The sequence below is a fragment of the Sinorhizobium fredii USDA 205 genome (assembly GCF_001461695.1).
Taxonomy (GTDB): domain Bacteria; phylum Pseudomonadota; class Alphaproteobacteria; order Rhizobiales; family Rhizobiaceae; genus Sinorhizobium; species Sinorhizobium fredii.
In genome coordinates, this window is sequence record NZ_AUTC01000002.1 from 1 (window position 1) to 115,343 (window position 115,343).

The window sequence follows — 115,343 nt, forward strand, 5'->3', positions numbered from 1 at the left end:
AGGTCGACAACAGCTTATGACACGAATTTCGGATTCAGATGACTAGTACTTTAACGATCATATCCGGCTATCTGTGCTTCCTATCGAGTTTTGAGCAGAAGCCGATGTGGTTCTTGCGCAAGAAATATACGACACTCTTCGTCCCGATGCTGCTGTGGAATATACCTATGGCCATGTTTATTTTGGCTTTTCAGTGGAATGGTCAATATATCTCAAAATACGACGAATTGACCAGCGGAGACATTCTCAATTGGAGCAATGCACTCCTTGGTATTACAGAGCGACCTGTGAATGAGCCGCTTCATTTCTTGCGAAATCTAATTTCATGCAATATAATTGCTTTGTGCATTGCGATACCATTTCGAAAATATCCAATTTATTCGTTTTTGCTAATATTAATTGTTGGCGTTTTCAACATTGATTCGTATATTGTATTACGAAACGATATTTTGATTGGATTCTTCCTTGGAGCACTTTTGGCATCGATGCGTATCGATGCTCGCGCTATAGATTTTTTGCTGCCAGTAACCGTGCCGAGTTATCTGGTGGCGGCATTCGTTATTTTCTACTTCAAGGTAGATTTTGAATCTCTTTGGTGGATGGGGCACAGACTATTGGGTTTCCTCGCGGCGTGGCCGTTGATCGGGTATTTAAATAAGACAGCATTTCGAAAAATATCTAAATACTCTCAATTCAGTTTTTTTATGTTTCTTTCTCACTATTATGTTGAAATAATGCTTTTTCATTTATTTTCTCGGATTTTTTATATCGATAAATTCTACATATTTTTCATACTCTCGGGGCCCTTGACCATTGGCACGTGCATCGTCATGCAACTGATTGCCAGCCGCGTTGCGCCGTCACTGTTGCGCATTTCGACCGGGGGGAGGGCCTGACAAGATGCTGCTACGTCACGGCGGAATACCGACGTGCGCTGATCATGACCGATGCGCCCAATCGCGCAGTTCGATGGACATGATCTTCCACGGCGGTTCGATGAGCGTGTTCCAAACGCGGCAGCATTGATCGACGATGTCGTCGTAGTCCTTGAAGATGCGGTTCGACAGCCGTTTGTCGCGCATGAACTCTGATGTTCATTGTAGAGCTAATTCCGTAACCTTCGGCGGTCCCCCTGTTGTGATTGGGGATGCGGTATGTTTGAAGCGGGTGCGTAAGGCTGGAGACAGAGCTTAAAAAAACGACGGTTGAGCAGACTCTGATGCGCGGATTGAATACCGCATTTCCGTGTGTTCGTCCTGCGCTGCCTCAATCTGCCAGCGGGCATCGATATACGACCATCGGCCACACAATTCATGCGAGGGTTCCCCACAGAGGCCCTGTCTCAGGCACTACGCAGCTGCGTGATTCTATCAAGTCGCGGCTTCTAAATTCGACGCCGTTTTTTTCTTGATGTCGCCCGTATGCCTTTTGCTGGCCAGTCGGTCGGACTTCTCGGCCTATTGCCCAAAGGAAGGCGGCCATGTCGCGCGCGATCGCAGCTGTTACCAATGACTGACGCTTCCCCGCGGCCGCCAGGCGCCGGTAACGAGTGCAAAGGCGAACCTGTGCTTTCCGGGCAATGTCGCGCTCCGCTTTTGACACCCCCCGTGGCGAACCTCCAGGTCGGATAATCCGGGCTGAATAGCGATAAGTCCAAGCCCCCTCGACCAAAACTCGGCGCGCTCTCGTGTTACCGGCCCTTGGTGGATATTGCCTCTTCGGACCGCGTCGCCCGTGGACCGTTCTCTCGGGACTAAGCCAAGGTAGCCCATCAATTGCCGCGGCGTTTCAAAGCGGAGGACATCGCCTATCTCTGCAAGAAAGGTGACGGCAGTGATAAAAGCGACACCGCGCAAAGCCTGGTAAGCAGCAATGACAGGCGCCATAGACCAAGATGGTATCGCTTCGGCGATATGCTGATTCAAGCGGCCAAGTCGTGTTTCAGTCCCTTCCATAGCCTTCCGGTATTCCTGCAAAACGAGATAATGGGTTTGATGCGGAAAGATGAGGTTGGCGAGCCAGCGCCCATAGCATGCAGTCGCGCGTTGAATCTCACCTCCCGCGTCACCGCGTCATGATGCTCGACCAGGGCTTTCGCATTGTCGATCAGAACTTCCGTCGACCCCCCCGAACTGCAGGAAAGCGCCTTCCATGCCTTCAAACGAGTCTGCCTGGCGCTCCCTGAGTGACGCGCGAGTATGCGTCCGCCGCCAATAGCCAAGTGTCACCCACGAACAGGTGAACCCGAACCCGCTCGCCGCCGATCCACACCTCCGTGTCACCGAAGTCGATTTGCATCTGATGGCCCTGCGCATTCTCAAAGCGGACCGCCGCCGGCTTCTGTGCCTTTAGCTCCCTCACTGTCGTACTCGAAGCTCCACAGAACGAAGACCGATGACAATTCCGTGCTCGCTCGCCAACTCTTGGCGGATCACATCCGCATTACTGTTATGCCGAAAAAACGCCCTCGAAGCCAATCATCAAGCCCGTCGAACGCACTGCGCCGGGCAGGCTGTTTGAACGGTGCAGCTCCGCCTCTCGAAGATATCGGCGAACCGTATCGGGCGCATCCAAATTCCTTCGATAGACGTTTGGTACCCCAGCCAAGCTCGTGCAGCCGCAACATTGCCACCACCTCATCAGCTTGAAGCATATCCCCGCCCTGCATCGTTCGCGACTATGCAGGATGCGATGAAATCGCGCTCGTCATCCATCACTCCTCGTTTTGACACGAGGGGGTCCGTTCTTCGCATCGTTATGGGGTCAGTTTTTCATTTCGCCCAACACATTTCTCCTCCCTAGCGACAGGGAGGTTGCCGCCGCAGCCGCCCGGCGGCGATTCACCAAAACGGTTGAACGGGACGCAAAGCCATCAATCCGGAGACGGCCCGCCGCCGGCCATCCCCCAAAAATGCTAACCGATGACCTTATGGAGAGCGCGAAAGTCCGGCACCGGACCTGTAGACTTACAGTACAATTGGAGTGGCCAGGATGTCAGAGCAGAGCATTCGATTCCAGAAATCCGTCCTCCTGCAGGAAAGAGCCCGCGAATTGATCCCGGGCGGCTGCCACACTTACGCGAAAGGCGAGGACCAGTATCCTGTCCTTGCACCGGGATTCATCGAGCGCGGTTCGGGGTGCCATGTCTGGGATGTCGACGGAAACAGATACATCGAATTCGGCATGGGCAACCGTGCCGTCGGACTTGGCCACGCCTACCCGGCAGTAGTCCGGGCGGTCGAGTCCGTCCTCGGCGGCGGCGCCAATTTCACCCGGCCAGCCAAGATTGAAGTCGAGTGCGCCGAGACCTTCCTGGAACTCATCGATGCCGATATGGTGAAGTTCTGCAAGGACGGTTCGGATGCGACTTCGGGTGCCGTCAGGCTCGCCCGAGCCTACACAGGGCGCGATCTCGTCGCCTGCTGCGCCGACCATCCATTCTTCTCGACCGACGACTGGTTCATTGGGACCACGCCGATGAACTCGGGCATCCCTGAGGCCGTCCGGAAACTGACGGTCACCTTCCGGTACAACGACATCGCCAGCGTGAAGGAATTGTTCGACAAGCACCCGGGCAAGCTGGCCGCCCTGATCCTCGAGCCGTCGCGCGACGACGACCCCCGTGACGGTTTCCTGAACGAAGTCCAGCGCCTCTGCAGGGAAAACGGTGCGCTGCTCATTTTGGACGAGATGATCACCGGGTTCAGGTGGCACAGTGGCGGCGCGCAGAAACTGTACGGCATCAAGCCGGACCTGACGGCCTTCGGGAAGGCGCTGGGCAACGGGTTCTCCGTATCCGCGCTCGCCGGAAAACGCAAATACATGCGTCTCGGAGGACTGGAATACACTGACCGCCCAAGGGTGTTCCTCCTGTCGACCACCCATGGCGCGGAGACGCATGCGCTCGCGGCGGCGATTGCCACCATGCGGATATACCGCAACGAGCCCGTGATTAGTCATCTTTACCGTCAGGGCGAGAAACTCAGGGGGGGCATCGGAGAAGCCGCCAGGCGGCATGGGGTGGACGGACACTTCAAGGTAGTCGGCCGATCTAGCTGCCTGGCATTCGCCACCCTTGACCGCAACGGCCATCCGTCGCAGGCGTACAGGACCCTGTTCATGCAGGAGACGATCAGGCGGGGAGTGCTGATGCCGTCACTTGTGGTCAGCTACACCCACGATGACGAAGCGATCTCACAGACGATCGAGGCCGTCGACGGCGCACTGGCTGTGTATGCGCAGGCACTTGAATCGGGAACTGACCGCTTACTGGTCGGCCGCCCTTCACAGATCGTCTTCCGCCGCTACAACAAAGGCGACCAACAAGCTAAAATCACGACTGCGATCACCAGAAATGCAGATGCAACCCTGTGACCCAGACGAGCTCAGCGCGGCAAATGCCCGACCTGCACCAGGTCGGAATCTGACGTCCGCGATCGACTAACTTGTGGCGGCGGCAACCGTCCGATGCGCCGAGTTGGCAAATCCCGACGTGAGCTCTTCGAGGAGGAACGAGCATGACGCGCTCGCCCCCTCGCGGACGATATGCGAAGATAGTCAGATGGGCCGCAAGCCCGCTTCGAGTCAATGCAGCTTCCGGCCGTGTGAGACCCGATACAGCACGCACGACAATCCTTACAAAGTCAGTGTCGACAGATCCCTTAAACCCGCAAGTGAGATCAAGCTCTGCAAATTACAGATCGACGCCCTAAACTTCAAAATTGATAATAAAATAGGCAGCCTGATCGGCCGCTTTTTGTTTTGCCATTCGGCAACGAGACGAATTGTTCGCCGGCCGAGTTCAACATCCTTCCAGCCATTTCTGTTCACAGCCATAATGTCCTCGGAACCCGTGTTGTTCTGGCTTATCAAGAACAACTTGCAAATGGCTGTTTTTCAAGCATATTCAGTTGATATGATAAGGCGCAGCACGGTTTCGGCGGCTAAAGAATTCTCGCCTTCCGGAGCATGAAGGCCTCCGCGAAATGCTCGGGTGCCCGGCACTCCATTCCCCGCAGCCGCGCAAGGCCCGCGAACGTCTCCCGGTCGAACCAGTCTTTCGAGCGCTGTGTCCCGAAGTGTTCGTGCAGGAGAGCAATCTTCCTTTCCATGACCTCCGCCGTAAGTGGCGAATAGGCATTTGGCTGGCCAAGGTCGCCGTCCCACTTCGGAATCTCGTACTCTAGCACCAGATGGTCGCGGAAAACGTTCCAGGTCAGTTTGTTGACCTCGCGATGGTCCTGGTGGGCGTCGAGCCGGGCGTGGGTGAACACAACGTCCGGCCGGACCCGAGCCCTGACATCGATCAGCCAATGCTTGATGTCGCGGCTCTGGGAGGGGAAGTAGCTGTCCTCGAATTCCGCCACGTCGACATTGGACGACTGCGCGCCTTCGAGGAACGCCTCGGCGGAGGCACTGGCTTCAGCCGTCCGTTGGCCGCCGCCGCTCAGCACGCACCAATTGACGTTCAGCCTGACCCCTGACGCGATCAAGCTGAGGATCGTGCCTCCCGCGCCGATTTCGATGTCGTCGGAGTGGGCACCCAGGCAGAGGACCGAGAGTTCCTCCCCGCGACGCGCGAGGCCAAGCCCCATCATGATGCCGCCGCGACTATGTTGCGCCTGTTCTTTTCGGCGGTGACCTTCGCGTTCCAGGGCATGTCGCCCTTTTCGACCATGTCTTCGAGCGACTGCCAGTCGCGCAGCGTGTCCATTGAGCGCCAGAAACCCTCGTGCTTGTACGCCATCAGCATGTTGTCTGCGATCAGGCGCGTGAAGGGTTCGAGCACGAGCTCCTCCCCGCCGCGCATGTAGTCGAAGATTTCGGGCCGGAATACGAAATAGCCGCCATTGATCCAGATCTCCGAAGTCTCCGTCGTGCGAAACTCGCGGACGCGGCCATCCTCGGCGATGTCGGCAAGGTGATAGGTCAGCGGCGCGCGCACCGCGAGGAAGCAGCCGATCTTGCCGCTGGCTTCGAACTTGGCGATCACGTCCTCAAGGTCGACGTCAGTCAGCCCGTCGCTGTAGTTCGCAAGAAACATCTTCTCGTGTCTGACGTGCTCCTTCGCGGCCCAGAGGCGCTCTCCGATGTTTCGCCAAATACCCGTGTCGAGCAGCGTCACGCGCCAGTCCTTGTCGACCTCATTGAGCAGTTGGACGTCCCTGCCGCCGCCGGACACGACGCAGTCGGCAAATGTGTGCGGACGGGTGTTCAGGAAGAACTCCTTGATGACATTAGCCTTATACCCCAGACACAACACGAATTCGTCGTGTCCGTAATCGCTGTACCACTGCATGACGTGCCGCAAGATCGGTTGCTGACCAAGCGGGATCATCGGCTTTGGAACGCTTTCGGAATAATCGCGGATTCGGGTCCCGCGCCCGCCACAGAAAAGAACGACCTTCATTTCGGCAACTCCGATGGATCGATTACTGTTACGAAGGGAATCGGCACCACGAACTTCGCGCCCCAGGCGGCGACATGGTGCATCTGCTGGATGATCTCGTCCTTCAGGTTCCACGGAAGGATCAGTATGTAGTCGGGCTTGGCCTGGTTGATCGCTTCGACGGGCTTGATTGGAATGTGCATGCCCGGCGTGAAGCGGCCGTGCTTGTAGGGGTTTCGGTCGACGGTAAAATCGAGGAAGTCGTTGCCGATGGCGCAGTAGTTGAGGAGCGTGTTGCCCTTGCCCGGCGCGCCGTAGCCGCAAATTTTCTTACCTTCGTTCTTGGCCGCGATCAGGAACGCCAGGAGGTCGCGTTTCGCGCGCTGTGCCTTGTGGCCGAATGACGCGTAGGTCGACATCTCCGTCAGCCCGTGCCGCTTTTCGCGGTCGAGGAGTTCGGTCACGCTGTCTTCCGTGGCCCAGCTGCCCCCCTCGTGGGCGAGATAGACGCGGAGAGAACCCCCATGGGTGGGCAGTTCCTCGACGTCGATCACCCGCAGCCCGTGGCGGGCCGCCATGAGGTCGATGGTCAGCAGCGAAAAGTACGAGAAGTGCTCGTGGTAGATTGTGTCGAACTGGTTCTCGGCCATCAGCCGCTCGATGTGCGGGAATTCGAGGGTGACGACGCCTTCCGGCTTGAGCAGGATTTTTATGCCCGCGACGAAGTCGTTGAGGTCGGGAACCTGCGCCAGGACGTTGTTGCCAATAATGAGGTCGGCAGCCAGTCCTTCGGCCATCATCTGGTTCGCCATCCGGACGCCGAAAAAGTCCACGCGGGTCGTCACGCCCTTTTCTTCGGCGGCGCGGGCCACGTTGGCGGCAGGTTCGACTCCGAGCACGGGAACGCCGAGCGGCAGGAAGTGCTGCAGCAGGTAGCCGTCATTGCTGGCCAGTTCAACTGCCAGGCTGTCGGAACCAAGACCAAGGCGCTTCGTGATCGCCTCGCAATAGGCCTTGGAGTGGGCGACCCAGCTCGTCGAGAAGGACGAGAAATAGGCGTATTCGCTGAAGATGGTCTCGGCGCTCATGTACTCCTTGAGCTGCACCAGATAGCAGGTGTCGCAGACCAGGACGTTGAGCGGATAGTAGAGTTCCATTTGGTCAAGCTGGTCGGCCTGCAGGTAGCTCTCGCACGGAGGCGACATGCCAAGGTCTACGAGTGCGTGCCGCAAGCGCGATCCGCAAAGCCTGCAGCCGACATCCCGGCCTGCGGTGTGGTGGTCGCGAGCGATTTCGACAGCCTGAATGTTCATACTGGGTCCCCGCTGGGCGCGGTGGCTGGCTCTGAACCTGTGCCTGCCGCGCCTCCGAAAAAGAGCGTCTTTTCGATAGGGGCAGGTTAGGACGTCGGCGACCGGGATTCGATTTCCCAATCCGGTACGCACCTTAATCCTATAGTAAAACGGGCGCGGGCAGCGCCCACTCCGAAACCGCCGAACGGGTAATGCATCTGCACGGCATACCGCTATCGGAGAAGCCACCTAAGACTTGGGAAGCTCTTCCTGTTCCGGCTGAAGTTGCCCGACAATTGGGCTGCCGGTCCTTTGCCCGGCTACCAGGTTTGAGGGCGACATGCAGTTTACCAAAACGGAACTGGAAGGTGTCTGGCTGATCGAGCCGACACCGGTGATTGACGACCGCGGTTCCTTCACGCGCATCTTCTGCGAAAAGGAAATGGGAGATTGCGGGCTTGCGACGCGCTTTGTGCAGCACAGCCGGTCGCATTCCGTCGGGAAGGGAACCCTGCGGGGACTGCATTTCCAGGAGGAGCCATATACCGAGGTGAAGCTCGTTTCCTGTGCCCGCGGCGCAATCTTTGATGTCGTTGTGGACCTGCGCCCCAACTCGCCGACCCGCAATCGCTGGCTGGGCTTCGAGCTCACGCCCGAAAACATGAAGCAGGTCTACATCCCCGCAGGCTTCGCCCACGGGTTTCAGACGCTGACCCAGGACGCCGAGGTCTCGTACCTCATTTCGCAGTTCTACACACCCCACGCGGCGACGGGTGTCCGCTTCAACGACCCTGTCTTTTCGATAAACTGGCCGCTGATGCCGACCGCGATGTCCGAAAGGGACAGGACGTGGCCTCTGTCAGGAAGCTAGCCGACTAGTACTCTGCACAAAGGATTTTGACGGGTCGTAGAATTCGTAGGCTGTTGGGGTCGACGAGCAATTCGATGCTGCGTGCGACGCATTGCTACCCGCGGATCAAGCCGTTGCTTTCGATGGTGATCACCACCTGATGGACACGAACGACGCCGAGTATGTCGCGCGCATGGAGGATGTACTCGACCTCTACGCCGAAGCGCCCGACCCGAAGCGGCCGGGCGTGTGCTTTAAGGAAGCCCGACCAAGCTCAACGGCGAAGTGCGGCAGGATCCCGGTCGCGCCGGGCTGGCTGCAGCGTTACGACTGCGAATACAAGCGCAACGGCACCGCCAACCTGTTCGTCTTCCTCGACGCCCACCATTCGCGACGCAAGGTGAAGGTCACCGAGCGGCGCACCGCAGACGACTTTGCCTATTGCATGCGCGATCTCGTCGATAGCCATTGCCCGCGGGCCGAGTGCATCCGCGTCATGCTCGACAGCCTGTCGCCCCACACGCCGGCCGCACTTTATCAAGCCAGCCTGCGAGGCGCGCAGGCTGCTGATTTGCCAGTCTGGCGGATGTGTTGATCCTCGAACTGTTGGGGCTAGCCGAGCGCTGAATGGAGCCGGCGTTTGTTGCAGACCTCTTCGATGAAGTGGGGAAGGTATTCGGTGATGTCCTGGAAGGTTTCGAAGGACATCGGATAGACACCTCGACGTTCAGCCTTTTCATGAAGCTCTCGGCCTTGGAGTTGTCATTGGGGTTGCCCCGGCGGCCCATCGAACCGATCAGGCCGTTGGCGGCCAGTGTCTCGCGGTAGAGCTCGGCCGCATACTGCGGGCCGCGGTCGGAATGGTGGACCACGCCCGGCGGCGGCTTTCCCGTCAATGGCCGTCTTCAGACGCGTCGTGGCGTTTTGCCAGACCATGCAGCGTTTCGCCGGCGAGGAATTCCTGCGCGACCTGACGTTTGAATTCGATGCTGTGACCTGCGGTGTTTTGCCATGGGTCTTCTTTCCGAAAACCCGGTAGGCCGGTCAATTCCTCACCCCAAGAGCGCACTCCAGCGGTCCGCGGGGCGACGGCCACCGACAGATAATGGAGTCCGCGATATCGGTGCCTGGCGTAGTAATGCCGGGATATGTGCCTGAGCCAGTTGCGCTGGTTCTACGCGCATGCCGAGGCGTTCGTCCCTGCCGAGCCTCCTGGAAGGATTCGGGAATGCCTGCCCTGGAGCCCGCATACATGGGTCTGCCGCCAATCGTGTCTGCAGGAAGCGCGTTGGTAGAGGCTGTGCAAGGCGGCTGCACGAAAGTATCGCCAAACGACCCAGTGGCGATCGTATCGGCGATGCAGCAGGTGCTTTCCTGTGTCCCTGCGAGAAAGCGGAAACCGGACGCTTGTTGCGGGAGGTGGCGTCACGCGCCTCGAAAGAGTGTTTCTTGCAACGGTGAAGCGATCTGGGCGACGCGCGCGTGAGACGCTCATCGTGCTGAGGAGAGCATCAAAGATCGGATACCTCGCCCAAGAGGCCGTGATCCGACAAGATGGCAGCGGCAGCGGCCACTTCCCTGAACGGCAGACCCGAGCGCTGCGCGATCGAAAGCAGCGAATGCTTCCCGTCGGCAAGGTTCAGGACCCATAGCAGCGACATGGAGGTCGCTTCCTGGGCCCGCTGTCCCCCGAGGGCATCGTAGAGCCCTCGCCTGCCGAGTTGCGGTTCGCATTTCGGGAAGAGGTTCAAAGGTGTCCAGTCCCCTTCGACGATATTGATCACGTCCGTCAGGATGCGGAAGGAGTCCGCCAGGTGCTTGGGACTGATGAAGTCGAGATTGTCGGCCGATGTATGGTATTCGGGAAAGGTGCCGTAGACGCTCCGCTGGAACATGCCGACCGGCAGGTTGAAGCCCGGCGAGCAATATTGCCGTTCGTCATAGCCATAGGGCGAGAAATCCAACAATTTCGCCCCCGCTTCATGCCCAAGCACGTGCGCCATGGCGCGGTCGATGAAGGCGTCGCCGCGGCGGCTTCGCTTGTACGACGGACTTCCCGCGTCCCCCACACAGGAGAGCACGAGGCCATGGTCGATGAGATGCGTTCGGTCCTCGTTGCGGGCCAGCCACGTGATCGCGCCGATCGTGCCCGGAGCGAACAAGAAGCGGTAGCTGTATCGTGTTTCCCTGGCCGCGAGGTGCCTCGCAAGGATTGCCAGAAGGGCGAGGCCCGAACAGTTGTCGTTGGCCAGCGAGGGGTGGCAGATGTGAGCCGACAGAAGAAATTCCCGCTCCGTCTGTCCGCGGTGCAGGTATTCGCCATAGCTCAGGCTGCCGTCCTTGAGATCCGAGTCGATCTCCACCCGGTAGAGGCCGTCGGGCAGTTCGGACGCCCTGTCGCAGGACATGCAGAAACCCCATGTCGGGGCGTAATAGGAGGTGCGGTAGGGGACTGCATCCGGCTGTCCGGGCAGCGTGTGGATGTGCGGCCTCAACTCGTCGAGCGGCAGGATTCCCTTGAAGGGTACGCTGTAGTTGACGACGTGCAGGTTGCAGTCGGCAAAATCCACGACCGTCTGCCCGTCCGGTCCCGTGATGCTGGCCGACCGGATGTTCCATTCCTGCGGGACGGTCCAGTCGAACACCCGGGTTCCCGAGGGCACCTCGTGCCGCTCGAGCGCAACCTGATCGGACAAGACATCCAGCGTTTGGCGCACGCCGTCTCCCGTGATGCTCCTGCAGATCGGAAACAGCCCTGCGGCCAATTCATGGATTTCGTCGCCGACACCCATGGAAGGCGACTGCTCAAGGCCGTCCGGCTTAACGTGCTCCATAGCGGGTCACTCCGCCGCGGCCAGAGGCCCCGCAGGTTCGACAACCCTCATCCGTTCGTCCAGAAGCCCGTTGGCGAGGAGATGCTTGATGTGGCCGATGCGCTGGAACCGCGGTCCCTCGAACTCCTCGAGCGTCACGTTCGACTTCCTGTAGGCGTCGTAGAGCTGCTCGGCACCCTTGCGGGCGTCCCATTGCGGCTTGAAGGCAGGAAGCGCGCGCGCGATCTTGTCGAAGCTGACGCGGTAGGAGCGTTTGTCCGGCCCGGCGTCGGACGCGAATTCGAGCCGGCAGCCCGGCACGACTTCGGCGACGATCTCGGCGATTTCGCGGATCCTGTAGTTGTGGTCCGTCCGCCCGACGTTGAAGGCTTCGTTGTGGACGGCGTCCCGCGGCGCTTCCAGCCCTGCGATGAAGGCCCTGGAAATGTCCTCGATGTGGACGATCGGCCGCCAGGGCGTCCCGTCCGACTTCAGGAGGATCACACCCTTGGTGACAGCCCAGGCGACGAGGTTGTTCAGCACGATGTCGAACCGCAGACGCGGCGACAGGCCGTAGGCTGTAGCGGGCCGGAAGTAGACGGGGGAGAAGCTGCTGTCGGCCAGGTCGGAAATGTCCCTTTCCGAAAGTACCTTGGACCAGCCATAGGCCGTGACGGGATTCAACTCGCCCGTTTCGTCGACTATCCCGTCGCCCGCCTGGCCGTAATTGCTGCACGATGACGCAAGCAGGAAGCGCGACACGCCTGCCTCCTTCGCAGCCTTCGCGAGGCGCACACTTCCCTTGTGGTTTATCTCGTAGGTCACGTCGGGATCGAGGTCGGACAGCGGATCGTTGGAAAGTGCGGCCAGGTGGATGACGGCATCGAATCCTTCGAGGTCCCGCGGCTGCACGTCCCTGACGTCCTTCTGGAAGGAAGGGACGGAAGCCTGGTCGCCCCCCGCGTCAAAACTGCAGCGGCGGTAGAGGTCACTGTCGTAGCCGGTCACCGAATGCCCCGCTTGGAGCAGCATCGGCACCATCACCGAGCCGATATAGCCTTGATGGCCCGTCACCAGAACTTTCATCGCGCACCTCTTCTCAAGCGGATTTTATCTTGCAGAGGCTACTTGGGCCGGAAGGGTTGGGCGAGAACGCCAATAGGCGATCAGGATGGCCTGTTGGACGAAGCCTTTGCCATGCTCTACCGCTTTCGGGCGTGTGGCCCCTAGTCGTTTAGGAGAACCGTCGAAAGCAGGAATTCGTCCTGGAGGTCCAGGCTCTTCCTCAACTTCTCGACGCGCCAGCGGACGGTGCCGGAATGTTCTTCCAGGTCTCGAGAGCTGCTCGATCAGAGACCCCCGCATCGAAGCTGTCGACATGCTGGCAATAGTCGCCCAAGCCCATCTTTCCGAGCAACAGATCATTTTTGGCGGCATAGCTCAGGGAAATCACGAGTTTTCCCGCTCTCAGGGCCGCGACCACATTGTGGAAGCGGGACACGACCACGAGATCGGTCCGCGCGACCTGACTTAGTACGTCGTGCAGGGAATGGACGGGTTCATAGGAAAGCCTTTTTGCATCGCTCTCGCCAAGGGCCGCGAGGACCGCTTCCACGGCGGGCGTCATCCTCGCGCCGACGAGTTGCTGCCGGAGGGTTCGCTCCGCACGCTGCCTTGGCCTTTGGCACGCCCTTGAGCGGTATGGCCGACGTTGAATCGAGCTTTGGAGCCGGATGAGGCTGGATCTGGCTCACCGCTTTTCGTTCGAGGTGCCCATCCCAATTTCCGCCAGCACTTCAGCCGTGTGCTCGCCGAGCCGCGGCACGCCGCGCTCCAACGCAAGCGATGCACCCGAAAACCGGACCGGTGTCCTGACTCCCGGCGACGTGCCGGTCGCCGCACCCGTATGCGGCGTCTCGACCCGCATCTGCCGATGGACGATCTGTGGATCGGCGAAGACGTCGGCAACCGTGTTGATCGGCCCTCCCGGCACGCCGGTCGCCTCTAGCTTCGCGAGCAGCGCGTCACGTTCGAATTTTGCGGTTTCCGCCGCGAGTTCCGCCGTCAACCTGTCACGGTGCTGAACGCGCCCGGCATTGTTCCGATAGCGCTCGTCCGCCGCAAGGTCCGGACGCCCGAGCAGGTCGCAGAACTTGACGAACTGCCGGTCGTTGCCGACCGCGACGATCAGATGCCCGTCCGAGGTGGGAAGGACCTGGTAGGGCGCGATATTCGGATGGGCATTGCCGAGCCGCCGGGGCGCCTTGCCGGAAACGAGGAAGTTTAATGCCTGGTTGGCGAGCACGCCCGTCATGCAGTCGAGCAGTGCCATGTCGATTTGCTGTCCCTCGCCGGTACGTCCGCGTTGCGCCAGCGCCGCTTGCACGGCGATGACGCCGTAGAGCCCCGTGAAGATGTCGGCGAAGGCGACGCCGATCTTCTGCGGCTCGCGGTCCGGCTCACCGGTCAGGTCCATGATGCCGCTCATGCCCTGGACGATGTAATCGTACCCCGCCCGGTGGGCATATGGCCCATCCTGGCCGAAACCGGTCACCGAGCAATAGATCAGCCGCGGATTGATCTTCTTCAGGCTCTCATAGTCGAGCCCGTATTTGGCAAGTCCGCCGACCTTGAAGTTTTCGAGAAGCACATCCGATTGCGCCGCGAGCCGACGCACTGCCTCCTGTCCCTCCTCTGTCGTGAAGTCGATCACCACCGAGCGCTTGCCGCGATTGCAGGCGTGGAAATAGGCGGCGTCTAGCTTCTCGCCCCCTCCCCCTTCGACGAAGGGCGGACCCCAGGCCCTGGTGTCGTCTCCGGCCGGGCTTTCCACCTTGATGACCTCGGCGCCCAGATCGGCGAGTGTCTGGCCGATCCAGGGACCGGCGAGGATGCGGGCGAGTTCGAGGACCCGTATGCCCTTGAGCGGCGCTTCCATGATCGCGCCGCTCAGAAGAAGGCCTGCAGCCCGGTCTGGGCGCGGCCGAGGATCAGCGCATGCACATCATGCGTGCCCTCATAGGTGTTGACCGTCTCCAGGTTCAGCATGTGGCGCATGACCTGGTATTCCTCGGAAATGCCGTTGCCGCCGTGCATATCGCGGGCCATGCGGGCGATGTCGAGCGCCTTGCCGCAATTGTTGCGCTTGACGAGAGAGATCATCTCCGGGGCCATCCGCCCCTCGTCCATCAACCGTCCGACGCGAAGCGACCCCTGCATTCCGAACGCGATCTCGGTCTGCATGTCGGCGAGCTTCTTCTGGAAGAGCTGGGTCTGGGCAAGCGGGCGGTTGAACTGCTTGCGATCGAGGCCATATTGGCGCGCCGCGTGCCAGCAGAATTCGGCCGCCCCGAGCGCACCCCAGGAAATGCCGTAGCGCGCCCGGTTGAGGCAGCCGAAGGGACCCTTGAGGCCCTCGACATTCGGCAGCAGCGCCCCCTCGCCCATCTCGACATTGTCGAGAACGATCTCGCCGGTGATTGACGCCCTGAGCGAAAGCTTTCCGGCGATCTTCGGTGCCGAAAGACCCTTCATGCCTTTCTCCAGTACGAAGCCACGAATGGCGTTGCCATGCGCCTCCGACTTCGCCCAGACGACGAAGACATCGGCAAGCGGCGCATTGGAGATCCACATCTTCGAGCCGATCAGCCGATAGCCGCTCTCGGTCTTGATCGCCCGCGTCTTCATGCCCGCCGGATCGGAGCCGGCATCCGGTTCGGTCAGACCGAAGCAGCCGATCCATTCGCCGCTGATCAGCTTCGGCAGGTATTTCTGCTTCTGCTCTTCGGAGCCGTAGGCGAAGATCGGGTAGATCACCAGCGAGGATTGTACGCTCATCATCGAGCGGTACCCGGAATCGACGCGCTCGACCTCGCGGGCAACGAGTCCATAGGCGACGTAGGAGGCACCCACCCCACCATAGGTGTCGGGCACTGTGACGCCGAGCAGACCGAGTTCGCCCATCTCGCGGAAGATCGCCGGGTCAGTCTTTTCCTCACGATAGGCCTCGATCACCCGTGGCTGCAGCCGTTCCTGGGCATAGGCGCGCGCCGAATCGCGGATCATCCGCTCGTCTTCCGTCAACTGATCCTCGAGGAGGAACGGATCGTCCCATTGGAATTGACTTTTGCCGGCCATGTCTCTCTCCCGTCGGATATTGATAAGAGCGTGATGCGGCGAAAGCCGTAAACACCTTCCCCCGCTCCCGTCTGCTGGCGTTATCGCAAGCGGGGTCAATGGTTTCAAATGAAATTGGGACAATGACTCATGCAAATGCTGCATGAGTCATTCAATCGAAGGACGACCTCATGCAGCACTTGGGAAGCGATCTTTCGCTTCCGAACAGTAGCAGCCTCGACCACTCTCACCCGTTTAGCTAGCGCTCAAGTGCTAGCCAGGCCGTGTGCCTGTGGCCTGTAACAGAACCTACAACAAACTGACATCGCACCTTCACGATGCGCCGATATGGCAGGTTCACAAAGATCACCGGAGTCTCCGGAAGAGGACCTGCCGCCGATGTTTCAACTGAGGAACGTGACCCGCCAGTTCGGCAAGAAGAGAGCCGTCGACTCGGTCAGCTTCGAAATACCACAGGGCCAGATGGTTGGGGTCATCGGTCGCTCCGGGGCCGGCAAGTCGACGCTGCTGCGGATGATCAACCGTCTCGTCGATCCCTCCTCCGGCACGATCGAATTCGGCGGCATCGAGGTCTCCTCGCTCAAGGGCTCTGCGCTCAGGCACTGGCAGCGCGACTGCGCGATGATCTTCCAGCAGTTCAACCTCGTGCCGCGCCTCGACGTGCTGACCAACGTGCTGCTCGGCCGGCTAAACCATCGTTCGACCGCCTCGAGCATCCTCAACCTGTTCTCCCGCGACGAACGGATCATGGCGATCGGCGCACTCGAGCGTCTCGGCATCGAGCAGACGGCGCTGCAGTCGGCCGGCACGCTTTCCGGCGGCCAGCAGCAGCGCGTCGCCATTGCCCGGGCGCTGATGCAGCAGCCGAAGGTGCTGCTTGCCGACGAACCGATCGCATCGCTCGACCCGCTCAACGCCAAGATCGTCATGGATGCGCTGCGCGACATCAACGAGCGCGACGGCATCACCGTCGTCACCAACCTGCATACGCTCGACACGGCCCGCAACTATTGCGAACGGATCATCGGCATGGCGCACGGCCGCGTCGTCTTCGACGGCCAGCCGAAGGACCTCACCGCCGCCGCGGTCGCCGAGATCTACGGCGCCGGCACGGCAATCGAGGAATCGATGACCTCGACGAGCATCAACATTCCCGCGGGTGCCGCCCGCGAGGAGACCGTATCGGCCGGCTTCAAGCCGCTGGCACTGGCCGGCCTTTGAGGCCGCCGCGATCGAATGCCCGCGTCAAGGGTACCTAACGAAACAGCCACTGATCCGGCGCGGCCGGAAAACGGGAGACGAACCTCATGCTGAAGAAAGCTCTTCTGGGCGCCGTTGCGCTTATCGCCCTCGTCGGCCATGTCCAGGCCGAAGATCTCAAGGAATTCCGCATTGGCATCATGGGCGGCGAGAACGAAGCCGACCGCCTGCGCAACTACCAGTGCCTGGTCGACCAGCTTCCGGCCGCCATCGGCGTCGAGAAGGTCTCGCTGTTCCCGGCTGCAGACTATGACGGCGTTATCCAGGGCCTGCTCGGCGGCACGCTCGACTACGCCGAGCTCGGCGCCTCAGGCTACGCCAAGATCTATCTCGCCAAGGCCGACGCCGTTGAGCCGATCCTGACGACGGTCCAGACCGACGGCGCAACCGGCTACCACTCGATCATGGTGGCCCGCAAGGACTCCGGCATCACCAAGCTCGAAGACCTGAAGGGCAAGAAGCTCGGCTTTGCCGATCCGGATTCCACCTCCGGCTATCTCGTGCCGCTGGTGACCCTGCCGGAAACGATCGGCGCGCCTGTGAAGGAATATTTCGGCGAGACCGGCTTCGGCGGCGGTCATGAAAACCTCGTTCTCGAAGTCCTGAAGGGCACTTTCGATGCCGGCACGACCTTCGGTTCGGGCGTCGGCGAGTTCAAGGACGGCTACACCTCCGGCAACCTGCGCAAGATGGTCGACAAGGGTGTCCTCGACATGAACGACCTTGTCGAACTGTGGCGCTCACCGCTGATCCCGAACGGCCCGATCGTCGTACGCACCTCGTTGAACGACGACATGAAGGCGAAGTTCAAGCAGTTCATGATGGATCTGCCGAAGTCCGACGCAGCCTGCTTCTCGGCCATCCAGGGCGGTGACTTCAGCGGCTTCACCGAGGTCAACAGCGACTTCTACAAGCCGATCATCGACGCCCGCAAGGCAACCATCGGCGGCTGATCGTTTCAAGCCATGTTCCTGGCGCTGGCTGCCAAGCGGCCAGCGCCTCGTTTTGCGGGGCGCCGAAGGGCGCCGACCCTAAAGAGGCCGGCTTCCGCCGGAAACCCCATGGCCACTTCCGTGCTTTCCCGGCAATTGAGCGAGAACGGCGCGCTCATCGAGCGCCATTGGCAGGAGCTCAGCAGTCGGCGGCGGCTCTACACGACGCTCGGCCTCTCAATTCTCGCGCTGACGCTCTTTGCCTCTCTCTGGTTCGCCAACGACTCCAATGCCGGAAAGTTCGTCGACCGCCTGCCGCATTTCTTCGACTTTGTCGGCGACCTGATGCCCCGCGATGCGATGGAGATCGGGCGTGCGCTCCTCGACCTCCCCTCGCCCTATGACGATGGCAGTTTCAAATATAACTACCCGGAGGGTCGCCTCTATCTGACCGACGGCGTCTATATTCCAGAATATGTTCACAAGATGCTGGAGACGGTGAACATTGCCATCTTCTCGACGGTGCTCGGCGTCTTCTTCGGCTTCATCCTGTGCTTCCTTGCGGCCAGAAATCTCATGCCCAATCCCTGGATCAGGGGGGGCGTGCGTCGACTGATGGAAGTCCTGCGCGCTTTTCCGGAGGTGGTGATCGCCGGCTTCTTTCTGGCGATCCTCTCGCTCGGGCCAATCCCTGCGATCGCGGCGGTGTCGATCCACACGATCGGCGCGCTCGGCAAGCTGTTCTTCGAAGTGGTCGAAAATGCCGACATGAAACCGGAGGAAGGCCTGCGTGCCGTCGGAGCCAACTGGATCGAGCGGGTCTGGTTTGGCATCGTGCCGCAGGTGATGCCCAATTTCGTAAGCTATTTCCTGCTTCGCCTCGAGATCAACGTGCGCGCCTCGACGATCATCGGGGCGGTGGGCGGCGGGGGCATCGGCGAGCTTCTGCGCCTGTCGATCGGTCAGGGCCATCAGGCCAAGACGCTCGCGATCGTGCTTTTGCTCTTCGCGACGATCTTCGCCGTCGATCAGTTCTCCGCCTGGCTTCGCCGCCGCCTCGTCGGCGATCAGGCCTTTGAGCTTGCCCAGTAGGAGCGCGCCATGACTGCCTCGACCAAGCCCAGCGTGCTGGAAATGGAAGCGATCGCCGCCCGCCACGCCCATCTCTTGCAGTCCTCCTCGAAGAAGGGGCTGAAGCAAATGCTGATCGGCGGGGGCGTAGTTTTCTATCTCGTTTTCAGTTGGTGGTTCTTCTCGATCGGCCACGTGCTTGCCAATGCCAATTGGGGTATTGCCGGAACCTATCTCGCCGACTGGGTCTCCTATGAAGTCCGGCCCGAAATCGCGATCGCGCCCGACGGGACAATGGCCGTTTCGTACCAGCGCAATTCGCCGCTCGGCAAAAATCCGAACCCGCAATGGGTTATGCTCGACAAGCAAGAGGTAACGCGCACCGTCGAGGCTCGCTCTGCCACCACTCCGGCACAAAAACCAAAGGCGAGCTCCTCATTCAATTTCATGGCGCCGAATGCGGCGCTCGGCGCTGGCGGTACCACCGAGCAGGCCGCCACCACGACGCGCACGGAACAGGTCGTCACGCGCGCGGTCGTGACCTACGATCGCGCGACGCGCATCGAGATCGCCAACAAGCTCGTCACGGCGACCCATGCCGGTGAAAGCCTTACGATGAAAGTCGACGGAGCGGACAGGGTGACGGCCCAGACGCCATTGCCGCGCTGGGCGACGCAGAAGCGGCCGGGCGAAAAGGTCACGCTTTCCTTCGGCTTCACCGGCTGGGCCGAAATCGAAGGTGACGAGGTCTCGATCCGCAACCGCTTCTTCGGCTGGGCCAACTTCCTCTTCGATACGAACTCGCCCTATTTCGGCAAGTCCTATGGCGAAGTGGCATCCCTGATCCTGTCGGGAGATCGGATCGAACCGACGCGTTCGAATCTGTCGCTCGCCTGGGACAACATCCTCTATAACGCCGAATGGCAGCATCTCGACGTCTGGACCAAGATGCTGCAAACAGTCGTCATGGCCTTTGTCGGGACGCTCTTCGCCTCCTTTATCGCCTTCCCGCTCTGCTTCCTTGCCGCCCGCAACATCACGCCGAGCCGCGTGACGAACCAGTTGGTCAAGCGCTTCTTCGACTTCCTGCGGTCGGTCGACATGTTCATCTGGGCGTTGTTCTTCACCCGCGCCTTCGGCCCCGGGCCGCTCGCCGGCATCTCGGCGATCTTCTTTACCGACACCGGTACGCTCGGCAAACTCTACTCGGAAGCACTGGAAAACATTGACGACAAGCAGCGCGAAGGCGTCAAATCCGTCGGCGCCGCGCCGATCGCCGTGCAGCGCTTCGGCGTGCTGCCTCAGGTGCTCCCGGTCTTTGCCAGCCAGGCGCTCTATTTCTGGGAATCGAATACCCGCTCGGCGACCATCATCGGTGCCGTCGGCGCCGGTGGCATCGGGCTCAAACTCTGGGAGGCGATGCGAACCAATTCGGATTGGGAAAATGTTGCCTATATGGTGCTTTTGATCTTGATGGTTGTCTTCGTTTTCGACAGCATCTCCAACGCGTGCCGCTCGCGGCTGATGGGTGGCAAGGCGCATTGATCCGATTTGCGTGATGCGATCATGATGTTGTCACGCAAATCGGATAGCTGCCCATTGCACCCCGCCAATAGTCGATTCGTCTTCCGGGCGAGGCGTCGATAAGGAAAGTGAAGACTCGTGCGCTATGCAATCTACTTCGCGCCGCCGGCCGATGACCGGCTGTTGCTGACCGCGTCCCGGTGGCTCGGCCGCGATGCCTTCACCAGCGGTGCATTGGCCTGGACGGAAACGTCGGCGCTCGAACGTCAACAGCAGATGGCTTTGACGGCCGAACCGCGCCGCTACGGCTTCCATGGAACGCTGAAAGCGCCCTTCGAACTTGAAGCCGGGCGAAGCGAGGCCGACTTGATCGCCGCCTTCGACGAATTCGCGGCCGAGATCGAAGCCTTCGAGATACCGGAGATCACGCTCGACCAGATCGGCCCGTTCTTCGCGCTTGTGCCGAACGCACCGTCCGCCTCCCTGCAAAATCTGGCGGAGCAGGCGGTTCGCCGCTTCGAACCGTTCCGGGCTCCGCTTTCGGAAGCTGACATCGCCCGCCGCAATCCTGACAAATTGACGCAGCGTCAGCGGGATAACCTAGTGGCATGGGGCTACCCTTATGTCTTCGAGGAGTTCCAGTTTCATCTGACGCTCACCGGCCCCGTGCCGGACGAGATGCGCAGCGTCATGCGCGAAACGCTCGAGGCCGCCTTCGAACCATTCATCGGCCGGCCGCTGAACATCTCGACCGTCGCGCTTTTTATCGAGCCGCAGCGCGGCGCCCCCTTCACCGTTCATTCCCTGCTGCCGCTCGGCAGCGCATCCGCACGAAAGATTGCATGACATGAGCAGCGAACAGGTTCTTTCCAACGCCCGCATCGTTCTCGAAGATGACATCATCGACGGTTCGGTGCAGATCCGCGACGGCAGGATTGCCGACATCTCGAAAGGACCGAGCCAGGTTGGCGAGGATTTCGAAGGCGACTACCTGCTGCCCGGCCTGATCGAGCTCCACACCGACCACCTGGAGTCGCATTACTCGCCGCGTCCCGGTGTGCGCTGGCTGAAGATCGCCGCCATTCAGGCGCACGATGCGCAGGTCGTCACCTCCGGCATCACCACCGTCTTCGACTGTTTGCGCCTCGGCTCGGACGAGGAGAGCGGCTTCCCGAAGGGTGAAATGCGCAGCATGGCCGACGCTTTGGCGCAGGCGAAGGACGAGGGCCGGCTGCGCGCCGACCACCTCATCCACCTGCGCTGCGAGGTCTCGACGAACGACGTGCTCGAGCACTACGAGGATTTTCGCGACGACCCGCAGGTGCGCCTCGTCTCGCTGATGGACCACGCGCCCGGCCAGCGCCAGTTCCAGACGATGGAGCAATACACGCTTTACTACAAAACCAAGCGCGGCCTCACGGACGAAGCCTTCGCCGCCTTTGTCGAGCGCCAGCAGGCCCTGTCGGCCCGCTTTGCCGCGCCGCACCGCACGGCGCTTGCCCAGGCCTGCGCCGAGCGTGGCATCACCATTGCCAGCCACGACGACGCGACGCTTTCGCATGTCGAGGAGTCGATCGGCTATGGCGTCCGGCTTGCCGAGTTTCCGACGAGTTTCGAAGCGGCGGAAGCCTCCCATCGGGCGGGCCTGAGCGTCCTGATGGGCGCGCCCAACGTCGTGCGCGGCAAGTCGCATTCCGGAAACATCGCCGCCCGCGAACTCGCGGAACGCGGCGTGCTCGACGTGCTTTCCTCGGATTACGTGCCCTTCAGCCTGATCCATGCACCGTTTATCCTCGCAGACGAAGTCGAAAGCATCGACCTGCCGAGCGCGATCGCTCTGGTGACTGCGACACCGGCACGCACCGTCGGTCTTAGCGACCGCGGCCGGATCGCTGTCGGGCTGCGCGCTGATATCGTTCGGGTCCATCGACCAGAGGGCATTCCGGTTGTTCGCTCCGTCTGGCGCGAAGGACGGCGTGTCGCATGATGGCCAAGGAAAGGCAAAGCGGAACGCTCATCGTCGTAGTCGGCCCGAGCGGCGCTGGCAAGGATAGCGTCATGGGTGTGGCTGCCCACCACTTCGCGCAACGGCCGGATATTCTCTTCGTCCGGCGGGTCATCACCCGTCCATCTGATGCGGGCAGTGAAGTGCACGAAAGCGTATCCGCCGCGGAGTTCGAGGAAATGCAGGAAAGCGGCGACTTCGCGGTTTCCTGGCAGGCGCACGGCTTGAGCTATGGCATTCCGCGTGACATCGCCGACAAGATCGAGAGCGGCATGACGGCGATCGTCAATGGCAGCCGCGCCGCCCTTCCCGCCATTCGCGCCGCTTTCGGCAAGGTTGCCGTCGCCCTCGTCACCGCCGACGCGCCGGTCTTGGCGAAGCGCCTCGCCCAACGTGGGCGCGAAAACGAGGAGGACGTGCTGCGCCGGCTGAAACGGCAGGTCCCCGACGTGGTCGCAGGTCCGGATGTGATCGTCATCGACAACAGCGGCCGGCTTGCGATTGCCGGTCAGCGATTCGTTACGCTCGTCGAACAGCATTGCGCCAAGTCGCACCATCCTGCCTGATTACCGAAAACTGGTCGTTCCCGCCGCAAGCCCCGGATCAATGGTCCGGGGCTTTTTCGTCGTGGCCGCTCGCCCCGTCCGCAGGTCGCGTTACCTCTTTGCACTGGGCCGAGATTTTTTCCTTGCCGTTCACTTTATTATGTATATACATTATCGCAACAGAAGGGCGGAGAACTGATGAACCGAAACGCTGACATGGAAGGCAGCAGTCTCTGGCGCAACGTGCGCCTTGCGACGCTTCGAGAGGATCTGGGCCCGCTCGGCGTTATCGAGAAAGGCGCCGTTGCCGTCCGCGGCGGCCGGATTGTCTATGCCGGCGCCGCAGGCGACCTGCCCTCCGACCTTTCCTCGGCCGACCAGGTGATCGATTGCGAAGGCCGCTGGATGACCCCGGCGCTGATCGACTGCCACACCCATCTCGTCCATGGCGGCAATCGTGCCCGCGAATTTCAGCTACGGCTCGAAGGCGCCACTTACGAAGAGATTGCCCGCGCCGGCGGCGGCATCGTCTCGACCGTGCAGGCAACCAATGCGCTTTCGGTCGAGGAACTGGTGGCTGCCGCCCTTCCGCGGCTCGACGCACTGCTCTTGGAAGGCGTCTCCACGGTCGAGGTCAAATCGGGCTACGGGCTCAACATCGACGCCGAGTTGAAGATGCTTCGCGCCGCCCGTCAGTTGGAGCGCCTGCGCCCGGTTCGCATCCTCACCAGCTATCTCGCCGCCCACGCCACGCCGCCGGAATACAAGGGGCGGAATGCCCACTATATCGCCGACGTCGTCCTTCCCGGTTTGTCCCGGGCGCATGCCGAAGGGCTTGTCGATGCCGTCGATGGGTTCTGCGAGGGCATTGCCTTCTCCCCCGCAGAGATGGCGCGGGTCTTCGACGGAGCCAGAGCCCTTGGCCTGCCGGTGAAGCTTCATGCCGAACAGCTTTCCAATCTCGGCGGCGCCAAGCTTGCCGCCTCCTATGGGGCGCTTTCGGCCGATCATCTCGAATATCTTGATGCCGATGGCGCTGCCGCCATGGCAAAGGCCGGGACTGTCGCCGTCCTGCTGCCGGGCGCGTTCTATACACTCCGCGAAACACAGTTGCCGCCGGTCGAGGCACTGCGCGCGGCGCAGACACGCATCGCCATCGCCACCGATTGCAACCCGGGCACGTCGCCACTGACCTCCCTGCTGCTGACGATGAACATGTCGGCGACGCTCTTCCGCCTGACACTCGACGAATGCCTCGCCGGCGTCACGCGCGAGGCGGCCCGGGCCCTCGGCATCCTCCAAGAAACCGGCACGCTCGAAGCGGGGAAATCCGCCGACCTTGCCGTCTGGAACATCGAAGCGCCGGCGGAACTGATCTACCGCATCGGCTTCAACCCCCTCTCCGAGCGGGTTTTCAAGGGTGAAAGGATTGCCCGATGACCATTCTTCTGACGCCCGGTTCGGTTCCGCTCAAGGACCTGGAAACAATCTACTGGACCGGCGAGCCGGCCCGCCTCGACCGCGCCTTCGATGCCGGCATCGAGAAGGCCGCAGCGCGCATCGCCGAGATCGTTGCGGGCAATGCGCCCGTCTACGGCATCAACACCGGCTTCGGCAAACTCGCTTCGATCAAGATCGACAGCGCCGATGTCGCTACCCTGCAGCGCAATCTGATCCTCTCGCATTGCTGCGGGGTCGGCCAGCCCTTGGCCGATAACATCGTCCGCCTGATCATGGCGTTGAAGCTCGTCTCGCTCGGGCGCGGCGCTTCCGGCGTCCGTCTCGAACTCGTTCGGCTAATCGAAGGGATGCTCGAAAAGGGCGTCATTCCGCTGATCCCTGAGAAGGGCTCGGTCGGCGCCTCTGGCGACCTTGCACCGCTCGCCCATATGGCCGCCGTGATGATGGGGCATGGCGAGGCCTTCGTCGCCGGCGAACGCATGAAGGGTGATGCTGCCCTGAGGGCGGTCGGGCTTTCCCCGGTGACGCTCGCCGCCAAGGAAGGCCTGGCGCTGATCAACGGCACCCAGGTTTCGACGGCACTGGCGCTCGCCGGCCTGTTCCGCGCCCATCGCGCGGCCCAGACGGCGCTCATCACCGGCGCGCTGTCGACCGATGCGGCCATGGGCTCGTCCGCCCCGTTCCACCCCGATATCCATACGCTGCGCGGCCATCGCGGCCAGATCGACACGGCGGCAGCGCTTCGGCGGCTGCTCGACGGATCGGTGATCCGCCAGAGCCACCTCGAGGGCGACGAACGCGTCCAGGATCCCTATTGCATCCGCTGCCAGCCGCAGGTCGACGGCGCCTGCCTCGATCTCTTGCGCGAGGTGGCCGCGACGCTCACCATCGAGGCCAATGCCGTCACCGACAATCCGCTCGTGCTCTCCGACAATTCCGTCGTCTCCGGCGGCAACTTCCATGCCGAGCCGGTGGCCTTCGCCGCCGACCAGATCGCGCTGGCGATCTGCGAGATCGGCGCCATTTCCCAGCGCCGCATCGCCCTCCTCGTCGACCCGGCCTTGAGCTACGGCCTGCCGGCCTTCCTTGCCAAGAAGCCGGGCCTCAATTCGGGGTTGATGATCGCCGAAGTCACGTCGGCCGCGCTGATGTCGGAAAACAAGCAGCTCTCCCATCCGGCCTCCGTCGACTCGACACCGACCTCGGCCAACCAGGAAGACCATGTGTCGATGGCCTGCCACGGCGCTCGCCGCCTTCTTCAGATGACCGACAACCTGTTCTCGATCATCGGCATCGAAGCCTTGGCCGCCGTTCAGGGCATTGAATTCCGGGCGCCGCTTGCGACCAGCCCGGAACTTGAGAAGGCGGCCGCTACGGTGCGCGCCGTTTCCCCGACGGTCGAGGAAGACCGCTATATGGCCGACGACCTCAAGGCTGCAGGCGACCTCGTCGCCTCCGGCCGGCTGGCGGCCGCCGTATCCGACGGCATCCTGCCGCGACTGGAGGTTTGAAATGGCCGTCTTCGAAGTCCGGCAAGGCACCTCGCCGGTGATCCTCGGCTTTCCCCACACGGGCACGGATGTACCGCCGCCGATCTGGCAGCGGTTGAACGACAACGGCCGCATCCTCGCCGATACGGATTGGCACATCCACGAACTCTATGAAGGGCTGCTGCCGGAAGCAACAACCGTGCGCGCCACCTTCCATCGCTATGTCATCGATGCCAATCGCGACCCGGCCGGCGTCAGCCTCTATCCGGGCCAGAATACGACCGGGCTTGTGCCGGAAACCGATTTCGACGGCCTGCCGATCTGGAAGAAGGGCGAAGGCCCGACGGATGCCGACATCGCCGAAAGGTTGCGCGATTTTCACGCTCCCTACCACGCCGCGCTTGCCGACGAGATCGCCCGCGTCAAGGCGATCCATGGCGTGGCGGTCCTCTATGACTGTCACTCGATCCGCTCGCAAATACCGTTCCTCTTCGAGGGCAAGCTGCCGGACCTCAACATCGGCACCGATACGGGAAGGACCTGCGCTCCGGCAATCGAAAGAGCTGCAGTGGAAATCGCGGCAAAAGCAGAGAGTTACACCCATGTCCTGAATGGCCGCTTCAAAGGCGGCTGGACGACCAGGCACTATGGAAAGCCGGAGGCCGGCGTTCACGCGATCCAGATGGAACTGGCGCAATCGACCCATTTGGCAACGGAGGCGACGCCGTTCGCCCTGGACGCCGGCAAGGCCGAGCGCCTTCGCGGCCATCTCCGGCGGATGCTGCAAGATATCGAAACAATCGCACTCGACCTCCGCAAGCTCGGCCAAAACTTGCAGAGTTGAACAATCACAATGTCTTATGGCGGAATGCTAGGCTGACACCTCAGCAAAGCCTCCAGCATCCGCGGAGACCTCAAATCGACAGGGAGTGAGGCATGAACACGACCAATCCGCGCCATAACATCCGCGAAGTGCGCAGCCCGCGCGGAACAGAGATCAGCGCCAAGAGCTGGCTGACGGAAGCCCCGCTCCGGATGCTGATGAACAACCTCGACCCGGAGGTCGCCGAGAACCCGCACGAGCTCGTCGTCTATGGCGGCATCGGCCGGGCGGCCCGCACCTGGGCCGACTTCGATAGGATCGTCGCCACGCTGAAGGGTCTCAACGAGGACGAGACCTTGCTCGTCCAGTCGGGCAAGCCGGTTGGTGTCTTCCGCACCCATAGGGACGCCCCGCGCGTGCTGATCGCCAATTCCAACCTCGTGCCGCATTGGGCGACCTGGGATCATTTCAACGAGCTGGATAAGAAGGGTCTTGCCATGTATGGCCAGATGACCGCCGGCTCGTGGATCTATATCGGCAGCCAGGGTATCGTGCAGGGCACCTACGAAACCTTCGTCGAAGCCGGTCGCCAGCACTACAACGGCGACCTCACGGGCAAATGGGTACTGACCGGCGGCCTCGGCGGCATGGGCGGCGCCCAGCCGCTCGCGGCCGTCATGGCCGGCGCCTGCTGCCTCGCCGTCGAATGCAATCCGGATTCCATCGATTTCCGCCTGCGCACCCGCTATGTCGACGCGAAGGCCGAAACGCTTGACGAAGCGATGGAGATGATCGGCCGCTGGACGGCCGCGGGCGAGGCGAAATCCGTCGGCCTGCTCGGCAACACGGCCGAGATCCTGCCTGAAATGGTCCGGCGCGGCATCCGCCCGGACATGGTGACGGACCAGACCTCGGCACATGACCCGATCAACGGCTACCTGCCGAAGGGCTGGACCATGGCCGAGTGGAAGCAAAAGCGAGAAAGCGAGCCGAAATCCGTCGAAAAGGCCGCGCGCGCCTCGATGCGCGAGCATGTCGAAGCAATGATCGCCTTTCAGGACATGGGCATCCCGACCTTCGACTACGGCAACAACATCCGCCAGGTGGCCAAGGAAGAGGGCCTCGAAAACGCCTTCGCCTTCCCGGGCTTCGTGCCGGCCTATATCCGGCCGCTGTTCTGCCGCGGCATTGGGCCGTTCCGCTGGGCGGCGCTGTCCGGCGATCCGGAGGATATTCGCAAGACCGACGCCAAGGTGAAGGAACTGCTCCCTGACAACAAGCATCTGCACAACTGGCTGGACATGGCCGCCGAGCGCATCGCCTTCCAGGGCCTGCCGGCGCGCATCTGCTGGGTGGGCCTCGGTGATCGCCACCGCCTCGGCCTCGCCTTCAACGAGATGGTCAGAACCGGGGAGCTCAGCGCTCCCGTCGTCATCGGCCGCGATCATCTCGACTCCGGCTCCGTCGCCTCGCCGAACCGCGAGACCGAAGCGATGAAGGACGGCTCCGATGCCGTCTCCGACTGGCCGCTCTTGAACGCCCTGCTCAACACCGCATCTGGTGCCACCTGGGTCTCGCTGCATCATGGCGGCGGCGTGGGCATGGGCTTCTCCCAGCATTCGGGCGTCGTCATCTGCTGCGACGGTTCGGAAGATGCCGCCCGCCGCGTCGAGCGGGTGCTTTGGAACGACCCGGCGACCGGCGTCATGCGCCACGCCGATGCCGGCTACGACGTCGCGCTCGAATGCGCCAAGGACAAGGGCCTGCGGCTGCCGGGCATTCTCGGCAACTGATGAAAAAATGGGAGGCTGCCCCGCGGCCTCCCGCTGCACCGGAAGGGGTTCCCGTTACGATGCGGAGACCCGGACGCGCTTGCCGTCGAGCATCAGGAGCAGCACGAGCCCGGCAAGGCCGGCCGCTGCGCCGAGCAGGGCAGTCCCGGAATAATCGCTGAAGCGTGTGCCGATCGCAAAGAGCGCAGCGCTGAGCGCGCCGCCCAGAAAGATGTTCACCGCGATCAGCGAGCTTCCAAGCCCGGGCCGATCGGCGATCAGGTCCTGGAGATAGGTGATCGGGATGCTGATCAGCGCCGCCGCACCGAAACCGCTGACGAGCGTCAGGGCATAGATATGCCAAGGCCGATCGGAAAATCCGAGCAGTGCCATATAGACCAGGTAGACCGCCGTGCCGAGCGCCAGAGCATCGACATGGCTGAGGCGGTACTGGATGCGCCCCCAGACGAGAATGAAGATCACTTCCAGCAGAGCCACGACGCCGACGACGATGCCGATATCGGTGGCCGTGCCGCCGGCCGCCCCGGTGACGATCAAGGGAAGGACGGCGGCGTTGACATGCAGGGTCGAGGAGATCAGCGCGATCGCAATGAGCCGCCCGAGCACCCGCGGCGAGAGGATCTCGGCCAGCGAAGCGAGATAGGAAAGCCGCTTCCCCAAGGCCGGATCGACGCCGGCCCTATGCGGCAGAAGGAAAGCGACGAGGATGAGATTGCCAATGCAGCCGAGGCTCGCCAGCAGATAGGCCGGTAGCATGCTTCCGCGCGCCGACAGCACGAAGCCGACTAGCCCGGGAACCAGGACCCAGGAGAGCGAGATGGCGGCCCTCACCGCGGAATTGACCGCGGCGGCATCCCTGCCGCCCATGTGGTTGGCCGCCGTGCGCACATTGGCAAAGAGCAGTGAGTTGAGGGCGCCGTAGATCGGCAGGAGCAGCAGCGTGGCAAGCACGAAACTCGGTTTGGTCGGCCAGACATACACCATTCCGTAGCCGACGGCGCCGAAGAGGATGACCGCCAGCATCAGGCTGCGATAGTTGCCGACCCGATCTGCGACGATCCCGACGGTGACGCTGACGACAACATTGACGAGGGCGGCCACGAAGATCAGGGCCGAGTAGAACGCGTCGCTCAGGCCAAGCTCGGTAATTCCGACCACCGACTGATAGGGCGAGGTCGCGGCGCCGGCAAAGCCGAAGAGGAATATGGCAAGCATGCTTGCCCGAATGACCGGGTTTCGCATGGCGATCAGCAGCGACGAAGACATGGTGGGGCAATTCCGCGGGAGGGGCGAAGTCAAATTTTTCCGCCTGAGGCCTCGGGCGGGGTCGTGCGGCTTGCCGCGTCAGCTCCAGCGGGCGGAGAGACGCGACTTCGGCGTGAAATCGAAATCACGATCGAAAGGAAAGATCGGCCTCCGGCGGCGCTCGCTTGCCAGATGCTCTATGTCCTGATTGACGACACCATCGGTGAGCGCCATCAGGTTGGGGTTGGCGATCGGTGCGAGTTCCGGCGACAGGTAACCGGATTTGACGACCAGCAGGCGCACGGCGCTCGGGTCAAGCCCAATGCGGCGGAAATCCTCGAGGTTGTGGTAAGGACGCCGTCGCGCCGACAGCACGACCGTGATGCCGCCCAGTTGAACCACCGCCTGGCGTTCTGCAAGGGGACCGGGATCGTCAAGCCTGACAACCTTGGCCGCTTCTTCGACGGCGGGGCTTGAGGGATCAAGACTGCCGCCGATCCGCAGCCTAAGCGTCCCGCCTTCGCCGGCCGCGAAGCAGGCTTCCACCGCTGGCCGATCGGCAATTCCGGCGATAAGTGCATCCTGCCAACCCCGCCCCAGAAGTGCTTTCAGGACATCGGCCCGGTCGCCGACGCCACCGCCGGTCGGGTTATCGCCCGAGTCTGCCAATATGATCGGTTTCGTCGTCGCCCGTTCGGCAATTTCAAGCATAGCATCAAGCGCACCGGTCACCGGCCCGAAACGAAAGTTTTCCCGCGTATTCCAGTAGCTTGCGGCGATTTCTTCTGCCGCCTTCGATGCCGCCGCCTTGTCCGATCCGGTGATGACCGCGCAGGCGGTGGTCCGCGCCTCGTCCGCCCAGACATAACCCACCATCAGATTGGCATCGAGAATGCCGGGCCGCGTATCGAAATCCGGTAGGCGCCCATACAAGCTCCGGGCGGGCTCATCTTCCGTCGAGGTCCGCTCCCCGGGCAGCAGCACGGGCACGGTCGCCCAGGCGACGCCCGGCCGCGTGCCGCTCCGCAGCGCCTCCACCAGCATCGACCAGGCCCGCACCATGGTTTCGCGCGTATCGATATGCGGCGCCGTGCGGTAGGCGGCGAAGATATCGATCTGGTCGATGATCCGCTCGCTGACATTGCCGTGCAGGTCGTAGCTGACCGCAATCGGGCAGTCGGGACCGACGACGGAACGGGCGGCGGAAATCCAGTCGCCCTCCGCATCGTCCATGCGGTCGACCTTGATCGCGCCATGCATGGCGAGATACAGCCCGTCGACCGGGAGGGTCGCCTTCAGCCCTTCGAGGAATTCCGTCTTGAATGCCTCATAGGCCGGCTGCGAAACCGGACCGCCGGGGACGGCGCGGGCATGGAGCAGCGGAATGTGCTCCACACCATCCGCATCGAGGAAGCTGAAATAATCCGCCTCCAGCAGCGCCTCACCCCTCAACACCCGAAAGTCCTCGACCAACATCAGGACCGGCGAATAGGTGCTGCATTCCGTATGAATTCCCCCGACGGCAATCCGCATGGTTCGTCAACTCACAGCGTTGGGCTCAAGGGAGCAATCGCGGCAAAGCGCAGCCAGTCCTTCTCAGCCTTCGGCGTCCAGGCTGCTTCGGCGATCGCGGGCAAACGCGGGAAGACAAGGCGATTGAAATAGCCGCGCGACAGGAAATGCTCCGACCAGATGCAGGCCTGGACACCCTTCATCCGGCTCTTCAACTCTTCCGGAAACTCGCCTTCCGCCTCATAGGCATAGGTGTGTGCCGGCGTTGCCGTACCGGCCCAGCTTGCGCCGGGTTCCTGCCAGGCTTCCGCCTGGGCCATGTCGAGGTAGTAGGCCTGGCCGGGCGTCATCACGACCTCGTAGCCCTCGTGCGCCAACTCGATGCCGACGTTCGGGTTCTCCCAGGCCATCAGCAGCGTGTCCTCGGTTCCGACGCCGCCGCCGTGGGCAACTTCGTTCCAGCCGACGAGCTTGCGGCCACGCGCCGTCAGCATCCGCTTCACCTTTTTCAGGAAATAGGATTGCAGCGCGAAGGTGCCGGAGATGCCCTCCTCTTCCATCAGCTTGCGCGCCAGGGGCGAGGCCAGCCAGGAGCCGTTTGCCACCTCGTCGCCGCCGATGTGGATATATCGGCTCGGGAACAGCTCGACCATTTCGTCGAACACTTTTTCGAGGAATTCGTAGGTGAGCGGAACGGCCGGATTGAGCGCGTTGTTGGGATAGCCCTGTACCGAATGATAGCTCTCCGGCGCCTCCTGGCCATCGGCGAGCTCGGGAAGCGCGACGAGCGCCGCGGTGCTGTGGCCGGGAATGTCGATCTCGGGAATGACCTCGACATTGAGCACCGTTGCATGCGCAACGATGACCTTGACCTCATCCTGGCTGTAGAAGCTGCCCGAAGGTTCGGCGCCGTTGCCGAGCTGCGGCAGCAACGGCTCGTCTGGCCCGCGCAGGACGCCGAGCGTCGTCAGCGTCGGGTAGGCTTTGATCTCCAGCCGCCAGGCCTCGTCATCGGTCAGATGCCAATGGAAAATGTTGAGCTTGAACCAGGCAAGAATGTCGATCAGCCGCAGCACGTCGGCGGTCGGATAGAATTGCCGCGACACGTCGAGATGGCAGCCGCGCCAGCCATAACGGGGCCGATCGGATATCGTGCCCGTCGCTGGAAAGCGGAATTTTCCTGGATGATTGCGGGCACCGTCGAGAAGCTGGACGAGCGTCGTCAGCCCATATTGCCGTCCTGACACGGCACCGTATTCAAGCCGGATATCGCGGCCGGAGAAGGCGAGCCTGTAGGCCTCGCCACCGAGTTCGCCCTTCTCCTCGAAGACGATCGGTAATCCCTGGCCGGAGGCCGCCAGGCTGAAGGGAGCGTGGCCGGCGGGAAACAGCCGATGAAACAACGCCAGCACGTTGGAAACAGCCTCGATGTCCTCTGCGCTGCTTCCCGCCGCCGGATAGAGGACGACCGGGAATCCTTCTCCGGGCACCGCGTCCACCTCAGCCGGCCAGGGCTGCAGCGCGAACGGCAGGTCGAGCCGACCTTCGGGCAGGCGCAGCGGCGGCGGTTCGCTTGTCGCACCTTCGAGCCGAAGATCCGAAACTTCCACCGGGACATGCGATCGTCGGACAGCGTCAGATAGGCCGACTTCGCCCCGTCGGTGCAATGCTTGGCCTGCCTGTGCAGCCCGCTGACCAGGAAGGTCCAGCTTTCGCCGGGCTGAAGCGTCAGCCCCTCGGGTGGAGCGAACTCGTGGAAATTGGCGTTGCGGCGTAGGAAGACGGCGTTCTCGCAGCCAGCCGGATCGATGACGCGGGTGAGCGACGTATAGACGAGACGGAAGCCGCCGAGCGGCCTGCCGGACAAGTTGAAGAGGCTGAAGGTGAAGCGTCCGTTAGGGCCGCCATCCGGCTGCCAGGCAGATTCGAGGCGATAAGAGACCGGCTGCATGAGCATCCTCCAATGGGATTGGTCAATAATGGCTGGACTGCGAAAAGGTGCGGGCGAGTTCCACCTGGCCGGCGGTGAGGCCGCAATCGACCGGCAGGCAGACGCCCGAAATGGCGCTCGCCTGGGGGCCAGCCAGGAAGTGGACGGCATTGGCGACGTCTTCTGGATTGACGATGCGCTGAAGCGGATACCAGCGCTTGGCCTCCTCGAAGACTTGAGGATTGGCGGCGGCGCGCGCCTCCCAGGCCCGGGTACGCACGGTACCCGGCGCCACCGCATTCGCGCGGATGCCGAACTTGCCGTATTCGACGGCGATCAGCCGCGTCAGATGCAGAAGGCCGGCCTTGGCTGCGCTGTAGGCCGGATGGCCGAAGACGCTGATACCGTTCACCGAGGCGATATTGACGACGGACCCCTTGCTTTCCTTGAGCATCTCCTCGACCGCCCGGAAGCAGAGAAAGGCCGATTCGAGATTGAGGGCATTGTCCATCCGCCAGATGTCCTGCGTCGTCTCGTGCAGGCTGACGGCCCGCGCCGCACCGGCATTGTTGACGAGCGTATGCACGACTCCGCGTGACGCCGCCGTCGCCGCCATCGCCGTCACGCTCGCCGCATCCGTGACGTCGCAGGCGACCGCTGCGAAATGCTCTTCCCCACCGAGATCACGCGCGACCTTGCCTGCAGCATCGCCGTCGATGTCGGCGAGGAGAACGAGGTCGTGGACGTCCCCCAGGCGACGGGCGATGGCACGGCCGATGTCGCCGGCTGCGCCCGTGACAATCGCTACGGATTTCGGCATGGGATGTTCCTGTGCCACATCAGTCTCCGAGAAGCTGGCGATCATCGCCATCCCTGTGTGCCACCAGTTGCTGCTTGATGCGCCGGAGCGTCGCGGTGGCCTGCGGCTGGACGCGATAGGCCACTAGGCTGGCAAGGATGTCGACCAGCGCCACATAGGCGATGCGTGTGGACGTCGGGCGGTAGATGTTGTTGCCTTCCGGCAGGTCAACCGGAACGCTGATGTCGGCTGCCCGCGCAACCGGACTGCCGGTCTGAGTAAGGGCGATGGTCGGCACCTTGGCGTCGCGGGCGAGCGTGAAGGCGCGCACCAGTTCGGCATTGCGCCCCGAAAAGGACGAGCCGATGACCACGTCGCTCTGCCTGGCCGCGGCCGCCAGCATCAATTGCATGCTGTGGTCTGAGCTCGCGGTGATGCGCAGGCCGAGACGGAACAGCCGGTTCTGCAATTCGCCGGCGATCATCGAGGAATTGCCGCCCGAGCCGAAGGCATAGATCATCTCGGCGCCGGCCAGCCGGTCGGCGGCCTGCTCGATCGCTGCAAGATCGAGCGAACGATGCAGCAGGAACAGCGCGTTCTGCGCCTTGGTGATGATGTCCTGCGCGACGTCGCCCGGCTCCTGGCTTTTCGGCTCCGGCTTCAGATAGCGCATGCCGACATAGGCGGTGCGGGCCAGTTGCACCTTGAAATCGGAAAAGCTGTCGCAACCCAGCCGGCGGCAGAAGCGCGTCACCGTCGGTGGCGACACATCGGCCTTGCCGGCAAGCTCGATGATCGATGCGTTGACGGCAAATTCAAAGTCATTCAGCAGAATCTCGGCGATGCGGCTCTCCGATTGCGACAGCCGCTCCTTTTCATGCTGCAAGGTTGCGAAAATATCCATCCGGACCGCCCCTCCCTATATCTTCTCGAGGCGCGGGATACGGGCGAAATATTGCACGCACTTTTCCTCATCCCGCGACATATTGGGCGTCCTTAGGCTTGTAGGCGACGCAGTCGATCTCGACCTTGCAATCGACCATCATCGAAGACTGCACGCAGGCACGTGCCGGCGGATGAGCTCCGAAATACTCCTGATAGATCTTGTTGAAGCTCCAGAAATCGCGCGGGTCGTCCAGCCAGACGCCGACTCTCACCACGTGTTCGATACCGTAGTCGGCCTCTTTCAAAATGGCCAGCAGATTGCCGATCGCCCTATGGGTCTGCGCAACGATATTGCCGTCGACGACTTCCCCATCTTCCATGGCGACCTGCCCGGAGACATGGAGCCAGCCGTCCGCCTCCACGGCGCGCGCGAATGGCAGCGATTTTCCGCCTGCCCCGACCTGTTCGGCGCCATAGCGTTTGATGGACATCAGGACCCTTCGTGCAAATTATTTTCGTGTTGCGTTGACAAGTCACCACAGAAGGCGGAATTTGGCCAGAGAAAAACGTTATTCATGAAAAGAATTTCAATCCAGGACGAAATGCATGCGGGATCCCTTCCAGAATCCGTTTCCTACCAGCGACACCGCCCGGCATTCGATCTGGGAGATGCTGGTGACACGGGACATCGACGCTTTCCTTTCTGCCGACTGGTCGCTGGTGGCCGTTGATTTTGTCGAAGACGGCTTCATCGGCGTCGATGGAAAGCGGGAAACGAGCCCTGATGCTTGGCGGCTGAGCTTCCCGTCTCTTGCAGACTATCGCGACGAGTGGCTGCGCCAGGCCCGGGACTTTGCCGGGCAGGCCTTCGCAGAGGATGCACGCACCGCCATTTTCACCACCACGACGCTCGAGGACATCGAGATCAACGGCGACCGGGCGCTGGCCCGCAAGAAGTTCGATGGCGGCATCAGGAAGGCCGATGGAAGCTACGATGTCTTGAAATGGCAGACGGTTTATTATTGTCGCCTGCATGAAGGCCGATGGAAGATCTGCGGCTTCACCGGCTATCTGCCGAATCCGATGGGTTCGAACTGAGGGTAAGGAAGGCAACGGCATTGCGGATCTTCACGGCGGCCCTGGCGACCGAAACGAACACTTTCTCCCCGATCTGCATCGACAGCCGCGCATTCGAAGCGTCGCTCTATGCCCCTCCCGGAAAACACCCGGAAACGCCGACGCTCTGTACCGCGCCGATCACCGTGGGCCGCCGCGTCGTGGCGGAGAAGGGCTGGCAGCTGATCGAGGGAACGGCGGCCTGGGCGGACCCGGCCGGCCTCGTCAATCGGCAGACCTATGAAACGCTGCGCGACGAGATCCTCGAGCAATTGCGTGCGGCGCTCCCCGTCGACGCCGTCGTGCTCGGGCTGCACGGAGCGATGGTCGCCGACGGCTACGAGGATACCGAGGGCGATCTCCTGACGCGCGTACGCAAGATCGTCGGCCCGGACGTGCTCGTCTGCGTCGAGCTCGATCCGCATAGCCATCTCACCGAGAAGCGTGTCGCCGCGGCCGATTTCTTCGTCTTCTTCAAGGAATTTCCGCATACGGATTTCGTCGATCGTGCCGAAGACCTCTGGCGCATCGCCGTCGATACGCTCGAAGGGCGCGTCCGACCGGTCATGTCGGTGTTCGACTGCCGGATGATCGACGTCTTTCCGACATCGCGCGAGCCGATGCGCAGCTTCGTCGACAAGCTCATGCGGATCGAGCGGGAGGATCCGGACGTCCTGTCTCTATCCGTTGTGCATGGCTTCATGGCCGGCGACGTCCCGGAAATGGGCACGAAGATGGTCGTTGTGACCGACGGCCACCCGGAGAAGGGCCAGTCGCTTGCCCGCGAACTCGGCCTCGAACTCTTCACCAAGCGCGGTACTTTCCGCATGCCGGAGATCGACGAACGACAAGCTGTCGCCGCGGCGATCGCCGCGCCCTCAGGCCCGGTGGTGATCGCCGACATGTGGGACAATCCCGGCGGCGGCACGGCCGGCGACGCGACCTTGGTGCTCGGGGAACTGCTCGCCAAAGACGTCACCGATGCGGCGATCGGCACGATCTGGGATCCGATGGCCGTGCAGATCTGCATGGCGGCTGGCGAAGGTGCGGAGATTCCGTTGCGCTTTGGCGCGAAGTCTGCCCCCGGCACGGGCAGTCCGATCGATGGCGTCGTCCGGGTTGTCCGGCTGGTGCGCAATGCCGAAATGCGCTTCGGCGAGAGCTTCGCGCCCTTCGGCGATGCGACGCATATCCACTATCGCGGCATCGACATCATTCTCAATTCGACACGGGCGCAGAGCTTCGATCCCAGCCTGTTTTCGATCATGGGTATCGATCCGATCGCCAAGAAGATCCTGGTGATCAAGTCCACGAACCATTTCTACGCCTCGTTCTCGAAGATCGCCTCGCAGATCCTTTATTGTTCCGCCGGAACGCCCTACCCCAACGATCCGGCGAAAACACCCTATCGCCGCGCGCGGCGTGACATCTGGCCGATCGCCAGCGATCCCCACGCACCGGAACGCGGCGCGGCTTGATGGCAGGGCGCATACGGCGCGTTTCATCTTGCTGACAAATCCGGCGATGCCGCCTCTTCCTTCAGCCACGAGGCAAAGGCCTCGGCCCCGGCGCTGAGCCGGCGGTTTTGCGGCATGACGAGCCAATAGGCGATCTTCTCGGACCGGACAATCTGGGGGAAGGGCTGCAACAGCCTTCCGGCGGCGAGATGATCGCGGACCATGTGCATCCGTCCGATCGCAACGCCTTGTCCGTTCAGGGCAGCCTGAAGCACGATATTATAGTCCGTGAGTTGCAGCACACGAGCGCGGCGAATATCGACGTTAATTTCGCCGAGCCAAAGCGTCCAGCCGACCGGGTTCCAGGACTCGAGCAAGGTATGAAGTAACAAGTCCGCCGGCCCGGCGAAACGCGAACCGTCACCAAACAATGCCGGGCTGACGACCGGGCTCAGTTCTTCATTCATCAACCACTCGGACCTCACACCCTCCCATCGGCCGGTACCGAAGCGGATCGCCAGATCGACCTCATCCGACGCGAAGTCTGCGAGACGCAGTGTCGGCTCGAGTTCGACCTCTATCTCCGGATACAGCAGCATAAAGTTGGCGAGGCGCGACACCAGCCAGTTGGCACCGAAGGAAGGCAAAACGCTGACGCGCACCCGTTGCCGTTCAGTCTGCCGGCGGATCTCGGACGTCGCATCGGCGATGATCCGGAATGCTTCAACCGTTCGTTCCAGATAGCTCGCCCCTTCGGGTGTCAATGCGATGCTCTTGGCCTTGCGGACGAACAGCCGCACGCCGAGCATGTCCTCGAGCTGCTTGATGTGATGGCTGACCGCGCTCTGGGTGATCAGCAGCTCTTCACCGGCGCGACGGAAACTCAGCAAACGGCCCACCGCCTCGAATGCACGCAAGGCTTGCAGCGGTGGCATGGTGGTGGACGCGCGCATTCAGTCCCTTCGGGCCAAGGCATTAGTGAGATCGATCGCACCATAGCGCAGTTTGAATTGGAAGCAATCGGCCCGGCAATGCATCCTCCCGACAGTTCCAAGGGGAGACCGCCATGCCAGAAACCATCGCATCCAGACTTTCCGCTCTCGGGCATCGATTGCCGGAGGCTTCCGCGCCGGCGGCGAACTATGTATCGACGGTGCGAACCGGCAACCTCCTCGTCATCTCGGGCCAGATCAGCGTCAGGAACGACGCCGTCCTCATGGGGATCGTCGGAGCCGGGGTTTCCGTCGAGGAGGGCCGTCTCGCCGCCGAATGCGCAGCGATCGGCGTCTTGTCGCAGATTGCCGCTGCCACCGACGGTTCGCTGGCGGCCATCCGGCGCATCGTTCGGCTCGGCGTCTTCATCGCGTCGGCACCCGACTTTGCGGAGCAATCGCAGGTCGCCAATGGCGCGTCCGATCTCTTCGTCGAGGTTTTCGGCGACGCAGGCCGGCACGCGCGCGCCGCCGTGGGTGTGGCCGCTCTGCCGGCCGGCGCCACCGTCGAAGTCGACGCGCTGGTGGAACTGGAGACCGCCGCGTGAGCGATGTGTTCGACCTCGATCGGCTGCGAGCCGAGACGCCCGGCTGCGCCGCCGGCATGCATTTCAATCACTCCGGAGCCTCGCTGCCCTCGCAATCGACGCTGACAGCGATGTGGGACTATCTGAGAAGGGAAGCGCACGACGGTCCGATGGAGACGGCAAATCATGCAACGGCTCTTCTGGACGAGGTGCGCGCCGACACGGCGGCACTGATCGGCGCCAGGCCGAGCGAAATTGCGTTCCTAGCCAGCGGGTCGACCGCCTGGGGCGCAGCCTTCTCCGCCTTGCCGCCGCTTGCCGCGGGCGACCGCATCCTGGTGGGACGCCAGGAATGGGGCGGCAATCTCGCCACCATGCAGGACGCCGCAGCGCGAGCCGGCGCGTCTGTCGAAACCATTCCGGTTCGCGAAGACGGTAGCGTCGACGCCGAGGCCCTCGCGCAGATGATCGATGAGCGCGTCCGTCTCGTGTCGCTCACATGGCTGCCCGCGAATAGCGGGCTGATCAATGACGCCGCAGCAGTGGGACGCGTGACCAGGGCGGCCGGCGTCCCCTATTTTATCGATGCTGGCCAGGCCCTCGGCCAGATCCCGATCGACGTCGCCACGCTTGGATGCGACGTGTTGAAGGCAGCGGGCCGGAAATTTCTCCGGGGACCGCGCGGCACGGCGATCCTTTATGTCCGGCAGGAATTCCTGCCACGGCTGACGCCGCGCTATCTGGACGTGCTTTCCGGGCCGATCGTCGATGGGGTCGTCAAGATCCGCAACGACGCACGCTGCTTCGAGGCGGGCGAGATTTCGCCGGCGCTGATTTTCGGGCTCGGCGCTGCCACGCGCCAGGCAAGGACGCTCGGTATCTCGGCGATCCGAGAGAGGATCGACACCCTTGCGAGCGGGTTGCGTGACAATCTGCGCAGCATCCCGAATGTGACCTTGCGCGATCTCGGAACGGAACACTCCGGTATCGTCTCATTCACCATCGAGGGCATTCCGGCGGCGGGGGTTCGCGCAGCCTTGGGCGAAAGGCAGATTGCGATCGGCGCGAATGGTGTCCCCTACACGCCCCTCGACATGGCCGCGCGAGGGCTCGACCAGATCGCGAGGGCTTCGGTAAGCTATCTCAACACCTGGCCGGAGATTGCCCGCCTCTCGGAAGCGGTCGCTGATATCGCGCGGCGAGCATGAGGCCGCCATTTTCCTCGGCCAGGTAACGGGTCAGTTAAAACAGCATTGTCGGAGCATAAGATGGATTTGGGTATCAAAGGCAAACGGGCGCTGGTTTGCGCCGGTTCGAAGGGGCTGGGGCGAGGCGTCGCCGAGAAGCTCGCCGAGGCGGGCGTCATCCTGACGCTCAATGCCCGCGAGCCGAAACAGCTAAGGGAGACGGCGCGCGCCATCAGCAGGGACTATGGCGCCAAGGTGGAGATTGTCGCCGCCGACGTGACGACGGAGGAGGGCCGCAACGCGCTCCTGCATGCGGAGCCGCGGCCCGATATCGTGATCACCAATGCCGGCGGTCCACCGCCCGGCGACTGGTCGAGCGTGACGGAGGACAATTGGCTGGAGGCGATCAGATCCAACATGTTGGCGCCGATCCTGCTCATGAAGGCCGTCATTCCCGGCATGATCGAGCGGAAATGGGGGCGGATCGTCAACATCACCTCAGCATCGGTGAAGTCGCCGATCCCCGAACTCTGCCTCTCCAACGGCGCCCGCACCGGGCTTACCGGCTTCGTTGCCGGCACGGCCCGTCAGGTGGCGCGGCACGGCGTCGTGATCAACAATCTGCTGCCCGGATCGCATCAAACCGAGCGCCTGGAAAAGCTGCTGGAAAAGTCCGCCAAGGCACGCGGGATTTCGCTCGAAGAGGCGCGCGCCGAGGAATATGCGCAGAACCCGACGGGACGCGTCGGCACACCGAGCGAGTTCGGCGCCGCGGCGGCCTTCCTCTGCAGCCAGCATGCCGGCTATATCGTCGGCCAGAACCTGCTGCTCGACGGCGGCGCGCTCAACTCGACGCTCTGAGGCAGCTCGACTCTTTGCTTCAATCGACGATGCGTCGAACCATGATGATGTCGTCCACTTCCCGGCCGTTGCGGATGCAGCCGCCGGGAATGCGGCCGACCGCTTCGAACCGCTCCCGGCGGTAAAAGGCGATGGCCGCCGCGTTCTCGGCGCTGACGGAAAGCTCCAGCTGCCGGATGCCTTCACTTCGCGCGTAGTCGGCCACCGCGCTGAAAAGCAGCCGTGCGACACCGCTGCCGCGCAAACCTCGATGCACATAGACCATGACGACCGTGGCGCGATGCACCATCTTGCTGGCACGCTGGCGCAAGAGGCCCATGATGCCCACCGGCTCATCCGCATGGAAGGCAACGAAAACTGGATTGTCCGTCACCCGCCGGCGCCATTCGTCCTCCGGCAGCTTCTCCCAATCCTCGGCACTGCTGGCGAAGGAATCAGGCTCCGTGCGCAGCGCCTCGAGCCGAATGCGCCAAAGGTTTCGACATCGTTTGGACCGAGCAGTCGTATCGATACGGTCACGCTCAGGCCGCCGGATCGAACAGGGCAAGATCGATGTCGGTCATCTCCACCCGGCGCTCGAAAGCGATGCCGTTTTCGTCGAACAGGTGGCAGTCGGCAGCGCGGATGCCGGTCTTTACCTGTTGTTCCGGCCGGATGGCCGCGGTTCCAGGCAGCATGGCGCAATAGTTCTCGCCCTCGCCACCGAGCGAGGCATAGGCAACCGTATGTGCTCCGAGGCGCTCGATGACCGAAGGATTGACGGTGAGCGTCAGGTCGCCCGAGCCGGTCTGGATATGTTCCGGGCGCACGCCGAGCGTCAGCGTACGGCCGGCCATGCCGCTACGCGGCGTAACCGGAACAAGCGCCGCCTGCCCCCTGTAGTCGATCTCGACGCCAGCCTCGCTGGCACCAGTGCAGGTCACCGGCAGAAAATTCATCTTCGGATTGCCGATGAAGCCGGCGACGAAGATGTTGGCCGGTTTGTGGTAGAGCTCGAGCGGTGCGCCGGTCTGGGCGATCTCACCGGCATTCAGCACGACGATCCGGTCCGCCATCGTCATCGCCTCGACCTGGTCGTGCGTGACGTAGATCATCGTTGCTTTCAGTTGCCGGTGCAGCTTGGCCAGTTCGATGCGCATATCGGCGCGCAGCGCCGCGTCGAGGTTCGAGAGCGGTTCGTCGAAGAGGAAGATCTTCGGCTCGCGCACGATCGCCCGGCCGATCGCGACGCGCTGGCGCTGGCCGCCGGAGAGCATGCCCGGTTTCTGCTGCAGCCGCTGATCGAGATGCAGGATGCGCGCCGCCTGCTCGACCTTGGCCTTCAATTTCTCCTCGGGCATCTTCTCCACGCGCAGCGGAAAGGCGATGTTTTCGAACACCGTCATATGCGGATAGAGTGCATAGGACTGGAAGACCATGGCAATGCCGCGCTTGACGGGCGGCAGGTCGTTGACCCGCTTGCCGTCGATGACGATGTCGCCGGCCGTCGTCTCGTCGAGGCCCGCGATCATTCGAAGCAGCGTGGACTTGCCGCAGCCGGAGGGGCCGACGAAGACGACGAATTCGCCGTTCTTGACCTGGAGTTCTATGCTCTTCAGCACCTCGTATGTGCCGTAGAATTTCTGAACCTTGTTGAGATTAAGCTGTCCCAAGTATCTTTCTCCGGCACCGGCGAGAAGCGGCTCTTCGGCAAGCATTAAAAGAAGGGACCGCGATGCAGAAGCGCCGCGGTCCCGTTGAGCCTACTTGTACTGTTCGAGGTCGGCAGCCGCCTTCTTCAGGGCATCCGCCGGTTCGGCCTTGCCGGTGACAACCGACTGGACCATCTCGATCATCGTGTTCTGAAGGCCCTTATAGTCGGTGAAGAGCGGCTCCGGCCCGCCGAAGGAGATGCCGTCGATGAACGGCTTCCAGTAGGGGTTGGCTGCAACCATATCGTCCACCGCCTTGCCCGGACGCAGCGGCGTCAGGCCTTCCTGGGCCTCGTAGATCGGCTGGTTCTCGGCGTTGGTCAGGAATTTGGCGAATTCGATCGCCTTTTCTTCGACGCCGGTGCCGCTGAAGACGGCAAGGCTGTCGGTGATCAGCAGCGTGCCCGGTCCCTTGGCGCTCGGCCCGAGCGGCAGCGGCGCGACACCCCAGTCGATCTTCGTTTCCTTGAGGCGGTTCACCGCACCGACCGACGCATGGATCATGCCGAGCTTGCCGTCCAGAAAGATCGCCCGCACCTCGTTCTGCTCATAGGAGGTCGGCCCCTCTTCGGCATAGGGAACGATGTCCTTCAGCGCCGTCAGCGCCTCGAGGTTCTCCTTGCTGTCGAAGGTGATGTTGCCGCTGGCGTCGATCACCGAGCCGTTGTTCGTATAAACCCAATGCAGGAACTGGTGCATGGTGTTGTCGAAGGTCTTGGCGACCACGCCGAAGCCAGGAGTGCCGGTCTTCTCCTTGATGATCTTGGCGTATTCGAGTTCTTCCGCCCACGTCTGCGGCGGCTTTTCCGGATCGAGACCGGCCTGCTTGAAGAGCGCCTTGTTCCAGTAGAGCGACTTGGTGGAGAAGGCGACCGGGACGCCCCATTGCTTGCCGCTGGTCGTCACCGTGTCTATGATGAAGGGGTAGTAGGATTTCTTCTCCTCTTCGGTGAAGGGGACCGGCACGATCAGTTCATTGTCGGCAAATTCCTTGAGCGTGCGTGAGCCGACATAGGCGAGCGCCACCGGCGTTCCCGACGCGGCGAGCGTCGTCACCTTGTCCTGGCATTGGCCCCAGCCGACCACTTCCGAGACGATCTTGTAGCCGGCATTGGCCTCTTCCCATTTCTTGATGAAATCGGCATGCGCCGGCTGCATCTTGTCGCCGCAGGCAAGGAAGGTGATTTCCGTATCGGCCAGGACCGGCAGTGCGGTTGTGGCGAGAAGCGCGAAAGTTCCGGCAATCAATGAGGCATGCTTTGTCATGGTTATTCCCCTCGCTTGTGAGCTCGTTGTTGCGGTTACTGTTTCACGGCGCCGGCGGTCAGACCCGCGACGAGATAGCGTTGCATCAGGAAGATGAGGATGACGGCCGGCGCAATGCCGACGAAACTAGCCGCCATCAGCTCGTTCCAGATCACTTCCTGCCGGCCGAAATAGGCGTAGAGCCCAATCGGCAGCGGCATGTATTCGGTCTTCGAGTTGAAGGTCAGCGCGAAGATGAATTGCTGGGCATAGGAACCAATGAAGGTGGTGATCGCGACGACGGTGATGCCCGGCATGGCGATCGGCAGAATCACCCGGCGCAGCGTGTAGAAGTGGCTCGCCCCGTCGACGAAGGCAGCTTCGTCAAGCTCCCGGGGGATGCGCATCATGTAGGTGCGCAGCAGCCAGATACCCGAGGGAATAAGGAAGGCGACGCCCGGCACGATCATCGCGAAATAGGTGTTGAGCACGCCGAAGCTGCGCATCAGCCGGAACAGCGGGATAAGCAGCACGGCGCCGGAAAACATGTTGACCGCCAGGAAGGCGGCGAGAAGAGCGCCGCTGCCGCGGAACTTGAATCGGGCAAAGGCGTAGGCCGATGGCACGACCAGCACCAGCACGACCGCCGTGACGATCGTCGAGATGAAGAAGGAATTGAAGATGTAGCGGGCAAAGCCCGGCACGCTCACCCACATGGTCCTATAGGCCTCGAAGGATCCGTTCTCCGGCCAGAAGCGATAGGGCGAGGAGAACAGGAGACCGAGCGGCTTCAGCGACACGAGGAACCCTTCGACGAAGGGCGAGAGGATGAAACTCAGGAAAACGAAGATGCCCGCATAGATGCCGACGAGTTCGTACCAGCGATAGCGGTTGATCATGGCGGGCTGGCTCATCGGCTCTCTCCCGAGGCAAGGCGGTGCGTGACGCGGAAATAGGCGATGCAGAAGATCGACAGGAAGATGCAGATCAGCACGGCGCGCGCCGCCCCTTCACCGTATTTCTTCGAGCCGATCGCGGTGCGGTAGGTGTCGATGATCATCGTCGTCGTGTCGCCGTTCGGGCCGCCCTGCGTCAGGATCCAGATGATGTCGAAGGAGTTGAAGGTGGCGATCAGCGACAGCATCGACATGGTGATCATCGACGGAACGAGCAGCGGCAGGGTGATGCGGCGGAAGCGATAGAAGCGCCCTGCCCCATCCGTCCAGGCGGCCTCGTAGAGGTCCTGCGGGATCGCCTGCATCGAGGCGAGCATGTAGAGCGTCACCAAGGGCACGCCGATCCAGACGTCGGTGATGATCGTCGCCCAGAATGCGGTGGAGCCATGGGCAAGGAAGGCGACCGGTCCGTCGACCAGACCCCAGTTCTGCAGCATGCCGGAGATCATTCCGAACTGGCCGTTATACATCCAGCCCCACATGAAGATGCCGATCGCCATCGGCACGATCCAGGGCGGCATGGTGAGCACCCGGAACAGCGACCGGCCCGGCACGGCGGCGTTCAGCATCACCGCGCCGAAGGTGCCGATGATCATCTTGATCGCCACGGAAAAAGCGGTCCAGACGAAGGTACGAAGGATCACTTCCGCAAAGGTGGCATTGAAAATCTTGTCGTAGTTTGCGGTACCGACCCATTTGGTCGTCTTCTTCAGCGAGGCATCCGTGAACGACAGGATGAACGTATCCACCAGCGGATAGGCGACGATCACCATTACGTAGAGCACGGCCGGAAATAGCAGGATCCAGGCGAAGATGACGGTGCTGCTGCGAACACTCATGCCCCTCCCCCTTCAGGCCGCGCGGGCGTGCAGGGCTTCGTCGAAGCGGTCCCATAGCAGGCGCAGGTCGACGACGGTTCGCTTCAGACGCGCCTCGTCCATGGAGAGCGCAAGAATGCCGGCTTCGAGCGCGTCGAGCGGCGATACCGGCAGCGGGCCGCCGTGCTTGACGTGGGCAATGATCTCGGCCGCCATCTGCTCGTCCGCACCATAGTGCTGCGAGAGCGCCGTCTCCTTGGCGTAGCGCTTCTCGACCACCTTCCGGCCGGAGAGCATCTCGTGGACGTCGAGATAGCCGCGAATGAAATCGCCTTCCGCCATGCCGCGCGATCCCATCACGCAGAAGCGGCGGAACTGGTCCGGAACGTTGAGGTTGGTGTGGAAGTTCATCGCCACGCCGTTGGCGTATTCGATGATCGCGACCTGATAGTCGATGATGTCTCCGTCGCTGTCGAAGACCTTGTCGGAACCCAGCCAGCCGCTCGGCTTGCGATGGAAAAGCTGGAGGTCGTTGACGCCGTCGCGGGCCGGATCATTGGCGGGGGTAAAGCTCTTGCGGCCGCCGAAACTTGCCACGCGTTCCGGCCGCGCCCCGACGACGCCGTTGTAGAGGTCAAGGTCGTGGCAGCATTTCTCGAGCATGAAGCTGCCGGCATAGCGTCCGTAGCGGCGCCAGTCGCGCATGAAGAATGCACCATGGTAGGGCTCGATATGCTCGGCCGCTTCGATCGAAACGATCTCGCCGAGCGTTCCCGCCGCCTGGGCGGCGCGCAGATCGCGATACATCGGCGCATAGCGCAGCACGAGGCCGACCATCAGCCGGTCGTGGCCGTGCTTCGCCAGAAGCACGGCAAGGTCAACGCTCTGTTCGATCGTGCTGACGATCGGCTTTTCGCAGAAGACCTTGAGCCCCGCCTCGAGACCGATGCGGATATGGTCGAGATGCATGTGATTGGGCGAGCCGATCATCAAGAGGTCGAGCTTCTCGCCGGCAATCAGTTCCTCGGGCGTGGGATAGGCCATTCCTGCGGAAATGCCGTTTTCCGAAAGCGTGGCAAGGCCGGCGGGAGCCGGGTCGACATAACCCGCGATCTCGAAGCTTTCGTCGATCGCCCTGAAGACATAGCCCAGATATCCGAGACGGAATCCGAGTCCGATTATCCCGACCTTCATACTGACGCTGTTCCCGTTTCGTAATTTATTTTCGTAGACTGGGATAGAATTTTCAACGCGTCAACAAAAATCCGAACATTCCGGGAGAATGTGAAATTCATTTTCATGACAACTGTAATGAGGATAGCGATGGTGGCGGGCCTTCTCCGCAGACCGCGGCTGTTGCGCGTAGTCGCCGTCGCAGATCCACATGGGGCCGATGCAAGGCTAAGGGTGGAGGACCTATTTCATGAAACACCTCTTGCAACGTAGCTGCCTTCGACTGCCGCCATCGCGCCGGTCCACGCTGCCAACATCGGCGTCGTGGAAGTAGCCGGCAGAGGCCGAGAGCCGGTCGGCCGCAGCTATGGTTCCGCACCAGGGCGGCCGCCGCTTCCATCGCTTACGTGACGTTACCCCCGTCTTTGTGGGGGTGACAAATCAAAGGTTGCAATAACATTATCTGGGAAGGGGTACGGGGCTGGCAGGCAGGCACACGCGACGCGTGTGGAAAATTGGCAGCTGCAGAGCGGTATAGCCGTAACTGTGCACAATCGTCAGAGAGGGAACCTCACGATGCCCAATCCAAGCCAGACGAGCGACGAATGGTGGGTCAACGATCAGACGCCGGACAACCCTTATGGCAAGAGTGAGGATTATGAGTCCTTTCTCGGCTATCTTGGGGCATTGCCCCGCAGCCTGACGCCGGAGATCGCGGCGGGAACGCTAAGGATCAACGTCTACGAGCTCAACGACCACCCGGAGTACAAAGCCGCCGCGATCGGCGCCTTACAGATGTGGGCGTCTGTCACCCCTCTGAAATTCGAGATCGTCGACGACGCGCCGTTCGACAGCACAACGGACTGGATGGAGGTTGTCAGCCCCGAACTCGGCGAGGAGGACGATGGCAGCGCCTATTCGAGCAATCGTTATGTCAGTATCGGTCAGCGTTTCCACGACACGGAACCCAACCAGACGGATATCGGCGGTTATGTCTTCGATTCCTTCATCCATGAATTCGGCCATGAATTCGGCCTGAACCATCCGGGTCTCTACAATTACAGCGGTCCCGGCGGTGTGCAGATCAACTATCTGAACAATGCGACCTGGACTTATGACCGCCAGCAATACAGCGTCATGTCCTATTTCGATGGGATCGATGTCGGCGAAACCAGCCGCTGGTCTGCGTCGACGCCGCTGATGGCCGACATCGAGGCCGTCATTCGCCGCTTTTTCTCGACCGTCGACGAGAATGGAGTGCGCACCTATCAGCACATCGATCTCAACACGGGGGACAATGTCTACGGCTTCGGGAGCACGCAGTATGGCTACCAGCTTACCTCCTCCGGCATGCAGCATGACATCGGCTTTGCGATCCATGACACCGGCGGAACCGACACGATCGACTTTTCCGGCTCGACGGCGGGTACGATCCTTGACTTGCGCCCCGGACAGTTCTCCAGCGTCAACGGCCATAGCAACAATGTGTCGATCTTCGCCGGACACAACGCGGATCGGACCGACTATCACGTCGAGAACGGCATCGGCAGCAGCTATGACGACATCCTGATCGGCAACGATGGCGCCAACACGCTCGACGGCCGCGGCGGCGGCGACCGTATGGCTGGCAACGGCGGCGACGATATCTATTTCGTCGATTCATTGGAGGACATCGTTCGCGAGGAGGCAAACGGCGGCAACGACACGGTCATCCTCCTGTCCAGGCACCTGAAAATCAGGAAAATCGCCAACGTCGAAAACATCATCTACGCCGATGAGTCGACGACCCAGCCTGGCAACGGTGGCGGCGAGACCCCGCCCAGCGTTGGCGACAACACGATGACCAGCATCATCTTCGGCAGCGACGGAAACGATGCGCTTGACGGCGGTGCCGGCGACGACACGATTTTCGGCCAGGGAGGCGACGACCTGATCATCGGCGGCCGCGACTCGCTCGCCAGCCGCGACATCAACAACACGATCGATGTCGAGGACCTTGAGGACCAGACCGAAAGCGATGATGGCAACGACACGCTCTACGGCGGCGGCGGCAACGACACCATTCTTGGCGGCCAGGGCAACGATATTCTTGACGGCGGCGACGGCGACGACACCCTGAGCGGCCAGGACGGTGTGGATATATTCAGGGGCGGCGCGGGCGTCGACACGGTCGATTTCAGCAAGGAAAGCCCCTTCCAACTCCTCGTCAACCTCGCCACGAATGTCGCCAGCGGCGGCACCGCCTCGGGTGACACGTTCTACAGCATCGAAAACCTGATTGGTTCCGATGACCGCATCGACCGCTTCATCGGCACAGCCGCCGCAAATCATTTCTGGGGCCAGGGCGGCGGGGATTATTTCAATGGCGGCGGCGGCAATGACATCCTGGATGGCGGCAACGATGGCGACATCCTCTATGGCGAAGCCGGCAACGACACGATCATCGGGGGCGCCGGTCAAGACTATCTGGACGGCGGTTCCGGTGTTGACACGGTTGTCTACGCGGGTAGCCCTGACGGTGTGACGATCGATCTTGCCAACGGCACGGCCACCGGGGGCGACGGGGATGGTCCGGTGCAAATCGTCGGGCGAGGCGCAGCCATCCGGCACGATATACTTGCGGGCTTTGAAAATGCAGTCGGTTCATCTCATGATGACCATCTCATCGGCAATGCGCTTGCCAATGCGCTCTCCGGCGGAGCCGGCGACGACACGCTGACCGGCGGCGGCGGCGCGGACAGATTGAACGGCGGTGCCGGCAGCGACACGGCAGACTACGCCGATGCAACGAGCGGCGTCAGGCTCAGTCTCGCGGCAAGCAGGTCCGGCGGAGATAGATATGTCTCCATCGAAAACCTTGCAGGTTCGGGATTCAACGACCGACTGGCCGGCAACGGCGCAGCCAATGTATTGACTGGACAGGGCGGGAACGACGCGCTCGACGGCGGCCGCGGCGATGACACCCTGCACGGCGATTTCGCCTATCAGGGCGATGTGCCGCCACGCCCGGGCATGGGAACCGGCTACGCAACGCTGGGGCCGGACGCGACGAACAACTCGATCGCAGCCGCGTTCGACATCTCCAACAATTTTTCCCTCACCAGCGACCCCGATATCTTCGATTCGACGACGGTCCTTCACACGACCGTTAACGCCACCGGAAACGGCCAGGGCGGATATTACAAGGTCGATCTGGCTGCCGGTACGGTCATTACGATAGACATTGACGGAATTGCCGATCCGAATGTCCATGACAGTTGGGTCAGGCTGCTCGACAGCGCCGGCAACATTGTCGCTCAGAACGATGATGGCGGCGGCGACCCCGGCTCTACAAGCAACCGGGATTCAAGTCTGGTATTCGTCGCTCAGGAGACCGGAACCTATTACATATTGGAAGGCAGCTGGTCGCCGACGGCGCCGGGCGACGGCTGGGCGGAGGCAGTGCCGGCAGGCTCGACCTATGAGTTGAACGTTTCGGTCGAATTTCCCCCTGCGCCGGCCCAGCCGGGCGTTGCGGGTTCCGACACGCTCAATGGCGGCGGCGGCAGCGATCTGCTGGACGGCGGTCTGGCGGCCGACACGCTCACCGGCGGCGAAGGAGAGGACACATTCCGCTTCTCGACGGAGCTTGGGAACGGCAATGTCGACTGGATCAGGGACTTCAACGTCATCGACGACACGATCCTGCTGGACAATCTCATCTTTGACAGCGTCGGTGCCGACGGCGCTGTCGCCTTGGGTGCATTCTACGGGAGCGCGGCGGGCGTCGCTCATGATGCCGACGACCGCATCATCTACGATACCGATAGCGGCGTCCTGTCCTATGACGCCGATGGCGCCGGAGAAACCGCGGCTATTCAGTACGCTCAGCTGAGCACAAATTTAAGGCTTTCGGCGGCCGACTTTATTATCATCTAGCTCGACCGCAGGTGGGGGCGCTTTCGGGCGTCCCTCCTGGTAACGCAGTTGCAATTGGCTTCTCTTTTCGAGGCACAACCTGAGCTGGAACGCCGCCGCCGCATGGGTCTTCAGCGCCCGCGCGTTATCAGACGCGCAAAAGTCGCTGCAGCACTTTGAGTTGCTGCATGGTCCTTAGATCGGATAGGATTTAAGGAACATGCAGTAGCGGGGCGATCATGGAGAGTGTGTGATGAAGCGCCCGACCGACCGCCGCACAATATTGGTGACCTTCGGAGCTGCGGCTGTCGCCGCCGTCGCCGGGCCAATCGTTGCGCAACCGACAGATATTCGCGGTGCAGTCACCTTCGAGGGCGGCGCGGTTGTACCGAAGGGTCATCTCGAGATTTATCTCGAGGACCCTGCCATTCAGGACAGTGCGGGTCGTCGCGCCACGGAAACACGCATTAGCAGCGACGGCGGGTCGAAGACGATCAACTTTTCCTTGTCCGCGCCCGCAAGCTCGATGGCTTCGCCAACGCTGCGGATCGTTGCGCGCTTGGAGCGTGCGGATGGCTGGCTGGTGGCGCGCGGCAGCACAAAGGTCAAGGCGGGTTCGCCTGTCTACGTCACGCTCAACACCGTGATGTATTGAAGGGCCAAGGCCAACGGCTGATGTCGACGGCTGAACGCATAGCGAATCCATGAACGCTATGGACCGGATGGCACAATTGCGTTGCTACCCTGCTTTTTGCGCTAGACGTGCGCGCGTCCCGCAAGGGCACGCTCCAGCGCTTGAAGTGCATCGTGGATCAGCACCGCGAGCGCCGCAACGATAAGCCCGCCCTGCAGCACGAAGGCGAGATTGTTCGACTGCAGCCCGGCGATGATGACCTCGCCGAGCGTCTTGGCGGCAACGGTCGAGCCGATCGTCGCCGTCGCGAGGCTGATCACCACGGAAAGCCGGATGCCCGTAAGGATCACCGGCAAGGCCAGGGGAAGCTCAATCTGCAATAGCCTTTGCCGCTCGGTCATGCCGGCGCCGCGGGCCGCCTCGATCACAGCCGGAGGTAGTGTCGTCAGCCCCGTCAGGGCATTTTCGAAGATCGGCAGCAGCCCATAGAGAAAAAGAGCAATCAGCGTTGGCTTTTCGCCGAAACCGAAGATCGGGACCGCGAGCGCCAGCACCGCCACCGGCGGGAAAGTCTGGCCGATATTCACGAGGCTGCGCGACAGCGGCAGGAATTCGGCGCCGGCCTCCCGCGTCACGAGGATCGCCAACGATACCGCGACGACCGTTGCGGCAATTGTCGCGGCGAGCACGGTGCGAAGATGGAGGAGCGTCAGCCAGAAGAGGCTGCCCCGATTGTAGACCGCTGGGGCATTCTCCTGGACAAGCGGCTTGAGCAGCGGCTCGAACCAGCCGGGCTGCAAAAGGAAGGCCAGCAACGCAAGGAACACCGTCAGCCGTAGAAGCGCGGGCAGCGACGCCATCACCGCGGCCTCGCGGCGCGTTTCACGAGGCCATCGAGGCTGACCTTGCCGATGATGGCGCCATTCGCGGCCGCGACCGGCAAGGCGGACCGCCCGGACCACAGCAGTTCGGAAAGGGCCTCGCGCTGGCTGAGTGCCTCCGGTATCGGCGTGCCCTCGGCCGCGCCTGGCTCGAGCGCATCGCCTGCCGTCTCGATGGCCAGCAGGCGGAACGGCCGTTCAGCGGCGCCGATCAGTTCCTCGACGAAAGGTGTTTCCGGTCGCACCAGCATCTCGGCCGGCGTTCCATGTTGCACCACCTCCCCCTTGTCCATGACGGCGATCCGATCGGCGAGATGGAAAGCTTCCTCCATGTCGTGGGTCACGAGAATGATCGTCGTGCCGAAATGCTTCTGGATGGCGAGCAGGTCGTCTTGCGCCTTGGCGCGGATGATCGGGTCGAGGGCGCCGAAGGGCTCGTCCATCAACAGCAGGTTCGGTTCGGCCGCAAGGGCACGCGCAACCCCGACGCGCTGCTGTTGGCCGCCGGACAGTTCATGCGGATAACGCGGTCCGAAGAAATCCGGATCGAGTTGGAATAGCGTCAGCAACTCTTCCACCTTCGCCTTTATCCGCGCCCTCTCCCAGCCGAGCAGCGTCGGCACGGTGGCGATGTTCTGGGCCACCGTGCGATGCGGAAAGAGCCCGTGGCCCTGGATCGCATAACCGATCCGGCGGCGCAGTTCGAATTCCGGCACTGAACGATTGTCGTCGCCGTCGATGCGGATCGCGCCGGAGGTCGGCTCGACCAGACGGTTGACCATCCTGATCAGCGTGGTCTTTCCCGAGCCCGATGTACCGACGATGACGGTTATCGTATGCGGCATGACGGTCAGCGACACGTCGCTGACCACCACGGTTTCGTCGTAACGCTTGGTGACGCCGTCGAATTCGATCATGCGGCCTTGCCCCGGCTGTGTTTCGGACCCGTCACTTCGATCAGCGCGTCAAGCACGATCGCCGCGGTGAAGGCGAGCACGACGGTCGGAACCGCGCCAAGCAGCACGAGATCCATGGCCGTCTGGCCTATGCCTTGGAAGACGAAGACGCCGAAGCCACCGCCGCCGATGAGGGCCGCTATGGTCGCAAGCCCGATATTCTGGACGAGCACGATGCGGATACCGGTAAGGATGACCGGAAAGGCCAAGGGGAACTCGACGGCCACGAGCCGCTGCCACTCGGTCATGCCGAGGCCGCGTGCGGCATCGTTTGCGGCGCGCGGCACGCCGGCGAGCCCGACGACGGTATTGGCGACCACCGGCAGCAGTGAATAGAGAAATAGCGCAACGAAGGCGGGCGCCACGCCGATACCACGCACGCCGATCGCCTCGGCACCCGGAACATGGGCCGCAACCCAGCCGAGCGGCGCGATCAGAATTCCGAAGAGCGCAATCGAGGGAACCGTCTGGATGGCGTTCAGGACATTCAACACGGCCGCACGCAGTCGGTCAACGCGATGGCAGAGAACGCCGAGCGGCAGTCCGACGAGCGTTGCCGCAGCGAGCGATCCGAGCGCCAGCGTCAGGTGGCGGCCGCCCTCGGCCCAAAACGTGTCGGCCCGGCTCGCATACTCCTTGAGTATCGAAAGTCCGTCCCATCGCCCCGTAGCGAGCATTGCCCCGACGAGCGCCAAAGCCCCGGCCAGGAAAAGAAGCCGCAAGCCGGGTCCGGGGTTCAGCCGCGTCAACGCATCGGCAACCAGAAGCGCGAATGCAAAGACAAGAATCCAGAGGCCGGAAGCCGGTGAAACGCGGGCATAGGCGTTGTCTGCCGGGACCAGATTGCCGGCAGCACTGCCGATCAGAAAGCACAGCGCAACGAGGATCGCAAAGGCCGCGGCCATGCGGACGAGGACGGATGTCTTGAAAAGCGCAACGACAGTACCGAACGCCACAAGGGCGAGAAGCCCGTAGCCGAGCGATGTCGGCAAGGCCTCGAGGATCGCTTTTCCCTCGCCCTGGACGATGCGGTTTGCCCGGAACGTCGCGAAGGGCGCGAGAAACGCGCCGTAAACCGCGAGAGCCGCAATGATCACGCCGAGCTTGTCGAAAGGAAGGGTTCTGCGCTCTGTTTCTCGGATGACACCGATCGCCATGAAATGATCCGCTCGACGCAATATCCGCGTTGTCCGATCGGCATCGGCAACGCTTTCTTGTCAGTTACTTCAGGAAGCCGTTCTTTTTCAAAAAATCCTCTGCGACCGCTTTCGCCGGTTCGCCGCCGACCTGCACGCGGCCATTCAATTCCTGCAGAGTGACGAGATCGAGCTTTTCGAAGACGGGCTTCAAGAGGGTCTCGATCGTCGGATTCTCTTTCAGCACCGCTTCCCGGATGATCGCCGTCGGCTGATAGACCGGCTGGACGTTCTTGTCGTCCTCGAGGACCACGAGCCCCGAGGGCGCAATCCCGCCGTCGGTGCCGTAGACCATCGCTGCGTTGGCACCGTTCGTCTGGTTGGCGGCCGCAGCAATGGTCGCGGCCGTATCGCCGCCTGAAAGCGTGATCAGTTGCTCCGGCTTCAGCGTGAAAGCGTAGGCGGTCTGGAACGCGGGCAAGGCTGCCGCGGAGTTCACGAATTCGGAAGACGCCGCCAGGATGACCTCGCCGCCGTCGCTGACATATTTCCCGAAGTCGGAAAGCGTCTTGAGGCTGTTCTTCTCGACCACCTCCTTGCGCAGCGCGATCGCCCAAGTGTTGTTGGCCGGCGACGGTGTCAGCCAAACGATCTTGTTGGCATCGTAGTCGAGCTTCTTCGCCAGTTCATAGCCTTTGGCGGCATCCTTCCAGGCCGGATCATCAGCCTTTTCGAAGAAGAAAGCGGCGTTACCGGTATACTCCGGATAGATGTCGATTTCACCGGCAGTGATCGCCTTGCGAACGACGGGAGTGGCGCCAAGTTGGACGCGGTCCGTGGTCTTGATGTTGTTGGCGTTCAGCACGGTGAGAATGATGTTGCCGAGAACGCCGCCCTCCGTGTCGATCTTGGAGGAGACAACGACATCGGCCCGGGCCGCGCCGCAGGCAAGCGCAAAGGCCAGAGCGGTACCGATACATGTCTTCATCAGGGTCAGGCGCATGATTGTCTCCCTCAATTGATCCCGCGGCCGGCACGGCTTTCCGCTGCGTCCGGTTAGAGCATCCATATATGTCAGGCTTCCACAAAGAACAGAGCAACGGCCGCACAGGGACTTACGTACCACTAGGTTGCAAACGACGGCGAAGTCGGTCACTCTCCTCCTGGGGTCCGCCTCACAGCGCGCGATCCTGAGGCCTACAATAGTCGATCGGCAATACTTCTTTCAGAAAGCCAGCATGTCCGAGGCGGCTGCAAATCAGCCGCGTTTGCGCGGCGGTCGCCCGCGCAGTTCTTGAAAAGCAGAGTTCGGGGATGGGGATGTCCGTCTATTTTCTTGCGCTTCTGATCGGCGTGGTAGCGGGCTTGCGGGTGATGACCGCGCCGGCAGCCGTCAGCATCGCTGCCGCGGCCGGCTGGCTGCCGGTCGCCAACAGCTGGGCGGCCTTCATGGGCTATCGCTTCACGCCTTATATTTTCGGTCTCCTGGCGCTCGTCGAATACGTCACCGATCAGTTGCCGAGCACGCCGAGCCGCAAGGTGCCGCAGCAATTCGGCGCCCGGATCGTCAGTGGGGGCTTTTGCGGCGCGGTCATCGGTACCGCCGGAGGCTCCTTGATCGGCGGCGCGATTGCCGGAATCATCGGTGCGATCATCGGCACGCTTGGCGGCTATGAAGCACGCAAGCGGCTCGTTGCGGCGATCGGCGGCAAGGACCTGCCGATCGCCCTCCTCGAAGATCTTGTCGCCATTCTGCTGGCGCTTTGGGTGGTGTCATCATGACCAGGCACTTCGACGCGATCATCATCGGCGCCGGCCAGGCGGGGCCGTCGCTCGCCGGACGTCTGACCGAAGTCGGTAAATCCGTGGCGCTCGTCGAGCGCAAGCTCTTCGGCGGTACCTGCGTGAACACCGGCTGCATGCCGACCAAGGCGATGGTTGCGAGCGCCTATGCCATCCACACGGCCCGCAGCGGGGCGGAATACGGTATGACGACCGGTCCGGTGTCCGTCGATTTCGCTCGGGTCATGGCGCGCAAGGAGAAGGTGACGCTGGACTCCCGTACAGGCGTCGAGTCCTGGCTGAAGGGCATGACGAACTGCACGGTGCTCGAGGGCCACGCGCGCTTCGAGAGCCCGACCGAAATCAGTGTCGGCGACGAACGGATTTCGGGCGAACAGATTTTCCTCAACGTCGGTGGGCGCGCCGCGATCCCGGATTTTCCGGGGATCGACCAGGTTTCCTGTCTCACCAACAGCTCGATCATGGAGCTCGATCACCTGCCCAAGCATCTGGTGATCATCGGCGGCAGCTATATCGGGCTCGAATTCGCGCAGGTATTCCGGCGCTTCGGCTCCGAGGTCACCGTCATCGAAAAGGGCCCGCGCCTGATTGCCCGCGAAGATCCGGACGTCTCGGATGCGATCCGTGCCATACTCGAAAATGAGGGAATTCAGATCCGCCTCAACGCCGAATGCATCCGCTTCGCCACCCACGCCGACGGTGTCGCCGCCGGCGTGGATTGCACCTCGGGAGCCCCGGAGGTCATTGGCTCCGAAGTGCTGCTTGCCACCGGCCGCCGCCCCAACACGGACGATCTCGGCCTCGACAAGGCGGGCGTCAAGACCGACGCGCGCGGCTATATCGAGGTCGACGATATGCTGCGCACCAATGTACCGCACATCTTCGCGGTGGGCGACTGCAACGGCCGCGGTGCCTTCACCCACACCTCCTACAATGATTTCGAAATCGTCGCCGCGAACCTCCTCGACAACGACCCGCGCCGGGTCAGCGACCGCATCCAGGCCTATGCGCTCTACATCGATCCGCCGCTCGGCCGGGCCGGCATGACCGAAACCGAGGCGCGCCAAAGCGGCCGCAAGCTCCTGATCGGCACCCGGCCAATGACGCGCGTCGGGCGGGCCGTCGAGAAGGGCGAGACGTTGGGCTTCATGAAGGTGATCGTCGATGCTGACACGAAGGAAATCCTCGGCGCCTCGATCCTCGGTACCAGCGGTGACGAGGCAATCCAGAGCATCCTCGACGTGATGTATGCGAAGCGGCCCTATACGACGATCAGCCGCGCGATGCACATCCATCCGACGGTATCGGAACTGATCCCGACCGTGTTTGGCGATCTTTCACCTGCGAAATAGTGCACGGATTTCAGAGCACTCCAGTCAGCTCGAGCGTCTGGTAGCCGGCCAGAAGGGTGATCAGAGATCCGACGAGCCGCAGGAGTGTCTTCTCCTTCAGCGTTCTGACCATCCAACCGGCCAGCGGCGCCGCCAAAATGCCTCCGGCGATCAGCCCGCCAACCGATGCCAGGTAGCCTGGGAAATCGCCTGCTTGCTCCCAGTGGCCGGTTACGATCGTGGCGAGGAAGCTCAGCGACACCGAAAGCGCAATCAGGAACTCGCTCGCATTGACGGTGCCGATGACGAAGCGCGGTTGTCCGCCGGCGCCGAGCAGGCCGGTCGTGGCAACGGGACCCCAGCCGCCGCCACCTGCCGCATCGAGGAATCCGGCAGTTGCGCCGAGCGGCGCGACGATTCTCATTTTCACCGGGTTGGTCGGAATACGATGAAACGACCGATACAGCAGCCAGCTCCCGATAGTCGCGAGATAGGCTGTAACGAAAGGCTTGACCTGGTCTCCATCAAACGAGGTGAGGACGAAGGCGCCGACGATCCCGCCCCCGACGCCAAAGGGAACGAGCCGCCGAAACAGTTTCCAGTCGATGTTGCGGTGATAGAGATGGGCCGATCCGGAGGCTGCAGTGGTGAACAATTCCGCAGCATGGGCTGATGCCGAGGCTTGCGCCGGCGGCACGCCGAAGGCGAGGAGCACGGTCGATGAGATCACGCCATAGGCCATTCCGAGAGCACCATCGACGGCCTGGGCCAGAAACCCGACCACCGCGAACAGGAGGAAGTCTTCCATACGAGGCTCCGCGGATGATTTCGTTTAGCCCGCGCGCATAACGAAGCCTAGCGTGTGCACTTGCAGTAACACAGAGGCTTTATCGTTCTACCAGGGTTCGGTTCATGGTGCCTAGGTCGCAAGTAAACGGACCATGCGTTCGGCTTGTTCCGCGCGGTCGGCTCAATCTGCGCGCGCTGTCCCCAACCAACGCACCATGGCTGGTTTACAGGCAGTTCGAGAACGCGGGCGAAAGGATGGACGTCGCTCGAAACTGATGTCCGATCAGCGCTCTGAATACATCGGCATGCTGAATGAAGGCCGTCCGGCGGCTGAAATCGCTCGTCTCTTTCGCTTTCATGGGGCCACCGTCGGGCGCATCGGCATTGAGGCCAAAGTGGCCGTTCGCTGATTGTTTTTTCAGTTGGGCGTTTTCGCAGCGACGTACGCACCGGGCCAACACGCGTGCTCTTATGGCTGTCTGCGACAAATCGTTCTTCGACACGAGAACCTCGACAGGTTTTTGGCGCGCCTGCGTCGTGTCTGGCCGTCAATAGAGACTGACATAGACACCATCGCTGCCAACGAGATCACCAGACGCAAGTTTGTGAGCATGGCTCAACGAACTGAATACCTGGTCGGACGGATCCGCAGGCCACAGCACCAAGTGATCGTTGAAACGTGAGACGTCGGTCTGAACTCGGTGGTAAGACGGGCGATGCAACGAGCTATGCTGGAATTTGGGTGACGAGGCTGATCAGGCGGCGCTCTGCGGCTTCAATTCGATGACCCCGATTCCGTTCTGGAATCTGGCCCGATCCTCCAATGGCATGAGGCAGACCTCCCAATGGTCGAGCCATCTGCGCCGAATGACACGCTGTTCTTGCAGTTGCGGCCCGCCTAGCTTCAGAAATTGGTCGTGCTCAATGCCGCAGAAGGCCGATCGGTATCCCAGTAATGACCTTAGGAGGGGAAATTCATGTCAGCCATCTTCATTGACTCAAAGTTGGATGATGAAGAACGACGCCGCCGACTTTACTCCGGCGATATCTTCATCTTTTCAGCGACAGCCAACACCCAAGCGCTGATCGCGCTTGCGAAAAGCATGCTTGATGAAGCTTTCGCGCCGCACGATCCTCGGACGATCCACGAGCATCTGTCGGCGGAAGAAGTGGCCGCGGTACTCTCGAAGACGAAACCTGCATTCATCCACCATCCCGAGTGCAAGAAGCTGATCCCGCAGATAATGTGCGAACACGGCATCGACCTCGAAAAACTCTATTTCGACGTACCAAGGATGCGATCGGCTTATCCGTCCCATTTCCTGTCATCGGGGATCGCTTATGCTTTCCACCCACACCGAGACACCTGGTATTCAGCGCCGATGTGCCAGATCAACTGGTGGCTTCCGATCTACACGATCGACCCAGACAACGCGATGGGGTTCTATCCGCACTACTTCGACACCCCGGTCAAGAACAACTCGGAAATCTACAACTACTACGAATGGAACACCAAAAACCGCGCGAATGCCGCCCAGCACGTCAAGAGCGATACCCGTGAACAGCCAAAGCCGCAGCAGGATCTGAACGAACGGTCGCTGCGCTATCTGCCTCCACCAGGAGGAATCATCGCGTTCTCGGGCGCGCAATTGCACGAAACCGTTCCGAACACGACCGGGATGGCGAGGTACAGCATCGATTTCAGGACAGTCCACCTCGACGATGTCGTGGCACGTCGTGGTGCCGCAAACATCGACTCACGGTGCACGGGCACGACGATGCGGGATTATGTTTGCGCAGCCGACGCAAGCCGCCTCCTGCCAGAAGAGGTCGTCAGCCTCTACGAGGATGGAACGGCAACGGCAGACAAGGTGTTGCGTTTCGGCGACCGCCTCACTGCCGCGCAGTAGTTATGCCAGCGACAGTGTCCGAGGCATCCTGCCGCAACAAGATTGCACTCGGGCGGTGCTCGTCCTGCGGCGACTGTCCTGCCGCAAAAGCGGCAGGACTCCTAGAACAGGCTCGTGAGAGTTCTACTTTCGAAGCTGATTTTCGACCTCTGGACAGCGCACCTGTTACCTCATTCCGAGTTCCAGATAAGAGATAACTTCCGGGTAATTCGCGCCGATCCCGCGCCACGAACGATAGTCAGGTCGCGCATAGCCGAACAACCAGCGGCCTCGTCTGCCGCGCGCTTCTGACAGACTGTCCAAAAATTCGTTGGATGCCCGCTGAGGGGCGCGAAATGACACCCTCTCATGACCGTCATGTCGGATGGAAGACCTCACCATGTCGACCGAGGCGGGCATCCAGTCCTCTATTACGCGCTTCAGGCGGCGATCAGCCCTCGGGTCGCCATGGTTGCATGCGGGCAGCTTCCCTTCAAGCCAGATTCTAGCGCAGAACCGCTGCCATACACGCGGCGCTCGATCCGGTGTTCTTCGCCGCCTGTGCGGCACGGATTCAACCGGCTTGTCCGCAGTCGAACCACCGCAGCGACATGCAGGAAAGCCCGGCATCGATCTTGCCGATCTCGGTCGTCTTCAAGGGCACGACGTTGTAGCCGGCCTTGTCGAGCATCTCGATCGTGCGCGGGAAATCGGCGCCGACCATCACCACGTCGTTGACGCGCAACGCATTGGCGGCCGGCTCCTCGCCTTCCGGGATGATCATCTGCCTGAACGTCTTGAAAACGCCGAAGCGCGCCAGGCGATTGGTGGAGAGGATCGTTTCGTCGTCAAGCAGAGAGCAATCGGTTTTGAAGTGGAGAACGCCCTCCGGCGTCGCGACGACGTGGCTCTTGCGGCCAAGTTTGTCGAGGCAGGCTCGCAGCGCCTCGGCCCCGCCCTGTCGGTGCGGGCCGAAAGGCCAATCATCACGCTCTCCCGCGTCGTCAGCACGTCGCCGCCGTCGGCGTAGCCCGCCGGCAGATCGATGACCGTTTCGAACATCTCGCGCAGCGTCGGCGCGATTTCCTCGGTTTCCTGGACACGCGTCGCCGCACCTGGGCGCAGGACGATCGCACCTTCGGTGAAGACCAGCGCCGGATCCTCGACGAAGATCGAGTCCGGGAAGCCTTCGAGCGGCGGCAACACCGTTGCCTTGACGCCGGCTTCGCGCATTGCCGTGAGATAGGCGTCATGCTCTGCCTTGACGCCCTCATAGGTCGGGCTGCCGCGATCCTCGGCGCGCAAGCCGTCTACGACGGAGCGCGACGGCTCTCGGACGATGATAGAATTGAAATGATAGGCCGGACGCGATGTCATCGGGTCGTTATTCCCCTCTAGGTTAACCGGAGATTTTGCTGGAAAATTCCGGATTGCCGCGCAGCGTATTGCTTATCGTGCAGATGTCCTCTTCCGCTGCTTCGGCGATCGCATGCCGCACTGCATCGTCAAAATCGCCTCTAATAACGAACTCGATATTGAAGCGTGCAACGCGCGACGGTTCATCCTGCGCTTTTTCACCGGTCACCCTGGCGGAGACTTCGACGAGCCTGTCGAGCACGCCGAAGCGGCTGGCGGCAATGCGCGCACTGAGCACCAGACAGCTTGCCAGCGATGCGTAGAGAAGGTCGAGCGGACCGAAGCCGGGCTGCGATGGGCCGGTGACGATGTCGAGCGCACCGCCGGTCACCGAAGCCAGCTGCGGGAAGCCGGTCCGCCCGACGACCGCGGTCGCACCCGTCTGCCTCGTCTTCACTCTGAGCTCGGCCATCGACGCTCCCTCATCCACTGCAGCGAAGCCAATATTCCAGCAAATTCGGGATTCGGCCATGGTGGTCAACGTCGATCTTCGGCCACTTGCGGCCCGTGCGCCGGCACAGCTGGTGTCGGCCGCACTTCAACGCCCGACGGCTTCTCCCGTCGCCTTCAGGAAGAAATGTACCTTCCCGATGTCGATCGGCACTTCGATGACATCGTCCGGCGAAATGCGTGAGGCGGCATGCACCTGGGCGGTGAAGGCGGCCGACCCGACTTTTCCGAGAACGAGTGTGTGGGGACCGAGCGGCTCGATATCGCGGACTTTCAGCTTGATCTTCGGGAGACCTGCATCGGTGGCAATCGTGTGCTCCGGCCGAATGCCGAGCACGACCGCCTCGCCGATATGGGCGCCAAGCTTCCGCGCCATCTCATCCGCAAGCGGAAAGGCGACATCGCCGGGCGCGCGGAACGTCAGGCCTGCGTCGCCGCGTTCGAGGACGCCTTCGATGAAATTCATGCTCGGTGCGCCGATGAAGGCGGCAACGAAGAGATTGGCAGGCGCTTCATAAAGGGTGATCGGATCGGCAGCCTGTTCGATCCGCCCCTGGTTCATCACCACGACGCGGTCCGCCATGGTCATCGCCTCGACCTGGTCGTGCGTCACGTAGACGGCGGTCGTCTGCAGCCGCCGGTGCAGCAGCTTGATCTCGGTGCGCATCTCGATTCTGAGCTTTGCATCGAGGTTCGACAGCGGCTCGTCGAAAAGGAAAACGTCCGGCTGACGGACGATCGCCCGGCCGATCGCGACGCGCTGCCGTTGGCCGCCGGAGAGCGCGCTAGGCTTGCGGTTGAGATAGGCGCCGAGGTTCAGAATGCGGGCGGCTTCCGCCACGGATTTTTCGATGTCGCTCTTCGAGGTGCCGCGAACCTTCATGCCATAGCCTATGTTCCCGGCGACAGTCCGTTCGCCGATCCGGATCGTGCCCGAAGTCGCGCTCTCCAAACCGGCGATCATTCTAAGCGTCGTTGTCTTGCCGCAGCCGGACGGACCGACGAGAACGACGAACTCGCGATCGGCGATCGAAAGATCGAGCGGCGGAATGACCGTAACGCTGCCGAAAGATTTGGTAACTTGCTCCAGGCGAACCTGCGACATTCGAATGCCTTTCTCGATCCCCATGGCCAAAGCGGGGAATGCACTGCGAAAAGGAAGCGCCGGCTGCCGGGCGCCATGCGAGGCCCGCTCCGCGTGACCGGAGCGGGCCTCGATGATTACTTCTGCGGCAGGCCCATCGACGAGCGATAGGCGGCAAGCTGCTTGTCACGACCGAACTCGTCGGTCAGCTTGTTCCATTGCTCGGCCACTGTATCGAGCGCCTGCTGTGGCGTCACTTCGCCGGCAAGCGCCTTGGAGAGCTCGATCTCGAGCACCTCCGTATAGGAGAAGTAACCGGGCAGACGCATGTCGAGGGCGATGTTCTTGGCGGTGACCGCTTCCTTCTGCGCGCCGAGATATTCCTTCGCCTCGCGATCGGAGAAGATCTTCGACCAGAGTTCGAGATTGGTGGTGTGCGAAAGGCGGTACGGATTGACGCCCGTGCCGCCGGTAATCGCCGCCTGCGCCGAGACCTCGGGGCTCGTCAGGTATTGGATATAGTTCCAGGCAGCTTCCTGCTTCGTCGACGAGCTGGGCACGGCCGCCTGCCAGCCGCCGAAGGCCATGAAGGAAGTCTGCACGACCTGATCGAACTTGTCCCACTTCTTGGTCTTGTAGTTGTAGATCTCGTCAGCGCCGGGCAGCGGCGCTGAGCCCACCTTGCCGGCAACCTTCGACTGCTTCGGGTCGGCGGCAATGACACCGGTATCGCCCCAACCGATCGATTCGGCCACCTGTCCGCCGGCAAAAGCGGCGTTCACCTCACCGAAGGAGAAGTTGAGCGCATTTGGCGGCGCGAGCTTCGAGGCGCGGATATACTCCTCTAGGCCCCGCACCCAGCCCGGATTGTTGACCTGCGCATCCATCGTATCCGGATCGAAGAACATGCCGCCCGGATTGTCCGGATGGCTCGTGTAGCCGGCCACGTGGCTGAACAGGAACCAGAACTGCTGCCCGCCACGGCGGAAGGCTTCGGCCGTACCCCAAAGGTTGTTCGCCGGCTGGTTGAAGAACTCGGCGATGTCGAGATACTCTTTCCAGGTCTTGGCTGGCGCCAGGTCGTAGCCGTATTTCTCCTTGAAGGCCTTCTGGTTGTCGGCGTTCTCGAACAGGTCGATGCGATAGGTGTAGGTATGGGCATCGCCGTCCATGGTCTGCGACAGGACCTTGCCGTTCCACACCATCAACTGTTCACGATAGACCGGCGCGATGTCTTCCCAGGCGGAACCCTGCCGCATCTCCGCCGGCATTTCGGCGAGGAAGTCGGTGAAATCCGGCGCCCAGGCCGGTGCGAAGGCGATGACGTCGAAGGCATCCTCACCGGCGGTCAATGAGGTGACGATCTTCGGATAAAGCTCCGACCAGGGAAACTCGACGACTTTCACCTTGCCGCAGGTTTTTTCCTCCCAGCCCTTGGCGGCAATCTGCAGCGCCGAAGCGATATACGGGCCGGTCTGAGTGGTGGCGGTCAGTTCCACGCCGGTGAAGTCCGGGTCACAGGCAAAGGCCGTTCCACTGGCCGCAGCGGCCAGCAGGCCGGCGGCAGTCGATGCGAGCAGAAGTTTCCTCATTTTTTCCTCCCTTTGAGTGAACCTTGCCAAATTTAGAAAAAGCACGCAGTCATTTGATGGCTCCGAGAAGTAGGCCCGACCGCATCAACCTGCTCAAGATTCCGGCCATGACCATCATCGGGATGATCGCCACGAGTGCCGCGGCCGAGATGGACCACCATTCGTCGCCGCGCTGGCTGTTTTGTCCGGCAACCAGGATCGGCAGCGTCTGCCATTTGGAACTCGTCAGGAAGAGCGCGAAGAGGAACTCGTTCCAGACGAAGGCGAGCGTGATCATGAAGGTCGCGATCAGGCCCGGCTTGGACATCGGCAGCACGATGCCGAAGAAGATGCGCCAGGTCGGAACGTTGTCGACCATCGCCGCCTCTTCCACCTCGATCGGCAAGGCCTCGAAGAAGTCGCGCATCAGCCAGACGACGATCGGCAGCGAGAAGGCGATATAGGCGAAGGTCAGGCCGATATAGCTGTCGACGAGCTTGAAGCCGAGCTTTCCGACTTCCGTGTACATGAGATAGAGCGCGAAGGCGGCAACGATCGGCGGAAACATGCGCTGGCTGACGAACCAGAAGACGATGTCGTTGTTGCCGAGTTCCGGCCCCGGCAGACGGAATCGGCTGGAGATCACCGCGAGCGCCAGCGCCGCGATGAACGAATAAATGAGCGAAATCCCCTGGCCGAAGCCGAGCACGTTTCGCCCCAGCAGGAAACCGCCGAAAGCGACAACCACGAAGATAAGGGCCGAGAGCAGCCGGAAGCGAAAGGTGAAGCGAACGAGCGCGTAGGCGGCCATGGCGCCGATGAAGGTTGCGAGCACCGCAGCCGAAAGGCTGACGATCAGCGAGGCGATGAAGGTGTTGTAGAAGGCGCCGCGCTCGCCGGAGACAGTTCGTTCCAGGCCGTCAGCGTCGGCTCGAAATCGACGAACGGCAGGTAGGTCGGCCCGCCGACGACGGCAAGCGGCGTCTTGAACGATGTGATCGCCACCCAATAGAGCGGGAACAGAGTGAAGGCGAGCCAGAGAAGGCAGCCGCCGAGCGCCAGCCAGCGCCGATTTCCCTGAAGAGTTCGCACGCTCATTTGTGCTTCTCCAGATAGGGCTTGAGCACCGCCAGATAGACGAGGCCGATCACCGTGATGAATGTCAGGAAAAGGAAGGACAGCGCCGACGTATAGCCGAGGTTGAACTTCTTGAAGCCCTCCTGATAGGCGAACAGCGTCAACGTTTCCGTCGACACGCCCGGTCCGCCGCCCGTCATGACAAAGACCGTGTCCATGATCTTGTAGCTCTCGATCAGTCGGATGAAGACCACCGCCGTCGAGATCGGCAGCAGCATCGGAAAGGTAATGTCGCGAAATTGCTGCCAGGGGGTGGCGTTCTCGAGCGCCGCAGCCTCGTAGACGTCGTCTGGCAGGGTTTGCAGCCCCGCGAGCAGCATGAGGATGACGAAAGGCGTCCACTGCCAGACCTCGACCGCGATGATCGAGCCGAGCGCCCAGTTCGTCCGGGTTAGAAACGGCAGGTTGGGAAAGCCGAAGAGCGTCATGAACTCGTTCAACGGCCCCATGGTCGGATTGAGGATCTGGCGCGCGACGAGCGCGACGGCGACCGGCGCAACGAGCATCGGCAGCAGAAATCCGACGCGAAAGATCCCCTCGCCCGGCACGCGGGAATTCAGCGCCAGCGCCACCGACAGGCCGATCACATATTGCAGCCCGACAGAAACGAAGGCGATCAGCGTCGTCGTTCCGGCAACGTGCCAGAAGCGCGGGTTAGAAAGCAGATCGGCATAGTTGCCGAAGCCGACGAAGCGGGCCGGCATCGGCGGTACCAGCCGCATGCTCATGAAACTCGTCGTCAGCGAATAGACAAGCGGAAAGATCGAAATCAACAGAACGATGATCAAGGCCGGCCAGATGAAGAAATGCTTGATCGGGTCGTTGCGCGTCATGCCGCCGCTCCCCGTGAGAGTAGCGCCTCGATCTCCTCGAGCTTCGGCATCGCCGGAGCCGTGCCGCGGCGGGTGACGGCAATGCCCGCCGTCGCGCAACCGAACCGCACCGCTTCTACGGGTTCCAGCCCGCGTGCCAGCGCGGCCGAAAAGCCGCCGACGAAAGCGTCCCCCGCACCGGTCGTGTCGATCACCGGGCCGCTGGCAACCGCAGGCACCAGCACCGACTGATTGTCCGTGTGGTAGAGCACGCCGCGCTCGCCAAGCGTTATCAGCGCCGTCTTCGCACCCTTCCTCAAGAGCTCGTCGCCGGCCCGTCGAGCGTCATCGGGCGTCGGCAGGGCAAAGCCGACGAGCGCGGCCCCTTCCGTTTCGTTCGGGACGATATAGTCGCAGAGCGGATAGATCGTTTCCGGAAAAGGTTCGGCCGGGGCCGGGTTGAACACCGTGGTGACGCGGGCCGCATGGGCAATTTGGAGCGCCCGTTCGGCAGCGGCGGCCGGCTGTTCGAGCTGGGTCACGAAGACACGCGAATTCTCGATCGTTTCACGCGCCGCCTCCACGTCTTCGATGTCGATCGAGCCGGCAGCGCCGGGATAGACGATGATGGCGTTCTCGCCGTTCTCGTCGTTGACATAGATGAAGGCCGCCCCCGTCGGCAAATCGTCCATCTGCACGATCTTCGGCGTCACACCGGCCTCGGCATAGGTCTTCAGCGCCATCTCGCCGAAGGTGTCGCGTCCGAGCCGCGAGATGAACGACACTTGGCTGCCGGCCCGCGCCGCCGCTACCGCCTGGTTCGAGCCCTTGCCTCCCGGTCCGACGGAGAAACCGCTGCCGGTGATCGTCTCGCCGATCCGCGGCATGCGGGACGCGAGATAGGCCGTATCGGCCACGAAGATCCCGAGGATCGAAACACCCGTCTTCATGCTAAGCCTCCTCCCTCAAAAAGCTGCTGGTAGGGCGTTTCAGTCGGATTCCGGTGGAATGACCCCCTTGGTGAATAGGAAGCAGCCGTAGAATCGCGTCTCGCCGGTGGTGATGACGCAATAGGCCTTCTTTGCCTCCTCATAGAAAGCGAAGCGCTCGATGCCGTACATCGGCGCCGGCTTGCCCTCGGCGCGATCGATCTCGGCCTGGACTTCCCGCTGAACGGCCGGAATTTCGTCCGGCGCGCCCATGATTTCCATGCGTCCGGCCGACGGCTGGAGCGGCGTGTCGAGCGGCAGGACCGAAAGCACGGCCCTTATGGCGCGTGCGGCGGAGACATTGTCGATATGGAGGAGCTTGCCGAGCCGGGTCTGCCGAGCGATCGCGTCGGATGGGAAGTTGGTGTCGGATATCACCAGCGTGTCACCGTGCCCCATGGACCGGAGCGCGTGCAGCACATCCGCATTCAGGGCCGGGTCGATATTCTTGAGCATGTCAGTCCTCCTCCAAACCACCCATTCGACCGCCGCGACGCGGCATGACGCCGCTAGCGACTATCATTCAACTTCGCAAAAGCCTTCTCCACGCCGACCGGCTCCCGCCCGACGGCATGCCCGGTCCCCTACTCGCCGTAGGGGATCCAGATGTTCTTGACGTCGACGGCGCGTCGCAGGAACGGCTGGCCTTCGGCCGCCGAACGGTCGCACCAGTCGATCGCCTTGCCGTAGTCTACGAACGTGCGCTTCAGATTGCCGACCGACAGCTTCTCGACGAGCGCCGAGAGTTCCGCCGTGCCGAAGGCCCAGAGTGCGTCGACGTCGTTGTGGGCAGCAAGCGTCTTGGCAAGTTCCGTCGCCTGCCCGGTGACGATGTTGACGACGCCGGCCGGAACGTCGGACGTTTCGAGCACCGAATAGAAATCCGTAGCAGCAAGCGGGTGCGGCTCGCTCGGAACCACGACGACGCGGTTGCCGACGGCGATCAGCGGCGCGACAAGGCTAACGAAACCGAGCAGCGGTGACTCGGGCGGGCAGATCACCCCGACGACGCCCTGCGGCTCCGGCATGGCGAGCGCGACGCCGCGCAACGGCGGCAGGTGCACGACGCCCTCGTATTTGTCCGCCCAGGCGCCATAGCTGAAGAGGCGGGCGATCGAGGCCTCCACCTCGGCCCTCGCGTTGGCCGCCGAGACGCCTGTCATGGCCGCGATGCGGTCGGCGAACTCCGCCGCCCGGCCGCTCAGGTTCTCGGCAATGTAATAGAGGATCTGCGCGCGATTGTGCGTCGTCGCCGAAGACCAGGCCGATGCAGCCTGCGCCGCGACGACGGCGTTGCGGATATCCTTGCGGTTGCCCTCGCCGACTTCGCCAAGCACCTTGCCTTTCGGCGACAGAATTTGTCGCGAGTAGTTTCCGTCCGGCCGTGCCTGCTTGCCGCCAATGAAGAGCTTCGCGGTGCGATCGAGCGACGGCATGGCGAAATCGCTCGGAACCGGTTTGAGAGCCGGCACACTCGGTTCCGCCCGAAGCTTGCGCCCGACCCATGCCTTCGGCTTCAGATATTCGTAGCAACCCTCACGCCCGCCTTCCCGGCCGAAGCCGGATTCGCGTTTTCCGCCGAAGCCGCTCGAGGCGTCGAAGAGATTGGTGGCATTGACCCAGACGACGCCGGCGGCAAGCTTGGCGGCGACATGCAGGGCGAGGCCGATCGTCTCGCTCCAGACGCTGGCGGCAAGGCCGTAGCGAGAGTGGTTGGCGAGCTGGATTGCCTCTTCCGGCGTGCGGAAGGTCATCGAAACGGCGACCGGCCCGAAGATTTCCTCCGTCGCGACGACAGAGGTAGGCTGCACGGCAGTCAGCAGCGTCGGCGGATAGAAACTGCCGCCCTTGGGCAGTTCGATCGGCGGCTGGTAAAGTGCGGCCCCTTCCGTCACACCCTGACTGACGAGGCTCTCGATGCGCTGCAATTGCACCGGTGCGACGATCGCCGCCATGTCGATCGCCTTGTCGAGCGGATGGCCGACCCTGAGCGTCCCCATGCGCCGCTTCAGGCGCTCGTGAAACCGCGGCGCCACGCCTTCCTGAACGAGCACGCGCGAGCCGGCGCAGCAGACCTGGCCCTGATTGAACCAGATCGCGTCGACCACGCCTTCGACCGCCGCGTCGATATCGGCGTCGTCGAAGACGATGAAGGGAGACTTGCCGCCGAGCTCCAGCGTCAGCGACTTGCCGGTGCCGGCGGTCTTTTCGCGGATCAGCCGGCCGACCTCGGTCGAGCCGGTAAAGGCGATCTTGTCGATGTCGTCGTGCTCGACGATCCGCGCACCGGTCTCACCCTCGCCGGTCACCACGTTCAGGACGCCCGGCGGCAATCCGGCTGCCGCGGAAAGCTCGGCGAAAAGCAGCGCCGTCAGCGGCGTGAATTCCGCAGGCTTCAGAATGACGGTGTTGCCGAGCGCCAGCGCCGGGGCCACTTTCCAGGCGAGCATCAGGAAGGGGAAGTTCCAGGGGATGACCTGGCCGACGACGCCGACCGGCACTTGATCGGCAAATTCCGTTTCCTGGAGCTGCGCCCAGCCGGCATGGTGGTAGAAATGGCGAGCGGCCAGCGGAATGTCGATGTCGCGCGTCTCGCGGATCGGCTTGCCGTTGTCGAGCGCCTCGACCACGGCGATCAGCCGGGCGTGGCGCTGGATCATGCGTGCCAGCGCATAGAGATGGCGGGCCCGGGCATGGCCGGAGAGCTTCGCCCAGGGACCTTGCGCCTTGCGGGCCGCGGCCACGGCGGCGTTGACATCCTCGCGGCCGCCGAGCGCGATCTTCGCCAGCAGTCCGCCGGTCGCCGGCTCGAAGCTGTCGAATGTCTTTCCGGACTTGGAAGCGACGAAGCCGCCGTTGATGAAGTGGCCGAACTCGCCGTTGTGGCGGGCGATCCAGGCGCGAGCTTCGGCATCGCCCTCGGGTGCGGGGCCGTAGGACATTTCGTCGAAAAACCTGGCGACGCTCATCGGATTATCCAATCGGGTGTCTGTTGAGGGCCGAATAGGCGCCGCTGACATGATGTTCGAGCTGGCGCTCGATATCCGCCAGCAGGCTCGATGCCCCGATGCGGAAGAGATCCGGCTCCAGCCATTCGCGGCCGAGTTCTTCCTTCATCAGGAACTGGTAGTTCAGCACGTCCTTCGCCGCCGAGATGCCGCCGGCGGGCTTGTAGCCGACCTTGACGCCGGTGCGCTCCTGGTAGGCGCGGATCATCCTCAGCATGACGAGGGTGACGAGCAGCGTCGCGTTGACGCCCTCCTTGCCGGTCGAGGTCTTGATGAAGTCGGCACCCGCCATCATGCAGACGAGCGAGGCGCGGGCGACATTGCGGAGCGTCTTGAGGTCGCCGGTCGCGAGGATCGCCTTCACATGTGCATCGCCGCAAGCGTCGCGGAAATCGCGCATCTCGTCATAGAGTGCCTGCCAGTTGCCGGTCAGCACGTGCTCACGGGTAATGACGATGTCGATTTCCTTGGCGCCGTCGGCGACCGAGGCCTCGATTTCCTTGAGCTTGACGTCGTGCGGCGCGAGACCGGCCGGAAAGCCGGTGGAAACCGCGGCGACCGGGATACCGGAGCCCGCGAGCGCCTCGACCGCCGTCGAGACGAAACGGTGATAGACGCAGATCGCCCCTGTCGTGATGTCGCGATCACCCATCCCCAGAGCGTCAAGAATATCCTGGCGCACCGGCCGGCGCGCCTTGGCGCAGAGTCGCTTGACGCGCTCCGTCGTATCGTCGCCGTTGAGCGTCGTCAGATCGATGCAGGTGACCGCCTTCAAGAGCCAGGCGGCCTGCGCATCCTTCTTCACGGTCCGGCGGCCCGGCAGCGTTGCGACCCGCCGCTCGGCGGCGGAAAGATTGACGCGCTGGTCGAGCACCCAGGAAAGGTCGAGATCGACACCGTCGTTGCGCGGCCAGTTATGACCGGCGCCAGCGGGTTGGGCAGAAACCGCCCCCGCCTTCACAGCAAGGTCTTTCAAGCGACTACTCCTCGATTTCTCCCTGCCGGCCGCTGCAGATCAGCCCGCGACATGTTATTTTTCTATCTATTTTTGTTATCATTCCATCAAGACTACCGGGTGTCAAGCGACGGCACCGGACGAAGCGGCGAGATTATCATATTTATCGCGTCGGCGCCTCAAGCGCCGGAAGCACCGCCTCTCCGTCTTCCGTTATCACCGCCCGGAAGGCGGCGAGCGGCGCAAAGAAGGCGGGCTTCAGTCTGCCGATCTTGCTGTTGTCCACCACGAGGTAATTCTCGCGCGCGAGAGAAATCACCTTTTGCTTCACGGGCACTTCATGAAAATGAACGCACGTCGCCCCACGGACGGGATCGACGCCGGCAGCCGACAGGAAGGCGACGTTGATGCCAAGATGATCGAGCGTCTCGAGACCGGAATTGCCCGAGAACGAAGCCGAAGACGGATGGTAGACGCCGCCAAGCATGACGATGCGAACATTGGGCCTGCGGGTCAGGCGGTCGGCCACGTTCAGCGAATAACATACTGCCGTAATTGAATAATTTTCCGGCACCAGATCGACGAGATACTCGAGCGTCGTGCCGCAGTCGATGAAGATCGCCTCGTCGGGACGGATGTGCCGGGCCGCATGGGCGCAGGCCTCGCGCTTCGCTGCCGCGTGACTGTCGGCCTCGCGGGCGAGATCATAGGGCGCATCGGCCTCGATATCGGCGGCCGGAACGATATGGCCACCGAGATATCCGAAAAGGCCGGGGTTGTTGGCAATGTCGCGGCGGACGGTCATCTCCGACACGCCGAGAAGGGCGGCGGCATCCTTGAGATGCAGTACGCGCCGCGCCGAAAGCGCCTCGGCCAATGCGATGATACGGGTAGCCTTGCGATTGGCCATTGCTCTTCCGGATAGCACGACGGGTAAAGTGGCGCGGCCCAGGCAGCTCCTGCGCAACAAAGTTTGTTGGAAATATCACAAACTGTGCTCAATCTGCAAGAGGTGCTCGACGGCGCGCAGCGTGCTTCCACCCGCCATACCGAGGCTTGCGACAAGCAAAACCGGCCGCAACGCTTCTGCGAATACCGGCGCGAGTTGGTACCCACAGCCTCATGCTTCTACAACGACCCCATGGCTTCACAGATGAAAGGCGTCTTTCAGATCGCTGCCTTTCCTTGCCGGCCGGAGATCGAGATCCGCCTCGATATGATCGATGTGCTGGAGCATCAGCGCGCAGGCGGTCGCGACGTCTTTTGTTTCCAAGGCGTCGACGATCTGTTGATGTTCGCTGTGCCCGCAGCTCGAGATGACCGACTGCCCGTAAAGCGCGATCACGAGCGAGGAGCGGGCGACGAGTTCATCCATGAAGCGCTTCAGAATGGCATTGCCGCTCATGGCGGCGACCGCCAGGTGAAAATCGCCGGAGGCCTTGATTTCTGCGCGGCGAGCCGGCGCGCCGCGCTGGTTGGTCAGCCGCTCCTCCTCCGCAAGCAGCGCCCTGAGCTCCGTGACCTGCGTTTTACCGATATGAGGCGCCGCCTCGCGCAAGATGACCGGCTCCAGCAGTCGCCGTGTCGCGAAGATCTGCTGTGCCTCGGCCACCGAGGGAGAGGCAACAAAGGCGCCGCGATTCTTCTCGACACTGATGAGCCCTTCATATGAGAGAGCCTGAAGGGCGGCGCGAACGAGGGTCCGGCTTACCTTGAAAAGGCTGCCGACGTCGGTTTCGGAAAGCTTCGTTCCGGGAGCGAGGCGTCGCTCGACGATCGCATCGCGGATTGCGTCGCGAATCTGCTGGGCGTCGATATCGATGGCGCTTTCCGCCGGGGCAAGATTGGCTGGCGTCATGAGGCTGCGAATCCGAACGGGACCGAAATTGGTTACGGCAGACGTTAACCGCTTTCTGCCCTCAATCAAAGCGCGATATTGTATACAATAATAGGCAATATTTGAGCACAAACGCCTATAAAATATGCATCCAACCTGGCGTCGCTGGCTGACGGCCTGGCGGCCTTCAAGCACTTTGCCGCAAAATCAGCCACTTAGCGAACTGGCACGCTTGATGCTTCGTCTCCGGGGCAAGGAGAAAGCGGGCATGTCCAAAGCAGCAGAAATCGATATCGCTTCCGTTTCCAAGGTCTATGGCACGACGACCGCCGTCCATGCCATCAGCCTGAAGATTTCGGCCGGCAGCTACTGCTGCTTTCTCGGCCCCTCTGGCTGCGGCAAGACCTCGACGCTGCGAATGATCGCCGGACACGAGAGCATCTCCTCCGGCGATATCCGCCTCGGCAATGTCGTCGTCACCGATTTTCCGCCCGCCAAACGCGGCACGGCGATGATGTTCCAGTCCTACGCGCTGTTTCCGCATCTCGACCTCATCGACAACGTCGCCTTCAGCCTGAAGATGAAAGGCGTCGAGAAAGAGGAGCGCCGGGCCAAGGCTCTGGAAATGCTGACGTTGATGCAGATGGAGGCCTATGCCGCACGCTGTCCGGCGCAGCTTTCCGGCGGCCAGCAGCAGCGCGTCGCGCTCGCCCGGGCGCTCATCACCGATCCGGAAGCCCTGCTGCTCGACGAGCCGCTGTCCGCGCTCGATCCATTCCTCAAGATCCGGATGCGCGCCGAGCTCAAGAAGCTGCAGAAGACACTCGGCATCACCTTCGTGCATGTGACGCACAGCCAGGAAGAGGCCATGGCGCTCGCCGATCTGATCGTCATCATGAACGACGGCCGGATCGAGCAGGCGGCAGCACCGCGCACCGTATTCGAAAAGCCGGCGACCGCCTTCGTCGCACGCTTCATGGGCGACCACAACGTGCTGTCCGGCCGCGTCACATCGATCGATGGCGGCATCGCCACGCTGACGGTGCCGGAAGGTCAGACCTTTTCGGTACGCGACATCGCGCAAGAAATCGGCAAACCGGTCGACATCGGCATCCGCACCGATCGTGTGCGTCTCGAGCCCGCCTCGGAAAGGTCGCTCGGCTTCCAGGGGGTCGTCGCGAACGTCGAATACCGCGGCGCCTCGGTGAAGATCACCGTCGTCGGAGCCGGCAGCGACGACTTCACCGCGGTCGTCTCCGATGCCGACTACTTCAGGAAACCCGTGTCGACCGGCGACGCGCTGTCCTTGAGCTGGGCCTTGGAAGACGTGATCCCTCTCGGCCGCCTTTCAGCCTGAAGCAGGATCAGAAGAAGCAAGCATCGCCCGATCCTGCAAAGAACCGTCTTAAGCACCACCAAAAAGGGGAACGACAGCATGACCAGTGAAACAAAGACTGCCACGTCCGCAAAAGGCATATCGCGGCGCACGCTCCTGAAGACCGGGGCGGCCGCCGCCGGCGCCATTGCCGGCTCGGGCGCCATTACCGGTTTCCCGACCATCTGGGCACAGAACCCGATCACGCTCCGCCAGTTCGGCACCGGCGTTTCGAACATCAACGCGATCGCGGAGAAGTGCAAGGAAGACCTCGGAATCACGCTGGAAATGACCGCGACCGATTCCGACGCCGCCGCCCAGCGTGCCGTTACCCAGCCGGACTCCTACGACGTCGCCGACATCGAATACTGGATCGCCAAGAAGGTCTTCCCGTCCGGCGTCATGCAGCCGATGGATGTCTCGAAGATCAAATACTACGACAAGATCGTGCCCCTCTTCATCAACGGCAAGCTGAAGCCGGAGAGCGTCGTCGCCCAGGGCACCGCGCCGCACACCGTCGGCTTCGTCGAGGCGCAAGACGCCAAGAGCTTCGCCAAGGAGCCGACACAGTGGATGACGCTCATCCCGACCATCTACAATGCCGACACGCTCGGCATCCGCCCGGACCTCGTCGGACGCGAGATCACCACCTGGGCCGACATCATGGACCCGGCCTTCAAGGGCAAGACGGCGATCCTCAACATTCCGTCGATCGGCATCATGGACGCGGCCATGATCATGGAGGCCTTAGGCAATATCAAATATGCCGACAAGGGTAACATGACGACGGACGAGATCGACGCAACGATCGATTTCCTCATCAAGGCCAAGCAGGACGGCCAGTTCCGCGCCTTCTGGAAGTCCTTCGACGAGAGCGTCAACCTCATGGCCTCCGGCGAAGTCGTCATCCAGTCCATGTGGTCGCCGGCCGTCGCCGCCGTGCGTTCCAAGGGCATCGCCTGCAAGTACCAGCCGCTGAAAGAGGGTTATCGCGCCTGGGGCGGCGGCCTCGGCCTTGCCGCCCACCTCCAGGGTGCGCAGCTCGACGCGGCCTATGAATATATCAACTGGTATCTCTCCGGCTGGGTCGGCGCCTACCTCAATCGCCAGGGCTATTACTCGGCCGCGATGGAGACCGCCAAGGCGCACATGTCGGAAGACGAATGGGGCTTCTGGGTCGAAGGCAAGCCAGCCAAGGGAGACATCCTCTCGCCGGAAGGCAAGGTCATGGAAAAGGCCGGCGCCGTGCGCGACGGCGGCTCCTTCCAGGAGCGCATGGGCAAGGTCGCCTGCTGGAACTCGGTGATGGACGAGGACCGCTACATGGTCCGCCGCTGGAACGAGTTCATCGCGGCGTAAGCCGCGCCGCTAGTGCGCTACCGCCGTCCCCTCCCCAACCCTCCCCACAAGGGGGAGGGAGTCCGGAGAGGGCGCGGATCAAAAGCTCCCTCCCCCTTGTGGGGAGGGTTGAGGAGGGGTCTTTCGGCTCCTCTCCAATAGAGATTTCCGAAATGTCCTGAAGGATGGCAGATGGCAACGATCGCTTCCACAGAAGCAAACGAGACGAGCGGGCGAGCGCGAAGCCGCGGCCTTCGGTCGCCGCTTCGCGCCATATCCTACCTCCAGGCCACCCCCCTCCTGCTGATCCTCGGCTTCTTCTTCATCCTGCCGATCCTCACCATTCTCGTCGTCAGCTTCTGGGACTACGATTTCGCGGGGCTCTATCCCGACTTTCTGACGATGAACTATACCGACACGCTCGGCTCCCGGGTCACCTGGAAGACCTATCTCAACACGCTGAAGTTCACCGCCATGACCTGGGCGCTGACGCTCGTCATCGGCTTCTGGGTCGCCTATTTCCTTGCCTTCCACATCCGCACGACGACGATGCAGATGGTGCTCTTCCTCGTCTGCACCGTGCCGTTCCTGACCTCGAACATCATCCGGATGATTTCCTGGATCCCGGTCCTTGGCCGCAACGGCCTCGTCAACTCCACTCTGACCGAACTCGGCATCATTCCGCAGCCGATCGAATGGCTGCTCTATTCCGATTTCGCCGTCGTGCTCGCCCTGGTGCATCTCAACACGCTGTTCATGGTGACGCCGATCTTCAACACGCTGATGCGTATCGACCGCGCGCTGATCGAGGCGGCGCGCGATTGCGGCGCGAGCGGCTGGCAGGTGCTCTGGAATGTCGTCCTGCCGCTCGCAAAACCCGGAATGGCGATCGGCTCGATCTTCGTCGTGACGCTGGTGATGGCCGATTTCTCGACCGTGCAGGTGATGTCCGGCGGCCAGAGCGCATCGGTCGCGCTGATGATGAAGAACCAGATGTCGCTGCTGCAATATCCGGCCGCTGCCGCCAACGCGGTCGTGTTGCTCATCGTGGTGCTGCTGATGGTCGCGGCGATCCTCCGGGTCGTCGATATCCGCAAGGAGCTCTGACATGAACCACGAAAGACGCGGCAAGGAATTCTATGTGCTCGCAGCCTTCTTCGCGCTGTTCGTGCTGTTCCTCTATGGCCCACTCTCGGCCGTCCTGATGCTCTCCTTCCAGGGGCCGGACGGCGGCCTCACCTTCCCGCTGAACGGCGTTTCGCTGCATTGGTTCTACAACCTTTTCGAGAAGCAGGCGGTTGGCGATTTCGGCGCCTCGTTCCGCCGCTCCTTCACGCTCGGGCTGATGGTGATGGTGGTGAACGTCATCGTGGCGCTTCTGGCGGGCCTCGCCTTTCGTCATCGGTTCCGCGGCTCGACGGCGCTTTTCTACATGACCGTCGCAAGCCTCGTCGTGCCGTCGATCATCATCTCGCTCGGCATCGGCGTCGTCTTCCAGCAATTCGGGTTGAAGCTGGCCTGGTATTCCTCCGGTTTCGGCGCGCATCTGACTTGGACGCTGCCCTTCGGCGTGCTGATCATGTTCGCCGTCTTCAATCGCTTCTCTCCCGCCTATGAGGAGGCCGCCCGCGACCTTGGCGCCACCGCCTGGCAGACCTTTCGCCACGTCGTGCTGCCGATGATCGCACCGAGCCTGATCGGCGTCGGTCTCTTCGGCTTCACCCTCTCCTATGACGAGTTCGCCCGTACGCTGATGACCTCCGGCACCTACAACACCCTGCCGCTGGAAATCTACGGCATGACGACCAACGTGACGACGCCGGTGCTCTATGCGCTCGGCACGGTCACGACGCTCTTCTCCTTCACCATCATCCTCGCGGCACTCGCCGTCATCCTCGTGCTCCGGCGCCGCCAGGCAAGGACAAGCTGACATCCATGCGCATTCTCATCGTCAATCCTAACACCACCGTCTCGATGACCGAGAAGGCAACCGCAGCGGCACGGGCGGTCGCCGGGCACGGCACCGAAATCATCGCCGCCACGTCAAGGGGCGGACCGGCCTCGATCGAGGGGCACTACGACGGCGCGATTGCCGTTCCCGGCCTGCTCATGGAAATCCGCGAGGGAGAAGCAGCCGGTGCGGACGCGGCGATCATTGCCTGCTTCGACGACACGGGGCTGGAGGCCGCCCGAACGCTCGCCAACGTACCGGTGCTCGGACTTTGCGAATCCGCAGTGATGACGGCAGCGCTTCTCGCGCAGCGCTTCACCGTGGTTACGACGCTCGAGCGCTCACGCGTCCTGATCGAGAATCTTGTACGCCATTACGGCATGGGCAATCGGGCAAAGGTTCGCGCCGCCGACATCCCGGTTCTCGAACTCGAGGACAAGGCCTCGGGTGCGCTCGTCAAGCTCGAGCGCCAGATCGAACGGGCCCTGCAAGAGGACGGCGCCGAGGCGATCGTGCTTGGCTGCGCCGGCATGGCCGATCTCGCCCAAACGCTGCAGCGCGAATATGGCGTACCGGTCATCGACGGCGTCTCGGCGGCCGTCAAACAGGCCGAAGCACTGGTGGCACAGGGGCTGATGACCAGCAAGCGCGGCACCTATGCCGCGCCGCTGCCCAAGGCCTATACCGGCGCGATGGGCGCCTTCGCGCCAGCGTGCACCTGAACTTCCCCGACGAATCCCTCTGGTTGCAAAGCTCATTGTTGACAACGCTCTTCGAAGGTTGAAAGAGTGTTGCTCACTCGAAGCGGGCAGCGTTGGGAGGACTTTGTCGATGCGCGCGTTTCTCGCCCTTACCACCCTTCTCGTAACGCTTCTTTCCATCGGTTCGCCGGCTGCAGCGGCCGAAGCCGACCGCAAGGTCGAGGTCACCAATGACGCCGATTATTTCGGCTTCGACCTGCGCACCGAACAGGATGTCTCGCTCGACGAATGCCAGGCGAGCTGCATTGCCGACCGCGCCTGCAAGGCCTTCACCTACAATCCAAAGGTGAAGTGGTGTTTCCTCAAGTCAGACTTCAACCAGTTGAACATGTTCAAGGGCGCGATCGCCGGGAAGGTCGTCGAGACCGCCACGGGCGAACCGGATCTCGGCGCCCCGCCCCGCCTCTCCTTCATTTCCGACGACTTCCTGCAGCAGGCGCGCGACGTCAAGGCGGGCCTCGCCCTGGCCGACGATCAACAGGGCTTCGGCGTCAACGGCTTGATCGAAACGGGACGTCGCGAGTTGACGGCTGGCAACTTCGTGGCGGCGCTCAAGGCGTTGCGCGGCGCGCTGGCGATCACCCCTGACGACGGGAATTTGTGGTTGGAGACGGCCAGAACCGCCAACCGGTTCAGCGGCGGCACGGATCCTGCGAGCGAGGCGGCCCTCGCCGCGCTCAACGGCTATCAGTTGACGAGGACGACCCAGAGCCGTGCGGATGCGCTCGCCGTCCTCGCCCAGGCGCTCGATAACTTGCAGAACTATCGAGCCGCGCTCCAGGCCTACAAGGCAAGCCTCGAGCTCGTGCGCGCCAAGACTGTCGAGACGGCCTATCTCGATCTCAAGGCACGGCAGGGTTTCCGCGTCACCGGCCACACGATCGATGCGGACGGCGCGAGCCCGCGCGCCTGCGTACAGCTGTCGGAGCAGCTCCTAAAGAACGGCCCCGACTATGCCTCCTTCGTGACGCTCGACGGCGTCGCGCCGAAGGCGGTTGAAGCCAAGGGCAGCGAGATCTGCGTCGAAGGACTCTCGCACGGCCAGCGCTACAAGCTGGTCTTGCGGCAGGGGCTGCCATCTTCCGTCGACGAAGTCATCGAGACCCCGGTCAGCCTCGACATCTATGTCAAGGACCGCGCGCCGATGGTGCGTTTCACCGGCGATAGCTTCGTGCTGCCGTCTACGGCGCGCCGCGGCATCCCGATCGTCTCGGTCAACACGGAAAGCGCCAACCTCAAGCTCTATCGCATCGGCGACCGCAGCATTTCGACTCTGCTGACGAGCTCGCAGTTCCTCACCCAGATCGACGGCTACAGCGCCGAGCGCATCGAGGACGAGAGCGGCGAACTCGTCTGGCAGGGCAGCATCGACATCAAGACCGAGCTCAACAAGGAAGTGGTGACAAGCTTCCCGGTCGATGAGGCACTGCCGAAGCGCAAGCCGGGCGTCTATGTGCTGACGGCCGCTTCCGCCACCGCGCTCAGCCAGGAATGGGACGCGCGCGCCACGCAATGGTTCGTCGTCTCCGATATCGGCATCTCGACCTATGCCGGAACCGACGGGCTCAGCGTCTTTACCCGCTCGCTCGCCAGCGCCAAACCGATTGCCGACGTCCAACTGCAACTGGTCGCCAAGAACAACGAAGTGCTCGGCACCGCGACGACCGACGCGGAAGGGCGAGCTGTCTTTGCTGCCGGTCTGATCCGCGGCACGGCGAGCATGACGCCGGCGGTCATCACGGCGCGGCAAGGCGAGGACGACTACGTCTTCCTCGACATGACACGCGCCGGCTTCGATCTCTCCGACCGCGGCGTTACCGGCCGCGCCGCGCCCGGCGCGATCGACATCTATGCATGGACCGAGCGTGGCATCTACAGGGCCGGCGAGACGGTGCATGCCGCAGCGCTTGCCCGCGACGTGAACGGCCAGGCAATCGAGAACCTGCCGCTCACCTTTGTCTTCCTGCGCCCCGACGGTGTCGAGGATCGGCGCCTCGTCAGCAATGGCGGCAGGCTCGGCGGCCATACGCTCGATCTGCCCGTTCCCGAAAACGCCATGCGCGGCACCTGGACGATGCAGATCTTCACCGATCCGAAAGGCTCGGCGATCGGCGAGAAGCAGTTCCTTGTCGATGATTTCGGTCCGGACCGCACCGAATTCGACCTGACGAGCGAAGCGAAACAATTGGAAGTCGGCACTTCGGTTGAGGTGGCTGTCGACGGCCGCTTCCTCTATGGCGCGCCAGCCGCCGGCCTGACGCTTGAGGGCGACGTGGCGGTCAAGCCGACGCGCGAGAGCGAAGCCTTCAAGGGCTATGTCTTCGGCCTCGCCGACGAGGAGGCAAGCGAAGACTCTCGCGTGCCGCTCGAAGGCCTCGAGCCGCTCGACCAGGACGGAAAGTCGGTGTTTGCCGTCGATCTCGGCGAGGTGCCGGCGACGACGCAGTTGCTCAATGCCACGGTTACGATGCGGATGCGCGAGGCCGGCGGCCGGGCCGTCGAACGTGCCCTGACGCTGCCGGTCAAGCCGGAAGGTCCGATGATCGGCATCAAGCCTGAGTTTTCCGGCGAGCTCGCCGAAAACTCGGTCGGCAAATTCCACGTCATCGCCATCGATGCGGATGGCGCAAAAGTCTCGATGCCCGGCCTCTTCTGGAAGCTGATCAGCGTCGAGCGCAATTATCAATGGTATCGCGACGGCAGCGCCTGGAAATACGAGCCGGTCATCTCCACGAAACAGGTGGCGAACGGCACGGTCGACGTGACCGGGAATGGCGCCCAGATAGCTGTGCCGGTCGGCTGGGGTCGCTATCGCCTGGAGATCGAGACCGCGGCGACCGATGGCCCGACCTCCAGCGTCGAGTTCGATGCCGGTTGGTATGTCGAAGCCACCTCGACGGAGACACCGGACGGACTTGAGATCGCGCTGGACAAGGAAAATTACGCGGTCGGAGAGACTGCGAAGCTCAAGGTTTCGCCGCGCTTCGCCGGCGAGTTGCTGGTGACCGTCGGTACGGAGAACCTGGTCGCGACGAAGACCGCGACGATCGCCGAGACGGGTGGCGAAGTGGAGCTGCCGGTCACCGCCGACTGGGGTGCCGGCACCTATGTGACGGCGACGCTCTATCGACCCGGCGAGGCCCAGGAAAGCCGCATGCCGATGCGGGCGATCGGCATCAAGTGGCTGACCGTCGACCCGGCCGACCGCAAGCTTGCAATCAGTCTCGACGCCCCGGAAAAGACGCAGCCGCGCCAGCCCCTCGATATCAGCCTCCAGGTCCGCGGCGCGGGCGCCAACGAGGACGCTTACGTCACGGTCGCCGCTGTCGATGTCGGCATCCTCAACCTGACACGCTATGAGGCCCCCGACCCGGACGGCTGGTATTTCGGCCAAAGACGGCTGGGCCTCGAAATCCGCGACCTCTACGGCCGCCTCATCGACGGCTCGCTCGGCGCGACCGGACGGCTGCGCACCGGCGGCGACGGCGGGCAGATGCCGCTTGAGGGCAGCCCGCCGACCGAACAACTGGTCGCCTTCTTCTCCGGGCCGGTGAAGCTCGACGCCGAAGGCATGGCGAATGTCCGCTTCGACATTCCGCAGTTCAACGGCACGGCGCGCGTCATGGCAGTCGCCTGGACGAAGGCCGGCGTCGGCCATGCGGTGAAGGACGTCGTCATCCGCGACCCGATCGTCGTCACCGCCAGCCTGCCGAAGTTCCTGGCGCCTGGAGACCGCGCCGAACTGAGGCTCGACATCGCCAACACCGATGGACCAGCCGGCGACTATCAGTTGCAGGTCACCACCAACGGTCCGGCCACCGTCGAGCAGACCGGCCCCTCGCAGACCGTGCCGCTCGAAGCCGGAGGCAAATCCGCCGTGACGCTGCCGCTCACGGGCCAATATCCGGGTAGTGGCCTCGTCACCGTCACGCTCTCGAACACAGCCGGGCTGTCGCTGGAGCAAGCACTGCATGTCCCGGTTCGTCCGGCCGCATTGCCGATCACCCAACGCCAGGTCGTCAGCATCGCGGCTGGCAGCAGCCTGACCGTCGACGATCAGTTGCTTGCCGACAGCCTGCTGCAGGGCGCCGCGGTCAGCGTCAGCGTGACCCGTTCGGCCGCTTTCGACATTCCCGCGCTGCTGATGTCGCTCGACCGCTATCCCTATGGCTGCGCCGAGCAGACGACGAGCCGCGCCTTGCCGCTGCTCTATCTCAGCGAGCTCTCCAAGCAATCCGGGCTTACCGAGGACGGCGAGGTGGCGAAGCGCGTGCAGGAGGCGATCTACCGCGTCCTTTCCTACCAGTCCTCCTCCGGCAGTTTCGGCCTATGGAGCCCCGGCTCCGGCGATCTGTGGCTCGACGCCTACGTCACCGACTTCCTGACCCGGGCGCGCGAGCAGAAATTCGAGGTGCCGGAACAGGCGCTGGTCCAGGCGCTCGAGAACCTGCAGAACGCACTGAGCTACGAGGTGAATGTCAAGGATCAGGGCAACGAGATCGCCTATGCGCTCTACGTGCTCGCGCGCAACCGCAAGGCGGCGATCAGCGATCTTCGCTATTATGCCGACACGCTGCTCGGGGATTTCCCGACGCCGCTTGCCAAGGCGCATATCGCCGCGGCCCTTGCGCTTTACGGCGATGGCGAACGGTCGCAGGACATCTTCGCAGCCGCCGTCAACATGTCGACCGGGCTCGTCAATGTCAGCCTCGCCCGCTCCGACTACGGGTCGTCGCTGCGCGACGACGCGGCGGTGCTGGCACTCGCGGCCGAAAGCCGGCCCGTGCCGCCGATCATTCCGGAGCTTTCGAAGATCGTCGCACGGGAATGGGAGCAGGCCCGTTACACCAGCACCCAGGAACAGGCCTGGATGCTGCTCGCCGCCCGCGCCGTCCAGAGCGGCGACGAGGATATGAAGTTGGAGGTCAACGGCGCCGCCCGCACCGGCAGCTATGCTGCGCGGATCGCGGGCGACGCGCTGATCGAACACCCGGTCGTCATCCGCAACAACGGTGCTGATGCGGTCTCCGCCGTAGTGACGACTGTCGCGGCTCCCGCCCAACCGCTCTCGGCCGGTGGCGACGGTTTCGCCATCGAGCGCACCTACTACACGCTCGACGGCGCCGAGGCGAATGTCAGCCAGGCGCGGCAGAACGAACGCTATGTGGTCGTGCTCAAGGTTACCGCGTCCAACGACTGGCCGTCCCGCGTGCTCATCGCCGACCTCCTGCCGGCCGGCTTCGAGATCGACAATCCGAGCCTGGTCGACAGCGCCCAGCTCTCGAATTTCGAATGGATCGGCGAGGTCCAGGCGGCGCACACCGAGTTCCGCAGCGACCGTTTCGTCGCGGCCTTCGACCGGTCGACCGGCGACAATCGCGAGATCACCCTTGCCTATGTCGTCCGCGCCGTAACGCCCGGCACCTACGACCATCCGGCAGCCAGCGTCGAGGACATGTACCGGCCGCAGTTCTCGGCCCGCACCGCGACCGGACGCATGGAGGTGCTGGCCGCCCAGTAGAACGCGCGATGTCGATCCTGCGAAAGCTTTTCGTTGGTTTGCCACAGCAGGTGCTGGAACGGGTAGGTGCGCGCATCAAAGGCGTGCCGGCCTCTCGCTCCACGACAGCCGTCGAACTTGCGACATCCTCAGCGGCTATGGATGGATCCCCAAATTCCATCGGAATTCGAGGACTGAGGGCTAGCCGCTTGCCGATCTCACCCCTTGTGGGGGAGATGTCCGGCAGGTCAGAGGGGGGTAAGGCCGAAGTGGCCGACCCCGATCGGTCCCGCCGCCCCGCACGCCGTCGCGCAGCAGCCCTTATCGCGCTGCCAATCGGCTTCGCCATAGCCATCCTCGCAGCCATCGCCGGCCTCGAATGGGCAGACCGGGCCTTTCCGCCGCCGCTCGAGCGCGCCCAGGTCTTCTCACGCGAAGTTCTCGACAAGGATGGAAACCTGCTGCGCGCCTTCGCCACCCCGGACGGCCTGTGGCGACTGAAGACGACGGTTGGCGACGTCGATCCGCGCTTCATCGACATGCTGGTCGCCTATGAGGACCAGCGGTTCCGCGAGCACCACGGCGTCGATCCGCTGGCGCTCGGCCGTGCGGCGCTGCAGTTCTTCACCTATGGCCGCATCGTGTCCGGCGCCTCGACTCTCTCGATGCAGGTGGCGCGACTGATCGAGCCGCGCGAGCGGCGGTCGCTGACGGCGAAGCTGTTGCAACTCGCCCGTGCCATCCAGATCGAACGGCGCCTCAGCAAGGAGCAGATCCTCGACCTCTATTTGACCCATGCCCCCTATGGCGGCAATCTCGAAGGCGTACGCGCCGCAAGCCTTGCCTGGTTCGGCAAGGAGCCACGCCGCCTCTCGATCGGCGAGGCGGCCCTGCTCGTCGCCCTGCCGCAACTGCCGGAGAAGCGACGGCCGGACCGCAACCTTGCGGCCGCCGACGCCGCACGAGAACGGGTGCTTGGCCGCGCGGCAGTCGCCGAAGTCATCGGCGAAGGCGAAGCGGAGCGCGCGGCGATGGCTTCCATACCGACCCGCCGTCTGCAGTTGCCGGCCAATGCGGCGCACCTGGCCGAAACCGCGCTCCGCGAGGACCCGAAGGCGCTTCGGCACGAGACGACGCTGCGCCGCGACATTCAGCGCGGCCTTGAAACGGTTGCGCGCGAGGGTGCTCAACGGCTGGGGCCGAAAGTGTCGGTCGCGATGCTCATGGCTGACGCCAGGACCGGCGAGATCGTCGGCGAAGTCGGCTCGGCGGATTATTTCGACGCCAGCCGCTCCGGCTGGATCGACATGACGCGGATCACCCGCTCGCCGGGATCGACGCTGAAGCCCTTCATCTACGGGCTTGCCTTCGAGGAGGGTCTCGTCAGCCAGGAGACGATCGTCGAGGACCGACCGGCAGATTTCTTCGGCTATCGGCCGCGCAATTTCGACATGAGCTACCAGGGCGATGTCAGCATTCGCCAGGCCCTGCAGCTTTCGCTCAACGTGCCGGCAATCCGGCTGCTCGACGCGGTCGGGCCGACGCGGCTGATGGTGCGGTTCCGCCGCGCCGAGGTGCGGCCGAAGCTGCCGCCGAACGAGGCGCCGGGATTGGCGATCGGCCTCGGCGGTGTCGGCATCACGCTTCGCGACCTCGTTCAGCTCTATGCGGGGCTGGCCAACCGCGGCTGGCCGGTGCGGCTCGGCAACGGCATCGAGGGCAAGCCGGGACTGATCGACGGCGAGCCGCTGCTTTCGACGGTCGCCACCTGGCAGGTCGCCGATATCCTTTCCGGTGTGCTGCCGCCGGCCGGCAGCCGGCAGCGCGGCATCGCCTACAAGACAGGCACCAGCTATGGCTATCGCGATGCCTGGTCGGTCGGCTTCGACGGTCGCTACGTGCTCGGCGTCTGGGTCGGGCGGCCGGACAATGGCGCTGTACCCGGGCTGACCGGCTATGGCGCCGCCGCACCGATCCTCTTTGAAGGGTTTGCCAAGGCCGGCGTGGCCATCACTCCGCTGCCGGAGGCACCGGCCGGCGCCGTCCGTCTCGCCCAGGCCGACCTGCCGATCGGTCAGCGGCGTTTCTCGATGACGGCGAACGGTCTGCCCTCCACATCGATCCGTGAAGCCGCCCCGCAGATCGTCTTCCCGCCGGAGGGAGCGCGCGTCGATCTCGGCGTCGCCGCCGGCCAGACGATGATGCCCTTGACGCTGAAACTCCAAGGCGGCCGGGCACCGTTCCGCTGGTTGGCGAACGGTCAACCACTGCCAGACGTGACGCGCCGCCGCGTCAGCCAATGGCTGCCCGACGGCGGCGGCTATTCGACACTGACTGTCATTGACGCGCTGGGGCGTGCCTCTACCGTGCGTGTTTTCGTCGAGTAGAGTCGTTAGTCGAGCGGGAAGCTCTACTCGGCGATCGCCACAATCACGGAAAATTCCAAAGATTCAACGGACTGCTGCCGTTTTCTCATAAAGAGCGGGGCCTGCGAACCGAAGTTACGCCGGTTCCGCAGTCCTTGCGGCCGGGGTCATTTCATCCGCCCGTTTACCCCGCTTCATCGGCCGTCCCGCAACATAGACTTCGGCGACGCAGCGATCGTCGCCCATCGTCTGCAGGACGAAGAGTTCTTCGGCAAGCGACGATGCCACGCGCATCCTGAGTTCCATCGCCGGCTTGGCGTGGCTGTCGAGGATGACGATATCGGCATCCGCGCCGGCGTGCAGCGAACCGATCCGGTGCTCGAGGTCCAGCGCCCGGGCATTGCCGAGCGTCAGCATGTAGAAGGAGCGAAGCGGCGAGAGCCGCTGGCCCTGGAGGTGCAGCACCTTATAGGCCTCGTCCATCGTTTCCAGCATCGAGAAGCTCGTTCCGGCGCCGACATCGGTCGCAACCGCATGGCGGGCACCGAGCCTGTCGAAGCGGTCGCGATCGAACAGGCCGCTGCCGAGGAACAGGTTGGAGGTCGGGCAGAACACACCGACAGCGCCCGTTTCGGCGAGCACCGATATCTCCCGGTCCCTCATATAGATGCAATGGCCGAGCAATGTCTTGCGGCCAAGAAGACCGTAGCGCGCGTAGATGTCCGTATAGTCCTTCGCTTCCGGATAAAGCGACGTGGCAAAGGCGACCTCCTCCTTGTTCTCGGACAGATGGGTCTGCACGTAGCAGTCCGGATGTTCGTCGACGAGCGCCCGGCTCATCTCCATCTGCTCGGGCGTGGAGGTGATGGCGAAGCGTGGGCTGATCGCGTAGTGCGCCCGGCCACGGCCATGCCACTTGCCGATCAACCGTTTCGTTTCGTCATAGCCCTTGCCGGGCGTGTCGCGCAGCCCCTCGGGGGCGTTGCGGTCCATCATCACCTTGCCGCCGATCATCAGCATGTTGCGCTCTTCAGCCGCCGTGAAGAAGGCGTCGACGCTTTCCGGATGCACCGAGCAATAGGCGACCGCCGTCGTCGTGCCGTTGGAAAGCAGCTCGTCCATGAAGCGGCCGGCGATGAAGGCGGCGTGTTGCGGCTCCTTGAACTTCTGCTCTTCGACGAAGATGTAGGTGTTCAGCCATTCCAGGAGCTGCGCGCCATAAGAGGCGATCGCCTGCGTCTGCGGAAAATGCAAGTGCGTATCGATCAGGCCCGGCAGGACGAGATTGGGGCGATGGTCGGCAATCCTGATGCCGCTGCCCGCCTGTTTTACGACGTCGCTATAGGAACCGACACCGGCGATCTTGCCGTTCGTGACGAGAACGGCGCCGTCCTCGTAATAGCGATAGGCACCGGTATCGTCGATGCCTTCGGGCTCCTTGACGAAGGTCAGCACGCGGCCGCGGATCAGCAGATCAGTCATTGAATCGTTCCTTCCTTCACGGCCGTCTCGTACCAGGAGGCCAGCACCTGCCGTTCCTCTTCGGTGATGCCGGTGACATTGGCGGGCGGCATGGCGTGCGTACGCCCCGCCTGCAGATAGATTTCGCGGGCATGCTCGATGATGTCGCCGTCGCTTTCGAGGACGACGCCCTTGGGCGGTACGATGATACCCTCCCAGCCGGGCTCCCGCGCATGGCACATGGAACAGCGGCCGAGCACCGTATCGCGCACTTTCGAGAAATCCGCCGTTGCGACGACGGCCTGTTCGGTGGTGGACGCCCTCGCCTCTCCACCCTCGGAAAGAACCTTGGGCACGGTCGAAAGCCACATGATGACGATGAAGAGGAGCACTGTGACAAGCCAGGTCCAGGTCGGGGCGCCCTTGCGGGCATGCTGCGTATTGAACCAGTGGCGGATGGTGACGCCCATCAGGAAGACCAGCGAGGCGATGATCCAGTTGTACTCAGTCCCGAAGGCGAGCGGGTAGTGGTTCGACAGCATCAGGAACAGTACGGGCAGCGTCAGGTAGTTGTTGTGGGTCGAGCGCTGCTTCGCCTGCTTGCCGAGCGCCGGATCGGGCGTGCGGCCGGCGATCAGGTCGGCGACCACCTTCTTCTGGTTCGGGATGATGATGAAGAACACGTTCGCCGACATGATCGTCGCCGTGAATGCACCGAGATGCAGATAGGCGGCGCGGCCGGTGAAGAGCTGGGTGTAGCCCCAGGCGACGGCAACGAGAATGAAGTAGAGCAACACCATCAGGCGGGTGTTGTCGTTGCCGAGCGGCGAACGACAGATCGTGTCATAGGCAAGCCAGCCGAATCCCAGCGATGCCAGCGAGATGGCGATCGCCGTCGGTTTTGAGACGTCGAGTACGCTCGGATCGATCAGATAGAGGTCCGCGCCGGCGTAATAGACGAGCGCCAGCATGCCGAAACCGGACAGCCAGGTGACGTAGGATTCCCATTTGAACCAGATCAGGTGCTCGGGCATGTTCTCCGGCGCGACCAGATATTTCTGGATGTGATAGAAGCCGCCGCCATGGACCTGCCACTCTTCGCCATAGGCGCCGACCGGCATGCCGGAGCGCTGCCGCAAGCCCAGATCGAGCGCGACGAAATAAAAGGATGAGCCGATCCAGGCGATGCCGGTGATGACATGCAGCCACCGCACTGCAAATGTCAGCCAGTCCCAGGCAATGGCATATTCGTACATAGAGGCCTCCCATTTCTCTGGGCGGCATTATGTGTCATTGCTTGAGGGGTCGAGAAATGCCGCGAGATCAGCAACTCTTTCAAAAAAAACTATAAAATAGGCAAGGCGCCGGCGCGGTAATCTGGGCCCCTGAGGAGCAGAGGCGGGAGCATGTCCTATCTCGATAATGTGCGCGTCTTCGTGCGCGTCGTGGAACTTGGAACGCTGTCGGCCGCTGGCCGCGATCAGCGCGTCACGCCGGCCGTCGCCAGCAACAGAATCAAGGAGTTGGAGCGGCATATGGGCGTGCGCCTGTTCAACCGCACCACCCGCAAACTGACGCCGACGGAGCATGGCCGCGTCTTCTACGACGGCGCCGTGAAGATCCTCGAGGCGGTCAACGAGGCGGAAAGCGCCATCGCCGATCTGTCGCACAATCCCAAAGGAGCGGTGCGGATTACCGCGCCGCTCGGCATAGGTCGCAGATTGATCGCGTCGGGCGTTCCCGAGTTTCACGATCGCTATCCGGATATCGAGGTGCGGCTGCGCCTTTCCGACCGCAATGTCGATATCCTGAGCGAAGGCATCGATGTCGCCTTCCGGCTCGGGATCCTCGAGGATTCGAACCTGCGCATGCGCGGCATCATGAACTGCGATCGAGTGCTCTGCGGCGCGCCAGCCTATTTCGAGAAGCGCGGCATTCCAAATACGCCGGACGAGCTCATCACCGAGCGTCACGACTGTCTGCTGCTGCGCTATCCCGGGTCGAAGGAATATTACTGGACGCTGCAGACGCCGGAGGGCGCGCGCAAGTTCGAGGTCGGCGGGCCTTATGACTCAGATGACGGCGACGTGCTGACCCAATGGGCGCTCGACGGCCGGGGCATCATCAACAAGCCGCTCTTCGAGGTGAAGCAATATATCAACGACGGCACGCTCGTGCCGATCCTCGACGAGACGCCGCCACTTGGCGCGCAACTCGCGGCGATCTATCCGCACAAACGCTTCCAGGATCCGAAGGTACGCCTGATCATCGACTTCATGGCCGAGCGGTGTCAGCGGCTGATCGGCAAGATGCTCGCCCACCCTGCCCCGCAACAGGAACTTTCGACCGCTTGAATGGTCAGGGCACCAGAACGATTTTTCCGGTCGTTTGGCGGCCCTCGATGGCCCGATGGGCAGCTTCGGCCCGCTCCAGTGAAAACCGCCCGCCGATAGTCACGGTCAGGGTCCCCTCTTCCGCCCAGCCGAAAAGATCGGTGAGGTCCGCCCTCAACCCGGCCGGATCGAGCAAGGGGAGCAGGGCAAAGCCGCGCAGAACCTGATTTTTTGAGAACACCGATTCCGTCTGCCGAGTGCTCAGCGCAAACCTACCAAGCGCACCGAAGACCAGTTCGCCGCCTGGCGCCAGCAGTTCGATCGCCGTCCCCGTGAAGTCGCCGCCAACGAAATCATAGACGATGTCGACGCCGCCGCCGCTCAGCGCTCTCTTGAGCGTCGCCGGCCACTCCGGCTCGGCATAGTTCGCGCCAAGATCGGCGCCAAGCGAACGCGCCAGTTCAAGTTTCTCTTCGGAACTCGCGACGGCAACGATCGCCCCGGCGCCGCCCTTCCTTGCCAGCTGCACCAGCAGAGAGCCGACGCCCCCGGACGCGGCACTGACGAGCAGCGTCTTGTTCCTGGGCGGGATCTGCCGCACCAGATGCAAGGCAGTCAGGCCCTGGATCATCAGGGCAGCGGCAGCATCGAAGGAAAGCCCGTCCGGGATCGGCACCAGCGTCGTCGCGTCGACAGTCACAAACTCGGCATATCCGCCGCTACCGCGTCCGTGGGCAAACATCGGCACAGCGACACGACTGCCCAGCAGAGAAGGACGAACGCCCTCGCCGACCGCCTCGACGACGCCTGCCAGCTCGACGCCGGGGACCATCGGCAGTTCGGGTGTCACCGCGTAGCGATCCTGTCGCATCAGGACTTCAAAGTAGTTGACCCCGATGGCGTGAGCCCGGACGAGCGCCTCACCCTTTCCGGGCCTCGGTGTCGGCACATCGACAATCTTGAGCACGTCGGGCGACCCGAACTGGCGAAACTCAATCGCTTTCATGAAGACTGACCTCGAATTCTTTGGTTTACCTCACTATTTAGGTCCAGTCTCCAAAGCACCTCTACACACTCTTTCGTTCCATACGCACCAAGAGGTAACCATGGCCGAGATCATCAAGAAGTTGCCGGTTCTGCCTTCCGAGCGCGCGCTCAAGGTGATTTCCGGGCGCTGGAAGGCGATCATCCTCTATCATCTGTTCGATGCGCCGAAACGGCTTTCGGAATTGAAACGGCTCGTCCCGGCCGTCAGCCAGAAGATGCTGATCCAGCAGCTTCGCGAGATGGAGGAGCATGGCCTGGTACACAGGGAGATTTTCCGCGAGGTGCCGCCACGCGTCGAATATTCCGCGACGCGCCTGGGTCTCAGCCTCGAGTCCGTTCTCCACGCGCTTTGCGAATGGGGCCAGCGTCACGCAGCCGAATTGAACGATCTTGACCGCATCGCGGATTGCGTCATCCGTCCGAGGAGTACGGAAGCCGGCCAATGATCGGCAAGTTTACGGGCTATGCCCTGATCGACTTCCCATGCTTCGACGGTGGCGCATCGGCCTGCGGGACGTCATGGGTGAGCGCTGCCGTCATGATTTCGGCGGCGGCGAGCGCGGCAATGACCGCGGGCCGCTTGTCTTTCAACGCTGTCCCGCCGATCGGGCAGACGAGCCGGTCGAAGAGGTCGGGGCGTTCTACATCGCGCGACAGCCAGTTCCTGAAGGTAGCGCGCTTCGTCTTCGAGCCGATCATGCCGACATAGCAGGCGTCCTGCCGGGCCAGCGCTTCCGCCGCAATTAGAAAGTCCAGGGCATGCTCGTGGGTAAGGATGACGAAGGCGCTGCCGGGTGGGGCGTCACGGACGACCGCCTCGGGCATCGCCGTCAGGCAGGTTTCGATCCCCGGCACGTCGACCGCCGAAAGCTCTTGCTCGCGGGTATCGACGAGCACAGTCCTGACCGGCACCAGCGACAGCGCCATGGCAAGCGCGTCGCCGACATGGCCTGCCCCGAAAACATAGACATGCGGCCGGCGTGCGATTTCGGCGTCGCTGCGCTCGATCAATGCAGCCCGGGTTTCCAGATCAACAGCCTTGAAGGCGAGCACGACCCGCCCGCCACAGCACTGGCCGATCTCCGGCCCGAGCGGGATCGCCAACCGGTCATCGGTGGCTGCGCCCTTGAGCAATTGCCGGGCACGATCGATCGCCATGTATTCCAGCTGACCGCCGCCGATCGTGGCGAAGGTGCGTTCCTTGGAGACGAGCATCCAGGCATCGGTATCGCGCGGCGTAGAGCCGGCCGCTCCCGACACCTCGACGAGAATGCAGGCCGTGTTGCCGCTCAGGAAATGCCGAATGTCCTCTCTGCTCGCCATGCCTGTCACTCATTCACTTTTCGACGCGCCGCGCAGGCGTTCGATCGCCATCAGCACCCGCTCCGGTGTTGCGGGGGCATCGATGCGCGGCGAAATACGATACGCCGCAACGCTTGCCGCTGCCATGGATATCGCCTCAAGAACGGAAATGCCCAGCATGAACGGCGGTTCCCCGACTGCCTTCGAGCGGCGGATTGTCTCTTCGCGGTTGACCGACCATTCTGCCAGCCGCACGTTGAAGACGCGCGGGCGATCGGAAGCGAGGGGGATCTTGTAGGTCGAAGGCGCATGGGTGCGCAGCCGCCCTTTCGCGTCCCACCACAGCTCCTCCGTCGTCAGCCAGCCCATGCCCTGCACGAAGGCACCCTCCACCTGGCCGATGTCGAGTGCCGGGTTCAGCGACTTGCCGACGTCATGGATGATGTCGGTGCGCTCGACCTGGTATTCGCCGGTAAGCGTATCGAGGCTGACCTCAGAGCAAGAGGCGCCGTAGGCGTAGTAATAGAACGGCCGTCCCCTGCCCTGGGAACGATCCCAGTGGATCTTCGGCGTCTTGTAGAAGCCGGCCGCCGAGAGCTGGATTCGCGCCGCATAGGCCGATTTGATGAAATCGGTAAAGGCAATGCGCTCGGCGCCGATCCGCACCATGTTCGGTTCGAAGGCGACATCCGCTTCGTCGACACCGTAGTGTTCGGCCGCGAAGCGTATAAGGCGTGCCTTGATCTGCTGCGCGGCGTTGCCGGCCGCCATGCCGTTCAGATCCGACCCCGAGGACGCTGCCGTCGCCGAGGTGTTCGGCACCTTGCCGGTCGAGGTGGCCGTCACCTTGATGCGGTCGAGATCGACCTGGAATTCGTCCGCCACGACTTGGGCAACCTTGGTGTAGAGCCCCTGCCCCATCTCGGTGCCGCCGTGGTTGAGCTGGATCGAGCCATCCGTATAGACATGGACGAGAGCGCCGGCCTGGTTGTATTCGGTCTTGGTGAAGGAGATGCCGAATTTGACCGGCGTCAGCGCGATGCCCCGCTTGATGACGTGGTTCTCCCGGTTGAATTGGATCACCGCCTGCCGCCTGGCGGCATAGTCCGCCGACGCTTCGAGTTCCTCGATAATCCGGCCGATGATGTTGTCTTCCACGGTCTGGTGATAGGGGGTCAGGTTGCGCCCCTGGCCGCCGTAGAAATTCAGCTTGCGGATCTCGAGGGGATCCTTGCCGAGCGTATAGGCGATGTCCTCGATCATCCGCTCGCCGCCGACCATGCCCTGCGGCCCGCCGAAGCCGCGGAAGGCGGTGTTCGATACGGTATTCGTCTTGAGCGGACGCGAGCGCAGCCGGACGTTTGGGTAGAAATAGCAATTGTCGGCGTGAAAGAGCGCACGGTCGGTTACCGGACCGGAGAGATCGGCCGAGAAGCCGCAGCGGGCGGCGAACACGGCATCCACGGCTTCTATGCGTCCGTCGTCGTCGAAGCCGAGCTTGTAATCGACATGGAAGTCGTGGCGCTTGCCGGTCGCCGTCATGTCGTCGTCGCGGTCCGGGCGAACCTTGACGGGACGACGGTATTTCCTCGCCGCGAGTGCCGCGACCGCCGCGAAGAGATTTGCCTGCGTCTCCTTGCCGCCGAAGGCGCCGCCCATGCGGCGGACGTTCACGGTGATCGCGTTCGATGGCACGCCGAGCACCTGGGCCACCATGTGCTGCGTCTCGCTCGGATGCTGGGTCGAGGCAATGACGGTCACCTCGTCGTCCTCGCCGGGGATGGCGAGGGAGATGTGGCCTTCGAGATAGAAGTGATCCTGGCCGCCGATCCGCATCTCGCCCTCGACGACGTTCTTCGCCTTGGCGAAACCGGCGTCGATATCGCCACGCTCGAGCTTCAGCGGATCGATCACCAGCGGGTAGTTGGCGGCCGCCGCCTCGACGACGTCGGTCACATGCGGCAGGTCGCGATATTCGATCTTCACCTTTGCACAAGCGCGGCGGGCGGCGTCGCGTGAGGTGGCGATCACCGCGAAGATCGGCTGGCCATGGAACTCGACCTTGCCGGTCGCGAAGACCGGATCGTCGTGCTTGTGGGCCGGGCTGATGTCGTTCTCGCCCGGAATGTCCTCGGCCGTCAGGACGCCTGCGACGTCCGGGCTGTTCTTCACTGCCTCGAAATCGATCGACAGGATTTCGGCGTGGGCGCGCTGGGAGAGGCCCAGATAGCCGTGCAGCGTGCCGGCCGGCTCCGGAATGTCGTCGATATATTCGGCCGTGCCCGATACATGCTTGTGGCCGGACTCATGCCGTTCCTTTTCGTGGACGCCGCCGCGGATGCGGTCGATGGGTTGCATCACGTTCATCGGTCCACCCTCCTAGACAGCCACCGCGACAGCGCGGTCGATACGGACGTTCCGGGTTTCCTGCGTTTCCAGATAGAAGCGCCGCAGGAGATTCTTGGCAACCAGCATCCGGTAATCCGCCGAGGCGCGCCAATCGCTCAAAGGCGTGAAATCCTGCTCGAAGGCTGGGACGGCAACTTCGACCGCCGTTGCGTTCCAAACCGAGCCCCTGAGCGCCGCCTCGACATTCGATGCGCGCGTCGGCGTGCCGGCCATACCGCCAAAGGCGATCGTCGCATTCACGACCCTGCCTTCGCCGTCGAGCGTCACACGGAACGCAGCGCAGACGGAGGAAATATCCTCGTCGAGCCGCTTTGACACCTTGTAGACAGCGAAGCGGTCGGCCTCGGCCAGGAAGGGAACCCGGACGGACTCGACGAATTCGCCGGGCTGGCGATCCTGCCTGCCATATTCGATGAAAAAGGATTCGAGCGGCAGCGTCCGTCGTTTGCCGCCCTTCCGCAACGTCACCGACGCACCGAGGGCGATCAGCGCCGGCGGCGTATCGCCGATCGGCGAGCCGTTAGCGATATTGCCGCCGACGGTCCCCATGTTGCGCACCTGCTCCCCGCCGATCCGGTCCCAGAGCTCGCGCAATTGCGGGAAATGGCGGACAAGGACAGCATAGGCTTCCGTGTAGCTCACTCCGGCCGCCAGCGTGATGCCGTCGTTGTCGACGGAAATCCGGCGCAGTTCATCGAGATGGGAAAGGTGAACGACCGGCGCTATATCGCGCATGAACTTCGTCACCCAGAGCCCGACGTCGGTGGAGCCGGCGACGATCGTCGCCTTCGGATTGGCTTCGAGAACGGCAGCAAAATCGTCCAGCGAACCCGGCAGAACGACGCGCTCCTCCTCGCTGCCGAGCTCGACGCGACGGCCGTCCCTGAGGGCCGCAAGCTGGCGCGCGATCTTTTCGCGCTCGGCCACCAGCGGGTCCTTGCCGAGCTCGCCGATCGACGAAATCGCTTGCGCCGCGCGAATGATGGCGGCGTAGCCGGTGCAGCGACAGAGATTGCCCTGCAGCGCCTTCTCGATTTCCTGAACGCTGGGTTTGGGGTTCTCCATCCAGAGGCCGTAGAGCGACATGACGAAGCCCGGCGTGCAGAAGCCGCATTGCGAAGCGTGCGTGTCGACCATCGCCTGCTGCACCGGGTGGAGCGGGCCGTTCGGCGTGGCAAGCGCCTCGACGGTGACGACATGACAGCATTCGAGCGAAGCGACGAAGCGGATGCAGGCATTGACGGATTCGTAGATCAGCCTGCCGTCATAGAGGCGGCCGACAAGCACCGTGCAGGCGCCGCAGTCCCCTTCGGCGCAACCTTCCTTGGTGCCGCGCAGATTGCGGTCGATGCGCAGGAAATCGAGCAGGGTCTGGACCGGCGAGACATCGGCAAGCTCGACCAGCCGGTCGTTCAGGCGGAAACGGATCGTATTGCGGATTTCGATCGTCATGACCACTCAGCTCCCGCGATAGGTGGAATAGCCATAGGGCGAAAGCAAAAGCGGCACGTGGTAATGCGCGTCGTGATCGGCGATGCCGAAGCGGATCGGGATGACGTCCAGGAACGGATTGGTGCGATCGGCGCCCAGATATTCGCCGGCGTGGAAGCGCAGTTCGTAAACGCCGCTTTGCATCGATGCCCCGCTGAGCAGCGGCTCGTCGCAACGGCCGTCGTCGTTGGTGCGGGCAGAAGCGAGGCGCTCTTTCCACTCTCCATCGAGACGATAGAGCTCGATGCGCAGGTTCGCGGCAGGCTTGCCGCTCGCCGTATCCAGCACATGGGTCGTCAGGCGACCGGCGTTTCCGCCATGAATCTGCATGCGTGTCGCTCCTCCAGCTCACTTTCGACGAATGAAGTATCCGAAGCGGCGACGCCTTTGTGTAGCGGGCCCGGGCTTCGAGACTTTCAAATTTTTCGAGGGGAATGGGCCTGCTTCATTGCCGGTACGAATTGGCATCTGCAGACAATCTCAGGAGGAAAGTTGCATGAGATATCCCCGTGATCTCCAGGGCTACGGCCCTAGTCCCCAGGTCGTTTGGCCGAATGAAGCGCGGATCGCCGTTCAATTCGTCGTCAACTACGAAGAGGGCGGCGAAAACTCAGTGCTGCACGGTGACGCGGCGTCGGAAGCGTTTCTGTCGGAAATCGTCGGCGCTCAGGCCTGGCCCGGCAAGCGCCATTGGAACATGGAATCGATCTACGAATATGGCGCGCGGGCCGGCTTCTGGCGATTGCACCGGCTGCTCACCGACAGGCAGGTGCCGGTCACCGTCTACGGCGTCGCGACGGCGCTGAAGCGATCGCCGGCGCAGGTCGCGGCGATGCAGGATGCCGGCTGGGAAATCGCTTCCCACGGCCTGAAGTGGATCGAGCACAAGGATTTCAGCGCCGCGCGGGAACGCGCCGAGATCGCCGAGGCGATCCGTCTCCACACCATCGTCACCGGCGAGCGGCCGCGCGGCTGGTATACCGGCCGCTGCTCGGAAAACACCCTCGACCTCGTCACCGAAGCCGGCGGCTTCGACTATGTGTCCGACTCCTATGCCGACGACCTGCCCTATTGGCACGAGCACGACGGCCGGCATCAGCTCGTCATCCCCTATACGCTCGACGCCAACGACATGCGGTTCGCGACAGTCCAGGGCTTCAACAGCGGCGACCAGTTCTTCAGCTATCTGAAGGACGGCTTCGACGTGCTCTATGCCGAGGGGAAGGCGGGATCGCCGAAGTTGTTGAGCATCGGTCTTCACTGCCGCCTTGCGGGCCGGCCCGGGCGGGCAGCGGCGCTGGCACGCTTCATCGATTACGTGAAGAGCCACAGCAAGGTCTGGCTGGCCCGCCGTATCGACATTGCCCGCTATTGGGCGGAAGCCTATCCGTTCCAGCCGAATGACGATCGCCCGTCGCGGCTGTCGGAAGAGACCTTCGTCGCCCGCTTTGGCGGGATCTTCGAACATTCCGACTGGATCGCCAGGCGCGCCTTCGCGGGCGAGCTTTCTGCCGCCAATGACACGGCGATCGGCCTGCACGCGGCATTGACCGCGGTGTTTCGCGCGGCGAACGACGCGGAACGGCTCGCGTTCTCAACGCCCACCCGGACCTTGCCGGCAAGCTCGCCCAGGCCAAGCGCCTGACCGAGAGTTCGACCAACGAGCAGGCTTCGGCCGGTCTCGACGCCCTCACCGACCGGGAGCGCGGGCGGTTCACCGAGTTCAATGGCGCCTACGTCGAGAAGTTCGGCTTTCCGTTCATCATTGCGGTCAGGGGCCGCAGCAAGGACGACATCCTCGCCGCCTTCGGGAGCCGGATCGACAACGACCGCGACACCGAGTTCGAAACCGCCTGCCGGCAGGTGGAGCGGATCGCACTGCTGCGGCTGCGGGACATGCTGCCGGGCTGACGGGAAAAGACGCAATCGCGAAAGAATAGGGCCGGCCCCTGCGGCGTTGCGGGGCCGGCCTTTTCGTAGGTCCGACAGTGCGGAGACGCCGAATTGGGGGAGAGGGTGAGGCGAGTAAGGCCCTCCCCCTTGTGGGGAGGGGTTTGGGACGGGGTAATGGCCGGCAAGCCTGCTGACCGCCCACTGCCCCAAGTCTCACCCCCCGAAGAAGGCGAAGCGTACGATAAACAGGGCGGCGACAATCTGCGTCGCGGGATGGATGACGCTCCAGCGGCCGGTGCAGACCTTGAGGACCACGTAGCTGACGAACCCAAAGGCGAGGCCGTTGGCGATCGAGTAGGTGAAGGGCATCGCGATTGCCGTGAGCGCCGCCGGTGCCGCCTCGGTCAGGTCGTCCCACTCGATTTCGGTGAGCTCGCGCATCATCAGCCCCGCCACGTAGAGCAGCGCGGGCGCGGTCGCATAGGATGGAACGGCGGCGGCAAGCGGCGAGATGAAGAGGGCGGCGAGGAACAGAACCGAGATGGTGAGGGCGGTGAGCCCCGTACGACCGCCCGCCTGCACGCCTGAGGCGCTCTCGACATAGGCCGTCGTGCTGCTGGTGCCGATCAGCGAACCGGCGATGATGGCCGAGCTATCGGCCAGCAGCGCGCGTCCGAGCCGGTTCGGCTTGCCTTCTTCGACAAGTTTCGCCCGCTTGGCGACGCCGATCAGCGTACCGGTGGCGTCGAAGACCTCGACCAGCACGAAGACGAGGATGACATGGACGAGACCGCCGTGCAGCGCGCCCATGATGTCGAGCTGCAGGAAAGTCGGAGCGATGCTCGGCGGCGCTGCAACCACGCCCTTGAACTCTGAAACGCCTAGCAGCATCGACAGGATGGTGACCACGAGGATGCCGATCAGGATGGAGCCGCGGACCTTCAGCGAATCGAGCACGGCGATGACGAAGAAGCCGAGGATGGCGAGCAGCGGCCCGGTCTGCTTGAGGTCGCCAAGGCCGACCAGCGTTGCCGGATTGTCGACGACGATGCCGGCATTCTTCAGCGCGATGATGCCGAGGAACAGGCCGATACCGGCCGCAATGGCGCTGCGCAGCGAATGCGGGATGCCGGCAATCAGCCAGCTTCTAACCCCGGTTACGGTCAGCAGCAGGAAGATGAGACCGGAGATGAACACGGCGCCGAGCGCCTGCTGCCACGTGAAGCCGAGGGCGGCGACGACCGTGAAGGCGAAGAAGGCGTTGAGGCCCATGCCCGGCGCCATGCCGATCGGCCAGTTGGCAACGAGCGCCATGACGGCGGAGCCGAGGGCTGCCGCCAGACAGGTCGCAACAAAGATGGCGTCGCGATCCATGCCAGTGGTCGACAGAATGTCGGGGTTGACGAAGATGATGTACGACATTGTCAGGAATGTCGTGAGACCGGCGACCACCTCCGTGCGGATCGTCGTGTCATGCTCTTTCAGTTTGAAAAGCCGTTCGAACATTATTCCTCCCTGAGACCACGAAGACCCTGGGTGAGCCCAAGATCCTGAACGTGATCGATCCTCCTAGATTGGAGCGGAAAACCGCTCGCATTTTTCCTGATCCCGCTCTGGCAGCCGTCATCTCGACGCGGCCGAACGACTGAGACCGGAACGCTGCTCCTCCAACATCCGGTCGTTCATATTTCGATCGCTGCCTCAAACGTCTGCGATCCAGGCCGTGCGGCCTCGCCGAACGGGAACCCCATGCAGCCCGACAATTGTGCGACGTCGCGCGCATGATCGCTAGCCGGCCATTTCGACGGCGCATGCGAAAGACTTTCAAATTTTTGAAGGCATTCCGTAGGATTTTCTTGGGAAAATTGCCCCTCGCCCGAGAAGGCGGCCAAACGGCCCTGCTGCCGCTCAGGGCGCGGGATTCATATGATCAATGCAGGCGAAAGCGGATCGGCGGTCAATGCAAACCGCCGACTCCCAATAGCCTTTCGACGGCCCTGTGATCCTTCGTGAGGTCTGCGGGCGTTCCGCTCCAGGCAATCCGTCCCCGCTCCAGGACGATGACCTGGTCGGCGAAATCCAGCGCACTCTGGATGCGCTGTTCGACCAGCAGGATCGTCATGTCGCCGGTCTTGGCGAGTTCGGCGAAGGCCTTCATCAGTTCCTCGCAGATGACCGGAGCCAGCCCTTCCAGCGGCTCATCGAGAAGCAGTACGGAGGGACGCCCGAGGATCGAGCGGGCCGTCGACAGCATCTGCTGTTCCCCGCCGGAGAGCTGCGACCCGAGGTTCTTGCGCCGCTCGTAGAGGCGCGGAAACATCTCGTAGGCTTCCTCGAGCGCGCTTTTCGGTCGGCCCTTGAGGCCGACGAAGAGGTTCTCCTCGACCGTCAAGGTGGGAAAGACACAGCGCGCCTGCGGCACGAAACCGAGGCCCCTCAACGCGCGCGACGCGCTCGGCAACGCCGTCACATCCGTCTCGCCGATCCGGATCCGCCCGTCATAGCGGCGCGTCTGCCCGGCGAGCGTGGCAAGCAGCGTCGTCTTGCCCATGCCGTTGCGGCCGAGCACGGCAAGCCGCGCGCCGGCCGGCACCGAAAAGGAGATCCCCTCCAGCACCCGCGTCGGCCCGTAGCCGGCCGACAGATTCTCGACTTCAAGCGGCGTGGCCGGCATTGGCATAGCTCCCGAGATAGGCCTCGCGCACGCGCGCATCCTTGGTAACCTCCGACGGCGAACCGTCGAAGATGATCGTGCCGGCGGCGAGCACGATGACGCGCCTGGCAAAGCGGAAGACGAGGTCCATGTCGTGCTCGATCATCAGCACGGCGAGATCGGCCGGAAGGTCAGCGAGCGCCTGCTCGATGCGGCCGGTATCGCTTTGCGGCACGCCGGCAGCCGGTTCGTCGAGGAGCAGCACCTTGGGCTTCAGCGCCAGCGCCACCGCGATTTCCAGGAGCCGCTGCTGGCCATAGGCGATCTTACTGACGCGCCGATGCATCAGCTCGCTGAGACCAAGCTTGCCGAGCAGTTCGGCGACCTCCGCCATGACTTCGGGCATGGCGAGGAAATGGCCGAACATGCGGCCCGCCCGGCCATCGCGCTGCAACACCGCAAGGGCCACATGCTCGGCCGGCGTCATCTCCTGGAAGAGGCGCGTCACCTGGAACGAACGCACCAGGCCGCGCCGCACCCGCCCGATCGCGTCGATGCGCGTGACGCTTTCGCCGCCGATCAGGACGTCGCCGGAGTCCGGCGTCAGGTTGCCGGTAACGAGATTGACAAAGGTCGTCTTGCCGGCACCGTTCGGGCCGATCAGCGCGATGCGGTCGCCCGGCGCCATCGCAAGGCTGACGTCGTTTGTGACGGCGAGGCCGCCGAAGGAACGCTTGAGATTCCTGACTTCGAAGATGGCACTCATCGGCGTGCCTCCCGCCGTCTGGCCGCGAGACCGGCGAGCGTGCCGTAGAGACCTTTCGGGGCGAAGAGCACGACGGCGATCAGCAACGCTCCGACCATGGTCAGCCAGTGGAACGGATTGGCGGCGGAGACGATATCCTCGAAGAACATGAAGACGATGGTGCCGGTGAGCGCCCCGAAAAGCGAGCCGGTGCCGCCGAGGACCAGCATGACCAGGCTCTCGGCCGAAAGCGTGAAGGAGAGGCTGTCGAGGCCAACGACCTGGGTGGAGATGGCATTGAGCGCGCCGCCCGCGCCGGCAACGGCGCCGGAAATCACGTACATCTTCATCAAGGCCAGCTTCGGCGAGGCGCCCATGGCGCGGATGCGGATCGGGTCCTCCTTGACGCCGCGGCAAAGCATCCCGAAGGGTGAACGGACGACGAGCCGCAACAGCGCGAAGACGACAGCCAGGAGAATGATGCCGAGCACATAGGCGGTGCGGCCCCAGAGGTCGAATTCGAAGTGGCCGAGCAGAGGATCGGGCGCGATACCGGCCAGCCCATCGCTACCGCCTGTCCAGGAGGACGCCTTGTTGGCGAATTCGTGAAACAGATGGATGAGCGCGATCGTCAGCACAAGCTGCGGAAGCCCGTGGGCCCGCAGGATGACGACACCGCAGACGAGCCCCGCAACCGCGCCGCCGAGAATGCCGCAGGCAAGCATCAAAAGCGGATCGGTGATGCCGAAATGCACCGCGGCAATACCGGACGCATAGGCGCCGGTGCCGAAGAGTGCGGCATGACCAAGGGTCGCCACGCCGCAATAGCCGGTCACGAGGTCGAGGGAGAGAACCAGAAGCGCGATCGCCGTCATGCGGGTGAGCAGCGCGAGGTTGTTCGGAAACAATAGGTAGCCGACCACAGCCAGCCCGAGGATCACCGCCAGACCGGCGAGGTCGCGGCCGAGCTTGTGCCCCTTGCCGTGGGCGCCTGCCAGTGCATCGTTCATCGTTGCCATGGTCATTGTCCCGCCCTTCCGGCAAGGCCGCGCGGAAAGACGCAAACGATTGCGATGACCGCAAGGTAGAAGAAAAATTCGCCGAACTCGGGCACCAGGTAGCGGCCGGCCGTGTCGATGCCGCCAAGCACCAAGCAGGCGGCGAGCGCGCCGGGTATCGACCCCGCCCCGCCGACGGACACGACGACCAGGAATGTCACCATGTAGCGCAGCGCGTAATAGGGTTCGACCGGCAGCAGTTCGGCGCCGACCACGCCGCCCAACGCCGCAAGCCCGACCGCAACGGCGAAGCTGACCGCATAGACGATCTCGGTGCGGACTCCGAGCGCGGCCGCCATCGCCGCATTGTCGACGGCTGCCCTGAGCTTCACGCCGAAGGCCGTCTTCTCGATCAGGTACCAGAGGGCAGCCGCCACAGCGAGACCGCAGGCGATTGCGAAGATCCGATGCGTGGCGATCGAGCGGAAGCCGAGATCGACAGACCCCTGCAGTGCCAGCGGCAGGGGGACTGTCTTCAGCGTCGGGCCGAAGGCGTAGTTGGCGATGCCGATGATGCAGAAAGTGATGCCGATCGTCATAAGCACCTGGGTGAGTTCCGGTGCTCCGTAGATGCGCCGGTAAAGCAGCCGTTCGATCGGAACGGCGATGACGATCGTCCCGAATACGGCAAGCAGCACCGCAAACCCGTAGCCGAGCCCCAGGTCGCGTGCGGCATAGGAGGCGATGTATCCGCCGATCATGGCGAAGGCGCCATGGGCGAGGTTGACCACCCGCATGAGGCCCATGGTGACGGAAAGACCGATCGAAATCACGAACAGCACCATGCCGTAAGCGAGCGCGTCGACCGCTATGCTGAAGACGGTTTGCATGAGCCCATCCTGTTGCCGGTGGTGCGGAGCCTGCGGCCCCGCATCCATCGCCGGCGGATCTTACTTCAGCGCCGCAAGGCCGGGATCGCCCTGCTTCTCGAAGGTCGCGATCTCCTTGTTGTAATAGGAGCCGTCCTCGGCCTTGGCGACTTCGCGAAGGTAGATGTTCTGGGTGATATGGCGTGATTCCGGATCGATCGATACCGGCCCGCGCGGGCTCGTCCAGGAAAGCCCCTTGACGGCATCGACCGCCTTCTGCGCGTCCTGCTCGCCGCCGGTCGCCGCGATCATCTTGTAGATGACATGCATGCCGTCATAGGCGCCGACCGAAGGGAACGAAAGCTCGGCCGGGTTACCGATCGCCTTGCCGGCCGCCTCGACAAACGCCTTGTTTTCCGGCGAATCGTGCGAGACCGCGTAGTGGAAGGTCGTCTGGATCCCGAGCGCGGCTTCGCCGAGCGCCGGCAGGTCGGATTCCTGCGTCAGGTCGCCCGGCGCGAAGAACTTGATGCCGGCATCCTTGAGGCCGTTTTCGTTGAAGGCCTTCACGAAACCGAGCGTCGTCGGGCCGGACGGCAGGAAGGCGAAGAGCCCTTCGGCGCCCGAATCCTTGACGCGCTGCATGATCGGCGAAAAATCATTGGTGGCAAGCGGCATGCGGATCGCCTCGACGACCTCGCCTCCTACCGCCTCAAACCCCTTCTTGAAGGCGTTCTCGGCGTCGACGCCCGGGCCATAGTCGCTGACCACCGAAATGACCTTCGAGACGCCGGCGTCCTTCGCCACCTTGGCGATCGGCGTCGATGTCTGCCAGAGCGTGAACGAGGTGCGCACGGCCAGCGGGCTCTTGGTGACGATCGCCGAGGTTGCGGCATTCATGATGACCAGCGGCACGTTCGCTTGCTCAAGCAGCGGCGTCACGGCCATCGCGTCGGGCGTGAAATAGAAGCCGGCGAGATACTGTACGCCCTCCTTGACAACCAGTTCCTGCGCCAGCGCCTTGGACTGCGCCGGATCGGGCTGCGGCACATCCCGGTAGATGATTTCGATGTCGTCGTCACCGACGTTGCTGCCGTTCAGTACCATATAGGCGTCGATCCCGGCCTTGAAATTCTTGCCCTGCAGCGCGAACGGACCGGAAAACGGCCCAATCACGCCGATCTTGATCGTGTCGGCTTGCGCTACGCCGCCAATGATAAGTGCCGCCAGAGCGGCGAGAACAGTCCGTTTCATGTTTCCTCCCCACGACAGCCGCCGCACTCCCGTTCGGCGCCGTCCAAAGATCAATTGCAAGACTTGATCGCCGTCAGTTTGACATGCGGAACGATGTTGAAAAATGAAAGATAGCCCGTTCCACATAACTGTCTAGTTATGAATCGGCCCATCAAAGAACGCACGGCAACGGGTAGCCCTCCAACGTTGACGGCCCCGATCGCTTTCGCCGGCTTCGGCACGAACGGATCAGTCAAAACGGCAGCCCGACATAGTTCTCCGCAAGCGCTGCGGCGGCAGTACGCGAATGGGTGAGATAGTCGAGCTCGGCCTCCTGGATCTTCTGGTCGAATTCGCTGGTGTCGGGAAAGCGATGCATCATCGTCGTCATCCACCAGGAAAAGCGAACCGCCTTCCAGACACGCGCCAGCGCCCGGGCCGAATAGGCGTCGATGCCGGCATTGGAGCGATCCTGGTAATGCTCGAGCAGGCCCTCGAACAGGTAGTGCACATCGCTCGCGGCAAGGTTCAGTCCCTTGGCTCCGGTCGGCGGCACGATATGGGCGGCATCGCCCACCAGGAACAGTCGGTCGAAGCGCATCGGTTCGGCGACGAAGGAGCGTAGCGGTGCGATCGACTTCTCGAAGGATGGCCCGGTCACCACCCGTTCGGCGTGATGGGCCGGCAGCCGGCGTCGCAACTCATCCCAGAAGCGCTGGTCGTCCCATTCCTCGATCTTCTCTTCGAGCGAACACTGGATGTAGTAGCGGCTGCGGCTCAGCGACCGCATCGAACAAAGCGCGAAGCCACGCGGATGATTGGCATAGACCAGTTCGTGATCGACCGGCGGCACATCGGCAAGGATACCCAGCCAGCCGAAGGGATAGATCTTCTCGAAGGTGCGGATCGCCTTTTGCGGCACGGACCTGCGGCACACGCCGTGAAAGCCGTCGCATCCCGCGATAAAATCGCAATCTATCCGATGCGTTACGCCATCCTTCTCATAGGTGACGTAAGGCGCGTGGCCGTCGAAGTCGTGTGGCCTCACATTCTCGGCCTCGTAGATCGTTAACGCGCCGGCCGCTTGACGATGATCCATCAAGTCGCGGGTGAGCTCCGTCTGACCGTAAATCAGCACGTGCTTGCCGCCTGTCAGATCGAAGAGGTCGATGCGGTGGTCACGACCATCGAAAGCGAGCGAAAATCCGTCGTGCGGGAAACCTTCGGCGTGCATGCGGGCCCCGGATTGCGCCTCGTCCATCAACCGGACTGTGCCCTCCTCCAGAACACCGGCGCGAACCCGGCCGAGGATGTGTTCCTTGCTGGCGCGGTCGAGGATAAGATTCTCGATCCCTGCCAGGGTGAGCAATTGTCCGAGCAGGAGACCGGACGGTCCGGAGCCGATGATGACGACTTGCGTTCGCATGGACCTCCTCACCTGAAGCGTCGCGCCGGCGGCGAAGCCCCGCTTGCCGTCCGCTCCAGAACTGTCTTTTGTCAGGAAGCTTGCGCGCCGCCGGCCCTTGCCTCAATGGACATTTCCGCCAAGTAATTGCACTTATCGAACATTGGCGCTGATTGAACCCGATGAAACGACCCGTCCCGACCTACGAACTTTACGGCGAGGACTCCGGCGAAAGGCCGGATTTCTGGCTGCATTGCGAGACGATCCCTTCGCGCAGCCGCCTGCACCATTGGGAAATCGGTCTTCATCGTCACGAGAGCTTCTTTCAGATCCTATACATCGCCAAGGGTTCGGGCGACGCCCTGTTCGGCGAGACGGTTCGGTCGATTTCACCGCCGGCGGTCATCACCGTTCCGCCCGCCGTCAGCCACGGCTTCCGCTTTTCCCCCGACATCGACGGTTTCGTCTTTACCGTGCTCGCCTCTCACCTGCCGGTTGCGCCGGGTGGTCGCAGCAGGCTCGGCAACTGGCTGGCGACGCCTACCCTGACGCCGCTCGGCGAAACCGAGGACGGTCGTTACATTGCCGAGACGTTGCAGCGCCTGGCGGAGGAATGGGAAGCGCGGCGCAACAACCGCACTGGCCTGCTCGATGCCTATCTCACAACAGTGCTTGGGTTGACGGCCCGGCTTGCTGCAGCGCCGCGTGCGAACGAGTCAGCCGCAGAAAGCGAGAACGAGCGGCGGATGGAGCGTTTCGACGCCCTGCTGCGACAGCACTATCTTGCGCACCGACCGGCAGCATTCTATGCGCGCGAACTCGGCCTGTCGCCGACCCATCTCAATCGCGTGATCCGCACGATGGCCGGGCAGAGTGTGCACGAGGTCATTGGCGGACGGCTGCTCGACGCGGCGCGGCGCGAACTCGTCTTCACCCGCGCGAGCGTCCAGGAGATCAGCTTCCGCCTCGGCTTTTCGGACGCGGCCTATTTCTCCCGCTTTTTCCTCCGCCATGTCGGCATGACGCCGCGCACCTGGCGCATCGCGGAGCGACAAAGGCTCGGTGTGTGAGCGTGCATGGCCAATCTCGGCCAATTAAAAAGGGCGCGGCTGCAACACAGCCGCGCCCGTGCATTTTTCAGCTCCGATCAGACGAGGTCGAAGCGATCGGCGTTCATCACCTTCGTCCACGCCGCCACGAAGTCGCGCACGAACTTCTCCTGCGTGTCGCTCTGGCCGTAGACTTCGGCAAGCGCTCGCAGCTGCGAGTTCGAACCGAAGACGAGGTCGATACGAGTGGCGGTCCACTTCATCTCGTCAGTATTGCGGTCACGTCCCTCGAAGACGTATTTCGACTCCGGCGAGACCTTCCACGCCGTGCCCATGTCGAGCAGGTTCACGAAGAAGTCGTTGGTGAGCGACTCGGGCCGTGTCGTGAAGACGCCGTGCTGGACCTGACCGACATTGGCGTTCAACGCGCGCATGCCGCCGACAAGAACCGTCATCTCCGGCGCGGTCAGCGTCAGAAGCTGCGCCCTGTCGATCAGCAGTTCCTCGGGCGAAATCAGATAGTCGCCCTTCTGATAGTTGCGGAACCCGTCGGAGATCGGCTCCAGAACGCCGAAGGAGTCCACATCGGTCTGCTCCTGCGTCGCGTCGGTGCGGCCGGGCGCAAAGGGAACCTCGATGTCGTGCCCGGCGTTCCTCGCCGCCTTCTCGATCGCCGCCGCGCCGCCAAGGACGATCAGGTCTGCGAGCGACACTTTCTTGCCGCCGGATTGGGCGTCGTTGAAGGCCTTCTGGATGCCTTCCAGCGTTTCGAGCACAGTGGCAAGCTGCGCCGGCTGATTGACCTCCCAATCCTTCTGCGGTGCCAGGCGGATGCGTGCACCGTTCGCGCCACCGCGCTTGTCGGATCCGCGGAAGGTCGAGGCCGACGCCCAGGCGGTCGAGACGAGATGGGAGATCGGCAGCCCCGATGCGAGGATCTTGTCCTTGAGATCGGCGACGTCCTGCGCATCGATCAGCGGGTGGTCGACGGCCGGGACCGGATCCTGCCAGATCAGTTCCTCTGCCGGTACTTCCGGGCCGAGATAGCGCACGCGCGGGCCCATGTCGCGGTGGGTCAGCTTGAACCAGGCGCGGGCGAACGCATCGGCGAACTGATCCGGATTTTCGAAGAACCGCCGCGCGATCTTTTCGTAGGCAGGGTCGAACCGCAGCGCGAGGTCGGTCGTCAGCATGGCCGGGGCATGGCGCTTCGACGCGTCGTGCGCATCCGGAACGGTGGCCGCGCCGGCACCGTGTTTCGGCGTCCACTGATGCGCGCCGGCCGGGCTCTTCGTCAGTTCCCATTCGTAGCCGAACAGGTTCCAGAAGAAGTTGTTGCTCCACCTCGTCGGCGTCGTCGTCCAGGTGACTTCGAGGCCACTGCCGATCGTGTCGCCGCCTTTGCCGGTTCCGAAGCTGTTGGTCCAGCCGAAGCCCTGCTCCTCAATGCCGGCCCCTTCGGGTTCGACGCCGACATGGGTGGCCTCGCCGGCGCCGTGGGTCTTGCCGAAAGTGTGTCCGCCCGCAATGAGGGCAACGGTTTCTTCGTCGTTCATCGCCATGCGCGCGAAGGTCTCGCGGATATCCTTGGCGGCGGCAAGCGGATCCGGGTTGCCGTTCGGCCCTTCCGGATTCACATAGATCAGGCCCATCTGGACGGCAGCGAGGGGCTTTTCGAGGTCACGCTCGCCCGTGTAGCGCTTGTCGGCGAGCCAGGTCTCCTCGGCGCCCCAATAGACGTCTTCCTCGGGCTCCCAGACGTCAGGGCGGCCGCCGGCAAAGCCGAAGGTCTTGAAGCCCATCGATTCCAGGGCGACGTTGCCTGTGAGGATCATCAGGTCGGCCCAGGAAATCTGGTTGCCGTATTTCTGCTTGATCGGCCAGAGCAGGCGGCGCGCCTTGTCGAGGTTGACGTTGTCCGGCCAACTGTTGAGCGGCGCGAAGCGCTGCTGCCCGGCGCCCGCACCACCGCGACCGTCGCCGGTGCGGTAGGTGCCGGCGCTATGCCATGCCATGCGGATGAACAGCGGCCCGTAATGGCCGAAGTCGGCCGGCCACCAGTCCTGCGAATCGGTCATCAGCGCCAGGAGATCCTTCTTCAGGGCCTCGAGGTCGAGCTTCTTGAACTCCTCGGCATAGTTGAATGCCTGGCCCATCGGATCGGACAGGGACGAGTTCTGATGGAGGATCCTCACGTTCAACTGGTTCGGCCACCAGTCCCGGTTCGATCTCCCGCCGTGGGCCGTGTGGGTGTGCACCACCGGACACTTGCCCGCACTCTCGACCTTTGAATCCATAACTCTCTCCATTGTGCTTTCTTGAACTGCCTATCCGGTGACACCGATCTCGGAGCAGTAGGCTTTGAGCCCCAGTCGTCCCGGATCGAGACGTCAGCGCTGGCCGGCGAGCCAGCGGCTGCATCTTCAGGCACCATAACCAAACCGCTCCATTAGTTTAAGTTGGAATTTCGAATTGCGGCGATAAGCCAAACCTATCACCAAAAGACCTTCCCGCCTGCCTCCTGAAACCGGCTGAGATGCAACTTGCGCCGATCGGCCAGAGGGGAGCGTGACAGCCGCCTGCCAAAGCGACGGACTGCATGTCTCCTTAAATCGACCTCGATTTAAGGACAAAGACATGCAGCAAATCAAAGTGGTACAGCGACCTTTGCGCGTCTGATAAGACGCGCGGCGCTGTAGGACTTTGGTCCGGGGTAGGCGGACCAAAGGTCCTAGGCCCGTTGCCGAGTGTTCTTCCGCAAGACATACTGCGTGATAAGCACCTGCGGAACAACGGCTACCCCGCCGCCGCGGCAGTGCGATGATCCTGGAGCGGTGTCCGATGCCCTTCTGCACCGCTCCGGGACCTCTCTTCGAGCCTCCTATTGAGGTGTCCGATGAACGCCGAAAAAATGAGAAAGCTCATCGAGGACTGTCAAAGGGACCTGTGGGAATACTTGTCTTCCGACAGTGGCATCAGCGACAGGGAGATGATTATCGCGCTGCTTTTCCGGTTGGATGGACCGCAGGCCAGGGATGCGCTGTCGGAAGAGTCCGAGTGGCGACCGAGGCCGGAGGATCCAAGGATCTGTGAGCGCATCGGGCCTGCTCGGAACGAAGCCAGCCTCAGTCTCTTTCTCAATCGTCGCGCAAAAAGGTCAGCGCGCGCCTGACCGTATCGGCAAAGACAGCACGGAATACGACGTCACGGCACCGACCGCACCGGCCCTCGGACGGGCCTGCTTGCAAGCCGCGCTACAGTTCGACTGAAGCAAGCGGCGTGCGGGCCGGGCCATGGATCACCGACCCGTCCGACGCGAAGATCGAGCCGTGGCAGGGACAATCCCAGGTGCGATCCGCATTGTTCCAGGTGACCGTGCAGCCCTATGGGTGCAGGACGCGGAAACAGCGTGCAGCGACCCGTCATCATCCCGGCAGACGGCGATCTTCTCGTCACCCCTCAGGATGACGCCTCCTTCACCGGGTGGGATGTCGTGCGTGCTGCGGACGATCGACCGACTGTCGCCATCCCTGTGGAAGCCCTTGGGGAAAGGCCGGGTCGGATCATAGAGGCTCCGCCAGGGACTGGCGCGGCCGACGATCGTCTCTGCGATCATCATGCCGGCCGCGGTCCCGTTGCTGATGCCCCAGGCGTTGAATCCGGTAGCGATATGAAAGCCCGGAGCCTTCTCGGGATCGGGTTCGCCAACATAGGGCACCCGGTCCGCAGTGTCGTAGTCCTCGTTGCACCAGCGCCAGGCGACCTCCCCGACGGCCAGGTTCTGCCGCGCCCATTCGTCCAACTCCACGAAGCGAGCGGCGACGTTCCCATCCTGGCCGGTATCGAATTTCGCACCGAGTACGACGAGCAGCGGGCCCGTAGCGTCCGAACCCGTCCGTATCGAATGCGTCGGATCGTCGATGCCGATGAACATCCCGTCGACGACAAGCGGATCGTCGATGCGGAAGGCCATCGCGGTATGACACCGCGGCTGCGTGCGGCTCGCCATGCCGACCGGGCTCTTGACCGTCATGTTGGTGGCGACGACCACGTGTTCGGCATGCACCGTCCCGCCAGCGGTCACCAGGCGCCAGCGGCTCGCCTCGCCTATCAGTACCGCTCGGCTCTGTTCGAATATGCGGCCGCCGTGGTCCGCCACAGCATGTGCCAGCCCGACGAGATATTTTGCCGGATTGAATTGCGCCTGGTCGGCAAAACAAAGCGCGCCCGTGGTCTCGAAGGGCAGCGGTGCGCGATCGAGCACCCGTGCTTCCAGCCCGACCTGTCGCGCCGCCTCTGCCTCGGCAACGACCGCTTCGCGCCCCTCCCCGCTTGTGGCATAGGTATAGGCATCCTTGCGTTCCAGATCGCAGGCGATGGCATATTCCCGGATCCAGTCCTTGATCAGCGCGGCTCCAGCCGAATTCGCCTCGGCATAGCGCCGCGCCCTCGATAAATCGAGGGCGTCGATGAGATGGCGATAGATCAAGGCGTGCTGCGTCGTGATTTTCGCCGTCGATCGACCCGTCACCTGCCCGCCGATCTCCAGCGCTTCGAGGAGGACCACGGAGCGGCCGGCCTCGCGAAGGCGCAGCGCCGTGGTGAGCCCGACGATCCCGCCTCCAACGACGACCGTTTCGGCATGGATCGAGCCGTCGAGCGGCGAATAGCCTGTCGGGCCGGCGCCGGCCACCCAGCAGCTTCCGCGATTTCCCGGCAGATTGGCCATTGTGACACGTCCTCGTTTGTGTGGTTTCGATAACCACGCCGGTTCGGGAATGTTCCGCCCGGTCATCCCTTGCCCCAAGCTGCTGGCGCCCGGACCGGCCCGACGGGGACCTTGCTCGTCGCGATTGACCTACAAGACGGAAGCCCGTGCCCCGTGACACGCTTGTCGTTTACCGCTTGCTCGTGGGCCAATGTAGGGCCATTCTGAGATCGGATCCTGGCTGTGCGGCAAGGCGAGAGGTCGGGCCCCTTCAGCGACCTCGAAACACCTGCCCTACTGCATTTTCTCGGCCGTTCCTTGAGGCGAGGAGGTTGTCCGATGTCTACGCATCAAGCCAACAATCCGTTGCAACCGGGCGATCAGGCCCCGAATGTCGTGTTCGATGCGATCTCGCGCGAGGGGAAGATCGCACTTGACGATTTTCGCGGCCGCAGCCCGTTGTTGGTCGGTCTGTTTCGGGGCCTGCATTGCCCCTTCTGCCGCCGCCACGTCGTGGCGATGGCACAGCTCAACCCGATATTGCGCGAGAAAGGCGTTCAGACCCTGGCGGTGGTGAACACCCCCGTCGAACGGGCGCGTCTCTACTTCCGTTACCATCCGATCGCCGATCTCCTTGCCGCATCCGATCCGGCCCGCGCTTCGCACCGCGCCTTCGGCTTACCCATCGTCGAGTTCACCGAGAAGGAGACCGACTGGCCGTCCAAGGTCGGAATGGATGCGATCATGGCAATGCGTGTCGATCTGCCGGGCGAATTGTCCGAGCCGATGAATCCCGTTGCAGCAGGCGATCTGCTCAGCGAGAAGGATCCGTATGAAATCACAGAAGCCGATAGGCAGGTGAGATTAGCCGACCATATGCAGCTTGTCGGCCACTTCCTGCTCGATCGCGAAGGCGTGGTGCGCTGGAGCTTCACGGAGGTCGAGGAGGACGGCCGGAATGTCTGTCAGGCGCTCAACCCCGAAGAATTGATGTCGGCCGCTTCGCATGTCGCGTATTGACCTACTGCATGTCTCCTTAAATCGACCTCGATTTAAGGAGCAAAGACATGCAGCACTTGAAAGCGCTACAGCGACCTTTGCGCGCCTGATAAGGCGCGCGGCGCTGTAGATCTCGCCGCGGCCAGCCTGCATTGCGAGTCGCCCTGAAGAACGACATCGAATACGGATTCGGCGTTCCATGCAGATAACGATTGTCCTTCCGCGGAAATAACCCTAGTTTGCGCTGTCTCCATGCATGGAATACATAGGTTAGATGCGCCCACGACGGTTTCTTCCCTCCATCAGCCTGCTGTCGGCCTTCGAGGCCGTCTTGCGCACCGGCTCCATCTCGGCGGCGGCGCGGGAAGTCAATCTGACGCAAAGCACCATCAGCCGGCTCATCCAGAGCCTCGAGGAGCAGCTGGGACGGCCGCTTTTCGAGCGCCACAGGCAGAGGCTCATTCCGACCGAAGCGGCCCAGGCCTATGGGCGCGACGTGACCCGGGCCCTCGATCTCATTCAGCGCGGCAGCATGGAGTTTTCCGCCAATCCGGGCGGCGGTGCCCTGTCGCTCGCCATCCTGCCCGCCTTCGGCACCCGCTGGCTGGCGCCGCGGCTCGGCACCTTTCTGACCAGGAACCCGGGCGTGACGATCAACCTCGCGACACGCCTCAAGCGGTTCAATTTCGCCGCCGAGGGTTTCGATGCGGCCATTCATTTCGGAGCGGACGACTGGCGCGACGCCGGACACATGCAACTGTTCGAAGAAACCTTGACTGCCTGCGCCTCTCCGGCACTGCTTGCCGAACATCCGGTTCGCACCGTTCATGACATGGCGGGTCTGCCGCTGTTGCAGCTAGAGACGCGGTCGAACGCATGGGCAACCTGGTTTGCCGCACAGGGCGCCGAGGCTCCGAGCGTGACGGGAATGCTGCTCGACCAGTTCGCAACGATGACGCAGGCCGCCATTTCGGGGCTCGGCGTGGCCCTGCTCCCGGACTATCTCGCAGACATCGAGATCGAGGAAAAGCGCCTTGTGCCGCTTCTGAAGCGGTCGATTTCGGGTTCCGGCGCCTATTGGCTGGTCTGGCCGCAGTCGCGGGGCAACTATCCGCCGCTCGAAGCATTCCGCAGCTGGCTTGCCGCGGAGGTCTCCTCCTAGGGCCCCCTACCCGGCGCCACGCCTGCCTTTGTTGCGGCTATGTGCCGGCAACGGAGAGCGGGACCGGCTGCCTCCTATCCTCTTCATCAAGAATGCTGAACGTGTATTTGCCCCGCTCATCGAGTTCGACCGAATAGGTCAGGCGATCGCGAATGTGGTTGTTGTCGTCGAAGGTCAGCACCGTCGGCTTCAAGTCGGGGATGCGGCTCTCGTCGAGATAGACGGAGTTGCAAATGATGACCTGATCGCCGGGCTGGCAGGTCCGGGCCGCCGCGCCGTTGAGGATGCAGCATCTGGAGCCGCGCTCGCCGAGTATGACATAGGTGGAGATGCGCGCCCCGGAGTTCTTGTTCCAGATCTCGACGAACTCCATCGGCAGGATTCCCGCCGCCTCGCAGTGATCCGGATCCAGGGTGATGGAGCCATGATAATTGAGGTTGGCCTCGGTCACGTAAATGCCGTGAAGTTTGCCAGCGACCAGTTTTCTCATGTTCCTCCCCGCGCGTCCGTGGCGTTCTCATAGAGCATCGTCCGCCGAAGTGAAAGGCTGGGCGGACGCGCGAAGTTCAGAGCGTGGCAAGACAGCCTCTGCCGTGATACATGGCTGAAAGCTCGGAAGCAGATAGTGTCGAACGATGAACCGGTACAGCTACAAGAACGACCCGGCGGTCCCGCCCTTTCCGGACGGGCACCCCATCTTTGTGTTCGACGCCGAGTGCGTCTTCTGCTCCGGCTGGGTCAAATTCGCGCTGAAGCGCGAGAGAGAGGCCAAATACCGGTTCTTGGCGGCGCAGTCGAAGGTCGGTAGAGCGCTCTATCGGCATTACGGACTCGACGATCGCGACTACGAGACGAACCTGTTCATCGAAGACGGCCGCGCCTATGTTCGCTCGGAGGCCACAATTCGGGTCGTTGCCGGCCTGGGCTTTCCCTGGTCGATCT

General features: G+C 62.8%; 91 protein-coding genes and 9 pseudogenes (1 of these 100 running past the window's edge). 40 read left to right on the forward strand and 60 right to left on the reverse strand.

What is annotated here, in order from left to right; all coding sequences use genetic code 11:
- Nucleotides 1-38: 38 nt before the first annotated feature.
- The gene (locus tag N181_RS01370) at nt 39-896 is read left to right on the forward strand and encodes an acyltransferase family protein (RefSeq protein ID WP_037430546.1); all 858 of its coding nucleotides are present in this window, start codon (nt 39-41) and stop codon (nt 894-896) included.
- 42 nt (nt 897-938) lie between these two features.
- Here the strand turns inward: N181_RS01370 and N181_RS32760 are convergent.
- The 3 pseudogenes from N181_RS32760 to N181_RS01380 all read right to left on the reverse strand — a co-directional run.
- Nucleotides 939-1,088 (reverse strand): annotated as a pseudogene (locus N181_RS32760) (IS630 family transposase); the annotation flags it as partial.
- Nucleotides 1,089-1,431: 343 nt separating this feature from the next.
- Nucleotides 1,432-2,039, reverse strand: a pseudogene (locus N181_RS01375) (transposase); the annotation flags it as partial.
- A pseudogene (locus tag N181_RS01380) lies at nt 2,030-2,668 on the reverse strand (transposase); the annotation flags it as partial. The pseudogenes N181_RS01375 and N181_RS01380, both read right to left, overlap by 10 nt.
- Before the next feature lie 323 nt (nt 2,669-2,991).
- Between N181_RS01380 and N181_RS01385 the strand changes: the two are divergent.
- Complete coding sequence (locus N181_RS01385) at nt 2,992-4,374, forward strand: glutamate-1-semialdehyde 2,1-aminomutase (RefSeq protein ID WP_037430544.1); 1,383 nt, start codon at nt 2,992-2,994, stop codon at nt 4,372-4,374.
- 569 nt (nt 4,375-4,943) lie between these two features.
- Here N181_RS01385 and N181_RS01395 read toward each other — a convergent pair.
- The 3 genes from N181_RS01395 to N181_RS01405 are packed head-to-tail and all read right to left on the reverse strand — an operon-like array spanning nt 4,944 to nt 7,701.
- Nucleotides 4,944-5,597, reverse strand: a complete 654-nt coding sequence (locus tag N181_RS01395) for a PIG-L deacetylase family protein (protein WP_037430540.1) — start codon at nt 5,595-5,597, stop codon at nt 4,944-4,946.
- On the reverse strand, nt 5,594-6,409 hold the full coding sequence (locus N181_RS01400; protein WP_037430538.1) for a sugar phosphate nucleotidyltransferase: 816 nt from the start codon (nt 6,407-6,409) through the stop codon (nt 5,594-5,596). The genes N181_RS01395 and N181_RS01400 overlap by 4 nt, the downstream gene beginning before the upstream one ends.
- Nucleotides 6,406-7,701: a class I SAM-dependent methyltransferase gene (locus N181_RS01405; protein WP_037430535.1), complete on the reverse strand. Its 1,296-nt coding sequence runs from the start codon at nt 7,699-7,701 to the stop codon at nt 6,406-6,408. Before N181_RS01405 ends, N181_RS01400 begins: the two co-directional genes overlap by 4 nt.
- Before the next feature lie 319 nt (nt 7,702-8,020).
- On the opposite strand from N181_RS01405, the gene rfbC reads away from it, so the two are divergent.
- Both rfbC and N181_RS01415 read left to right on the forward strand, forming a co-directional pair.
- Nucleotides 8,021-8,551, forward strand: coding sequence for a dTDP-4-dehydrorhamnose 3,5-epimerase (rfbC, locus tag N181_RS01410; RefSeq protein WP_037430533.1), 531 nt, complete (start codon nt 8,021-8,023; stop codon nt 8,549-8,551).
- A gap of 139 nt (nt 8,552-8,690) precedes the next feature.
- Nucleotides 8,691-9,125 (forward strand): transposase, encoded by a 435-nt coding sequence (locus N181_RS01415; RefSeq protein WP_050994613.1) that lies wholly within the window; start codon nt 8,691-8,693, stop codon nt 9,123-9,125.
- Nucleotides 9,126-9,422: 297 nt separating this feature from the next.
- Here N181_RS01415 and N181_RS33895 read toward each other — a convergent pair whose 3' ends face one another.
- The 6 genes from N181_RS33895 to N181_RS01440 form a co-directional block, all read right to left on the reverse strand.
- Nucleotides 9,423-9,578 (reverse strand): hypothetical protein, encoded by a 156-nt coding sequence (locus N181_RS33895; RefSeq protein ID WP_153452096.1) that lies wholly within the window; start codon nt 9,576-9,578, stop codon nt 9,423-9,425.
- 463 nt (nt 9,579-10,041) lie between these two features.
- The gene (locus N181_RS01420; RefSeq protein WP_037430530.1) at nt 10,042-11,364 is read right to left on the reverse strand and encodes a DUF4910 domain-containing protein; all 1,323 of its coding nucleotides are present in this window, start codon (nt 11,362-11,364) and stop codon (nt 10,042-10,044) included.
- Nucleotides 11,365-11,370: 6 nt separating this feature from the next.
- Complete coding sequence (locus N181_RS01425; RefSeq protein ID WP_037430528.1) at nt 11,371-12,429, reverse strand: NAD-dependent epimerase/dehydratase family protein; 1,059 nt, start codon at nt 12,427-12,429, stop codon at nt 11,371-11,373.
- A gap of 199 nt (nt 12,430-12,628) precedes the next feature.
- A complete protein-coding gene (locus tag N181_RS01430) occupies nt 12,629-12,970 on the reverse strand; it encodes a hypothetical protein (protein ID WP_037430526.1) in 342 nt (113 codons plus the stop codon).
- 123 nt (nt 12,971-13,093) lie between these two features.
- A complete protein-coding gene (locus tag N181_RS01435; protein ID WP_037435499.1) occupies nt 13,094-14,281 on the reverse strand; it encodes a CaiB/BaiF CoA transferase family protein in 1,188 nt (395 codons plus the stop codon).
- Between the two features lie 11 nt (nt 14,282-14,292).
- Entirely contained in the window at nt 14,293-15,480 is a 1,188-nt protein-coding gene (locus N181_RS01440; protein WP_037430524.1) for an acyl-CoA dehydrogenase, read from the reverse strand.
- Nucleotides 15,481-15,858: 378 nt separating this feature from the next.
- On the opposite strand from N181_RS01440, the gene phnC reads away from it, so the two are divergent.
- From phnC to hutU, 11 genes are all read left to right on the forward strand, one after another.
- On the forward strand, nt 15,859-16,701 hold the full coding sequence (gene phnC, locus N181_RS01445; RefSeq protein WP_037430521.1) for a phosphonate ABC transporter ATP-binding protein: 843 nt from the start codon (nt 15,859-15,861) through the stop codon (nt 16,699-16,701).
- Between the two features lie 86 nt (nt 16,702-16,787).
- Nucleotides 16,788-17,693 (forward strand): phosphonate ABC transporter substrate-binding protein, encoded by a 906-nt coding sequence (gene phnD, locus N181_RS01450; protein WP_037435497.1) that lies wholly within the window; start codon nt 16,788-16,790, stop codon nt 17,691-17,693.
- A gap of 108 nt (nt 17,694-17,801) precedes the next feature.
- The gene (phnE, locus tag N181_RS01455; protein WP_037430519.1) at nt 17,802-18,764 is read left to right on the forward strand and encodes a phosphonate ABC transporter, permease protein PhnE; all 963 of its coding nucleotides are present in this window, start codon (nt 17,802-17,804) and stop codon (nt 18,762-18,764) included.
- A 9-nt stretch (nt 18,765-18,773) separates the two neighbouring features.
- Nucleotides 18,774-20,288 carry a phosphonate ABC transporter, permease protein PhnE gene (phnE, locus tag N181_RS01460; protein ID WP_037430518.1) on the forward strand — a complete coding sequence of 505 codons (1,515 nt, stop codon included), beginning with the start codon at nt 18,774-18,776 and terminating at the stop codon, nt 20,286-20,288.
- Nucleotides 20,289-20,405: 117 nt separating this feature from the next.
- A complete protein-coding gene (locus N181_RS01465; RefSeq protein ID WP_037430516.1) occupies nt 20,406-21,113 on the forward strand; it encodes a DUF1045 domain-containing protein in 708 nt (235 codons plus the stop codon).
- A gap of 1 nt (nt 21,114) precedes the next feature.
- Nucleotides 21,115-22,254: an alpha-D-ribose 1-methylphosphonate 5-triphosphate diphosphatase gene (locus tag N181_RS01470; protein ID WP_037391675.1), complete on the forward strand. Its 1,140-nt coding sequence runs from the start codon at nt 21,115-21,117 to the stop codon at nt 22,252-22,254.
- Nucleotides 22,251-22,838, forward strand: a complete 588-nt coding sequence (gene phnN, locus N181_RS01475; RefSeq protein WP_037430514.1) for a phosphonate metabolism protein/1,5-bisphosphokinase (PRPP-forming) PhnN — start codon at nt 22,251-22,253, stop codon at nt 22,836-22,838. Before N181_RS01470 ends, phnN begins: the two co-directional genes overlap by 4 nt.
- Before the next feature lie 177 nt (nt 22,839-23,015).
- Nucleotides 23,016-24,257 carry an imidazolonepropionase gene (gene hutI, locus N181_RS01480; RefSeq protein ID WP_037430512.1) on the forward strand — a complete coding sequence of 414 codons (1,242 nt, stop codon included), beginning with the start codon at nt 23,016-23,018 and terminating at the stop codon, nt 24,255-24,257.
- Complete coding sequence (gene hutH, locus N181_RS01485; protein WP_060563206.1) at nt 24,254-25,789, forward strand: histidine ammonia-lyase; 1,536 nt, start codon at nt 24,254-24,256, stop codon at nt 25,787-25,789. The genes hutI and hutH overlap by 4 nt, the downstream gene beginning before the upstream one ends.
- 1 nt (nt 25,790) lies before the next feature.
- On the forward strand, nt 25,791-26,612 hold the full coding sequence (gene hutG, locus N181_RS01490) for an N-formylglutamate deformylase (protein WP_037430505.1): 822 nt from the start codon (nt 25,791-25,793) through the stop codon (nt 26,610-26,612).
- A 92-nt stretch (nt 26,613-26,704) separates the two neighbouring features.
- Entirely contained in the window at nt 26,705-28,384 is a 1,680-nt protein-coding gene (gene hutU, locus N181_RS01495) for a urocanate hydratase (protein ID WP_060563207.1), read from the forward strand.
- Between the two features lie 54 nt (nt 28,385-28,438).
- On the opposite strand, the gene N181_RS01500 is transcribed toward hutU, so the two are convergent.
- The 6 genes and pseudogenes from N181_RS01500 to N181_RS01525 all read right to left on the reverse strand — a co-directional run bounded on the left by N181_RS01500 (nt 28,439) and on the right by N181_RS01525 (nt 35,246).
- Nucleotides 28,439-29,650 carry an MFS transporter gene (locus N181_RS01500; protein ID WP_037430493.1) on the reverse strand — a complete coding sequence of 404 codons (1,212 nt, stop codon included), beginning with the start codon at nt 29,648-29,650 and terminating at the stop codon, nt 28,439-28,441.
- A 78-nt stretch (nt 29,651-29,728) separates the two neighbouring features.
- Nucleotides 29,729-31,162: a M81 family metallopeptidase gene (locus N181_RS01505; RefSeq protein ID WP_037430491.1), complete on the reverse strand. Its 1,434-nt coding sequence runs from the start codon at nt 31,160-31,162 to the stop codon at nt 29,729-29,731.
- 11 nt (nt 31,163-31,173) lie between these two features.
- A pseudogene (locus N181_RS01510) lies at nt 31,174-33,092 on the reverse strand (beta-N-acetylhexosaminidase).
- 22 nt (nt 33,093-33,114) lie between these two features.
- On the reverse strand, nt 33,115-33,891 hold the full coding sequence (locus N181_RS01515; RefSeq protein ID WP_037430496.1) for an SDR family oxidoreductase: 777 nt from the start codon (nt 33,889-33,891) through the stop codon (nt 33,115-33,117).
- Between the two features lie 19 nt (nt 33,892-33,910).
- The gene (locus tag N181_RS01520) at nt 33,911-34,774 is read right to left on the reverse strand and encodes a MurR/RpiR family transcriptional regulator (protein ID WP_037430485.1); all 864 of its coding nucleotides are present in this window, start codon (nt 34,772-34,774) and stop codon (nt 33,911-33,913) included.
- Nucleotides 34,775-34,841: 67 nt separating this feature from the next.
- Entirely contained in the window at nt 34,842-35,246 is a 405-nt protein-coding gene (locus N181_RS01525; protein WP_037430484.1) for a RidA family protein, read from the reverse strand.
- Between the two features lie 115 nt (nt 35,247-35,361).
- Between N181_RS01525 and N181_RS01530 the strand changes: the two genes are divergently transcribed.
- Together N181_RS01530 and N181_RS01535 are read left to right on the forward strand one after the other, a co-directional pair.
- A complete protein-coding gene (locus N181_RS01530; protein ID WP_037391655.1) occupies nt 35,362-35,853 on the forward strand; it encodes a hypothetical protein in 492 nt (163 codons plus the stop codon).
- Nucleotides 35,854-35,873: 20 nt separating this feature from the next.
- Nucleotides 35,874-37,349: a M81 family metallopeptidase gene (locus N181_RS01535; protein ID WP_037391653.1), complete on the forward strand. Its 1,476-nt coding sequence runs from the start codon at nt 35,874-35,876 to the stop codon at nt 37,347-37,349.
- Nucleotides 37,350-37,372: 23 nt separating this feature from the next.
- On the opposite strand, the gene gcvA is transcribed toward N181_RS01535, so the two are convergent.
- A complete protein-coding gene (gene gcvA / locus N181_RS01540; protein WP_060563208.1) occupies nt 37,373-38,281 on the reverse strand; it encodes a transcriptional regulator GcvA in 909 nt (302 codons plus the stop codon).
- Between the two features lie 113 nt (nt 38,282-38,394).
- Between gcvA and N181_RS01545 the strand changes: the two genes are divergently transcribed.
- The 3 genes from N181_RS01545 to N181_RS01555 are packed head-to-tail and all read left to right on the forward strand — an operon-like array spanning nt 38,395 to nt 40,895.
- A complete protein-coding gene (locus N181_RS01545) occupies nt 38,395-38,868 on the forward strand; it encodes a RidA family protein (protein WP_037430480.1) in 474 nt (157 codons plus the stop codon).
- Complete coding sequence (locus N181_RS01550) at nt 38,865-40,055, forward strand: aminotransferase class V-fold PLP-dependent enzyme (protein ID WP_037430479.1); 1,191 nt, start codon at nt 38,865-38,867, stop codon at nt 40,053-40,055. The genes N181_RS01545 and N181_RS01550 overlap by 4 nt, the downstream gene beginning before the upstream one ends.
- A gap of 60 nt (nt 40,056-40,115) precedes the next feature.
- Complete coding sequence (locus N181_RS01555) at nt 40,116-40,895, forward strand: SDR family oxidoreductase (RefSeq protein ID WP_037430477.1); 780 nt, start codon at nt 40,116-40,118, stop codon at nt 40,893-40,895.
- A gap of 19 nt (nt 40,896-40,914) precedes the next feature.
- On the opposite strand, the pseudogene N181_RS01560 reads toward N181_RS01555, so the two are convergent.
- From N181_RS01560 to N181_RS01585, 6 genes and pseudogenes are all read right to left on the reverse strand, one after another.
- Nucleotides 40,915-41,414: pseudogene (locus N181_RS01560) on the reverse strand (N-acetyltransferase family protein).
- Between the two features lie 2 nt (nt 41,415-41,416).
- Nucleotides 41,417-42,547 carry an ABC transporter ATP-binding protein gene (locus N181_RS01565; RefSeq protein WP_037430495.1) on the reverse strand — a complete coding sequence of 377 codons (1,131 nt, stop codon included), beginning with the start codon at nt 42,545-42,547 and terminating at the stop codon, nt 41,417-41,419.
- Between the two features lie 90 nt (nt 42,548-42,637).
- Nucleotides 42,638-43,852, reverse strand: coding sequence for an ABC transporter substrate-binding protein (locus N181_RS01570; RefSeq protein WP_037430476.1), 1,215 nt, complete (start codon nt 43,850-43,852; stop codon nt 42,638-42,640).
- Nucleotides 43,853-43,887: 35 nt separating this feature from the next.
- The gene (locus N181_RS01575) at nt 43,888-44,745 is read right to left on the reverse strand and encodes a carbohydrate ABC transporter permease (protein WP_037430474.1); all 858 of its coding nucleotides are present in this window, start codon (nt 44,743-44,745) and stop codon (nt 43,888-43,890) included.
- Complete coding sequence (locus N181_RS01580) at nt 44,742-45,626, reverse strand: carbohydrate ABC transporter permease (RefSeq protein ID WP_037430471.1); 885 nt, start codon at nt 45,624-45,626, stop codon at nt 44,742-44,744. Before N181_RS01580 ends, N181_RS01575 begins: the two co-directional genes overlap by 4 nt.
- Nucleotides 45,627-45,638: 12 nt before the next feature.
- A complete protein-coding gene (locus tag N181_RS01585) occupies nt 45,639-46,799 on the reverse strand; it encodes a Gfo/Idh/MocA family protein (protein ID WP_037430470.1) in 1,161 nt (386 codons plus the stop codon).
- 555 nt (nt 46,800-47,354) lie between these two features.
- Between N181_RS01585 and N181_RS01590 the strand changes: the two genes are divergently transcribed.
- Together N181_RS01590 and N181_RS01595 are read left to right on the forward strand one after the other, a co-directional pair.
- Nucleotides 47,355-50,696 (forward strand): M10 family metallopeptidase C-terminal domain-containing protein, encoded by a 3,342-nt coding sequence (locus N181_RS01590; protein ID WP_060563209.1) that lies wholly within the window; start codon nt 47,355-47,357, stop codon nt 50,694-50,696.
- A gap of 232 nt (nt 50,697-50,928) precedes the next feature.
- Nucleotides 50,929-51,330 (forward strand): hypothetical protein, encoded by a 402-nt coding sequence (locus N181_RS01595; RefSeq protein WP_037430454.1) that lies wholly within the window; start codon nt 50,929-50,931, stop codon nt 51,328-51,330.
- 101 nt (nt 51,331-51,431) lie between these two features.
- Here N181_RS01595 and N181_RS01600 read toward each other — a convergent pair whose 3' ends face one another.
- From N181_RS01600 to osmF, 4 genes are all read right to left on the reverse strand, one after another.
- Nucleotides 51,432-52,169, reverse strand: a complete 738-nt coding sequence (locus N181_RS01600; RefSeq protein WP_080579061.1) for an ABC transporter permease — start codon at nt 52,167-52,169, stop codon at nt 51,432-51,434.
- A complete protein-coding gene (locus tag N181_RS01605) occupies nt 52,169-53,107 on the reverse strand; it encodes an ABC transporter ATP-binding protein (protein ID WP_037430450.1) in 939 nt (312 codons plus the stop codon). The genes N181_RS01600 and N181_RS01605 overlap by 1 nt, the downstream gene beginning before the upstream one ends.
- A complete protein-coding gene (locus N181_RS01610; protein WP_050994611.1) occupies nt 53,104-54,303 on the reverse strand; it encodes an ABC transporter permease in 1,200 nt (399 codons plus the stop codon). Before N181_RS01610 ends, N181_RS01605 begins: the two co-directional genes overlap by 4 nt.
- A gap of 64 nt (nt 54,304-54,367) precedes the next feature.
- Entirely contained in the window at nt 54,368-55,285 is a 918-nt protein-coding gene (gene osmF / locus N181_RS01615) for a glycine betaine ABC transporter substrate-binding protein OsmF (protein ID WP_037430449.1), read from the reverse strand.
- Between the two features lie 317 nt (nt 55,286-55,602).
- Between osmF and N181_RS01620 the strand changes: the two genes are divergently transcribed.
- Together N181_RS01620 and N181_RS01625 are read left to right on the forward strand one after the other, a co-directional pair.
- The gene (locus N181_RS01620) at nt 55,603-56,064 is read left to right on the forward strand and encodes a membrane protein (protein WP_037430447.1); all 462 of its coding nucleotides are present in this window, start codon (nt 55,603-55,605) and stop codon (nt 56,062-56,064) included.
- Nucleotides 56,061-57,437: an FAD-containing oxidoreductase gene (locus N181_RS01625; protein WP_037430461.1), complete on the forward strand. Its 1,377-nt coding sequence runs from the start codon at nt 56,061-56,063 to the stop codon at nt 57,435-57,437. The genes N181_RS01620 and N181_RS01625 overlap by 4 nt, the downstream gene beginning before the upstream one ends.
- A gap of 10 nt (nt 57,438-57,447) precedes the next feature.
- Here the strand turns inward: N181_RS01625 and N181_RS01630 are convergent, their stop codons facing one another.
- Together N181_RS01630 and N181_RS32775 are read right to left on the reverse strand one after the other, a co-directional pair.
- Nucleotides 57,448-58,224: a sulfite exporter TauE/SafE family protein gene (locus tag N181_RS01630; protein ID WP_037430446.1), complete on the reverse strand. Its 777-nt coding sequence runs from the start codon at nt 58,222-58,224 to the stop codon at nt 57,448-57,450.
- Between the two features lie 205 nt (nt 58,225-58,429).
- A complete protein-coding gene (locus N181_RS32775; protein ID WP_141322079.1) occupies nt 58,430-58,708 on the reverse strand; it encodes a hypothetical protein in 279 nt (92 codons plus the stop codon).
- Between the two features lie 474 nt (nt 58,709-59,182).
- On the opposite strand from N181_RS32775, the gene N181_RS01640 reads away from it, so the two are divergent.
- On the forward strand, nt 59,183-60,115 hold the full coding sequence (locus N181_RS01640) for a hypothetical protein (protein WP_037430443.1): 933 nt from the start codon (nt 59,183-59,185) through the stop codon (nt 60,113-60,115).
- Nucleotides 60,116-60,668: 553 nt separating this feature from the next.
- Here the strand turns inward: N181_RS01640 and N181_RS01645 are convergent.
- The 12 genes and pseudogenes from N181_RS01645 to N181_RS01700 form a co-directional block, all read right to left on the reverse strand.
- A pseudogene (locus tag N181_RS01645) lies at nt 60,669-61,471 on the reverse strand (arginine deiminase family protein).
- 22 nt (nt 61,472-61,493) lie between these two features.
- Nucleotides 61,494-61,922: an OsmC family protein gene (locus tag N181_RS01650; RefSeq protein WP_037430441.1), complete on the reverse strand. Its 429-nt coding sequence runs from the start codon at nt 61,920-61,922 to the stop codon at nt 61,494-61,496.
- Nucleotides 61,923-62,048: 126 nt separating this feature from the next.
- The gene (locus tag N181_RS01655; protein ID WP_060563210.1) at nt 62,049-63,065 is read right to left on the reverse strand and encodes an ABC transporter ATP-binding protein; all 1,017 of its coding nucleotides are present in this window, start codon (nt 63,063-63,065) and stop codon (nt 62,049-62,051) included.
- Between the two features lie 116 nt (nt 63,066-63,181).
- Nucleotides 63,182-64,636 (reverse strand): extracellular solute-binding protein, encoded by a 1,455-nt coding sequence (locus N181_RS01660; RefSeq protein ID WP_037430438.1) that lies wholly within the window; start codon nt 64,634-64,636, stop codon nt 63,182-63,184.
- A gap of 49 nt (nt 64,637-64,685) precedes the next feature.
- A pseudogene (locus N181_RS01665) lies at nt 64,686-65,713 on the reverse strand (carbohydrate ABC transporter permease).
- Entirely contained in the window at nt 65,710-66,585 is an 876-nt protein-coding gene (locus N181_RS01670; RefSeq protein ID WP_037430436.1) for a carbohydrate ABC transporter permease, read from the reverse strand. Before N181_RS01670 ends, N181_RS01665 begins: the two are co-directional and overlap by 4 nt.
- Nucleotides 66,582-67,514: a ribokinase gene (rbsK, locus tag N181_RS01675; RefSeq protein ID WP_037435467.1), complete on the reverse strand. Its 933-nt coding sequence runs from the start codon at nt 67,512-67,514 to the stop codon at nt 66,582-66,584. Before rbsK ends, N181_RS01670 begins: the two co-directional genes overlap by 4 nt.
- Nucleotides 67,515-67,553: 39 nt before the next feature.
- On the reverse strand, nt 67,554-68,009 hold the full coding sequence (locus N181_RS01680) for an RbsD/FucU family protein (protein WP_037430433.1): 456 nt from the start codon (nt 68,007-68,009) through the stop codon (nt 67,554-67,556).
- A gap of 128 nt (nt 68,010-68,137) precedes the next feature.
- Complete coding sequence (locus N181_RS01685) at nt 68,138-70,522, reverse strand: aldehyde dehydrogenase family protein (protein WP_037430430.1); 2,385 nt, start codon at nt 70,520-70,522, stop codon at nt 68,138-68,140.
- A gap of 4 nt (nt 70,523-70,526) precedes the next feature.
- Nucleotides 70,527-71,537 carry a deoxyribose-phosphate aldolase gene (gene deoC, locus N181_RS01690; protein WP_037435464.1) on the reverse strand — a complete coding sequence of 337 codons (1,011 nt, stop codon included), beginning with the start codon at nt 71,535-71,537 and terminating at the stop codon, nt 70,527-70,529.
- Nucleotides 71,538-71,679: 142 nt separating this feature from the next.
- Nucleotides 71,680-72,426 (reverse strand): DeoR family transcriptional regulator, encoded by a 747-nt coding sequence (locus N181_RS01695; protein ID WP_037430424.1) that lies wholly within the window; start codon nt 72,424-72,426, stop codon nt 71,680-71,682.
- 237 nt (nt 72,427-72,663) lie between these two features.
- Nucleotides 72,664-73,374: a GntR family transcriptional regulator gene (locus tag N181_RS01700; protein WP_060563211.1), complete on the reverse strand. Its 711-nt coding sequence runs from the start codon at nt 73,372-73,374 to the stop codon at nt 72,664-72,666.
- 247 nt (nt 73,375-73,621) lie between these two features.
- Here N181_RS01700 and N181_RS01705 point away from each other — a divergent pair, with 247 nt between their 5' ends.
- From N181_RS01705 to pbpC, 7 genes are all read left to right on the forward strand, one after another.
- The gene (locus N181_RS01705; RefSeq protein ID WP_037430417.1) at nt 73,622-74,710 is read left to right on the forward strand and encodes an ABC transporter ATP-binding protein; all 1,089 of its coding nucleotides are present in this window, start codon (nt 73,622-73,624) and stop codon (nt 74,708-74,710) included.
- A gap of 78 nt (nt 74,711-74,788) precedes the next feature.
- Nucleotides 74,789-76,087: an ABC transporter substrate-binding protein gene (locus N181_RS01710; protein ID WP_060563212.1), complete on the forward strand. Its 1,299-nt coding sequence runs from the start codon at nt 74,789-74,791 to the stop codon at nt 76,085-76,087.
- A 171-nt stretch (nt 76,088-76,258) separates the two neighbouring features.
- Nucleotides 76,259-77,173 carry an ABC transporter permease gene (locus N181_RS01715; RefSeq protein WP_037430400.1) on the forward strand — a complete coding sequence of 305 codons (915 nt, stop codon included), beginning with the start codon at nt 76,259-76,261 and terminating at the stop codon, nt 77,171-77,173.
- 1 nt (nt 77,174) lies between these two features.
- Nucleotides 77,175-77,996, forward strand: coding sequence for an ABC transporter permease (locus tag N181_RS01720; protein ID WP_060563213.1), 822 nt, complete (start codon nt 77,175-77,177; stop codon nt 77,994-77,996).
- 5 nt (nt 77,997-78,001) lie between these two features.
- Entirely contained in the window at nt 78,002-78,739 is a 738-nt protein-coding gene (locus N181_RS01725; RefSeq protein WP_037430396.1) for an aspartate/glutamate racemase family protein, read from the forward strand.
- A gap of 109 nt (nt 78,740-78,848) precedes the next feature.
- On the forward strand, nt 78,849-84,299 hold the full coding sequence (locus tag N181_RS01730) for an alpha-2-macroglobulin family protein (protein WP_060563214.1): 5,451 nt from the start codon (nt 78,849-78,851) through the stop codon (nt 84,297-84,299).
- A gap of 215 nt (nt 84,300-84,514) precedes the next feature.
- The gene (gene pbpC / locus N181_RS01735) at nt 84,515-86,665 is read left to right on the forward strand and encodes a penicillin-binding protein 1C (RefSeq protein WP_060563219.1); all 2,151 of its coding nucleotides are present in this window, start codon (nt 84,515-84,517) and stop codon (nt 86,663-86,665) included.
- 114 nt (nt 86,666-86,779) lie between these two features.
- Here pbpC and guaD read toward each other — a convergent pair whose 3' ends face one another.
- Nucleotides 86,780-88,126, reverse strand: coding sequence for a guanine deaminase (gene guaD, locus N181_RS01740; protein ID WP_037430378.1), 1,347 nt, complete (start codon nt 88,124-88,126; stop codon nt 86,780-86,782).
- Nucleotides 88,123-89,361 carry a urate hydroxylase PuuD gene (locus N181_RS01745; RefSeq protein ID WP_037391571.1) on the reverse strand — a complete coding sequence of 413 codons (1,239 nt, stop codon included), beginning with the start codon at nt 89,359-89,361 and terminating at the stop codon, nt 88,123-88,125. The genes guaD and N181_RS01745 overlap by 4 nt, the downstream gene beginning before the upstream one ends.
- Nucleotides 89,362-89,511: 150 nt before the next feature.
- On the opposite strand from N181_RS01745, the gene N181_RS01750 reads away from it, so the two are divergent.
- On the forward strand, nt 89,512-90,459 hold the full coding sequence (locus N181_RS01750; protein WP_037430376.1) for a LysR family transcriptional regulator: 948 nt from the start codon (nt 89,512-89,514) through the stop codon (nt 90,457-90,459).
- A 4-nt stretch (nt 90,460-90,463) separates the two neighbouring features.
- On the opposite strand, the gene N181_RS01755 is transcribed toward N181_RS01750, so the two are convergent.
- The gene (locus N181_RS01755; RefSeq protein WP_037430371.1) at nt 90,464-91,444 is read right to left on the reverse strand and encodes a quinone oxidoreductase family protein; all 981 of its coding nucleotides are present in this window, start codon (nt 91,442-91,444) and stop codon (nt 90,464-90,466) included.
- Between the two features lie 100 nt (nt 91,445-91,544).
- On the opposite strand from N181_RS01755, the gene N181_RS01760 reads away from it, so the two are divergent.
- Nucleotides 91,545-91,931 carry a winged helix-turn-helix transcriptional regulator gene (locus N181_RS01760; RefSeq protein WP_037430368.1) on the forward strand — a complete coding sequence of 129 codons (387 nt, stop codon included), beginning with the start codon at nt 91,545-91,547 and terminating at the stop codon, nt 91,929-91,931.
- A 16-nt stretch (nt 91,932-91,947) separates the two neighbouring features.
- On the opposite strand, the gene xdhC is transcribed toward N181_RS01760, so the two are convergent.
- Genes xdhC through uraH form a run of 4 tightly spaced genes read right to left on the reverse strand, consistent with a single transcriptional unit; the run spans nt 91,948 to nt 97,017 of the window.
- Nucleotides 91,948-92,808, reverse strand: coding sequence for a xanthine dehydrogenase accessory protein XdhC (xdhC, locus tag N181_RS01765; RefSeq protein ID WP_037430365.1), 861 nt, complete (start codon nt 92,806-92,808; stop codon nt 91,948-91,950).
- A 9-nt stretch (nt 92,809-92,817) separates the two neighbouring features.
- The gene (gene xdhB / locus N181_RS01770; protein WP_037430364.1) at nt 92,818-95,154 is read right to left on the reverse strand and encodes a xanthine dehydrogenase molybdopterin binding subunit; all 2,337 of its coding nucleotides are present in this window, start codon (nt 95,152-95,154) and stop codon (nt 92,818-92,820) included.
- A gap of 12 nt (nt 95,155-95,166) precedes the next feature.
- Nucleotides 95,167-96,648 carry a xanthine dehydrogenase small subunit gene (gene xdhA / locus N181_RS01775; protein ID WP_037430363.1) on the reverse strand — a complete coding sequence of 494 codons (1,482 nt, stop codon included), beginning with the start codon at nt 96,646-96,648 and terminating at the stop codon, nt 95,167-95,169.
- Between the two features lie 6 nt (nt 96,649-96,654).
- Nucleotides 96,655-97,017: a hydroxyisourate hydrolase gene (gene uraH / locus N181_RS01780; RefSeq protein ID WP_037430362.1), complete on the reverse strand. Its 363-nt coding sequence runs from the start codon at nt 97,015-97,017 to the stop codon at nt 96,655-96,657.
- A gap of 166 nt (nt 97,018-97,183) precedes the next feature.
- Between uraH and puuE the strand changes: the two are divergent.
- Nucleotides 97,184-98,598 (forward strand): annotated as a pseudogene (gene puuE, locus N181_RS01785) (allantoinase PuuE).
- Between the two features lie 195 nt (nt 98,599-98,793).
- On the opposite strand, the gene N181_RS01790 reads toward puuE, so the two are convergent.
- The 7 genes from N181_RS01790 to pobA form a co-directional block, all read right to left on the reverse strand.
- Entirely contained in the window at nt 98,794-100,086 is a 1,293-nt protein-coding gene (locus tag N181_RS01790) for an NCS2 family permease (RefSeq protein WP_037430357.1), read from the reverse strand.
- A 451-nt stretch (nt 100,087-100,537) separates the two neighbouring features.
- Nucleotides 100,538-101,254, reverse strand: a complete 717-nt coding sequence (locus N181_RS01795) for an ABC transporter ATP-binding protein (protein WP_037430356.1) — start codon at nt 101,252-101,254, stop codon at nt 100,538-100,540.
- A complete protein-coding gene (locus tag N181_RS01800) occupies nt 101,235-101,999 on the reverse strand; it encodes an ABC transporter ATP-binding protein (protein ID WP_037391538.1) in 765 nt (254 codons plus the stop codon). The genes N181_RS01795 and N181_RS01800 overlap by 20 nt, the downstream gene beginning before the upstream one ends.
- A complete protein-coding gene (locus N181_RS01805; RefSeq protein WP_037430381.1) occupies nt 101,996-102,997 on the reverse strand; it encodes a branched-chain amino acid ABC transporter permease in 1,002 nt (333 codons plus the stop codon). The genes N181_RS01800 and N181_RS01805 overlap by 4 nt, the downstream gene beginning before the upstream one ends.
- Nucleotides 102,998-102,999: 2 nt before the next feature.
- Nucleotides 103,000-103,866 (reverse strand): branched-chain amino acid ABC transporter permease, encoded by an 867-nt coding sequence (locus N181_RS01810; RefSeq protein WP_014331906.1) that lies wholly within the window; start codon nt 103,864-103,866, stop codon nt 103,000-103,002.
- 60 nt (nt 103,867-103,926) lie between these two features.
- A complete protein-coding gene (locus N181_RS01815) occupies nt 103,927-105,099 on the reverse strand; it encodes an ABC transporter substrate-binding protein (protein ID WP_037430354.1) in 1,173 nt (390 codons plus the stop codon).
- Nucleotides 105,100-105,331: 232 nt separating this feature from the next.
- On the reverse strand, nt 105,332-106,504 hold the full coding sequence (gene pobA, locus N181_RS01820) for a 4-hydroxybenzoate 3-monooxygenase (protein ID WP_060563215.1): 1,173 nt from the start codon (nt 106,502-106,504) through the stop codon (nt 105,332-105,334).
- A gap of 161 nt (nt 106,505-106,665) precedes the next feature.
- On the opposite strand from pobA, the gene N181_RS01825 reads away from it, so the two are divergent.
- Entirely contained in the window at nt 106,666-107,553 is an 888-nt protein-coding gene (locus tag N181_RS01825) for a helix-turn-helix domain-containing protein (protein WP_014331909.1), read from the forward strand.
- A gap of 77 nt (nt 107,554-107,630) precedes the next feature.
- Here N181_RS01825 and katG read toward each other — a convergent pair whose 3' ends face one another.
- A complete protein-coding gene (katG, locus tag N181_RS01830) occupies nt 107,631-109,829 on the reverse strand; it encodes a catalase/peroxidase HPI (RefSeq protein ID WP_014331910.1) in 2,199 nt (732 codons plus the stop codon).
- A gap of 599 nt (nt 109,830-110,428) precedes the next feature.
- Here katG and N181_RS01835 point away from each other — a divergent pair.
- Nucleotides 110,429-110,704, forward strand: a complete 276-nt coding sequence (locus N181_RS01835) for a hypothetical protein (RefSeq protein ID WP_014331911.1) — start codon at nt 110,429-110,431, stop codon at nt 110,702-110,704.
- Nucleotides 110,705-110,786: 82 nt separating this feature from the next.
- Here the strand turns inward: N181_RS01835 and N181_RS01840 are convergent.
- Nucleotides 110,787-112,261 (reverse strand): annotated as a pseudogene (locus N181_RS01840) (FAD-dependent oxidoreductase).
- A gap of 318 nt (nt 112,262-112,579) precedes the next feature.
- On the opposite strand from N181_RS01840, the gene N181_RS01845 reads away from it, so the two are divergent.
- Entirely contained in the window at nt 112,580-113,260 is a 681-nt protein-coding gene (locus N181_RS01845; protein ID WP_014331913.1) for a redoxin family protein, read from the forward strand.
- A gap of 253 nt (nt 113,261-113,513) precedes the next feature.
- Nucleotides 113,514-114,401, forward strand: coding sequence for a LysR family transcriptional regulator (locus N181_RS01850; RefSeq protein ID WP_037430348.1), 888 nt, complete (start codon nt 113,514-113,516; stop codon nt 114,399-114,401).
- 37 nt (nt 114,402-114,438) lie between these two features.
- Here N181_RS01850 and panD read toward each other — a convergent pair whose 3' ends face one another.
- Nucleotides 114,439-114,891 (reverse strand): aspartate 1-decarboxylase, encoded by a 453-nt coding sequence (gene panD, locus N181_RS01855; RefSeq protein WP_037430340.1) that lies wholly within the window; start codon nt 114,889-114,891, stop codon nt 114,439-114,441.
- A 145-nt stretch (nt 114,892-115,036) separates the two neighbouring features.
- Here panD and N181_RS01860 point away from each other — a divergent pair, with 145 nt between their 5' ends.
- Nucleotides 115,037-115,343: the 5' portion of a thiol-disulfide oxidoreductase DCC family protein gene (locus N181_RS01860; RefSeq protein WP_014331916.1), read on the forward strand. The gene runs 140 nt beyond the window's last position; the window shows 307 of its 447 coding nt (coding positions 1-307); the start codon lies at nt 115,037-115,039; its stop codon lies beyond the right edge, outside the window.

Excerpts from the sequence above, each read along its gene's own strand:
- hutH (WP_060563206.1), top strand. The coding sequence starts at position 24,254 with ATGACCATTCTTCTGACGCCCGGTTCGGTTCCGCTCAAGGACCTGGAA.
- N181_RS01530 (WP_037391655.1), top strand. The coding sequence starts at position 35,362 with ATGCGGGATCCCTTCCAGAATCCGTTTCCTACCAGCGACACCGCCCGG.
- N181_RS01680 (WP_037430433.1), bottom strand. The coding sequence starts at position 68,009 with ATGCTCAAGAATATCGACCCGGCCCTGAATGCGGATGTGCTGCACGCG.
- uraH (WP_037430362.1), bottom strand. The coding sequence starts at position 97,017 with ATGCAGATTCATGGCGGAAACGCCGGTCGCCTGACGACCCATGTGCTG.
- xdhC (WP_037430365.1), bottom strand. The coding sequence starts at position 92,808 with ATGGCGAGCAGAGAGGACATTCGGCATTTCCTGAGCGGCAACACGGCC.
- N181_RS01845 (WP_014331913.1), top strand. The coding sequence starts at position 112,580 with ATGTCTACGCATCAAGCCAACAATCCGTTGCAACCGGGCGATCAGGCC.
- N181_RS01595 (WP_037430454.1), top strand. The coding sequence starts at position 50,929 with ATGAAGCGCCCGACCGACCGCCGCACAATATTGGTGACCTTCGGAGCT.
- N181_RS01575 (WP_037430474.1), bottom strand. The coding sequence starts at position 44,745 with ATGAGCCAGCCCGCCATGATCAACCGCTATCGCTGGTACGAACTCGTC.
- N181_RS01610 (WP_050994611.1), bottom strand. The coding sequence starts at position 54,303 with ATGGCGATCGGTGTCATCCGAGAAACAGAGCGCAGAACCCTTCCTTTC.
- N181_RS01630 (WP_037430446.1), bottom strand. The coding sequence starts at position 58,224 with ATGGAAGACTTCCTCCTGTTCGCGGTGGTCGGGTTTCTGGCCCAGGCC.
- rfbC (WP_037430533.1), top strand. The coding sequence starts at position 8,021 with ATGCAGTTTACCAAAACGGAACTGGAAGGTGTCTGGCTGATCGAGCCG.
- N181_RS01800 (WP_037391538.1), bottom strand. The coding sequence starts at position 101,999 with ATGAGTGCCATCTTCGAAGTCAGGAATCTCAAGCGTTCCTTCGGCGGC.
- N181_RS01590 (WP_060563209.1), top strand. The coding sequence starts at position 47,355 with ATGCCCAATCCAAGCCAGACGAGCGACGAATGGTGGGTCAACGATCAG.
- N181_RS01420 (WP_037430530.1), bottom strand. The coding sequence starts at position 11,364 with ATGGAGCACGTTAAGCCGGACGGCCTTGAGCAGTCGCCTTCCATGGGT.
- phnN (WP_037430514.1), top strand. The coding sequence starts at position 22,251 with ATGATGGCCAAGGAAAGGCAAAGCGGAACGCTCATCGTCGTAGTCGGC.
- N181_RS01520 (WP_037430485.1), bottom strand. The coding sequence starts at position 34,774 with ATGGATATTTTCGCAACCTTGCAGCATGAAAAGGAGCGGCTGTCGCAA.
- N181_RS01525 (WP_037430484.1), bottom strand. The coding sequence starts at position 35,246 with ATGTCCATCAAACGCTATGGCGCCGAACAGGTCGGGGCAGGCGGAAAA.
- N181_RS01425 (WP_037430528.1), bottom strand. The coding sequence starts at position 12,429 with ATGAAAGTTCTGGTGACGGGCCATCAAGGCTATATCGGCTCGGTGATG.
- N181_RS01750 (WP_037430376.1), top strand. The coding sequence starts at position 89,512 with ATGTCCTATCTCGATAATGTGCGCGTCTTCGTGCGCGTCGTGGAACTT.
- N181_RS01815 (WP_037430354.1), bottom strand. The coding sequence starts at position 105,099 with ATGAAACGGACTGTTCTCGCCGCTCTGGCGGCACTTATCATTGGCGGC.
- N181_RS01440 (WP_037430524.1), bottom strand. The coding sequence starts at position 15,480 with ATGGCCGGCAAAAGTCAATTCCAATGGGACGATCCGTTCCTCCTCGAG.
- N181_RS01755 (WP_037430371.1), bottom strand. The coding sequence starts at position 91,444 with ATGAAAGCGATTGAGTTTCGCCAGTTCGGGTCGCCCGACGTGCTCAAG.
- N181_RS01430 (WP_037430526.1), bottom strand. The coding sequence starts at position 12,970 with ATGACGCCCGCCGTGGAAGCGGTCCTCGCGGCCCTTGGCGAGAGCGAT.
- N181_RS01545 (WP_037430480.1), top strand. The coding sequence starts at position 38,395 with ATGCCAGAAACCATCGCATCCAGACTTTCCGCTCTCGGGCATCGATTG.
- phnD (WP_037435497.1), top strand. The coding sequence starts at position 16,788 with ATGCTGAAGAAAGCTCTTCTGGGCGCCGTTGCGCTTATCGCCCTCGTC.
- katG (WP_014331910.1), bottom strand. The coding sequence starts at position 109,829 with ATGGATTCAAAGGTCGAGAGTGCGGGCAAGTGTCCGGTGGTGCACACC.
- hutU (WP_060563207.1), top strand. The coding sequence starts at position 26,705 with ATGAACACGACCAATCCGCGCCATAACATCCGCGAAGTGCGCAGCCCG.
- N181_RS01835 (WP_014331911.1), top strand. The coding sequence starts at position 110,429 with ATGAACGCCGAAAAAATGAGAAAGCTCATCGAGGACTGTCAAAGGGAC.
- N181_RS01515 (WP_037430496.1), bottom strand. The coding sequence starts at position 33,891 with ATGCCGAAATCCGTAGCGATTGTCACGGGCGCAGCCGGCGACATCGGC.
- N181_RS01620 (WP_037430447.1), top strand. The coding sequence starts at position 55,603 with ATGTCCGTCTATTTTCTTGCGCTTCTGATCGGCGTGGTAGCGGGCTTG.
- N181_RS01705 (WP_037430417.1), top strand. The coding sequence starts at position 73,622 with ATGTCCAAAGCAGCAGAAATCGATATCGCTTCCGTTTCCAAGGTCTAT.
- N181_RS01570 (WP_037430476.1), bottom strand. The coding sequence starts at position 43,852 with ATGACAAAGCATGCCTCATTGATTGCCGGAACTTTCGCGCTTCTCGCC.
- phnC (WP_037430521.1), top strand. The coding sequence starts at position 15,859 with ATGTTTCAACTGAGGAACGTGACCCGCCAGTTCGGCAAGAAGAGAGCC.
- N181_RS01660 (WP_037430438.1), bottom strand. The coding sequence starts at position 64,636 with ATGAGGAAACTTCTGCTCGCATCGACTGCCGCCGGCCTGCTGGCCGCT.
- hutG (WP_037430505.1), top strand. The coding sequence starts at position 25,791 with ATGGCCGTCTTCGAAGTCCGGCAAGGCACCTCGCCGGTGATCCTCGGC.
- phnE (WP_037430518.1), top strand. The coding sequence starts at position 18,774 with ATGACTGCCTCGACCAAGCCCAGCGTGCTGGAAATGGAAGCGATCGCC.
- rbsK (WP_037435467.1), bottom strand. The coding sequence starts at position 67,514 with ATGAAGACGGGTGTTTCGATCCTCGGGATCTTCGTGGCCGATACGGCC.
- N181_RS01400 (WP_037430538.1), bottom strand. The coding sequence starts at position 6,409 with ATGAAGGTCGTTCTTTTCTGTGGCGGGCGCGGGACCCGAATCCGCGAT.
- xdhA (WP_037430363.1), bottom strand. The coding sequence starts at position 96,648 with ATGACGATCGAAATCCGCAATACGATCCGTTTCCGCCTGAACGACCGG.
- pobA (WP_060563215.1), bottom strand. The coding sequence starts at position 106,504 with ATGCGAACGCAAGTCGTCATCATCGGCTCCGGACCGTCCGGTCTCCTG.
- N181_RS01745 (WP_037391571.1), bottom strand. The coding sequence starts at position 89,361 with ATGTACGAATATGCCATTGCCTGGGACTGGCTGACATTTGCAGTGCGG.
- N181_RS01580 (WP_037430471.1), bottom strand. The coding sequence starts at position 45,626 with ATGAGTGTTCGCAGCAGCACCGTCATCTTCGCCTGGATCCTGCTATTT.
- N181_RS01730 (WP_060563214.1), top strand. The coding sequence starts at position 78,849 with ATGCGCGCGTTTCTCGCCCTTACCACCCTTCTCGTAACGCTTCTTTCC.
- N181_RS01805 (WP_037430381.1), bottom strand. The coding sequence starts at position 102,997 with ATGGCAACGATGAACGATGCACTGGCAGGCGCCCACGGCAAGGGGCAC.
- N181_RS01850 (WP_037430348.1), top strand. The coding sequence starts at position 113,514 with ATGCGCCCACGACGGTTTCTTCCCTCCATCAGCCTGCTGTCGGCCTTC.
- N181_RS01720 (WP_060563213.1), top strand. The coding sequence starts at position 77,175 with ATGAACCACGAAAGACGCGGCAAGGAATTCTATGTGCTCGCAGCCTTC.
- N181_RS01395 (WP_037430540.1), bottom strand. The coding sequence starts at position 5,597 with ATGATGGGGCTTGGCCTCGCGCGTCGCGGGGAGGAACTCTCGGTCCTC.
- N181_RS01810 (WP_014331906.1), bottom strand. The coding sequence starts at position 103,866 with ATGCAAACCGTCTTCAGCATAGCGGTCGACGCGCTCGCTTACGGCATG.
- panD (WP_037430340.1), bottom strand. The coding sequence starts at position 114,891 with ATGAGAAAACTGGTCGCTGGCAAACTTCACGGCATTTACGTGACCGAG.
- N181_RS01700 (WP_060563211.1), bottom strand. The coding sequence starts at position 73,374 with ATGACGCCAGCCAATCTTGCCCCGGCGGAAAGCGCCATCGATATCGAC.
- osmF (WP_037430449.1), bottom strand. The coding sequence starts at position 55,285 with ATGCGCCTGACCCTGATGAAGACATGTATCGGTACCGCTCTGGCCTTT.
- phnE (WP_037430519.1), top strand. The coding sequence starts at position 17,802 with ATGGCCACTTCCGTGCTTTCCCGGCAATTGAGCGAGAACGGCGCGCTC.
- N181_RS01795 (WP_037430356.1), bottom strand. The coding sequence starts at position 101,254 with ATGCCGGCCACGCCGCTTGAAGTCGAGAATCTGTCGGCCGGCTACGGG.
- pbpC (WP_060563219.1), top strand. The coding sequence starts at position 84,515 with ATGTCCGGCAGGTCAGAGGGGGGTAAGGCCGAAGTGGCCGACCCCGAT.
- N181_RS01710 (WP_060563212.1), top strand. The coding sequence starts at position 74,789 with ATGACCAGTGAAACAAAGACTGCCACGTCCGCAAAAGGCATATCGCGG.
- N181_RS01405 (WP_037430535.1), bottom strand. The coding sequence starts at position 7,701 with ATGAACATTCAGGCTGTCGAAATCGCTCGCGACCACCACACCGCAGGC.
- N181_RS01650 (WP_037430441.1), bottom strand. The coding sequence starts at position 61,922 with ATGGCCGAGCTCAGAGTGAAGACGAGGCAGACGGGTGCGACCGCGGTC.
- xdhB (WP_037430364.1), bottom strand. The coding sequence starts at position 95,154 with ATGAACGTGATGCAACCCATCGACCGCATCCGCGGCGGCGTCCACGAA.
- N181_RS01370 (WP_037430546.1), top strand. The coding sequence starts at position 39 with ATGACTAGTACTTTAACGATCATATCCGGCTATCTGTGCTTCCTATCG.
- N181_RS01715 (WP_037430400.1), top strand. The coding sequence starts at position 76,259 with ATGGCAACGATCGCTTCCACAGAAGCAAACGAGACGAGCGGGCGAGCG.
- N181_RS01500 (WP_037430493.1), bottom strand. The coding sequence starts at position 29,650 with ATGTCTTCGTCGCTGCTGATCGCCATGCGAAACCCGGTCATTCGGGCA.
- gcvA (WP_060563208.1), bottom strand. The coding sequence starts at position 38,281 with ATGCGCGCGTCCACCACCATGCCACCGCTGCAAGCCTTGCGTGCATTC.
- hutI (WP_037430512.1), top strand. The coding sequence starts at position 23,016 with ATGAACCGAAACGCTGACATGGAAGGCAGCAGTCTCTGGCGCAACGTG.
- N181_RS01670 (WP_037430436.1), bottom strand. The coding sequence starts at position 66,585 with ATGACGCGCAACGACCCGATCAAGCATTTCTTCATCTGGCCGGCCTTG.
- N181_RS01415 (WP_050994613.1), top strand. The coding sequence starts at position 8,691 with ATGGACACGAACGACGCCGAGTATGTCGCGCGCATGGAGGATGTACTC.
- N181_RS01585 (WP_037430470.1), bottom strand. The coding sequence starts at position 46,799 with ATGAAGGTCGGGATAATCGGACTCGGATTCCGTCTCGGATATCTGGGC.
- N181_RS01640 (WP_037430443.1), top strand. The coding sequence starts at position 59,183 with ATGTCAGCCATCTTCATTGACTCAAAGTTGGATGATGAAGAACGACGC.
- N181_RS01760 (WP_037430368.1), top strand. The coding sequence starts at position 91,545 with ATGGCCGAGATCATCAAGAAGTTGCCGGTTCTGCCTTCCGAGCGCGCG.
- N181_RS01435 (WP_037435499.1), bottom strand. The coding sequence starts at position 14,281 with ATGGAAGCGCCGCTCAAGGGCATACGGGTCCTCGAACTCGCCCGCATC.
- N181_RS01385 (WP_037430544.1), top strand. The coding sequence starts at position 2,992 with ATGTCAGAGCAGAGCATTCGATTCCAGAAATCCGTCCTCCTGCAGGAA.
- N181_RS01625 (WP_037430461.1), top strand. The coding sequence starts at position 56,061 with ATGACCAGGCACTTCGACGCGATCATCATCGGCGCCGGCCAGGCGGGG.
- N181_RS01695 (WP_037430424.1), bottom strand. The coding sequence starts at position 72,426 with ATGGCCAATCGCAAGGCTACCCGTATCATCGCATTGGCCGAGGCGCTT.
- N181_RS01790 (WP_037430357.1), bottom strand. The coding sequence starts at position 100,086 with ATGTTCGAACGGCTTTTCAAACTGAAAGAGCATGACACGACGATCCGC.
- N181_RS01470 (WP_037391675.1), top strand. The coding sequence starts at position 21,115 with ATGAGCAGCGAACAGGTTCTTTCCAACGCCCGCATCGTTCTCGAAGAT.
- N181_RS01555 (WP_037430477.1), top strand. The coding sequence starts at position 40,116 with ATGGATTTGGGTATCAAAGGCAAACGGGCGCTGGTTTGCGCCGGTTCG.
- N181_RS01685 (WP_037430430.1), bottom strand. The coding sequence starts at position 70,522 with ATGAGCGTCGCCAGGTTTTTCGACGAAATGTCCTACGGCCCCGCACCC.
- N181_RS01600 (WP_080579061.1), bottom strand. The coding sequence starts at position 52,169 with ATGGCGTCGCTGCCCGCGCTTCTACGGCTGACGGTGTTCCTTGCGTTG.
- N181_RS01605 (WP_037430450.1), bottom strand. The coding sequence starts at position 53,107 with ATGATCGAATTCGACGGCGTCACCAAGCGTTACGACGAAACCGTGGTG.
- N181_RS01725 (WP_037430396.1), top strand. The coding sequence starts at position 78,002 with ATGCGCATTCTCATCGTCAATCCTAACACCACCGTCTCGATGACCGAG.
- N181_RS01655 (WP_060563210.1), bottom strand. The coding sequence starts at position 63,065 with ATGTCGCAGGTTCGCCTGGAGCAAGTTACCAAATCTTTCGGCAGCGTT.
- N181_RS01505 (WP_037430491.1), bottom strand. The coding sequence starts at position 31,162 with ATGCGGATTGCCGTCGGGGGAATTCATACGGAATGCAGCACCTATTCG.
- guaD (WP_037430378.1), bottom strand. The coding sequence starts at position 88,126 with ATGACTGATCTGCTGATCCGCGGCCGCGTGCTGACCTTCGTCAAGGAG.
- N181_RS01825 (WP_014331909.1), top strand. The coding sequence starts at position 106,666 with ATGAAACGACCCGTCCCGACCTACGAACTTTACGGCGAGGACTCCGGC.